A 111,975-nucleotide genomic window follows, 5' to 3' on the forward strand; every position below is an offset into this window, starting at 1 on the left:
GAGCTGGCCTCCGCGCGCGGCCCGCAGGAACTGGTCGCGCTGGCCCGGCACTCCGCGAAGCAGGGTGCCCTGGAGCCGGACACCGCCGAGCTGTTCGTGCGCACGCTGAACCTCGCTGACCTCACCGCGGAGAACGTGATGACGCCACGCGTCCAGGTCATCGCCCTCGACGTCCAGGCGACCTGCGAGGACGTGGCGAACGCGACCCGGGCGACCGGCCTGTCCCGTTTCCCCGTCTACCGCGGCAACCTCGACTCGGTCGTCGGTGTCGCGCACATCAAGGACTGCGTCGCCGTGCCCGCCGACAACCGGGCTCGTACGCGCGTGTCTCAGCTGATGCGTGAGCCCCTGCTCGTACCGGAGTCGCTGACCGTCGACCGGCTCCTGGACCGGCTGTCCGGCAGGCGCACGATGGCCGTCGTCATCGACGAGTACGGCGGCACCGCCGGGGTCGCCACCCTGGAGGACATCGTCGAGGAGGTCGTCGGTGAGGTGCGGGACGAGCACGACCCCCACGAGACGCCCGATCTGGCCCCGGCCGGCACGGACGACGAGGACCGCACGCTGTACTCGGCCGACGGCTCCGTACGCATCGACCGGCTGGCCCGGGTCGGTCTGCGCGCGCCGGAGGGGCCGTACGAGACCCTCGCGGGCCTGATCGCGACCGAGCTGGGGCGCATTCCGGCCGAGGGGGACACGGTCGAGGTCGCCGGGTGGCGGCTGGACGTGGGGGACGCGTCGGGGCGACGGGCCGCGCGGGTGCTGATGCACGCTCCGCACGCCGCGGACGTCCCGCCCGAACGGCCCGGGGAATCTCGTGAAGGGGGCGGGCGATGACCGCCGTACAGCTGCTCATCGGTCTGGCGACCCTCGTGGTGAACGCCTTCTTCGTGGCGGCCGAGTTCGCGCTGATCTCCGTGCGCCGCAGTCAGATCGAACAGTCCATGGAGGGTGGCGCGGACGGCGACCGGCGGGCGCGCAGCGTGCTGTGGGGTCTGGAACACGTGTCCGCGCTGATGGCGGCAGCACAGCTCGGCATCACACTGTGCACGCTGGTCCTGGGCGTGGTCGCGGAGCCTGCGATCGCGCATCTGCTGGAGCCGGTGTTCCACGCGGTGGGGCTGTCGAAGGGCACCGGGCACGCGATCTCGTTCGTGATCGCGCTCTCCCTGGCCACGTATCTGCACATGCTCCTCGGTGAGATGGTGCCGAAGAACATCGCGCTCGCCGAGCCGGTGCGGACGGCGCTGCTGCTCGGTCCGCCGCTGGTCGGGCTGTCGCGGGCGCTACGGCCGGTGATCTTCGCGATCAACGCGTTCGCGAACGGGCTGCTGAAGCTGTTGCGGGTCGAGGTGCGGGACGAGGTGTCCGCGACGTTCTCGGACACGGAACTGGCCCGGCTGGTCAAGGACTCCAGCGAGGCCGGGCTGATCGACGACCGCGCGCAGGAGCGGCTGCACGACGCCCTGGAACTGGGGCGCCGTCCGGTGCGGGACGTGGTGCTTCCGCTGGAAAGCGTCGTCTACGCGCGCGTGGGTGTCACGGCCGAGCAGTTGGAGGCGCTGTCAGCCGAGTCGGGCTTCTCCCGCTTCCCCGTCGTGGACGAGGGGCGTCGCATCGTCGGCTACCTCCACGTCAAGGACGCGCTGGACGCGATGCCGCGCGACCTGCCGTTCCGGGTCCAGGACATGCGGTCCATCGCCCGCATCCGGGAGAGCACACCGCTGGACGACGTCCTGACGGCGATGCGACGCAGCCGTACGCACCTGGCCGCGGTGCTGGGTACGGACGGGCGGCTGGCGGGGCTGGTGACGATGGAGGACGTCCTGAGGGAGCTGTTCGGACAGCCCGTGTAACGGGGGCGTGTGGCGTGAGAGGGCGCGCGCCAGGCGGCAGACCGGTGGGTATGTGCACGGGATATCATCTCTTCCGCCATGCAGACGAATGACACCTACACCAGTCTTGTCGCGATCGGCGACTCCTTCACCGAGGGCATGTCGGACCGCCTTCCCGACGGCTCGTACCGGGGTTGGGCCGACCTCCTGGCGGCCCGGATGGCCGCCCGTTCACCCGGGTTCCGGTACGCCAATCTCGCCGTACGCGGAAAGCTCATCGGGCAGATCGTCGCCGAGCAGGTCGACGTCGCCGCGGCCATGCAGCCCGACGTGATCACACTCGTGGGCGGGCTCAACGACACGCTGCGGCCCAAGTGCGACATGGGGCGGGTCCGCGGACTCCTGGAAGAGGCCGTCGAGCGTCTCGCCCCTGCCTGCAAGCAGCTCGTCCTGATGCGCAGCCCCGGCCGCCAGGGCCCGGTCCTGGCCCGGTTCCGCCCGCGCATGGAGGAACTGTTCGCCTGCGTGGACGACCTCGCGTCCCGGCACGGCGCGCTCGTGGTCGACCTCTACGGGGCCCCGTCGCTGGGCGACCCCCGGATGTGGGACGTGGACCGGCTGCACCTGACGGGCGAGGGGCACCGCCGGGTCGCCGAGGCGGTGTGGCAGACCCTCGGGTACGACGCGGAGGACGCCGACTGGCGCACCCCCATGCCGCCGTCCCCGCCGCCCGGCTGGGGCGCCCGCCGCACCGCCGACGCGCGCTTCGCCCGGCAGTACCTACTGCCGTGGATCGGCCGCCGCCTCACCGGCCGCTCGTCCGGCGACGGCCTCCCGGCCAAGCGACCGGACCTGCTGCCGTACGAGACGCCGGGGGCGTAGGCCCTGGCAGGGGGCCGGGGCCGGGGCACTGTGTCGAGCCGGCCCGTGGTGCCGAGCCTGCCGGTGGCGTGCGCGGCCCGCGCGGCGCATGATCGGGCTCGCCGCCCCGCGAGCCGCGCCAGCACCGCCAGCCCCGTCAAGGGAACGGAGTCCGCCGTGACCACCACCGTCATCAACCTCAAGGGCCGCATCCACGACTTCGGCCCCCGCCTGGAGCACGCCCCGGCGGACCTCGTGTACGTCGGCCGCCGCTGGACCATGGGGCACTGGGACCTTCCCCAGCACCCGCTCTACAACCCGTTCGCCTACGACACCGCCACCAAGAAGCGCGACGGCACCCGCGCCGAGGTGATGGCCAAGTACCGGACGTACCTCCTCGAACACCCCGAGCTGCTGGCCCTCGTGCCGGAGCTGCGCGGCAGGACGCTGGCCTGCTGGTGCGCGCCGGAGCTGTGCCACGCCGACATCCTGGCGGAGCTGGCCGACGCGGGATCGTAGACCGCCGGGCCGGAATCCGTGGATCACCACTTGAGGATGACCACGTGAGGAATCCGTGGATCACCGCCGGCCGCCTCCCGGCCGCACGCCCGCGCTCTCGTAGCTTCCGACAAACAGGCCCGTGGCGCTGGCCTGCATGAACCGCCAGTAGAATCCGTACACGTGACTGCGCCCGCAAAGCCCCGTATCCCGAACGTCCTCGCCGGCCGCTATGCCTCGGCCGAGCTCGCCACCCTGTGGTCCCCCGAGCAGAAGGTGAAGCTGGAGCGTCAGCTCTGGCTCGCTGTGCTGCGGGCCCAGAAGGACCTCGGGATCGAGGTGCCGGAGGCCGCGCTCGCCGACTACGAGCGGGTGCTCGACCAGGTCGACCTGGCCTCGATCGCCGAGCGCGAGAAGGTCACGCGGCATGACGTGAAGGCACGGATCGAGGAGTTCAACGACCTCGCCGGGCACGAGCACGTACACAAGGGCATGACGTCCCGGGACCTCACCGAGAACGTCGAGCAGCTGCAGATCCGGCTCTCCCTGGAGCTGATGCGCGACCGCTCGGTGGCCGTCCTGGCCCGCCTGGGCAAGCTCGCGGGCGAGTACGGCGAGCTGGTCATGGCGGGCCGCTCGCACAACGTGGCGGCGCAGGCGACGACCCTCGGCAAGCGTTTCGCGACCGCCGCCGACGAACTGCTCGTGGCGTACGGCCGGGTCGAGGAGCTGCTCGCCCGCTACCCGCTGCGCGGCATCAAGGGCCCGGTGGGCACGGCCCAGGACATGCTCGACCTGCTGGGCGGGGACGCGGCCAAGCTCGCGGACCTGGAGCAGCGGATCGCCCGGCACCTGGGCTTCTCGCAGGCGTTCACGTCCGTTGGGCAGGTCTACCCGCGCTCGCTCGACTACGAGGTCGTGACGGCGCTGGTGCAGCTGGCCGCGGCTCCTTCGTCCACCGCCAAGACGATCCGGCTGATGGCCGGGCACGAGCTGGTCACCGAGGGCTTCAAGCCCGGTCAGGTCGGCTCCTCCGCGATGCCGCACAAGATGAACACCCGCTCCTGCGAGCGTGTGAACGGCCTGATGGTGATCCTGCGCGGCTACGCCTCGATGACGGGCGAGCTGGCCGGCGACCAGTGGAACGAGGGCGATGTGTCCTGCTCGGTGGTGCGCCGGGTGGCCCTCCCCGACGCGTTCTTCGCCCTCGACGGGTTGCTGGAGACGTTCCTGACCGTGCTCGACGAGTTCGGCGCGTTCCCGGCGGTCGTGGCGCGTGAGCTGGACCGCTACCTCCCCTTCCTCGCGACGACCAAGGTGCTGATGGGCGCGGTGCGCGCGGGCGTCGGCCGTGAGGTCGCGCACGAGGCCATCAAGGAGAACGCCGTCGCCTCCGCCCTCGCCATGCGTGAGCAGGGCGCCGAGCGCAACGAACTGCTCGACAAGCTCGCCGCGGACGAGCGCATCCCGCTGGACCGGGCCGGGCTCGACGCGCTGATGGCCGACAAGCTGTCCTTCACGGGCGCTGCCGCCGACCAGGTGGCCGCGGTCGTCGCCCGGATCGAGGAGATCGTGAAGCAGCACCCGGAGGCCGCGGGCTACACGCCGGGGGCGATCCTCTGACGCGGTTCACCCCCGCCGAACTGGAGGCCGCCCGCGACCGGCTCGTACCGGATGTCGTCGCCGACGGTCTCCAGGTGCTGTTCTGCGGTATCAATCCGGGTCTGATGACGGCGGCCACGGGCCACCACTTCGCGCGCCCCGGCAACCGCTTCTGGCCGGTCCTGCACCTGTCCGGGTTCACGCCCCGGCTGCTGAAGCCGTCCGAGCAGGGCGAGTTGCTCTCGTACGGGCTCGGTATCACCAATGTGGTGGCGCGGGCGTCCGCCCGGGCGGACGAGCTGAGCGCGGACGAGTACCGGGAGGGCGGGCGGCTGCTCGCCGCCAGGGTGGAGCGGCTGCGGCCGCGTTGGCTCGCCGTGGTGGGTGTGACCGCCTACCGGGCGGCCTTCGACGACCGCAAGGCCCGGATCGGGCCGCAGGAGCGGACGTTCGGCCCGACTCGTGTGTGGGTGCTGCCCAACCCGAGTGGTCTGAACGCGCACTGGACGGCGGCGACGATGTCGGAGGAGTTCGGCCGGTTGCGGGAGGCCGCGCAGGCGTGACGGGTCACGGTGGGGCCAACTCCGTGACCAGTGCGAAGAGTTGGACCTCCAGCCCTTCCCTCGGCTCCGAGACCCCCACGGCGACCCAGCGTCCGGTGCCGTCGGCCTCCCACAGGTCCACGTATCTCACGTAGGCGCTGAGGTAGGCCCACGGCTTCGGTATCTGCTCGTCCGGGTCCTCGGAGCGCAGGAAGACGCCGTCCAGGCTCGTGGGGTACGCCTCTCCCCAACGTTGGTTCAGTTGCTCGGCCACGCCCTCTCTGTAGGCGATGAACTGGTCCGTGATCTCCGTCCGCTCCCCCTGGTCGCCCGTCCCGAGGCCGTGCGTCGTCTCGAGCACCACCAGGTGGTAGCCGGGTCCCCCCGCGCCGATGTCCGACCAGCCGTGCGCCGCGGGGAAGTCGCGGACGCACAGCTCGTCGATCGTGGCGAGGTGTCGCTCAGTGGTCATGAAGTCCAGTAAACCGGTCACCACTGACACTTGGCGGCCCGTCAGGTGACAACGGGCCCTCGGGTTCACGCGTCCCGACGGCGAAACCTCCTGGCTCCGGCCGGAAGCACGATCACCGCCCGCACCGCCGTCGCCGCGAGATCGCCCGTGCGGCCGGCTGTCGGCTGTCGGCTGTCGGCGCCGAGATGGTGAAGTCCCACGTCGGCGGCGTACCGGCGAGGCGGGGAGTGCGGGACCGTGCACAGGCGGTGATCTCGGCGTACGCGTCGGGGTCCGTGACCGCCCGGACGATCGGGTCCCGGGGCACGGAGAGGGTCCCCGGCACTCGCCGGAGGCCGCCACTCCGAGTACGATCCGCCCAACCAACACGCGCACTGGCTGGGAGGACGGACGTTGGGGCGGTTGACCGGCGGGGATCCCTCTCTGCTTCGGAGGATCAACTCCGCGGTGGTGCTGCACGCGCTGCGCGCCACGGAGTTCGCGACGCTCACCGAGATCACCCGGGTGACCGGGCTGTCCCGGCCCACGGTCGAGGGTGTCGTGGAGGGGCTCATCGAGGGCGGGCTCGTCGTCGAGACGGCGGCCGAGGAGGGCGCTGCCCGGCGCCAGGGCCGTCCCGCGCGCCGGTTCCGCTTCCGCGCGGAGGCGGGCCATCTGCTGGGCCTGGAGATCGGCCCCCACCGCGTGGCCGCGCTCCTCTCGGACCTGGACGGGCGGATTCTCGGCTCGCTCGCCAAGGACGTGTGCGAGACCGCGCCGGCGGACGAACGGCTCGAACGGCTGCGTACGGCCGTCGCGGAGCTGCTGCGCCGCGCCGGGGTCGCGCGGGGATCCCTGCGGGCCGTGGGCGTGGCGTCGCCCGGGATAGTCGAGGCCGACGGCACCGTACGCCTCGGTACGGCGCTGCCGGAGTGGACGGGGCTTCCGCTGGGCGAGCGGCTGCGCCGTTCCTTCAAGTGTCCGGTGCTGGTCGAGAACGACGCCAACGCGGCGGCGGTCGCCGAGCACTGGAAGGGCGCGGCCACCGAGTCCGACGACATGGTGTTCGTGCTGGCCGGGCTGAGCCCGGGCGCCGGATCCCTCATCGGCGGGCGGCTGCACCGCGGCTACGGGGGCGCGGCGGGCGAGATCGGCGCGCTCCACCTGCTGGGCCGCGAGGTCACTCCGGAGACGCTGCTGTCCACGACGGACGAGCCGCTGCACCCCCTCGACGAGCAGGCGGTCGCGGAGGTGTTCACCCACGCGCGTGAGGGCGACGAACGGGCCCTGGCGGCCGTCGACCGCTTCATCCAGCGTCTGGTCCACGACGTGGCCGCGCTCGTCCTGGCGCTCGATCCCGAGCTCGTGGTGATCGGCGGCTGGGCGGCGGGCATCGACGGCGTACTGGAACCGCTGCGCAAGGAGCTGGCCCGCTACTGTCTGCGGCCGCCCCGTGTGACGCTGTCGCTCCTGGGCGAGGCCGCGGTGGCGACGGGCGCGCTGCGGCTGGCGCTCGACCATGTGGAGGAGCAGCTGTTCGCGGTGGAGGGCACCGTGACGGCACGCCGCTGAGCGGGTCCCGGACGCGGGAAACGGAACGCGTCGCGACCCGGAGTCCCGGGGCGCGACGGGTACGCGTACGAGCGGCGGTCCGTCAGGAGGCGCGGCGCTCCGGGTCGTGGTGGATCTCCACGCCGCCCGAGTCGCCGAACGTCAGCCGGCAGGTGTCGGCACGGTACGTGGCGACGGAGACCGCCGCCGTGGCTCCCTCGGCGACGAAGCGGGTCGTGACGACGAGGACGGGCGCGCCGGGAAGCCGGTCGAGTTCCTTGGCGTCGTCCGCGCGGGCCGAGCCCAGCTCCACGGAGCGGTCCTGGCTCTCCAGGCCGAGGCGCTGCAGCTCGCGCAGCACCGCACGCGCGCGTGCGGCTCCCGAGGGCGCGTCGATGCCGGAGAGGTCGGGCACCGAGGCGGCTGGGATGTAGAGCAGTTCCGCGGCCACGGGCTGGCCGTGCGTCACCCGGGAGCGGCGCACGATGTGCACCTGCTCGTCGGGTTCGGTCTCCAGGGCCTGGGCCACCGCCGAGGGCGGGACCGCCAGCGCGCAGTCCGCGAGCTGCCAGGCGTCGCCGACCGCGCCCGGCCACGTGTGCTGCTCGGAGCCGACGGCCACGCCCATGCGCGGCGGTGCCACGGTCGTGCCGACGCCGCGGCGGCGCTGGAGCCGGCCTTCCAGTTCGAGCTGCTCCAGGGCCTGGCGGAGCGTGGCCCTGGCGACACCGAACCGGGCTGCGAGATCACGCTCGTTGGGCAGGACCTCGCCCACCGAGAACTCGGAGTCCAGTGCTTCGCTGAGCACGGTCTTGAGATGCCAGTACTTGGGCTCCGGCACCGTATCCAACTGCGTGGTCCCCACCGTGTCCTCCGCAATCGCCGTGTCCCGGCGGCTTTTAACGCCCTTGTTTATTAAAGGTTCCTGCACTATCCCTGCGACCATATGGCGGCCCCAACCCTTGGTCAAGACCAATCCTCGATCCGTTACAGCTCGCACAGGCGTGTTTACACAGAGCGTTCATGCGGTGTTCGCGATGCGCCGTATACGTGACACAAAGGCAAAGCCCCCGCCTGGTGGACGGGGGCTCGGGCCGGGCGGAGCGTGTCAGTCGACGGCGAGCGACAGCAGCTTCTCAGGGTTGCGGATGATGTAGACGCACTGGATCCGGCCGTTCACGACGTCCAGCTGGAGGACGCTGTCGGGCTTGTCGTCGGACAGCACCAGGAGGGCCGGCCCGCCGTTGACCTCCAGGAAGCGGAACGATGCGTTCGCAACGCCCTTCCGCGTGATTCCGGCGATGAAGCGGCCCACCTTGTCGGCCGACTCCAGGACCCGCAGCGGCGCCTGGGCCAGTCCGCCGCTGTCGCCCACCAGGCGTACGTCGGGGGCCAGTAGGGACATCAACCCCTCGAAATCACCCTCCGTCGCGGCGGCGAGAAACCGTTCGGTGAGATCGCGCTGTTCGGCGGGGTCGACCTCGTAGCGCGGCCGCTTCTCCTCGACGTGCCGCCGGGCCCGCCCGGCGAGCTGCCGCACCGCGGACTCGCTGCGGTCGAGCGTGACCGCGATGTCGGCGTACGGATAGCCGAAGGCCTCCCGGAGGACGAACACCGCGCGTTCCAGCGGCGACAGGGACTCCAGGACGACGAGAACGGCCAGGGAGACCGATTCGGCGAGCACCGCCCGCTCCGCCGTGTCGGGGACGGTGGCCCCGAAGTCGGTGACGTACGGCTCGGGCAACCAGGGCCCTACGTAGGCCTCTTTGCGGGACTGGACCTGCCGCAGCCGGTCGATGGCGAGCCGTGTCGTGACGCGCACCAGGTATCCGCGCGGTTCGCGTACGTCGGAGCGGTCGGCGCCGGACCAGCGCAGCCATGCCTCCTGGACCACGTCCTCGGCGTCGGCCACCCGGCCGAGCATGCGATAGGCGACGCCCGTCAGGACGGGCCGGTGTTCTTCGAATACCTCGGTCAAGGTGTCGGTAGCCACGGCACCATCCCAACCCGACGTATCGGGTCGTGTCCAGGCGAATAACGGGTGGTCCCGCACACCCTGGCCCCCGCGTGCGGAACGGGTCGGGAGGCGCGCGGGAGGCGTTGGGGGCCGTACGCCCGGGAGATTGACGGCATCCGAGGGCTACCCGCGGGTAGTAATTGCTGACAAGGTGTCTAGGAGTCAGCCGGTCACCAGACGAGGAGCAGCTCCATGTCCGCCACGGTCTCCTTCAGCGTCCCCTCTCCGCGTGGCCCGCGGACCGTGACCCTCGCGTACGCGCGCGTGGGCAGCGGCGAACCGCTCCTGCTGCTGCACGGGATAGGTCACCACCGGCAGGCCTGGGACCCGGTCGTCGACATCCTGGCGGCCGAACGCGACGTGATCGCGGTGGACCTGCCCGGCTTCGGCGAGTCGCCCGCGCTGCCGGACGGGCTCGCCCACGACCTGCCGACGATGAACGCCGCGCTCAGCGGGCTGTGCGAGGCGCTGGAACTCGACCGGCCGCATGTGGCAGGCAATTCCCTGGGCGGGCTGCTCGCCCTGGAGCTGGGCCGCGAGAAGCTCGTACGGTCCGTCACGGCGCTGTCGCCCGCCGGGTTCTGGTCTCCGACCGAGCGGCGGTACGCGTTCGGTCTGCTGCAGGCGATGCGGGCGGCCGCGCGGAGCATGCCGCTGCCGATGGTCGAGCGGCTGTCCCGGTCGGCGGCCGGGCGCACTGTGCTGACGAGCAGCATCTACGCCCGCCCGGCCCGTCGTTCACCCGAGGCGGTCGTCGCCGAGACCCTCGCGCTGGCCAATGCCCAGGGCTTCGCCGAGACGCTCAGGGCCGGTGGCTCGGTGCAGTTCTCCGACGACGTCCCCGGACTTCCCGTCACCGTCGCGTGGGGCACCCGGGACCGGATTCTGGTGCGCCGCCAGGGGATCCGGGCCAAGCAGATCATTCCGCGGGCCCGGCTGGTGCGGCTGCCCGGCTGTGGGCACGTCCCGATGAACGACGATCCGGCGCTGGTCGCCCGGGTCGTCCTGGACGGCAGCCGCTGACCTGCCTCGCGTCCACCGGCTCAACGCGCCCGATCCCAGGGCGACTCCGGCACCGACGAGGGCGCTGCCGACGGCCTGGGGCGCCCCGTAGGAGCCCGTTCCGACGAGCGGGGCCGTGCAGGCCGCCGCGACGGGGATGAGCCCGGAGAAGAGCGTGGCGCGCTCCGCGCCGATGCGCTGCATGCCCATGTACCAGCAGACGAAGCCGATGACCGTGACCACCGCCGCCTGCCACAACAGGGCGGCCGTCTCGGTGGTATCGGGAGTCCGCAGCCAGGCGCGGCCGTCGACGATGACCCCGGCCACCGCCGACTCGACGGCGGCGACTCCGCACACGGTGGCGGACAGCAACCGGGGCCCGAGCGGTCGCAGCACGGGCACGGCGAGCACCGCGAAGCCGACCTCGCCGACGAGCGCGCACAAGGAGAAGGTGATTCCGGCTCCGTCGGCGCGTCCCCACCCCTGCACGACGAAGGCACCGCAGGCCACCAGCAACGCCCCGTACAGGACGATCCGTTGGGGCCGGCGGCCCTCCAGGAGAGGTACGAGAACGGCCACGACGACCGGGGCGCAGCCTACGAAGACACCCGGTACCGCGGGTTCCGCGGTTCGTTCGGCCGCGATCACGGAGAGGTTGAACCCGACCATGCCGACCGCCGCGAGCAGCGCGAGCCGGGTCCACTGGGCCGGCGTCAGAGTGCGCAGGGGTGCCGCGCCGCCCCGGCCGACCAGCGGCAGGAGCAGCAGACAGGCGAGGCCGTAGCGGACGAACTGGCCGCCCGCGTACGGGTAGTGGCCCAGGACGCTGTTGGCGGTGAAGGAGCCCCCGACGAGGACGCAGGCGAGGGCGGCGAGCAGGGCCCCGCGGGTGGTGGTGGCGTTCATGCCCGTGACGCTATGAAGGGCGGCGGTCCGGTTTAAGGTCCACTTCCATGACGTCATCGGGGACCAATCCGGATACGCCCGGAGAGGCGGAGTGGGCCGCCGCGTGGGAGCTGCTCCTGCCGGCCGCTTCGGCACCGGCACGCGCGCGTGGCCGTTCGCTGCAGGCCGCGCTGCGCGAGGCGGTCCGTTCGGGGCGGCTGGCGTCCGGCACCCGGCTGCCGTCCAGCCGTGAACTCGCCGCCGATCTCGGGGTGTCCCGGGGCCTGGTCACCGAGGCGTACGAGCAGTTGACCGCGGAGGGCTATCTGCGCAGCGACCGGGGTGCCGGGACCTGGGTCGGCGGGGCCGTCCGGGCCGCCCTCCCTCGCGCGCGGGACCTCGCTCCCCGCTCCCCCGGCGCCCGGGCCGACTTCCTGCCCGGCACACCCGATCTGTCGCTCTTCCCGCGCGCCGCCTGGTCGGCCGCGCAGCGCGGGGTGCTCGCCGAACTGCCTCACCACACGCTGGGATACCCGGACCCGCGCGGGCTGCCCCGACTGCGTACGGCTCTCGCGGAGCTGTTGGCCCGTCGCCGGGGCGTGGTCGCGGATCCGGAGCGGGTGGTGGTCGTCTCCGGTGTGGCGCAGGCGATGACACTGCTCGGATTCGTGCTCCACGCGCGCGGGGTGCGCACCGTCGGCGTGGAGGATCCCGCGAGCCCGGAGCACGGCACCCTGTACGCGTCGGCGGGCATCGGCACCGTACCGCTGCCCCTGGACGACGAAGGGCTGGCGACCGGGCCGCTCCGGGCGTCGGGCGTACGGGCGGTGGTGACGACGCCGGCGCACCAGTTCCCGTCGGGGATCGCGTACTCCGCGCGGCGCCGCACCGAACTCCTCGACTGGGCACGCGCCGTGGACGGGCTCCTGGTGGAGGACGACTACGACGGGGACTTCCGGTACGACCGGGCCCCGGTGGGCGCCCTTCAGGGACTCGATCCGGAGCACGTGGCGTACACGGGGTCGGTGAGCAAGTCCCTGGCACCGGGGCTGCGGCTCGGCTGGCTGCTGGTGCCGGCGGCGCTGGCCGAGGAGGTCGTCGAGCGCAAGCGCACGATGGACCTCGGCAACCCCGTCGTCGACCAGGCGCTGCTCGCCCGCTTCGTGGAGCGCGGCGACTACGACCGCCAACTCCGCCGCTGCCAGCGGGCGTACAAGGAGCGCCGCGACACGCTCGTCGCGGCCCTGGAGGACCACTTCCCCGGCGCGGAGATCTCCGGCATCGACGCCGGCCTCCACGTCATCGCCACCCTGCCCGGCCGCTACGGACCTCAGGACCGCTTCCTGGACCGAACGACCACGGCAGGCATCGCTCTACGCCCCCTCACGGACTACACACACGGTCCGGCGAAGGACGACGTCGTACGCCTGGTGCTGGGCTACGCCCATGTCTCTCCGACGCGCATCCGAGAGGGCGTACGTCTGATGGCGACGGCGGTGCGGGCCGCCCTGTAAGGGGAGCGGGGAACTGCGCGACAAGCCACAGGCAACCCGCGCATCACCCGCCGACTTCGACCGCCCTGTCCCGATCCCGCGGAGCACGTTGTTCACTTGTGGTTTGCGCGTGCGCTGCGGCGCACCAGTAGTTGTGGCCGTGCACACTGGTCCGACCCGTCCCAGGAGGCGTCCCATGTCACACAGCCCGCCGAACCCGTTCCCCGGCCGCCGCAGCGTGCTGCGCGGCTCGCTCGCCGCGTCGGCGGCGCTCGCCCTGCCCTCTTCCGTCAGCACGGCCCCCGCGTTCGCCCTGTCCGGCCGGCCGAAGGCTCAGTGGGGTGTGCAGGCCGGAGACGTGACCACGAACTCCGGCCTCGTGTGGGTGCGTTCCGACCGTCCCGCGCGCATGATCGTCGAGACCTCCGCGACCGAGTCGTTCCACAGGGCGAAACGGTGGCACGGCCCGCTCCTGGGCGCCGACACCGACTTCACGGGTACGGTCCCGCTGCGCGGTCTGCCGGCGGGCGAGCAGATCCACTACCGGGTGACGCTGGCCGACCCGGACGACTACCGCCGCACCGGTGAGCCCGTACCGGGCACCTTCCGGACCGCCCCCGCCAAGCGGCGCCAGGGCGTCCGGTTCCTCTGGTCGGGCGACATCGTGGGCCAGGGCTGGGGCATCAACCCGGACATCGGCGGGCTCTACGCGTACGAGGAGATGCGCCGCCTGAACCCGGACTTCTTCCTGTGCAGCGGCGACACGATCTATGCGGACGGCCCCCTGTCGGCGTCGGTAACGCTCCCGGACGGCCGTGTCTGGCGGAACGTCACCACCGAGGAGAAGTCCAAGGTCGCGGAGACCCTCGCCGAGTACCGGGGCAACTTCCGCTACTCGCTGCTCGACGAGAACGTACGCCGGTTCAACGCCGAGGTGCCGACGATCACCCAGTGGGACGACCACGAGGTCGTCAACAACTGGTACCCGGGCGAGATCCTCACCGACGCCCGCTACACGGTGAAGGACGTCGACACGCTGGCCTCCCGCGCCCGCAAGGCGTTCAGCGAGTACTTCCCGATCTCCACGCTGCCCTCCACGGGCGAGGACGGCCGGGTGCACCGGGTCGTGCGCCACGGTCCGCTGCTGGACGTGTTCGTGCTCGACATGCGTACGTACCGCAACGCCAACTCGCCGGACCGCCAGCCCGACGACACCAACGGCATCCTGGGCGCGGAGCAGTTGGTGTGGCTGAAGCGGGAGTTGGCACGGTCGCGCGCCGTGTGGAAGGTGATCGCCTCGGACATGCCGCTCGGTCTGGTCGTGCCGGACGGCGCGACGGACATCGAGGCCGTCGCGCAGGGCGACCCGGGCGCGCCGCTCGGCCGCGAGCTCCAGATCGCGGAGCTGCTGCGGTTCGTCAAGCACCGCAGGATCACCGGCACGGTGTGGCTGACTGCGGACGTGCACTACACCTCGGCGCAGCACTACGACCCGTCGCGCGCGGCCTTCAAGGAATTCGCGCCGTTCTGGGAGTTCGTCTCCGGTCCGCTGGCGGCCGGCGGCTTCCCGGCGAACGCGCTGGACGGCACCTTCGGTCCCGACCGGGTCTTCATCAAGGCGCCGACGACGGCGAACGTCTCGCCGATGGAGTCCCCGCAGTACTTCGGCGAGGTCGACATCGACGGCGACAGCGGCGAACTGACGGTCCGTCTGCGGGCGACGGGAGGTTCGGTGCTGTTCACGAAGGTGCTGCAGCCGGGGCGTGTGGGCCAGTAGTCCGCGTGCGCGCGGACCGGCGAGATCGCGCCTGCGCCGGTCGGCAGGTCCCGTACTCTCGAACCTCGTGCCGCGTACCGGAGTCATCCCCCGGTGCGCGGCACGGCCGTTGGCTCATTTCCTGGGTTTTCGCAGGTCAGGGCCGATTGTCAGTGGTCGCCTCTACGGTTTTTCCATGACGCGATCTTTGCAGGCCGTGGCCTACACCCGACCCTCCGCGCTGGAGTCCGCACCGGGCGGACGGCGCCTGGGACTTGAGACCTCGCGGGGTGCGACGCCCCGAGGCGTCGAGGACCATCCGCGGTTCTTCGCGGGCTTCCTGACGTCGCCTCAGGTGGCCGCTGCGGGTCTGCTCGCGGTGGCCGACGTGGCGGGCGCGCGGTACTACCAGCAGCAGCTGCGGGCCTCGCTGGACCCGGTGGTCACGGGCAACGGCGACCGGCTCCGCTTCGAGTCCTTCTCCGGGTGCGGTGGGGTGTACGCGCGTCTGGACGTGCTGGACACGGGCCTGGACGGCGGCGAGGTGGGCCACGGCACGACGAACGTCGACGTCAACAACCCGTTGCGGGAAGCCCTGTCGAGGATCGGCTCGGACGATCCGCTGCATCTGCGCGTCGGCCCGGACGAGATGGCCGTGACCACGCTCGACGGGCCGGTCGTGGAGAAGAAGGTGCCGCTGCCGGACCGGTGGCTGCGCGGATTCGCCGAGGCCCAGGTAGTAGCGGCCGGCTTCGACCTGCGGGCCGAACTGCCCGCGGCGGAGGCTGTGCGGTTCCTGCGGTCGCTGCCCCGTTCCACGGCGCGTGGCACCTCCCGGAGCGCGGGGTGGGTCGTGCCGGCCGGCCGGGGTCTGCGACCCACGACCAGGCCGGTGCCCGGCGCCGTGTGCCTGCCGGGTCCCGAGCGACTGATCGCCCTCCAACGGGTGCTCCGCCACGCGACGGCACTGCGGGCGTACGGTCCTTCGCTCGCCGGGGCCTCCGCGGCGGCCAGTGCCTGGGAGGTCGTGCTGCCCGGGATGCGGCTCACTCTGACGCTGTCCCCGGAAGCTTCGCGGGGATTCTCCGGTGAGGGCGGCGTCCTGGACGCGCTGGCCACCGACGAGGACGCCGAGGACGCGGAGCTGATCTCGGTGCTCCTCGCCTGGGAGCCCCGGATCGACGTCGGGGATCTGTCCGCCGCCTCGGGCCTGCCGGCCGAGCGCGTACGGGCCGCCCTGGTCCGCCTGGGCACCTCGGGACGCGTCGGGTACGACACGGCGGAAGCGGCCTACTTCCACCGCGAACTGCCCTACGACGCCGAGCGCGTGGAGCGGCACAACCCGCGGCTGCGGGCGGCCCGGGCGCTCGTCGCCGAGGGCGCGGTGGTCCTGGACGGTGCGCTCGGAACGGTGACCGCGCAGGACGGGCACGCGCACCGGGTGCGCGACGACGCGGGTGTGCTGAGCTGCAGTTGCCTGTGGTGGGCCAAGTACCGAGGAGGGCGCGGACCGTGCAAGCACGCACTGGCCGTGCGGATGGCCCGCCGGGGAGCGGTGGCCGGACAGCCAGAGGCACAGGCCAAGACAGAGGCAGAAGCAGCGGTTCTGATCGACGGGGGTGTGCGATGAGCGGTGCGGTGTCGGCGAGTGAGGCGTTGCTGGGGGCTGTGCGGGCGGGGCGGATGGGCGAGGCCGCGGGGCTGCTGGACGGAATGACGGATACCGAACGACGGGCGTGTCTGCCCGCGTTGAAGGACCTCCGCAAGGAGTTGCGGGCCGCGCCCTGGGACGCCGCGTCGCGGAAGGCGTATCCCGCGCTGCACGCGGCCGGGGCCGCCTGCCACACCGGAGCCGCGGGGACCGCGACCTGGCTCACCGCCGCCGACCTGCGCTGGTCCCAGGCCTCGCCCGGAGTGCTGCTCCATGTACTGGGCGACCGGGAGCGCGACTGGCTCGGCGACGTGGCGCACCGGCTCGCGGAACGCCCGCCGCTCGCCCAGGTGCCGTACGAGCTGATGTCGGGCCTGGTACGGCTGTCGGGCTGTCCGGTGCCGACGACCGAGACCTACGTGGTGGGCTGGATCGAACAGGTCGGAAGCCTGTGGCAGCGCGGGGACACCGTTCTTCAGCGGCTTCGTCAGGACCCGTACACGGCGGAGCTGGTCGCCGCCGTCTTCGGGATCCCGGACATCGGGAGCCGTCTGGACTGGCTGTTCGGTGACGGCCCGGACAGCTGGTTCAACGCGCTCGCGCAGCTCACCCGCGAAGGCACTCTCGACCGGAAGGCCACGGTCGACGCCTGCGTGGCGCGTCTGCTGCGCGGCGGTGCGCCGTCCGACTGCAGGGTGTTCCTGCGACTGCTGACGGCACTGGAGCTGACCCGGGACGAGGAGCGGGAGCGGGCCGCCGACTGGCTGGCGCTCGCTTCCGACGCGGTGTCCACGGTGGCTTCGCACGCCCAGTCGGTGCTCGGCTCCCTAGCGCTGGCCGGCGAGTTGACGCCCCGGCAGCTCGCGGAGATGTCCGGCGGTGTGCTCTTTCGCACGGAGAAGAAGCTGGTCCGGGCTCAGCTCGTACTGCTCGGGAAGGCGCTCCGGCGCGACCCGTCGAGCGCGGCCGAGCTGCTCCCCGCCGTGGCCCAGGCCTTCGGGCACGAGGACACGGACGTACAGGAGCGAGCGCTGAAGCTCGTCGAGCGCCACCTCCCCGCGGCTTCACCAGAGGTCCGGGGTGAAGTGGCGGACGCGGCCGGTGAGTTGAGCCCGGGACTGCGAGTGCGCGCCACGGAAACGCTGGGCCTGGACGGGGCCGACCGGCTGCCGGAACCCTATGTGGAACTGCTCCCGCCCGCACCGGAGCCGTCACGGGTCCCACCCGCACCGGACTCCGCGGTCGAGCTGGCGGAGGAGGTCGGCGCCCTGCTGGCGTCCGGGGGTGACGTGGCGGCGTTCGAGCGCACCCTGGACGGCCTGGTGCGGCATGCCTTCCGGGACCGGGAGGCACTGGCCGAGGCCCTGAAGCCGGTGGTCGCGAGACGCTGGTGGGTCGACGCCGACTCGCGGTACACCTCGGTGGACGGGCACTTCCGCGCGAGCCCGCACGGTCTGGAGGTAGTGCTCGCGACCCTGCTGGGCAACGTGAGTACGGCCACGCTGCGCAAGGCCGTCGAGCACGGGCCAATCGCGGACCCCTGCGTCCACAGCGCGCTCGCCGCCGCCTTCAACGCCCGTCTGTGGGAGGCGGCCCACCGGCTGCGCACCGACCCACTGCCGTTCCTACTGGCCACGCCGACCTGGGGGTCGGGACTCCTGGAGCCGGACGAGTTGGTGGCCCGCCTCGACGAGTACCGCCGGCTGGGCACCCGGCCCGGTGCCGCCGACTTCACACAGGCGCTGCTCCGGGTACGACTCGACGACAGCACGTCGGCCCCTGCGGCCGCCGAACAGGCGGCGGCGCTCGGCACGGCGGAAGGCAACCGGCTGGCACTGTGGCTCACCACCGACGGCCCGGCCATGCCCAGGAGCAGCCGACGGACCTCGGGGGTCCGCATCCTGCTCGAACTCGGCGAACTCGACGGATTGCCGGGAGAGTTCCCCGCGGCGTTCCGACGGCTCGGCCGGCCCGTGGGTCTCTTAGAGGCGCGCGCGTACTGCGCCCACTACTGGGACCGGGCCGAGCGGCACCACTGGCTGGCGGTGGTGCCCGGGCGGCCGGAGCTGGTGGCCGCGCGACTGCTGCGCGAACTCTCCTCGGTCGCGGTCGAAGGCACCCGTGGCGATGCCTCCGTACTGCCGCTGCTCGCCGAGGCTCCGGGCGAGGCGGGTGAGGCCGTGCATCTCGGTGTGGCGTGCGGGCTGGGCGCACGTCACCCGGAGGACCGGCTCAGCGCGGTGGACGCGCTGCTGGTGCTCGCCGCGCGGGGGCAGTTGGACGCCGGGAGACTCGGCGCGGATCTGGGGCAGCTGATACACCGTGGAGCGGTGAAGCCGCTGCGGCTCGCCGAGTCCGTGCGGACCGCGGCGACGACCGGTGCGTACGCCACCGTCTGGGAGATACTCCGCGCCGCGCTGCCCGTGCCGCTCGCGGATCTCGCGACGGACGGTGCCGCCACGTCCGCCCGCGGGTTCGGGGAGCTGCTGGCCGTCGCCGCCGAGTGCGCCGAACGGACGGGAGCGCGCGGCCGCTTGGCACATCTCGCACAGGCGGCGGACCGGCGTGGCTCGTCCCGGCTCGTCACCCAGGCCCGTCGGCTACGTGCCACGCTGGATCACGGGGTGGCCGCCTGAGCGTAGGCGGGGTGCCGACGCCCGGGCCCGACCTGGCCGTTCGGCTGAACTGCCGGCTCACGTCAGAGGATCGTAAAAAATGCAACAAAGAGGGCAGAAACACACTTAACCGATCAGTCACAAAGCGTTCGTGATCACGCAACACCCATCCTTCACAGTGGCTGTATGACTCAAGACATGTCTCAAGTGACGCGTGCGAAAAACGGTCGGCCGGTCCACCACTGGCGCCGGGATCTCGTCGAACTGGCCGCGCTGTTCACGGCGGTGGCGGTCGCCGACGCCGTGGCGAACCTCATCGGGCACGGCCCCGACGGCCCCGCCCTCCTCCTGATCTCGGCGGTCGTACTGGTCGCCACGGCGGGCTTCCACACATGGTGGTCACGCCGCCACGGCCATGCTCCTCCGACAGGCGATACCGGCTCCCGGCCGACCGCCGCCGTGCGGACCGCCGGGGCGTCCGAAGCGGACGCGACCGCAACCGAGGTCATCGCCGGGGAGACCGTGCTGTGGCGGATGCGGACGACCGTTCGCGACGAGCCGGGTTCGCTGGCGGCCCTGTGCGCGGCGCTGGCGGGACAGCGGGTCGACATCCTCAGCCTCCAGACGCATCCGCTGACCGAGGGCACCGTGGACGAGTTCCTGCTGCGGGTTCCCGCCCAGGTCTCGGCCTCCGACGTCACCCGGGCGGTGTCGCACGCCGGCGGCGCCGGCACCTGGATCGAGCGGGCCGACGCCCACGACCTCGTGGACGCGCCCACCCGGGTACTGGGCCTGGCCACGCGCACGGCCCTGGACGCGGCCGAACTACCATTGGCACTGCGGCAGTTGCTGGGTCGGTGCACGATCCGGTCGCTGCCCGCCGGTTCGGTGCGCGGTGAGCGCGCGGACGAAGCGGCGCCCGTCGAGGGGGCACTTGAGGACACTGTGATGCGGCTGCGTGCCCCGGAAGGCGGAGTGATCACTGTGGAGCGGCCGTATCTGCCGTTCACGCCCACCGAGTTCGCGCGGGCCCGGGCGCTGGTCGAGCTGGACGCCCGGCTCGGTCCGCGCGTCCCCCGCCGCCAGGACGTCCTGACGCTGCCGCAGGGCAACGCCATCACCGTGCGCCGCGCCGACGCCGGGGACGTCGACGCCGCGAAGGCCATGCACGAGCGGTGCTCGTCGCGCACGCTGGGCATGCGCTATCACGGGCCGGTCGGCGACGCCGACAAGTACCTCAACCACCTGCTCAGTCCCCGTTTCGGGCGCACCCTCGCCGTGCAGACCGCGTCGGGGCGCATCGTCGGGCTCGGGCATCTCCTCTGGGACGGCGACGAGACGGAGATCGCGCTGCTCGTCGAGGACGACTGGCAGCGGCGCGGTATTGGCAGCGAACTGCTCGGCCGACTGGTGACGATGGCCGTCGAGGCCGGCTGCGAGAGCATGTACGCCGTCACGCAGTCGTCCAACACCGGCATGGTCGCCGCCATGCGCGGCCTGGACCTCCCCCTCGACTACCAGATCGAGGAAGGCACGCTTGTCATCACGGCCCGACTCGACGCGACGCCGGTGAGTTCGCGACTGCCGTACGACGAGGCCCGGCAGCACCAGCCGGAACACTCCGTGCGGGACTGACGAGGAGGCGAGCGATCTCGTCGTCGTCCCACCACGGCTCGGTACACGGCGGCTCGGCGCGCGACGGCCGGGTGCGCGACGACTCGTCCCGATGCGGATGGATCATCACGCGACGGCGGCAGGCCCGGCGAGGTTCGCCGGGCCTGCCGCCGTTCCGGCCGGACCCACCGCGCACCGCCCGTCACCCGTCACCCGTCACCCGTCACCCGTCACCCGTCACCGGCCGATCATCACTCGCCCAACGCCCCGTCCAGATCCCGCCAAAGATCCTCCACGTCCTCCAGGCCCACCGACAGCCGCAGCAGCCGGTCGCTCACTCCGCTGTGGCGCCGGTCCTCCGCGTCCACGATGCGGTGGCTGATCGAGGCCGGATGCTGGATCAGCGTGTCGACGCTGCCGAGGCTCACCGCCGGGGTGATGAGGCGGACGGCGGCTGTCACCTCGTGCGGATCGCCGTGGATCTCGAAGGCGATCATGGCGCCGCCGAGCCGCGGATAGTGGACCCGGGCGACACGCGGGTCGGCGGCGAGGCGCCGGGCCAGTTCGGCGGCGTTCGCGGAGGCCGCACGCACGCGTACGGGCAGGGTCGACAGCCCGCGCAGCAGCAGATAGCCGGCGAACGGATGCAGCACGCCCCCGGTGGCGAAACGGACCTGCCGCAGCCGCCCGGCGAACTCCTCGTCGCAGGCCACGACTCCCGCCATCACGTCACCGTGCCCGCCCAGGTACTTGGTGGCGCTGTGCAGCACGAGCCGCGCGCCCTGTTCGGCGGGCCGTTGCAGCACCGGCGTGGCGAAGGTGTTGTCGGCGAGCAGCGGAACGCTTCCGCAGGCGTGGGCGACCGCCCGCAGATCGAGTTCGGCGAGCGTCGGGTTGGCGGGCGACTCGACCAGTACCAGACCGGTGTCCGGCCGCAGGGCATCCGCGATGCCCGCCGGGTCGACCCACGTCACCTCGGACCCGAGCAGCCCGGCCGTCAGCAGGTGGTCACTGCATCCGTACAGGGGTCGTACGGCCACGACATGGCGCAGGCCCATGGCGTTCCGTACGAGCAGCACGGCACTCAGCGCGGCCATGCCGCTCGCGAACGCGACGGCGCTCTCCGTGCCCTCCAGACGCGCGAGGGCGGTCTCGAAGCGGGCGACGGTCGGGTTGCCGAGGCGGCCGTAGACCGGCGGCCCCTCCGGCTCGGCCCCGTCCGTGGCGAAGGCGTCGATCCGGGCCGCCTCGCCCCGGCTGTCGTACGACGGATAGGTCGTGGACAGATCGATCGGCACGGCGTGCAGCCCCTGCCGGGCGAGATCGTCCCGCCCGGCGTGCACGGCTTCGGTGGCCAGCGCGCGCAAACCTCCACTGGCCAAGCCCGGCGCGGCTTCAGGGGCCGAGCCCCGCACGCCGCTCCCTCTCTTCCCGGCCGCCGCATCCCCGGCCGTCGCCCGGCCCGCTCCCTCTACGTCGTCACACGTGTCGCGTACATCAACGCTGCCGAAGTCCATGAACAGCAGCCTGAACACCGAACGGATGGTGGACGCAGAAGTCCGTGTTACGTTCGGGCCATGGCCGAATCCGTCGTACTGGACCCGGTGGATCTTCATCTTCTGCGGTTGTTGCAGAACGACGCCCGGGCCACCTACCGCGACCTCGCCGCGCAGGTGGGGGTCGCGCCCTCGACGTGCCTGGACCGGGTGAGCCGTCTGCGCCGGGCGGGCATCATCCTGGGCCATCAGCTGCGGCTCGATCCGGCCAAGCTGGGCCGCGGCCTGGAGGCGTTGTTGTCCGTGCAGGTCAGGCCGCACCGGCGGGAGTTGGTCGGCCCGTTCGTGGAGCGGATCAGGGCGCTGCCCGAGTCGCGAACCGTGTTCCACCTCACGGGGCCCGATGACTACCTCGTCCATGTGGCCGTCGCGGACATGGCGGATCTGCAGCGGCTGGTCCTCGACGGCTTCACCGCACACCGCGAGGTGGCCCGTGTCGAGACCCGGCTGATCTTCCAGCAGTGGGACTGCGGGCCCCTGCTGCCTCCCGAGTCCGCGGGGACCACGCCCACGGCGAAATCGGGCTAACTTCGGGCTGTCGTCGGGCCGACGTGGGGCCGATGTCGCACAAGGCCCGGTAAACCGGGCTGACGCACCGGCCGTCCCCGTATGAGGATGGCCGCATGTCACAGACGAAGAACCCGCTCCCCCGCGAGGTCGCCGACACCTACGTCGACGAACTCATCGCCCTCGACCCGGTCACCGGTACGTATCTCGGAGTGAAGGAGAGTTCGGGCTCATTGCCCGACACCTCGCCCGCCGGCCAGGACGCGCTCGCGGCACTCGCGCGGGCCACACTGGCGCGGCTCGACGAGGCGGAGCGGCAGCCCGGCGCGGACAGTGACATCGAGCGCCGCTGCGCACGCCTGCTCCGCGAGCGGCTCACCGCCGAACTCGGCGTGCACGACGCCGAGGAGAGCCTGCGGGCCGTCGGCAACATGCACACCGCCGTACACGCGGTGCGCGAGGTGTTCACCGTGACGCCCACGGACACGGACGAGGACTGGGCCGCGATCGCCCGGAGGCTGCGTGCCGTGCCGACGGCCCTCGACGGCTACCGCGAGTCCCTCTCCCTCGGCCTGGAGCGCAAGCTGTTCGCGGGCCCGCGCCCCACCGCGACGTTCGTCGAGCAGCTCACGGAGTGGTCGGACACCGACGGTTCGGACCGCGGCTGGTTCGAGGACTTCACCTCCGCCTGCCCCGAGACGCTGCCCAGGACTCTGCGTTCGGAGCTAGACGAGGCCGCCCGCGCGGCGACCGCCGCCGTCGCCGCCCTGCGCGACTGGATGCGCGACGTGTACGCGCCCGCGATCGAGGGCTCGCCGAACACCGTGGGCCGCGAGCGGTACGCGCGCTGGTCGCGCTACTTCAACGGCACGGATCTCGATCTGGACGAGGCGTACGCGTACGGCTGGGCCGAGTACCACCGGCTCCTCGCCGAGATGAAGAAGGAGGCCGAGAAGGTCCTGCCCGGCGCCGAGACCCCGTGGGTGGCGCTCGCTCACCTGGACGAGCACGGCAGGCACATCGAGGGCGTCGACGAGGTCCGCGAATGGCTGCAGAGCCTGATGGACCAGGCGATCGAGGAACTCGACGGCACCCACTTCGAACTCGCCGAGCGGGTACGGAAGGTGGAGTCCCGCATCGCCCCGCCGGGCAGCGCCGCGGCCCCCTACTACACGGCACCGTCGGAGGACTTCTCCCGCCCCGGCCGTACGTGGCTGCCGACGATGGGGCAGACCCGCTTCCCGGTGTACGACCTGGTGTCGACCTGGTACCACGAGGGCGTCCCCGGCCATCACCTCCAGCTCGCGCAGTGGGCGCACGTCGCCGAGAACCTCTCCCGCTACCAGGCGACCATCGGCGGCGTCAGCGCCAACTGCGAGGGCTGGGCGCTGTACGCGGAGCGGCTGATGGACGAGCTCGGCTATCTCAAGGACGCGGAGGAGCGGCTCGGTTACCTGGACGCCCAGATGATGCGGGCGGCCCGCGTCATCGTCGACATCGGCATGCACCTGGAGCTGGAGATCCCGGCGGACTCGCCCTTCCACCCGGGCGAGCGCTGGACTCCCGAGCTGGCGGAGGAGTTCTTCGGCGCGCACAGCAGCCGCCCGGCGGACTTCGTGGAGAGCGAGCTGACCCGCTACCTCTCCATCCCCGGCCAGGCCATCGGCTACAAGCTCGGCGAACGCGCCTGGCTGCTGGGCCGTGAGAACGCCAGGAAGCGCCACGGCGACGCGTTCGACGCGAAGGCCTGGCACATGGCCGCCCTGTCCCAGGGGTCGCTGGGCCTGGACGACCTGGTGGACGAGCTGTCCCGGCTCTGACGGGGACGGCGACCGGGCTCGGCGCAACGCGGTTGACCGCGCCGAGCCCGGTCGACGAACCGCACATCGCCGCGGCCGCCCGTCGACAGACGTATCGCCGGTCGACAGACGTATACCGACAGACCGCACGCCGACGAACCACATCCCGACGAACGCCTCAGCGCCGGAACCCGCCCTCCGAGTCGATCACCTGCCCGGTGATCCACTCGGCCTCGTCCGTCGAGAGCCAGGCGATGAGCCGCGCGGGGTCGTCCGGCATTCCCCAGCGTCCGGCGGGGAACATCTCGGCCACGGCCGCGTACGCGTCTCCCGTCATGTAGTCCGTGTCGACGGGACCGGGGTTCACGGTGTTCACCGTCACCGCGTGCTCGGCGAGCGTGGTCGCCAGGGAGCGGGTGACCGAGGCGAGGGCGCCCTTCTGAAGGGCGTACGCGATCTCGCCCGGCATGCCGCCCGCGATGTCCTGACCCGATGTCATCATCACCACGCGCCCGCCCGCCGTACGCGGTGGAAGAGCGGCGCGCAGCCGGGCGTAGGCCTGGACGAGAAGGATCACGGAACGGGTGTCGACTTTCCAGTGCGCGTCGAGCATCGCGGCGTCGATCGTGTCGAGCGGACCGTCCGAGCCGCTGAGCGCGTGGTTGGCGACGAGGATGTCGATCCGTCCGCCGAGCGTGTCGGCGGCCGTGGCGATCAGTTCGGCCGGGGCCGCCGGGTCGGAGAGGTCGCCCGGTCCGTCGACGACCCGCGCCCCGGGGTCGGCGAGCGCCTCGCGGATCCCGGCGACCACGTCCTCGGGGCGGTCCGCACCCCAGGGCTTGTCGGCGTCGTGCGGTACATGGTGGTGCGCGTACACACTCGCTCCGTACGCGGCCAGCCGTCGGGCCACGGCGTAGCCGATCCCTGCGCGTCGGCCGACGCCGGTGACCAGGGCGGTACGGCCACGCAGCGGGAGGGGGTCGCGGCGCAGCGCTTCGGGTGTGGGGGGAAGGGAGTTGGGGTGGCATGGCGGACCATGATGGGCGGCGCCGATGCCACACCGCATGTCATTTTCCGCGGCCAGCGGGGCGGTTCGGCTCGCGCCGGCGGGGCGGGCTGGGCGAGACGGTTCGGCTCGCGTGAGCGGTCGCGACTCCGCTCGCGTGGGTGGCTGCGAGCGGGCCGCCAGGCGCGGGGACCCGGACATCATGCCCGCCCCTCGCCCACCCCTCGACGGGGCAGGTCGCAGCCCTGCCCTCATTCACTGGGCGAGGCCATCCATCACCGGCCGAGGCCGTGCGCCAGGGCCCGAGACCGTGCATGACTTAGCCATGCCCCATGCCCCATGCCCCATGCCCCATGCCCCGAGACCGTGCATGACTTACCGGCCGGGGCCATCCGTCACTGCCCGAGGCCGCGCGTCACTTCCCGAGCGGCCTCAGTTGCACGAGCCCGATCCACGTCTCGGGCCCCGGCTCGGCGTGCGCCGCCCGCACCGCGTACCGCCCCGGCGCCAGGTCGATCCGCAGATGCCCCGTCTTCGTCGATTCCTCGCCCGGCCACGCCGCGTCGAACAGCACGACGGGCCCGGGGATCTCCCACCGCACTTCCCGCTCCCACGCCGCGTCCGCGAGGGCGGCCGGAACCCCGGCCAGCAGCTCGCGCTCGGACTCCCCCGCACACCACCGTACGAGGGTGCCGTGCTCCGGGAGATACGCCGTCGCGGCAGGATCGTCGCCGAGGACGAGGGCGGTGGTGTTGCCGACGGGCAGCAGGCCGACGAAGCCCTCCACCTCGCACGCTCTGTCGTAGTCGGAGGCCAGCTCGTCGCCGTCGGCCCCCGTCCAGAACGGCAGCACCACTTCCGGTATCGCTATGAGCGGTCCACCGCCCGACTCCACCCACTCGACCGAACTGGGACCCGCGTAACTCGCCATGCCCAGAAGTTACATGGCGCGGCGGGCCAGAATTGACGATTCCTTTGCACTCCGGGCGAGGTGATACACGACTGAGTCCGAACGTCGTCCCGACGGCGGCAGTACCGCGGCGGTACGGCGGTCAGCAGCCGCAGTCCTCCGCGCCGACCGGGGCGGTCAACGGGTCGGCGGCGCGCTGCTCGCGGCCCTCCCAGGTCTCGAACTCGAAGCCCTCGCGCGCCCAGTACTCGAAACCGCCGAGCATCGCCTTTACCTGGAAGCCGAGTTCGGCGAGGGCGAGGGCGGCGCGGGTCGCGCCGTTGCAGCCCGGACCCCAGCAGTACGTGACCACCGGGACCGCCCTGTCGAGGAGTTGCTCCGCCTGCTCCGGGATGAGCGCGGTGGGCAGGTGGATCGCGCCGGGCACATGCCCTTGGTCCCAGGACTCCGTCGAGCGGGAGTCGAGGACGACGAAGCCGGGGTCGCCGTCGGCCGCCAGCGCGGCGGCGACGTCGGACACGTCGGCGTGGAAGGCGAGGCTCGCACGGAAGTGGGCGGCGGCTGCCGCGGGCGAGGCCGAGGCGACTCGCAGAACGGGGTTCACGGCGACGGCGTTCCCGGCGGTGGCGTTCCCCGTGATGGCGCCCCCGGTGATGGCGTCCCCCGTGATGGCGATGATGCCGTCGGTGCGGGTACCGCCCGTGGTGGTGCTGGTCGCGGTCATGGTCTGGCCTTCCCTCCCGGTCCCGCCGACGCCGTCGGCGTCGCACAACGGTCGGTCCGGTGCCTCGTCTACACCGGCCGCGCGGAACTTCATGACCAGAAATCTACGGCCGTCGATCCGCTTCCTGAAGGAGTGATCCACGGCCCTGCGCTTGATCCGCCGGGGATTCCCCTGCTATCTCTCGACCATGACCGCGTATTCCCCGGACGCCACCGACTGGCGCATTCTCGAAGTCCTCCAGCGCGAGGGCCGGGCCAGTTTCGCCGAGCTGGCCCGTGCCGTCTCGATGTCCGCGAGCGCGGTCACGGAGCGCGTGCGCCGCCTGGAGGAGGCCGGCGTCATCCAGGGCTACGCGGCGGTCGTGGACCCGGAGAGCCTGGGACTGCCGATCCTGGCCTTCGTGCGGCTGCGCTATCCGAACGGCAACTACAAGCCGTTCCACGACCTCGTCGCCGCGACCCCCGAGATCCTGGAGGCACACCACGTCACGGGCGACGACTGCTTCGTCATCAAGGTCGCGACACGCTCGATGAGCCACCTGGAGGAGGTCTCGGGCAAGATCGGCACACTCGGCTCGGTGACGACGAGCGTCGTGTATTCGTCACCCCTGCCGCGACGCCCCGTCGGCCGCTGAGAGCGACGACGACCACGCCAGCCCGCGGCCACCGGCGCCCACCACCCCAACCCCAGCCCCAGCCCATTCCCCGGCCACGGCCACGGCCACGGCCACGCGAACGGCCGGTCAGCCGCCCCCCTGCCGAACAACCGACCCCGACCGCCCCTTCACCACCTCCAGCTGCGCATGGATCCGGCGCCGCAGATCGGCGACATGGCTGACGATCCCGACGCTGCGGTCCCGTTCCCGCAGTGAGTCGAGCACGTCGAGAACCTCGTCGAGCGTCTGGTCGTCGAGGCTGCCGAAGCCCTCGTCGATGAAGAGCGTGTCGAGGCGGACGCCCCCGGCCTCGTCGGTGACCACGTCGGCGAGGCCCAGCGCGAGGGCGAGGGACGCGAAGAACGTCTCGCCGCCGGAGAGGGTCGCCGTGTCGCGCTCGCGGCCCGTCCAGGCGTCGACGACGTGCAGGCCGAGGCCACTGCGGCCGCGCCCGGCCCGGTCGTCGGAGTGGACGAGGGTGTAGCGCCCCGAGGACATGCGCTGGAGCCGCATCGTCGCGGCGGCGGCGACCTGCTCCAGCCGGGCGGCGAGGACGTAGGACTCCAGGCGCATCTTGCGCTCGTTGTCCGCGGACGTGCCGGCCGCGAGCGTGGCGAGGCGGGCCACACGGTCGTACTCCTCGCGCAGCGGCCCCAGTCGGCGCACGGAACCGCCCGCCCGGCGGGTCAGCCGGTCCAACTCCGCGCAGCGGCGGTCGGCCGCGTCACGGGCGGAGGCCGCCTCGCGCACGCGTCGGCCTGCGGCGGACGCGGCCTGTTCGGCGGCCTGGAGGTCGGCGGGCGGCTGCCCGGCGGCGGCCGTCGTCTCGGCCTCGGCGAGCACCGCGCGGACCGCCGCCTCTTCCTGCTGCCAGGCGTCGAGCCGGTGCTGGAGGTCGCGATGGGCAGCGTCGTCGAGGAGGGCGGCCGCGGCGGCCGACGGTGTGTCGAACCCGGCGCGGAAGGCCGCGTCGGCGAGTCGCGCGTCGGCGTCCTTCAGTCGCTGGGCGGTGTCCGCCGCGACACGTGCGGCGTCGGCGGCCTCGGTGAGCAGCGCGACCTGCCGCTCCAGTTGCGATGCCCGCGCGGCGACGCTGCCCGCCGAACCCCGGGCCTGTGTCAACTCCCCCTCCAGGGAGGCCCGTTCGCGATCGAGCGCGTCCCGCAGCGAGGCGCGGGAAGCGACCCGGCGGGCGGCCTCCTGCTGGGCGGCGAGCCGCCGTTCGCGCTCGCGCTCGGCCTGCCCCAGGGCTTCACGGGCCGCGTGCAGCCCTGAGGCGGCACCGTGCGCCTCTGCGTGTCGCTGCTCCAATTCCTCGGCCAGTTCGGCGAGTTGCCCGGTGGGCAGGTCTCCCGCCTCGGCCGTCGCGGCGGCGAGCGCCTCGCGGACGACCCCGAGCCGCCGCTCCTCCTCGGTGCGCTGCTCGTCGGCACGCTGGTACGCGGCGAGCGCGGTCTCCTCGGCCTGCTGGCCGACGTGTCCGTCGACCTTCCGGGCGGGCGCAGGATGTTCGGTGGCACCACAGACGGCGCAGGCCTCGCCGTCCACCAAGCCCGCGGCGAGTTCCGCGGCGATGCCCTTCAGACGCTGTTCCTTCAGGTCCAGCCAGTGGGCGCGCGCGTCCGTGGCACGCTCACGCGCGGCGAGCACGCGCGCGTGGGCCTCGTCCGTGTCCCCGGCGAGCTGGTCGCGCAGCCGGGCGGCCGCGAGCCGCGTCTGTGCGGGCTCGCGCTGGACGGCGAGCTGCTCGGCGCGGGTGGCTGCCTCCTGGGCCGCCTCGATACGCGTCTGCAGGTCCATCCGGGTCGAGTCCCACTCGGCGAGCCAGGTCTCGGCATCGTGCAGCACGTCCTCGTCGGCGCGCTCCTGCCGGTCCAACCCGTCGCGCTCGTCGCTGAGTTCGGCGATCCGGTGCTCGGCTCGGCGGGCCGACTCCAGCCCGCCCAGCTCCTCGGCGGCCTTCCGTGCGGCGGTCGCGAGGCCCGTCGCCCCCGCGTCGGCAAAGGTCTCCGACAGGAGGGCACGCGCGCGTGCCTCGGTACCGGCCGCCCGCCGGTGTTCGGTCTCTGTCGCGTCCCGCAGCCCGAGCGCGGGCGCCACCACCTCGGCCTTGCGGGCCCGCTCCATACGCGCCTGGGCCTCCCGGTGGGCCCCGGACCGCTCCTCAAGGCGCGCGGCCCGCTCCCGCGCCTCGGCGAACCGGCGCTGGAGCCGCGCCACTTCGCGTACGTCCTCCAGTACGTGATGCACGGCGGCCTGGGCCGACTCGGCAGCCGCCTGCGCACAGTGGGCGACCGTGAACCTCTCGCGGGCCGTGCTTCTGGCGATGGCCGCCCATTCCAGTACGGACTCGGCGAGGCCCGGTTCGCCCGGCGACAGGTCGGGCAGCGGCAGCTCCACGATGTCACCGGCCGCCTGCTGCATACGGTGGCCGTCGGCCAGCAACTCCGCGTCCGCCGCACGCACTTGGGTCTCGGCGGCGCGGCGAAGCTCGGCCAGTCGTTGTTCGACGGCGGCGAAGCGGCGGGTGTCGAAGAGCCGTCCGAGGAGCTTGCCGCGGGCCTCGGCGTCGGCACGCAGGAAGCGCGCGAAGTCGCCCTGGGGCAGCAGCACGACCTGGCAGAACTGCTCGCGGCTCATGCCGAGCAGCTGGGTGATCTCCTCGCCGATCTCCTGGTGGGAGCGGCTGAGGTCCTTCCAGGAGCCCGCCGGCGCGTCGTACTCGCGCAGCCAGCTCTGTGCCTTCTCGGTCGTCGTGCCCGCGCCGCGCTTCTTGGGGCGCTCCCAGGGCGGCTGCCGGGTGAGCTCCAACCGGCGGCCGGCCACGGTGAGTTCGAGGGTCACCTCGGTGCGGGTGGCGGCCGACGCGTGGTCGCTGCGCAGGGAACCTCCCTGGCGGGCGCCCGGCACGGATCCGTACAGCGCGAAGCAGACGGCGTCCAGGACGGACGTCTTGCCCGCGCCCGTCGGGCCGTGCAGCAGGAAGAGCCCGGCGGCCGACAGGTCGTCGAAGTCGACCTCCTGGGCGCCGCCGAACGGCCCGAAGGCGGTGATGTGCAGCCGGTGCAGCCTCATCGGGCCCCCGCCCCCTCGATGTGCAGGTCGTACGTCTTCACCGGGCTCCCCGTGGGGCCCGCCTCAGCGGGATGCTCGTACGCCGGGTTCACCGGGCGACCTCACGGACCGTGTCGTCGGCGCGGACCGCGTCGAACACGTCCTGGAGCACGGCCTGTTCGCGTGCGTCGGGTCCGGCGCCGCGCACATGGGCCACGAAGTCCTCCGCGATCTCCTGGTCACTGCGGCCGGCCAGCCGCCGGGCGTACGAGACGTCGGGGTCGTCCGGTGCCCGCTCGGGCTCGAAGACGAGGCTGAGCGTGTGCGGGAAGCGCGCCAAGAGCCGGGCCATGGGATCGGCGGGGCGCACCGGGTCGGTGAGGGTGGCCTCGACCCACGCCTCCTCGTGCCGAGCGAGCTCCGGATCGACGAGCAGGTCCTCCAGATGCCCCCGGACACGGGCGAGGGTGCGCGGCACCGGGCAGTCCAGGCGCTCGGCCCCGACCGAGCCGTCGGCTCCCAGGTCGACGAGCCACATGGTCTTGCGGTGGTCGGTCTCCGAGAAGGAGTACGGCAGCGGCGATCCCGAGTAGCGCACGCGCTCGGTGATCGTCTGGCTGCCGTGCAGATGCCCGAGCGCGGCGTAGTCGACGCCGTCGAAGACCCCGGCCGGTACGGCGGCGACCCCGCCGACCGTGATGTCGCGCTCGCTGTCGCTGGCCTCGCCGCCGGTGACGAAGGCATGGGCGAGGACGACGGAACGGGTGCCACCCGCGCGCGTGGCGAGGTCGGCGCGGACCCGGTCCATGGCGGCGGCGAGCACGGCCTCGTGGCCCGCCTTCTCCACGCCGAACTCGTCCTTCACCAGCGCCGGTTCCAGATACGGCAGTCCGTAGAAGGCCACTTCACCGAACGTGTCCTCCAGCACGACCGGTGTGCCGCACGCCGACGGGTCGGTCCGCAGATGGATGCCCGCGCGGTCGATGAGGCCGGCGCCGACGCCGAGACGGCGCGCCGAGTCGTGGTTCCCGGAGATCATCACCGTGGGCACTCCGAGGTCCGCCAGCCGGTGCAGGGCCTCGTCGAAGAGCTCGACCGCGGCCAGTGGGGGCACCGCCCGGTCGTACACGTCCCCCGACACGACCACCGCGTCCACGTCGCGCTCGCGCACGGTCGTGACGAGGTGGCCGATGAACTCGGCCTGGGCACCGAGCATGTTCACCCGGTGGAACGCCCGGCCCAGATGCCAGTCGGAAGTGTGCAGAAGCCTCATGATCCCCGAGACTAACGGCCGGGTCGGACATCACGGGCGGCTACTCCCGTATCGGCCCGCTACGGTAGCCTCTGCGCCTCTTTGAACCTCTGTGACACCTGAGCCTTGTGTGTCCCCGTATGTACCGCGCCCTATACGTCCCCGTATGCCTCGCCGCCCAGTTCGAAGCCGGCGGTACCGGCCGTGACGTCGGCCAGCCAGCCCCGGAAGGCCTCGACATCGGCGTCCGGCAGCCCGATCTCGATGGTGACGGCCTCTCCGTAGCGCACGTCGCGCACCTCGCGGCCGGTCGATCTCAGGTCGTTCTCCACCTTGCCCGCCCGCTGGTGGTCGACCGTCACCGTGGCCAGACGAAAGCGTTTACGTGTGATCGTGCCGAGGGTGTCCAGGGCCTCGCCCACTGCGCCTCCGTAGGCCCGGATGAGCCCGCCCGCGCCGAGTTTGACGCCCCCGTAGTAGCGGGTGACGACCGCGACGACGTACCGCATGTCGCGCCGGAGCAGCATCTGGAGCATCGGGACGCCCGCCGTGCCGCCCGGTTCCCCGTCGTCGCTCGCCTTCTGGACGGAGGCGTCGGCGCCGATGACGTACGCGAAGCAGTTGTGCGTCGCGTCGGCGTGCTCCTTGCGGACGACGGCGAGGAAGGCCTGGGCCTCCTGTTCGGTGGCCGCCGGCGCCAGTGCGCAGAGGAAGCGTGAGCGGTTGACCTCGGTCTCGTGCACGCCTGCGCGGGCCACCGTGCGGTACTCGTCCTGCATCGGGCCAGCGTATGCGCTGCACGCGCGCGTGCGGCCGTCCGGTCCACCGCGACCGGCGCTCCTCGCGGGCAGGGCTCAGCTCACCATTGGTCCCTGCTGCCGCCCCCGCTACCGTCCCGGCTTCTGTCCCCGCGGCACGATCATGTCGGTGAGCAGGGCCGTGCCGGGGCCGAGGGAGCCCCAGTCGTCGCCGTGCCAGACGAGGACCGCGATCGCCGACGTCGGGAACTTCGTCCGTACGTCGGCCAGCGCGTCGTCGAGGCTGTCGCCGGCCAGGGTGAGCACCAGCTCCTCCAGACCGGGGTTGTGCCCGACCAGCACCAACGTCTTGATGTGCGCGGACACTTCGCGCACCACTTCGAGCAGTTCGGGCACGTCGGCCCCGTACAGCCGTGGGTCGTGGCGTACGGGAGGCGGTGTGCCCCACTGTCCGGCGGTCAGTTCCCAGGTCTGCCGGGCGCGTACGGCGGTGGAGCAGAGCGCCAGGTCGGGCAGGCAGTCGATGTCGGCCAGCGCGCGGCCGGCGGCCGGGGCGTCGCGGCGCCCGCGCGGGGCGAGCGGCCGCTCGTGGTCGCCCACGTCGTCCGGCCAGGCCGACTTGGCGTGCCGCAGGACGACCAGGCGGCGCAGCGGGCCCGCTCCGGCGCGCGCGATCACGAGGGGGTCTCGCGGCCGATGTCACGGGTGAGTTCGAGCCCGAGGAGCCGGTCCGCGTAGGCGTACGTCTCGAAGCGGGCGCCGTCCGGGACGGTCCCCGACGTCTCCACCTTGCGCAGCACGGCGAGTACGGCGGGCACGTCCAGGTCGTCCTCCCAGGCGGCGCGCAGCTGTTGGCGTACGGGATCGGGGATGGGGCCGGACGGCCGGGTCGCCCAGGTGGCGACGGCACCTCGCCAGCGCCGCAGGGTGTCCTCGGCGTCCGTGAGGGCCGCCTCGTCGAGCCGGAGGGGTTCGCGGCGGGGGCACGCGAGCAGGGCGAGGCGGAGGGCCGAGGCTCGCTCGTCGTCGTCCGCCACTCCGCTCTCGGCGTCGACCGGGGCGACCGCGACCCGCAGACCCTTCGCCGCGCCGTCGTCCTCGACCACGCCGGTCGCGCCGGTCGCGCCGGTCGCACCGTCCGCCCTATCCGTATTCGTATCCGTATCCGGAACGCACACACGCAGTACCTGGGCCTCGCCGAGACCCGATCCGCTGTCGCGCTCGTCCTCGAACGGCCGGATGCCGAGCGCCGTGGCGCGGGCCCGGAGTTCCGTACGCCCCTCGGTGCCGGTCAGCACGGTCCAGACGGGTGTCCCGCTGATCTCCAGGGCGCGTACGAGGACGTCGGCGACCAGGAGCACGCGCAGGCCCGTGGTGTCGGGGCGCGGCACACGCGCCTCGACGCGGGTCAGGCCCCTGCGGGCGGGGGTGGCGTCGGTGGGCTCGCCGGTTCGGGCATCGGTGATACGCAGCACGGGGTGAGCGTAGGCGCGTGCGGGGTCCGGCGCAGGGAGGCTGACGTCTTTTCCGGACACGCGTTCGCGAATCACCGGTACGGGCAGGACGATTCGCCGGTACGCCGGTCAACTCACGGTGCCCACGAAACGCACGTGCGGCCGGTCGTCGGGACCGTCCCGTGTGACGGCCGCCCGGACCCCGTACACCTCGGCGATGAGCCCTTCCGTGAGGATGTCGCCCGGGCTGCCACAGGCCACGACGTGCCCCTCGCGCAGGACCACGAGCTGATCGCAGTACATCGCCGCGAGGTTGAGATCGTGCAGGGCGACGACGCTGGTGACCGGGAGCGAGGTGACGAGGGTCAGCAGGTCGAGCTGATGCTGGATGTCCAGGTGGTTGGTCGGTTCGTCGAGGAGCAGTTCGCGGGGTTCCTGGGCGAGTGCGCGGGCGATCTGCACGCGCTGGCGCTCGCCGCCGGAGAGGGTGTGCCAGGACTGACGGGCGAGTCCGGTCAGGCCGGTGCGGTCCAGCGCGTCGCGTACGGCCCGTTCGTCCGCCTCGGACGCCGGGGTCCAGGCGCGGCGATGGGGTGTGCGGCCGAGCCGTACGACGTCCAGGACGCTCAACTCGACCTGGGTGTCGGCCTGTTGCTCGACCACGGCGACACGGCGGGCGATGTCGCGGCGGCCCAGTTCGGCGAGGGGGCTGCCGTCGAGGGTGACGACACCGGAGGCCGGGGCGAGGACACCGGCGAGCAGGCGCAGGAGGGTGGACTTGCCGGAGCCGTTCGGGCCGAGCAGTCCGACGGTGGTGCCGGGGACCGGGGTGATGCTGACGCCGTCGAGGATGACGCGGCCGTCGGCGGTGCGCGTGACGCGGTGGGCTCGGAGCCCCTCTCCCCGCGCGGCCTGCGCGCGCTCGGTTCCAGGTGCTGCCCGCACGCGCCCGGTGCTCTTGATGTCCTCCGCCGTCATCACACCCTCCGCGTCCGGTACAGCACCAGCACGAAGACCGGTACGCCGATCAACGAGGTCACCACGCCCACGGGCACCTCCTGTGGATCGAGGACGGTACGGGCCAGAGTGTCCACCCACACCAGGAACACCGCTCCGGCGAGGGCGGTGACCGGCAGCAGCCGGGCGTGCCCTGCCCCCACCAACGCCCTTGCCGCATGCGGGAGTACGAGGCCGACGAAGCCGATCGCGCCCGCCGAGCTGACGAGCGCGGCGGTCAGCAGTGCCGTGGCGCACAGCAGCACGAGTCGCGTACGGGCCACGGAGACCCCGAGCGTCGCGGCGGCGTCCTGGCCGAAGGCGAACGCGTCGAGCGTCCGCGCGTACCCGAGGCACACCAGCAGCGTCACCGCGAGGACCGCGAAGCACACCCAGACGTCGGTCCAGCCGACCCCGCTCAGCGAACCGAGCAGCCAGAACAGCACCCCGCGGGTGGTCTCGGCATCCGCGGCGGTCATCACGACGAAGGAGGTGAGCGCGGAGAAGAGCTGCATCGCGGCGACCCCGCTCAGCACCACACGGTCCGTCGCCCCGCCCAGTGTGTGGCTGAGCAGCAGGACGAGCCCGAACGACAGCACCGCGCCGAGGAACGCGCCCGCGGAGACGGAGACCAGGCCCCCGCCGACGCCGAGGACGACCACGATCACGGCGCCGGTCGAGGCGCCGGAGGACACCCCGAGGACGAACGGGTCGGCGAGCGGGTTGCGCAGCAGGGACTGCATCACCGCGCCGCACACGGCGAGTCCGGCACCGCACACGGCCGCCAGGAGCGTACGCGGCAGGCGCAGTTCCCAGACGATGCCCTCCCGGATCGGGGTCAACTCCGTGCTGCCCCAGCCGAGATGGGAGGCGACCACGGACCAGACGTCGCCGACCCGGATGTCCGCGGGGCCGATGGTGATGGCGACGGCGACAGATGCGAGGAGCAGGGCGACGCCCGCGGCGATGAGCAGTCCCAGGCGCGACCGTGTCACCCGGCGAGCCCGAACTCCCGCAGGGCGGAGGCGACTTGCTCGACACCCTCGACCGTGCGGATGGTCGGGTTCATCGCCTGCCCGCTGAGCAGGACGTACCGCTTCTTCTTCACGGCGGTCATGTTCTTGGTGACCGGGTCGGACTCCAGGAACTCGATCTTCTTCTTCGCGGACTCCGCGGTCTGCGACTTGCGCGTCAGGTCGCCGATGACGAGCACGTCGGGGTCGCGGTCGGCGACGGTCTCCCAGTTGATCTGGGGCCACTCCTCGCGCGTGTCGTCGAAGACGTTCTTCGCGCCGAGGGTCCGGGTGATGACGCCGGGCGCGCCGCAACAGCCCGCCATGTAGGGCGAGTCGGAGTTGGCGAACCAGTACAGGAGGGTGACATCGGAGGCATCGATTCCCGAAGTGGCCTTCTTCGTACGCCGCTTGAGGTCGGCGACGAGTTGCTCGCCCCGCTTCTCGACGCCGAACACCTCGGCCAGGTCGCGCACTTCGCCGTAGACGGCGTCGATGCCGAGGGCCTTCTTCCGTGAGCCGTCACCACCCGAGGCGTTGTCCTTGCCGACACAGTCGGAGGGCGAGACGTAGGCGGGCACGCCGAGCTTCTCGAACTGCTCCCGGGTGGCCACGCCGCCCTTGCCGAGCGTCGACACGAACGAGGCGGCGACGAAGTCGGGGTCGGCGTCCAGGACACGTTCGAAGGAGGGGTTGTTGTCGGCGATCCGCTCCACCTTCGCGTTCGCCTTCTCCAGGCCCTTCATCACCGGGTCGGTCCAGGTCGCGGTGCCGGCCATGCGGTCGGCGAGGCCGAGCGAGAGCATGATCTCGGTGGTGCCCTGGTTGAGGGAGACGGCCCGCTTCGGCGGGGACTCGACGCGTACGGTCTGCCCGCAGTTGTCGAGGGTGACGGCGGGCCCGGAGTTCCCGGAGTCCGTGTCCGACGATGTGTCTCCCGAACCGCAGCCGGTCAGCAGGAGGGCCCCGGACAGGACGAGGGCAGCGGGACGGGCAAGACGTGCGACGGGCACGGGAGTTCCTCAGGCGTCGAGGGCTCGAACGCGGAGCCCGGTCGTACGGTGCTCCCCCGTCGGCGCGTGACCGCGGAGGCCGCCAGCAGGTCTTCGGACTCGGGGTCACCCGGACGAGGCGCCTTCCCGGACCGTCATACCGGTCCAGTGGCCGATGCCCCGCCCGTCACCCTCACCGCTGCGCGTCAGCTCCGGATTTCCACCGGATTCCCTGACCCACGTACATGGGTTCGACTGGCCTCGGCAAGCTATCACGGCGGGTGTCGCGGACCGGCGGGCGGACGTGCGGAGAGACCGGGGACGGACCGGCGTTCGGACCTGCCGACGGACGCGGCGGACGGACCGGCACTACGGGCCCCATCGGCCGCTCCACCTGTTCCGGCCGTGTTCACGGCTACGCCACACCCGCGCCCACGCCCCTGCCCCCACGGCCTGAATGAGTGGTTCCGCTCAGTGAATCTCCAGGAGGCACCGGAGGGCCGCCCCATGACCGGGACCGAAATGGCGGGGACCGCATCCGCAATCGACCGTCGTCGCTTTCTGCTGGCGTCCGGCGCCGTCGCGGTGGGAGCGACCGGAGGAGCCGCGACCCTCTTCCCACGGCAGCGCCCGACCCCCTCCGTGCAACCAGCCGCGGAGAGTGCGGCCCCGCAGCCGCCCCTCGCCACCCGACGACCGGCACGCCAGGCGCCGCGACGCGCGGCGCCGTACGCGGCCACCACTCTGGACACGACGGCCCGCCTCGGAGGCCAAGCGCACGGCACCTACCGACGGCTCGTATCGGGCCCCGGCTGGCCCATGGTCGTACGCGGAGATCTCGCTCCTGCCGCCACCGGCTGCCAGGACCGGCGCACACCGCTCGCGTGCTTCGTGCAGTTCACCGACCTGCACCTCACCGATGTGCAGAACCCGCTGCGCACCGAGTTCCTGCGGTCGCGCAGGCCCGCCGCGTGGCGGGCCCAGGAGGCGCTGGGGGTGGCCGGGGCGGTGGCGCTCGTGGAGCAGGTGAACGCGCTCGGAGAGGGACCGAACACCGGTCTCGCGCCCGGGTTCGTGATGACGACGGGCGACAACATCGACAACAACTCCGCGATCGAACTGGAGTGGTTCCTCACGCTGATGAGCGGCGGCAGGATCACTCCCAACAGCGGGGATCCTGCGGCGTACGAAGGCGTCCAGAACTCCGGCCTGCCTCTGTACTGGCATCCGGACGACGCCGCCCTGCGCGACCTGGACAAGCGGCGCGGGCTGCCCCGCATACCCGGCTTCCTCGACGCCGCGATACGGCCCGTGACCAGCCCGGGGCTCGACATCCCCTGGTACTCCACGGTCGGCAACCACGACGACATACCCGGCGGCTGTCTGTCACCCGCGCTGGGCGACTTCGCCGTCGGCTCCCGCAAGCTGCTGTCGGTCCCTGCCACGGACGCGGCCGCCTACGCGAAGGCGCTGAACTCCGGCGACGACCCCAAGAGCGAGGTACTCACGGCGATCCTGAAGCGGCACGCCACCTCGGCGCGGACGGTGACGGCCGACGAACGGCGCCGGCTGTGCACCCCGCACGACTACCTGGCCGCGCATCTGGACCCCGCCCACGCCGGAGCGGGCCCGGTCGGCCACGGCTACACGGAGAACAACCTGGACGGCGACCGGATGTACTACACGTTCCGGGTCGCCGAGAACGTCATCGGTATCAGCATCGACACGACGTACCGCAGCGGCCACTACGAGGGCTCGCTGGGCACCGATCAGCTCCGCTGGCTGGAGCGGACGCTGGCCGCGCACAGCTCCCGGTCCTACGACGCCGACGGCCGCCTCGTGCGGAACGCCGGGGCCGACGACGCACATGTCCTGGTCTTCAGCCACCACCACAGTCCGAGCATGACCCGCCGCCCCGACGCCGCCCGCACCGACGAACCGCGGCACGACGGTGCGGAGGTCCTCGCCCTGCTCCACCGGTTCCCGAACGTGGTGGCGTGGATCAACGGCCACAGCCACGTCAACCGGATCACGGCCCACGCGCACGCCACGCCCGCCCGGTCCTTCTGGGAGGTCAACACCGCCTCCCACCTGGACTACCCGCACCACGCCCGCGTGATCGAACTGGCCGACAACGGGGACGGCACGGTGTCCCTGTTCACCACCCTCGTCGAGTCCGCCGCCCCGCACCGCACCGACCCGGACTTCGCCGACCTGTCGGCGGTGGGCCTCGCCTCCCTGTACCGGGAGCTGTCGTACAACGCCCCCGACCTGGCCACGGGCATGACGGCCGGCGTCCACGAGGGCTGGGCCGGAGGTCCCGGCGACCGCAACGTGGAACTGCTGGTGGCCGCCTCCGCGTCACACTGACGCCGTCACGCTGAGGCCGCCGCGCCGAGGCCGTCGTCCCGGCGCGAGCCTTGTCGCGGGGAATCACCGCGCCGCGCTCACTGTTGTCGCGCGCAGCAAACCTTGTACGCATCCCTCGTACGCACCCCGCGTACGCACCCCCTCGTACGCACCCCAAGGAGGCCGACCGTGTACGGCGACCCGGCAACGATCCGCAAGATCCTCAGCGAGTCCGGCGACACCTGGGCGATCGTCGGCCTGTCGTCCAACGAGCGGCGCGCCGCATACGGCGTGGCGGACGTCCTCCAGCGCTACGGCAAGCGCATCGTCCCGGTCCACCCGAAGGCGGAGACGGTCCACGGTGAGAAGGGGTACGCCTCATTGAAGGACATCCCCTTCGACGTCGACGTCGTCGACGTGTTCGTCAACAGCGACCTCGCCGGCCCGGTCGCCGACGAGGCGGTCGCCATCGGCGCCAAGGCGGTCTGGTTCCAGCTGGGCGTCATCGACGAGGCCGCCTACGACCGCACCCGCGCCGCCGGCCTCGACATGGTCATGGACCGCTGCCCCGCGATCGAGATCCCGCGCCTGGGCTGACGTGCACGGTGGGTGCGGGATGTGAACCCACAGCAGATCAGGATGCGAACCCGCAGCGGAACAGCGGCAGTTGGGCGGGTTATTGGTCTAGGCCAAACTGCCCTGCCCCAGTATCCTCATCCGTGGCCAGCGGCACACAATCCCCCCACCCAGGTTGCGTGCTGGCTCGGGCGACACCCACACAACCCTGCCCCAGGCAGCCGGGTGACTTCCCCAATCCCCGCCTCATGGAGGGTCACGGTGAAAGTTCGCACCCGAAGCTCGGCGCTCATCGGCACCATCTGCCTCGTCGCATCCCTCGCCCTGACCACGGCGTCCGCCGACGAGCCCGCCGCCCCACGTCAGGCGGCGAAGGTCGCGCTCAAGGAAGTGGCCAAGGCCCAGAACCCGATCGCCGGTGCCGCCGGGCCCGGTGGCACGGTCTGGATCGCCGAACGCGCGGGCACGGTACGGGTCCTGGACGACAAGGGGCTCGGCGAGCCCGTCCTCGACATATCCGGCGACACCACCACCGACGGCGAACGCGGCCTGCTGGGCATCGCGTTCGACAAGCGGTTCGCGCACTTCTACATCTCGTACACGAACCTCGAAGGCACCAGCACCGTGGACGAGTTCGCCGTGCGCCACGGCAAGATCCGGCCGAACACCCGGCGCACCGTCATCACCCAGACGCAGCCCTACCCGAACCACAACGGCGGTGACATCAGGTTCGGCCCCGACGGCTACCTCTACATCGCGCTCGGCGACGGCGGCTCGGGCGGCGACCCGCACGGCAACGGACAGAACCTCGACACGCTGCTCGGCAAAATGCTGCGGATCGACCCGCAGGGCGGCAAGCCGTACGCGATCCCGCGGGACAACCCCTTCGTGAACGACCCGAACGCGAGGGACGAGATCTGGGCGTACGGGCTGCGCAACCCGTGGCGGTTCTCCTTCGACGCGCGCACCGGCGACCTGCTGATCGGTGATGTCGGCCAGAGCGACTGGGAGGAGATCGACTGGGCCCCGGCGAAGAGCAGGGGCGGCGAGAACTACGGCTGGTCCCAGATGGAGGGCACCCATCCCTTCCGGGGCGGCACGGAACCCGCGAACCACGTGCCGCCGGTCCACGAGTACGACCGCACCGGGCTGGGCTGCTCGGTGACCGGCGGATACGTCTACCGCGGCCGGGCGATCCCGGACCTCAAGGGGCAGTACGTGTTCAGCGACTACTGCGACGGCACTCTGCGCACCCTGCGGATGAAGAACGGGAAGGTGACCGGCGAGAGCGACCTCGGAGTCAACGGCGGCGAGGTCATCTCGTTCGTGCAGGGCGGCGACGGCGAACTGTACGTGCTCGCCATCAATGGCAGCGTCTCCCGCATCGACCCGGCGTGACCACTGCCCGCTGAAGCGGTCCGACGAACCCGCTGCAGCGGATCGCCGAACGCGCTGAGGCGAACGCCGAACGCCTCAAGCGACCGGCGAGGAAGAACGGCCCGCTGCCCGGCGATCGGGATCCCGCGCCGGGCAGCGGAGCCGCCGCAACGCTCACCAGTTGCGCGGCGCCGGCGCTCCCTGCCCGTACACACGCCGGCCCGTGTCGGACGGTGCCTCGAAAAGGGAACCGCGCTCCTCGGCCCAGGTCGCCTGTCGCGCGGGCGCACGCCGGCCGGCGACGGGCCGCCTCCAGTCGCCGTCCCCGAGGACCAGCATCGGGTCGAACATCACGACCACTCCCGCGAGCAGCAGGAAGAGGGCGGGGCCGAGGAGCATGGGGAGCAGGAGCGTGTAGGCGGAGCCGCCGGCGCCGGGCGAGCCGGTCGCGCCGTGGAGGTGCACGCTGACGGCCGCCATCCCCGTGTAGTGCATGCCGGAGACGGCGACGCCCATGACGAGGCTGGCCCCCAGGCTGGTCATGAAGCCGCGGATCGCGACCGCGGCCCAGAGCGCGGCGGTCGCGGCGACGATGGCGATCACGACGGAGAGGGCCACCGTGCCGACGTCGTACCGCAGGCTGCCGTTCACGCGGATGGCCGCCATGCCTATGTAGTGCATGGCGGCGACCCCGATGCCCGTGAAGGTGCCCGCCATGACGAGGGTCGCCGTGTTGGCGCCGCGATAGCCGACGGCGAAAACCCCCAGGCCGACGACGACAATCGCCACGGCGAGACTGAGAATCGTCAGGCCGACGTCATAGCGAATACTGCTTTCCTCCACCTGGAATCCGATCATGGCGATGAAATGCATCGTCCATATTCCGCTTCCGATCGATGCCGCTCCCAGCGCCAGCCAGCCCGGTTTCCACGACTGGTCGTTGCGCAGCGACCGGGTGATGCAGCGCAGCCCCAGGGCCGCTCCCAGGCACGCCATGACATAGGCCGCCAGCGGCGTGACCATTCCGTAGCTGAATCCGTCGACAGTTCCTTGCATATGCCAACATCCCCCCGGGAAACAAGTGTCGCGGGGGACAGATGTACGCGCCGCGACAGGCGCGAGCAAGCGTTTTCGATTGATTCGCAGCGAACCGCATGCCGCATTCATCGATTCCGGTCATCGATGGGCTTTTTTCAGCCGGAGGCATTCATTCTGGTGGCGCGATCCCATCGTTCCGGCAGCCCGGCCACACCGCTCCGGTCTCGCTGCCCCACCGCTCAGGTCTCGCGGTCCCGTCGGTCCGGCAGGCCCGGCCTCACCGTTCCTTCCGCGAAGCGACCGTGAACTGCGCGCCGTCGGGGTCCCGCAGCACCGCCTCCTGCGAGGACGCACCCTCCTGGACCGTGCCCCCGTGGGCCAGCGCCGCAGTCACGCACGCGTCGACGTCGTCGACCGCGAAGTGGATCTGCCAGTGCGGCCTGACCGTGGGATCGGGCGCCGCCTCCACCGCACCGGAGTGGATACGGGCCACCACGTCGCCGTCGCTGCGCAGCACGACCTCGTCACCGTCGTAGTGGACCTCGATGCAGCCGGGCTCCGAGGTCGCCCACTCCAGGACCTCCCCGTAGAACATCGCGGCGTCGAAGGCGTTGCGCGTGTGCAGCCGCAGGAAGGCCGGGGCCGCCCGGCGCCAGGTCTCCCAGCCGGCGACGAGCTGACCCTCCCAGATGCCGAAGACGGCGCCGTCGCGGTCGGCCAGCAGGGCGGCGCGCCCCGGCGGGAAGCCGATGGGCCCGACCGCCGTCGTACCGCCGCGCTCCTGGCCCCGGGCGACGGCCTCGTCCGCGCTGGCCACCGCGAAGTACGGGGTCCAGGCGACGGCCATCTGCCACATGGAGGCCACGGCGGCGATGCCCGCGACGGGCACCCCTTCCGCGTACGCGATCCGGAACCGGTCCATCAGCCTGGCCTCCCGGAAACGCCAGCCGAGCACCGCCCGGTAGAAGTCCTCCGCGGCCTGCTGGTCGCGCGCCGTCAGGCTCACCCAGCACGGGGCGCCGACCACCGCATGGCTGGAGATGACGTCGCTTCGGAGTGTTGCGTCGCGGTTCATGGCAGTTACCGTCCTGAATCGGGCTGACCGGCGCACGCGGGCGTCCGGCAGCGTCGGAAGCACCCTCGGGGCCGTGGTTCCGTCACCTCCAGCATCACCCGCATCGGCGTCCCGCGCCCGGAGGAGTTTCCGGCTCACGCCCCGAGTACCCGAGAGTCCGGCCCGAAACAGGCCGCCTCAGTCGTGCGCCGGCCGGTCGCTGAGCCGGTGATCGGCCAGGTTCAGGGCCTCGTCCACGACCCGGCGCAGGTGGCCGTCGCGCAGGGAGTAGATCACCCGGCGGCCCTGCTTGCGTGTGTTGACGAGACCCGCCAGCCGCAGCCGCGCCAGATGCTGGCTGACGGCCGGACGGGCCGCTCCGCAGCGCTCCGTGAGCGTCGTGACGTCGGCCTCGTCCTCGGCCAGTGCGTGCAGCAGGACGAGCCGGGTGCGGTCCCCCAGGAGGGCGAGAAGCTCCGCGGCGAGGGCGAACTGTTCCTCGCCGGGCGTGCGCGGATGCTCATCGTTCGCAGGTGACAGGTGCATGCGTGCGCTCATACGCACATAATGGCTCCGTGGACGTCGTCGAGTCCACCGAGCACACCGGAAAACCGAGCACGCCGGAAACCGGAAAGGGGATTCACGTGAGCGCCGGGCACCACGGGCACAGCCACCAGGACGAGCACGGGCACGAGCACCACCACGAGCACGGGCACCGGCAGGTCGAGGGCGCCCACGACCACGAGCACGGCGCCGGGCACCCACCCCGCGCCCGCCACGATCTGCGCCACGGCCCCCGCCACGATCTCCGTCACCGTCTCACCCACCGCGTCGCCCACCTCCTCAAGCCCCACTCCCACGCGTCCACCGACAAGGTCGACCCGGCCCTCGAGTCCTCGGCCCGGGGCATCCGCACCCTCTGGATCTCGCTGGCCGTCCTCGGCGTGACCGCGGTGGCCCAGGCGGCCGTCGTCGCGGTCTCCGGTTCGGTCGCGCTGCTCGGCGACACCGTGCACAACGCGGCGGACGCGCTCACCGCCGTACCGCTCGGCATCGCCTTCGTGCTGGGCAGGAGGGCGGCGACGCGCCGGTTCACGTACGGCTACGGCCGGGCGGAGGATCTGGCGGGACTCGTGATCGTGCTGACGATCGCCGCGTCCGCGGTCTTCGCGGGCTGGACGGCCGTCGACCGGCTGTTCGCGCCGCGACCGGTCGAGCACATCCCGATCGTGGCCGCGGCGGCCGTCATCGGCTTCGCGGGCAACGAGTGGGTGGCCCGCTACCGCATCCGCGTGGGCCGCGAGATCGGCTCGGCGGCGCTCGTCGCGGACGGGCTGCACGCGCGCACCGACGGGTTCACCTCGCTCGCCGTGCTCCTCGGCGCGGGCGGCGCCGCGCTCGGCTGGCAACTCGCCGACCCGGTGGTCGGGTTGGCGATCACGGCCGCCCTGCTGCTGGTGCTGCGCGACGCCGCACGCGAGGTCTTCCGCCGGGTCATGGACGCGATCGACCCGGAGCTGGTCGACACGGCCGAGCGGGCGCTGCGCGAGGTGCCGGGCGTGCAGGCGGTGGGTGAGCTGCGGCTGCGCTGGATCGGCCACCGGCTGCGGGCCGAGGTGGCGGTGGTCGTCGACGGCGAGGCGAGCGTACGGCAGGCCCACGGCATCGCGGTCGAGGCCGAGCACGCCCTGTTGCACGCCGTTCCGGGGCTCACCGCGGCCCTGGTCCACGCGGACCCGTCACCGGCCCCGGGCGAGACGGACCCCCACCTCGCCCTGGCCCACCACTCGGCCGCCTGACGGAAACAGAAAGGGAAAGGGTCAGGCGACCCCAAGTCCCTCCAGCACCACGGCGTTCGGCAGCTCCGCGAACACCTTGCCCGGAACGAGGAGCTTCCCCCGCCGGCGCCCGCTGCCGACCAGCACGTACGGGAGGTCGACCACGGCCGAGTCCACCAGCACCGGCCAGTCCGCGGGGAGTCCGATCGGCGTGATGCCGCCGTACTCCATGCCGGTCTCACCGGTCGCCGTGTCCATCGAGGCGAACGACGCCTTGCGTGCGCCGAGTTGGCGGCGCACGGCGCCGTTCACGTCGACGCGGGTGGTCGAGAGCACGACGCACGCGGCGAGCGTGCTCTCCCCGCCGCGCCTGCCCGCGACGACCACGCAGTTGGCCGACCGGTCGAGGAGGTCCTTGCCGTAGTGCTCGACGAAGGTGGCGGTGTCGGCCCACTCCGGCTCGGTGTCGACGTACACGATCTGGTCGGCGGGGACGCTGCCGCGCCACTGGCGTACGGCGTCGGCGACCGGGCGGGTCAGTGCGTCGAGACAGTCGGGAGCGGGGGTGGCGTCGTCGAATTGTCCGATGGGTGCGCGCATGACGGCACGCTAACAGCCGTGCGCACGGCGCCGGACGAGGGTCTCAGTGCACGCCCGGGACCGACACGGCCATGACCATCTCCAGCGGTACGTCGCCCGAATTGGCGTACGCGTGAGGGGTGTTGGCCTCGAAGGAGACGCTCGCCCCGGCGGGGACGCGGTACTCCTCACCGTCGACGGTGAGCGTCAGTTCGCCCTTCGTGACATGGAGGAGCTCGACCGTGCCCGCGGGGTGCGGGTCGGAGGGGCTGCCCTCGCCCGGCATCAGCAGCCAGTCCCACATCTCCAGCGGGCCGGGCGCCTCGGTGCCCGCGAGGAGCCGGTTGTAGCTGCCCGCGTCGGTGTGCCAGAGCCGCACGGCCTGGTCGGCCGGGACGATCCGCACCTTGGGGCCCTGCTCGTAGTCGAGCAGCGTGGTGATGCTGACGCCGAGCGCGTCACCGATCTTGACGACGGTGCCCAGGCTGGGGTTGGTGCGGGCCTGCTCGATCTGGATGAGCATGCCGCGGCTGACCCCGGCGCGGGCGGCGAGCGTGTCCAGGGTGAAGCCGCGCTCGGTGCGCCAGCGCTTGACGCTGCGCGCCAGGGACTGGGTCAGGAGGTCGAGGTCCGACACTTTCCGTCCAATTGTTCTCGTGGTTCTCATAGGGCCGGTTCTCACGAAGCTCGGCCCCGTGAGGCTTGAGGACTGTTCAATATTCTGGATGACACAGTTCAATGAACTGAACTATGGTGTGGTGCACCGAATCGTTCATCGAACTGTACTGCGAGGCATCCATGACAGCGCTGTTCGCCCTGGCCACAAGCCTCCTGTGGGGGCTGGCCGACTTCGGCGGAGGGCTGCTGGCACGACGTACGCCCGCGCTGACGGTCGTGGTTGTCTCGCAGTCGATCGCCGCCGTCGTGCTCGGCGCGATCGTCCTCGTCACCGGCGCCTGGAGCGAGGCGAGTCCGCAGCTGTGGTTCGCGGTGGCGGCGGGACTCGTCGGGCCTGTCGGGATGCTGGCCTTCTACAAGGCGCTCGCCCTCGGCCCGATGGGCGTCGTCTCGCCGCTCGCCTCGCTCAGTATCGCCGTCCCCGTGGCGGTGGGTCTCGTCCTCGGCGAGCGCCCGGGCCTGGTGCAGTTCGCGGGTATCGCGGTCGCCGTCGTGGGGGTCGTCCTCGCGGGCGGACCGCACTTCAGGGGCGCCCCCGTGCAGCGGCAGGCCGTACTGCTCACCCTGGTCGCGGCGTTCGGGTTCGGTGCGGTGATGGCCCTGATCGCCGAGGCGTCGTCCACCCTCACCGGCCTCTTCCTCGCCCTGTTCGTACAGCGCGTCACGAACGTGGTCACGGGAGGCACGGCCCTGTACGTCGCCGTCCGGCGCGGCAGCGTGGCTGCCCCGAAGATCGCGTGGGAGTCCCTCCCGGCCCTGGCGTTCGTCGGTCTCGCGGACGTGGCCGCCAACGGCACGTACTCACTGGCCGCCCAGCGCGGCCCGGTCACCGTGGCCGCCGTCCTCGCCTCGCTCTGCCCGGTGGTGACGGCCCTCGCCGCGCGCGGCTTCCTCAGCGAGCGGCTGCGCGGGATCCAGGCGGCGGGGGCGGGTCTGGCACTGGTGGGCACGGTACTGCTCGCCACGGGCTGAGCGACCACCGGGCCGCGGCGCTGAAGAATCCCCGGCCGGTCAGGACTCCGCTCGTACGTCCTCGTGGGCGTCCTCGACGGCCCGCAACCCGGCGATGCCCTCAGCGTCCAGGTCGGCCAGGGCCAGCAGCTGCTCCGGCGTGACCCCGTCGGGGATCGGCACCGGCGCGGGCGTGCGCAGCGGTGGCTGCCAGCCGTCACTGGGGGTCCAGCGGCGTACGACCCTGGCCGGCGCCCCGGCCACCACCGCGTGGTCGGGCACGACGCCTCGTACGACCGCGCCGGCCGCCACCACGACGTTCCGCCCGATGCGCGCGCCGGGCAGGATCACCGCACCCGTGCCGATCCAGCAGCCCGGGCCGATCTCCACCGGCTCCATCCGCGGCCACTGCTTGCCGATGGGCTCGTGGGGGTCGTCGTACGAGTGGTTGGTGGACGTCACGTACACATACGGCCCGAAGTAGCAGTCGCTGCCGATCGTGACCGTCGTGTCGGCGATGACGTGGCTGCCGCGGCCGAGGACGACACCGTCGCCGATGCGGAGGATGGGGTCCGGGCCGAGGTCGAGGTCGGGCATCAACCCGGCTGTCAGAGTGACCTGTTCGGCGATGATGCAGTGGTCACCGAGATGGATCCACGGCTCGCCGAAGACGGTGCCCTGCGGGAAGGCCAGCCTGGTACCTGTTCCCATCGCCCCGAAGCGCAGCCGTCCGGGCCGCTCGGCGGTCACCGCGCCCGTCCGTTGCACCCAGGACCAGCCCGCGTGGACGGCGCGCTGGACGAGCCGGCGCCGCCGGGATGAGAACGTGTTCTTGCGCTTGGGCACCCGCTCACCGTACTCAGCGTGACGTCCGGCCAAGAGCTCGGGCGCCTGTGATCTTCGCCCCACCGTGGCGTGGCCGGATCCCTTACGGTGCCGGTACCAACGAGAACGAGGAGACGGCGATGACGCACGAGGCGCTGATCGCGGGCATGGGCGGCAAGGATCCGAAGGTGGATCAGGAGGCGTTCGTCGCCCCGATGTCCGTGGTGCTCGGCGAGGTGACGCTGCACCCGGGCGCGAGCGTCTGGTACGGGGCGGTGCTGCGGGCCGAGTGCGGGCCCATCGTCATCGGCGCGGACAGCAACGTGCAGGACAACTGCACGCTGCATGTCGACCCCGGGTTCCCCGTCACCGTCGGGGAGCGGGTGTCCATCGGGCACAACGCCGTGGTGCACGGTGCCACTGTCGAGGACGACTGTCTGGTCGGGATGGGGGCGACGATCCTGAACGGGGCGGTGATCGGGGCGGGTTCGCTGGTTGCCGCGCAGGCGCTTGTCCCGCAGGGGATGCGGGTGCCGCCGGGGTCGCTTGTCGCGGGGGTGCCCGCCAAGGTGAAGCGGGAGCTCACGGCTGAGGAGCGGGAGGGGATTTCGCTGAACGGGACGCTGTACGTGGCGCTGGCTCGGGAGCACCGGGCCGCACACGAGGGCTGAGGTTCGTCGCGGGCTGCGGGACGGCCGTGGCTGGTCGCGCAGTTCCCCGCGCCCCTAAAACGGGGCTGCGCCCCGTCATCGGGTGCAGCCCCTCAGCCGTCGCCTAGTCGGTCGCCGGGACCGGCTCGGCCGCCGACCGCTCGGCCTCGCGCTCCGCCGAGACCTTCTTCGCCTTGCGCTTGAGGACCAGCATCGAGGTGAGGCCGATGAGGAGGGCCAGGACCAGGCCGAGCCAGGAGAAGCGCTTGAGCCAGGACTCGGCGACGATGCCGACGTAGTAGATGACCGCGGTGGTGCCGCCGGCCCAGAGGATGCCGCCGAGGACGTTGGCGGTCAGGAACTTCCAGTACGGCATGCGCAGCACACCCGCGAGCGGGCCCGCGAAGATCCGCAGCAGGGCGACGAAGCGGCCGAAGAACACGGCCCACATGCCCCACTTCTCGAAGGACTTCTCGGCGGTGGCGATATGGCCCTCGCTGAAGTGCCTGGGGAACTTCGCGCCGAGCCAGGTCAGCAGTGGGCGTCCGCCCTTGCGGCCGATGGCATAGCCGATGGAGTCACCGATGATCGCGCCGGCGACGGCGCAGGCGCCGAGGATGACGGGGTTGATGTCACCGTGCTGGGAGGCGAGCAGCGCCGCGGAGACGAGGATGATCTCGCCCGGCAGTGGAATGCCCAGGCTCTCCAGGCCGATGACCAGGCCCACCAGCAGGTAGATGCTGACCGCGGGCACTGTCTCTAGCCACTCCTGGACGTGCAACGCCGGTTCCTCCCGATTCACCGCGGGCCGGGCCTGGCCCGGCGTGCGCTCGGCCGCGAGCGCACGCCGGGCAGCCTACCCGGTCACTTGGACGGCACGGAGTCCCGTCGGCCTCACACCTGTGCCCTCCCGCTGAGCCGCAGTTCACCCGCAGAGGCCCCCACCCACACGGTCCGCCGCCCGGTGCCGAGCACCCAGCCGTGCCGCTCGGCGTCCCACGAGGAGAGGGTGCGCTCGTCGACGCGCACGGTGACCTTGCGCGACTCCCCCGCCTTCAGCGCGAGCCGCTGATAGCCGCCCAACACCCTTTGGGCCCGGTCGACCTGAAGGTCCGGCGAGGGGCCCACATAGACCTGCGGGATGTCGACCCCGTCCCGGCGTCCCGTGTTCCGCACGGTGAACACCACCTCCAGCCCGTCCCCGGTCCGCTCCACGCCCAGGCCTTCGTACACGAAGGAGGTGTACGAGAGTCCGTGCCCGAACGGGAAGAGCGGCCGCACGTCCTCGGCGTCGTACCAGCGGTGGCCGACGTGGACGCCCTCCGAGTACTCCTCGACGCCGTTCACGCCCGGGTAGCGGCGCACATCGCCCGCGACCGGGTGGTGCTCGTCGTCCACCGGGAAGGTCTGCGTGAGCCGTCCGCCGGGGTCGCAGTCGCCGAACAGGACGGCGGCGGTGGCGGCCGCGCCCTCCTGGCCCGGGTAGTACATCTGCAGCACGGCGGCGGTGCGCTCCAGCCACGGCATCGACGTCGAGGACGAGGTGTTGAGGACGACGGTCGTACGGGGGTTCACCGCCGTCACCGCCTCGATCAGTCCGACCTGGTGGCCCGGGAGCGCGAGGGTCGTGCGGTCCTGGTTCTCGGTGGCGTCCTCGTAGGCGAAGAGCACGACGCTCTCCGCGGCCCGGGCCGCCTTCACCGCCTCGGCGACGTCCTGGGCGCGGGTCGCGCCGGTGACGTGCCTCAGCCGGAACGTCTGCCCCTGGGCGCCGCCCTTCGCGGTGATCTCGACCCGGTGTTCCCCGGCGGCGAGATCGAGCGTCCTGCGGCGCACCGCGAGCGCGTCGGGCGCGGCCGACACCAGGCCGCCCGTGAAGTGCTCCGCGAGCCCGGCCGCCACCGGGAAGAGGTCGGCTCCGTCGAGGAGCACCTTGGGCCGCGTTCCGGAGTAGTGGACGACGAAGGTCCACTCGTCGTCGTCCTCGACGGTGAGAGTCCCCTTGTAGGTCCAGGTCTTCCCGGCGGCGACCCGCTGGCCCTCCGGGTCGATGCCGTCGGTGAGCGCGTCCTCGGGCAGGGGTTTGCCGAAGAGGTCCTCGCCGAGCGCGTAGGACACCTGGGCGCCTTGTCCCGCACGCGACTTGATGGCGTCCAGAGGGCGCTCGGCATGGTCGGGGATCACATGGGCGCTGCCGCCGCCGCTGACGAAGGGCAGCGAGCCGGTGGGGCCGACGACGGCGATGCTGCGGGCGGCCTCGCCGGTCAGGGGCAGCATGCCGTTCCTGTTGTGCAGGAGGGTCGCGCCCGCCTCGGCGACCTCCAGGGCGACCGCCGCGCCCGCCGACGGGTTGCGTGCCGGGCGGGGCGGGGCGCTGCCGTCGAGCATCCCGAAGTCGTCCATGGTGGTGAGGATGCGGCGTACGGCCCGGTCGACGTACTCCTCGGAGACGCTCCCGTTCTGGACGGCCGTCTTCAGCGCTGCCCCGAAGTACTTGCCGTTCGGCATCTCCATGTCGAGGCCCGCGGCGAGCGAGGCGACCGTGCTGTGGGCGGCGTGCCAGTCGGTCATCACCCAGCCCTCGAAGCCCCAGCGGTCGCGGAGGATGCCGGTGAGGAGCTCCTTGCTCTCGCAGGCGTAGGTGCCGTTGACCTTGTTGTAGGCGCCCATGACCGCGCGGGCTCCGGCGCCGACGGCGGCTTCGAAGGCACGCAGCTCGACCTCGTTGAGGGTCTGCTCGTCGACCCGTACGTCGATGGAGTCGCGGTCCTTCTCCTGGTTGTTCATCGCGTAGTGCTTGACGGTCGCGATGAGGCCCTCGCCCTGGATGCCCTTGATCTCCTCGGCCACGAGGTCGGCGGAGAGCAGCGGGTCCTCGCTGAACGTCTCGAAGTTGCGGCCCGCGTACGGGGTGCGGATGAGGTTGACCATCGGGGAGAGCAGTACGTCCTGGCCGAGGGCGCGGCCCTCGCGGCCGATGACCTGGCCGTAGCGGCGGGCGAGGCCGGGGTCGAAGGCGGCGGCGAGCAGGACGGGCGCGGGCAGGGCGGTGGCGTGCTGCTTGACGCGGACTCCGGCGGGGCCGTCGGCGAGGCGCAGCGGCGGGATGCCGAGCCGTTCCACGCCGGGCACGTAACCGGCCTGGCCGAGGGCCTTGGGGTCGGTGGCGCCGTGCAGCAGGGAGAGCTTCTCGTCCAGGGTGAGCTTGGTGAGCAGTCCCTCGACGCGGGGGCCCGCGGCCGGTGGTCGGCGGGTGGCAGCCGCGTGTGCGAGGGACGGGGGGCCCGCGGTCGCGGCCAGGGCGACGGCGGTCGCGCCGCTCAGCAGGCGCAGGACGGACCGCCGGGACACGGTGTCGGACATGAGGCGTCACTCCTCGTTGGGTACGGGCACGAGGAGGCGAACCGCGGGGGCGCGCGGGCGGCCGGTCCGGGGTAGACCTCCGGACGCACTATGCGACAAAAGTGACTTAATACCTCGTTAGGCACAACGGGCACGGCGGAAATGTGTCTCGCCGCCGCGATGCGACGCCATGCCGCACCGCGTTGCCGGCCCGCTCAGATCTCCGGGCCCGTGAGTGACTGCTCGGTCCAGATGATCTTGCCGTCCTGGGTGTAGCGGGTGCCCCAGCGCTGGGTGAACTGGGAGACCAGGAACAGACCGCGGCCGCCCTCGTCGGTCGTCTTCGGGTGACGCAGGTGCGGGGCGGTGGGGCTGGCGTCCCAGACCTCGCAGACGAGGGTCCGCGACATGATCAGCCGCAGTCTTATCGGCCCGGAGGCGTGCCGGATGGCGTTGGTGACGAGTTCGCTGACGACGAGTTCGGTGGTGAAGGTCAGCTCGTCCAGGCCCCACTCGCACAGCTGCCGTGACGTCCGCTTGCGCACGTCGGCGACGGCCGCCGGGTCGCTGGGCAGCTCCCAGGACACCGTCCGCCGCGCGTCGAGGCGTCGGGCGCGGGCCATCAGCAGGACCACGTCGTCCGGCGGACGGGCCGGGACCAGCGCCTCCACCACGGCCTGGCAGCGGTCGTCGAGGCTGGGCGCCCGCCGTTCGAGCACCCGGCGCAGCCGCTCCCGGTCGGCGGCGGCGTCCCGCTGCGGCGCGGGCCCCTCGGCGGCGAGCAGGCCGTCGGTGCAGAGGGCGAGCACACTGCCTTCCGCGAGCGGCAGTTCGACCGACTCGAAGGGCGGGCCGCTCACGCCCAGCGGGGGTCCCGGCGGCAGCTCGGGGAAGTCGACCGTGCCGTCCGGGGCGACGATCGCGGGCAGGCCGTGGCCCGCGGCGGCCATGGAACACCGGCCGCCCACCGGGTCGTACACCGCGTAGAGGCAGCTGGCGCCCTTCGCCCGTACGCCGTCGGCGCGCGGGGCGGCCTCGGAGTCGTCCTCGTATCCGGCCCGGTCGACCAGGTCGTCGAGGTGGGCGAGGACCTCCTCGGGCGGCAGGTCCAGGTCGGCGAGGGTCTGTACGGCGGCCCTCAGCCGGCCCATGGCCGCGGCGGCCTCGATGCCGTGGCCGACGACGTCGCCGACCACCAGGGCGACGCGTGCGCCCGACAGCGGGATGACGTCGAACCAGTCGCCGCCGAGTCCCGTCAGCTCGTCGGCCGGCCGGTAGCAGGCGGCGACCTCCATCGCGTCCTGCTCGGGGAGCCGGTGCGGCAGCAGATGGCGCTGCAGTACGAGGGCCGCGTCGCGCTCCCGGGTGTAGCGGCGGGCGTTGTCGAGGCACAGGGCCGCGCGGCCGACGAACTCCTCGGCCAGGCTCAGGTCGTCCTGGTCGAAGGGGTCCTGACGGTGGCGCCGGAAGAAGGTGGTGATCCCGAGCATGGTGCCGCGGGCCCGCACGGGCACGATCATGGCGGTGTGCAGGCCGAGGTCGAGGAAGGTGGCTGCCCGGTCGCCGGCGATGCCCGTGGCCCACTCCGGGGCCAGCGGGTCGAGCCGTTCCTCGATCCATGAGGTGCCGCCGGTCAGCGCGCGGATCGGGGGTGCTTCGGGCAGGTAGGCGGCCACGTCGCCGACCTCGACGACGGCCTCGGGGACGCCTTCGTTCACCGACTGGTGGCCGGCTCGGCGCAGCGGCATCGCGTCCGTCCCGCTGAGCGGGCCGGCGACGGGTTCGCCCCCTTCGAGGACGGTCTCCAGCAGATCCACGGTGACGAAGTCGGCGAGCCCGGGCACCGCCACGTCGGCCAGCTCCTGGGCGGTGCGCACGACGTCCAGGGTGCGGCCGAGGCTCTTGCCCGCCCGGTCCAGGAGGGTGAGGCGTTCGCGGGCCCGGTAGCGCTCGGTGACGTCCACGACGGTGTAGTACACGCCGATCGGGTTGCCGTGGTCGTCGTCGAGGCGGGTGAACGACATCGCGTGGGCCGTGTCCCGGTGCGGCGCCGAGCGGATCGTACCGATGTGTTCGTAGCCGACGACGGCCTCGCCGGTCTCCAGGACCTGTCGCATCACGGCCTCCAGGGCCTGAGCGTTCAGGCCCGGCTGGATGTCCGCGAGCCGTTTGCCGATCCGCCGGTGCGCGGGTCCGCCGCCGAACTGCTCCAGGGCCGCGTTGGACCACACATACCGCAGGTCCGCGTCGACGATCGCTATGCCGATGGGTGAGTGGGAGGCCATCCGCTCCAGCACCGTGCGGCTCATGTCCCAGCCCGCGGCGCCGGTCGAGTCGGCGGCCAGGACCACCCAGCGCGGCGGGCCCTCGGCGGCCTCCACGGCCGGGACGACCCGCACCGTCGTGACGACGGGGTGCCCGTCGCGGTGACGCACCGCGAGGAGCCCGGTCCAGCCGCCGTTGCGGCCGCAGCGGCGGGTCAGGTCGGGCAGGCGCGAGGCGTCCTCGGGCATCAGCAGCTCGGCGGCGGGCCGGCCGACGGCCTCGGCCCGGCGATAGCCGAAGAGCCGCTCGGCGTCGCCGGTCCAGCCGGCCACCGCCATGCGCGCGTCCAGCAGCACCACCGCGGCGTCCGCCATGTCGAACCGCCGCCGCGCCACGCCGCTCTCCTCGCTCGTCGCCACTGCGACCCCCTCCGTCCCGTGGAGTGGTCCGTTCCCGTACGCCACGCTCCGTGCACCCGCGCGATACGGGCCCAACGTACCGCCGCGGCCGCCTTCCGACCTCGGCAGCCGCACCCGATCAGGGGCGTACGAGCAGCTGGAAGTCGAACGTGTAGCGCGCGGCGCGGTAGACGTGGGTCCCGTACTCTACGGCCCGCCCGGTATCGTCGTAGGCCGTGCGGCACATGGTGAGCAGCGCGGCCCCCTCCGGCTCGTCGAGCAGGGTCCCCTCTTCGGCGGTGGCGCAGCGGGCGCCCACGGTCTGGCGGGCGCTGTGCAGGGTGATTCCGGCGGCCCGCAGCATCCGGTAGAGGCCGGTCTCCTCCAGCCGCTCGGTGTCCAGGTCGAGGAGTGAGGCGGGCAGGTAGTTGCACAGGTGTGCCACGGGTTCGCCGTAGGTGGAGCGCAGCCTTTCGAGCACGATGACGTCCCGGCCCTCGGGGATGCCGAGAGCCGCGGCGACCTCGGGCGAGGCCGACTCGATCTCGTTGCGCAGCACCCGGGTGGCGGGGCTCTGCCCGGCGGCCGCCAGATCGTCGTAGAGACTGCTCAGTTCCAGCGAACGTCTGACCTGGCTGTGCACGACCTGGGTGCCGATGCCGCGGCGGCGCACCAGCAGGCCCTTGTCCACCAGGGACTGGATGGCCTGGCGGACGGTCGGCCGGGACAGGCCGAGCCGGGCGGCGATGTCCACCTCGTTGCCCAGCAGATTGCCCGGGGCGAGCGCCCCGTGCTCGATCGCGGACTCCAGTTGCTGGGCGAGCTGGTAGTAGAGCGGGATCGGGCTGCCCCGGTCCAGGGCGACCTCCAGGCTGTCGAACGCTGCGGCGTTCGCCGGACGTGCGGTTTCGGTCTCTGCCACGGAGCCCCTCCCTTCACATGTCCGTCGGTACGTGGCTCTCGATCGTGTCGCGCGGGTACCCCGGACGGCTTCGGTGAGGCCGTGCCCGGGTCGGGCACGGCCTCCTTAAGGGTGTGGCTTCCGTCAGGAGTTGCTGGGGAAGCCGAGGTTGATACCGCCGCCGTCGGCCGGGTCGGGCCAGCGGGTGGTGATGACCTTGCCCTGGGTGTAGAAGGCGATGCCGTCGTTGCCGTAGATGTGGTGGTCGCCGAAGAGGGAGTCCTTCCAGCCACCGAACGAGTGGTAGCCGACGGGCACGGGGATCGGCACGTTGACGCCGACCATGCCGGCCTGGACCTCCAGCTGGAAGCGGCGGGCGGCGCCGCCGTCCCGGGTGAAGATCGCGGTGCCGTTGCCCCAGCGGGAGCTGTTGATCAGCGCGATGGCCTCGTCGTACGTCTCGGCGCGGACCACGCACAGCACCGGGCCGAAGATCTCGTCCTTGTACGCGTCCGCGGTGACCGGCACCTTGTCGAGGAGGGAGACGCCGATGAAGAAGCCGTCCTCGTGGCCCGGGACGGTGAAGCCGGTGCCGTCGACGACGACCTCGGCGCCCTGGGCGGCCGCGCCCGTCACGTACGAGGCGACCTTGTCGCGGTGCTCGCGGGTGATGAGCGGACCCATCTCGCTGGCCGCGTCGCTGCCGGGGCCGATCTTCAGGCCCTTGGCCCGCTCGGCGATCTTGTCGACCAGCTCGTCGCCGGTGTCGCCGACGGCGACGACGACGGACACGGCCATGCAGCGCTCGCCGGCCGAGCCGTAGGCGGCGTTGATGGCCTGGTCGGCGGCGAAGTCCAGGTCGGCGTCCGGGAGAACCAGCATGTGGTTCTTGGCGCCGCCGAGGGCCTGTACGCGCTTGCCGTGCTCGATGCCCTTGAGCTGGATGTACTTGGCGATGGGCGTGGAGCCGACGAAGGAGACGGCCGTGATGTCCGGGTGCTCCAGGAGGCGGTCCACGGCGACCTTGTCGCCCTGCACGACGTTGAGGACGCCGTCGGGGAGGCCTGCCTCGGAGGCGAGTTCGGCCAGCCGGTAGGAGGCGGAGGGGTCCTTCTCGCTCGGCTTGAGGATGAAGGTGTTGCCGCAGGCGATGGCCAGCGGGAACATCCACATCGGCACCATGGCGGGGAAGTTGAACGGTGTGATGCCCGCGACGACGCCGAGCGGCTGGCGGATCGCGGCCACGTCGACGCGCGTGGAGACCTGCGTGGACAGCTCGCCCTTCACCAACTGCGGTACGGAACAGGCGAGTTCGACGATCTCCATGCCCCGGGCGATCTCACCGAGCGCGTCCGAGTGCACCTTGCCGTGCTCGGCGGTGATCAGCTCGGCGATCTCGTCGCGGTGCGCGTCGAGCAGCTCGCGGTACTTGAAGAGAACGGCCGTGCGCTTGGCCAGCGAGGCGGTCCCCCAGCTCTCGAAGGCGGCCCGCGCGGAGGCGACGGCGGCGTCCACCTCGTCCACGGAGGCGAAGGGCACCTGCTTCTCCTGGGCGCCCGTGGCGGGGTTGTAGACAGGGCCGAAGCGGCCTGAGGTGCCCTCGACGGGCTTCCCGCCGATCCAGTGGTTGATGTTCTTCATGGTGCGGATCCTTTTCTTGAGCGGGAATTCAGAGGTGGTGGCGGCGGTCGACGACATGCTGGTCGTACAGCTCCCGGGCGCGGGTGGCGGCCTCGCGGGAGGCCACCTCGGCGACGGGTACGTCCCACCAGGCCGCGGCGGCGGGGGCGGTGGGCGTCGGGTCGGTCTCGACGTACACGCACGTCGGCCGGTCCGAGGCGCGGGCCGTGGCCAGGGCGTCGCGCAGTTCGCGGACGGTCTTGGCACGGAGGACGTCCATGCCGAGGCTGGCGACGTTGGCGGCCAGGTCCACGGGCAGCGGGGCGCCGGTGAAGGTGGAGTCGGCGGCCCGGTAGCGGTAGGCGGTGCCGAAGCGCTCGCCGCCGACCGACTCGGAGAGGCCTCCGATGGACGCGTACCCGTGGTTCTGGATCAGCACCAGGTTGACGGGCAGGCCCTCCTGGACGGCGGTGACGATCTCGGTGGGCATCATCAGGTACGTGCCGTCGCCGACCAGCGACCACACGGGAGTGCCGGGGGCGGCCTGCTGGACGCCGATGCCCGCCGGGATCTCGTAGCCCATGCAGGAGAAGCCGTACTCCAGGTGGTACTGGCGCGGGCTGCGCGCGCGCCAGAGCTTGTGCAGGTCGCCCGGGAGCGAGCCGGCCGCGTTGATGACGACGTCGTCGTCGCCGACCACGGCGTCCAGCGCGCCGAGGACCTGGGTCTGGGTGGGCACCGCGTGCTCGTCGTCCGCCCGGTAGACCGCGTCCACTACCTGCTCCCAGCGCTCCTTGCCCGCGCGGTACTCGGCCTCGTACGCCGCGTCCACACGGTGGCCGGACAGCGCCTCGGTGAGGGCCTCCAGACCGGCACGGGCGTCGACGACCAGGGTCCGCGCGCTCAGCTTGTGCGCGTCGAAGGCGGCCACGTTGACGTTCACGAACCGCACGCCCGGCTCCTGGAAGAGCGTGGCGGAGGCGGTGGTGAAGTCCGTGTAGCGGGTGCCGACGCCGATGACCAGGTCGGCGGTGCGGGCCAGTTCGTCGGCGACGGCGGTGCCGGTGTGGCCGACGCCGCCGAGGTCCGCCGGGTGGTCGTACCGCAGGGAGCCCTTGCCGGCCTGGGTGGACGCGACCGGGATGCCGGTGGCCTCCACGAACGCCTTGAGGGCCGGCTCGGCCTCGCTGTGGTGGACGCCGCCGCCCGCGACGATCAAGGGGCGCCGGGCGCCGCGTAGGGCTTCCACGGCGGCCGCCAGCTCGGCCGGTTCGGGCGCCGGGCGGCGTACGTGCCAGATCCGGTCGGCGAAGAACTCCTCGGGCCAGTCGTACGCCTCGGCCTGGACGTCCTGCGGCAGGGCGAGGGTGACGGCGCCGGTCTCGACGGGGTCGGCGAGCACGCGCATCGCGTTCAGCGCGGAGGGGATCAGCGCCTCGGGGCGGGTGATCCGGTCGAAGTAGCGGGAGACCGGACGCAGCGTGTCGTTGACCGACAGGTCCGCCTCGACGGGGTGCTCCAGCTGCTGGAGCAGCGGGTCGGCGGCGCGGGTCGCGAAGTAGTCGCCGGGCAGGAGCAGCACCGGGAGGCGGTTGACCGTGGCCAGGGCGGCGCCCGTGACCAGGTTGGTCGCGCCGGGCCCGATGGAGGTGGTGACCGCCTGTGCGGAGAGCCGGTTCAGCTGGCGGGCGTGACCGACCGCGGCGTGCACCATGGCCTGTTCGTTGCGGCCCTGGTGGAACGGCATGGTCTCCTCGCCGGCCTCCAGGAGCGCCTGGCCGATCCCGGCGACGTTGCCATGGCCGAAGATCCCCCAGGTGCCGGCGATCAGCCGGTGCCGTACGCCGTCGCGTTCGGTGTACTGCGCGGCCAGGAAACGCACCAGCGCCTGGGCGACGGTCAGGCGGAGGGTGGAGCGGCTCATCGGTTCCTCACTGGGGAGCGGCGGGTCGGGTCAGCCGGGGGTCGACGGGCTGGCTCGGCCAGGTGTCGCGGATCCAGGCGTGGTCGGGGTGGTCGCAGATCAGCCAGGACCGGTCGGCGCCGGGGCCCGCCATGACGTTGAGGTAGTACATGTCGTGTCCGGGCGCGGCGATGGAGGGGCCGTGCCAGCCGTCCGGGACCAGGACGATGTCGCCGTCGCGCACCTCTGCGAGCACGTCCGTGCCGTTGCCGTGGCCGGACGGTGAGACCCGCTGGTAGCCGACGCCGGGCGTGCCCTCGTGGGCGGCGATCTCGAAGTAGTAGACCTCCTCCAGCTCGGACTCCTCGCCGGGCCGGTGCTCGTCGTGCTTGTGCGGCGGGTACGAGGACCAGTTGCCGCCCGGGGTGATCACCTCGACCGCGATGAGCTTGTCGCACTCGAAGGCCCCGGCCGCGCCGAAGTTGCGGACCATGCGGGAGCAGTTGCCGGCGCCGCGCAGCTCGACCGGGACGGACTCGGCGGACCCGTAGCGGGCCGGCAGGCGGCGGGAGCAGCGAGCCCCGTTGAGCGCGAAGCGCCCCCCGTCGGCCGAGGTGAGCGTCGCGGTCGCGTCACGCGGAACGTATACGAAGTCGCTGGCACCGCTGAACACGCTCGCGCGGCCGTGCAGCTCGAACTCGTCGCGGCCGAAGTCGTCACCGACCGTGACGGTGCAGCCGCCGCTGAGCGAGATCACGATCCACTCGCTGTCCCCGGCGGTGAACAAGTGCGTACCGCCGGGCTCGAGTTCCAGGACGCGGAGGCTGGAGTGGTCCCAGCCGGCGCTCTCCGGGGTGATGTCCACGGCGTACGGACCGCTCGCGGCCTTGCCCGCGGGCAGGTGGTGTGCGCTGGTCATGAATGGTGGGTCCTTCCGGTCAGAGCAGGCCGACCGCGGTGTCCACCGCGGTCTCCACACTGCCCTCGGCGGGATAGAGGAGGGAGCGGCCGACGACCAGGCCCTGGACGGTGGGCAGCCGCAGGGCCTTGCGCCATCTCTCGTACGCGCCCTCCTGGTCCCTGCCGACCTCGCCGCCGAGCAGGACGGCGGGCAGGGTCGAGGTCTCCAGCACGGCGGCCATGTCGTCCGGGTCGCTGGTGACGGGCAGTTTCAGCCAGGTGTAGGCGGAGGTGCCGCCGAGCCCCGAGGCTATGGCGATGGAGCGGGTGACGGCCTCGGCGGTGAGGTCGTTGCGGACGGTTCCCTCGACGCGGCGGGAGATGAACGGTTCGACGAAGACGGGCAGGCGGTGCGCGGCCATGTCGTCGATCGCGCGGGCGGTCGACTCCAGGGTGGTCAGCGAGCCGGGGTCGTCGTAGTCGATGCGCAGCAGCAGCTTGCCCGCGTCGAAGTTCAGCCGGGCCATGTCCTCGGCGCGGTGGCCGGTGAACCGGTCGTCCATCTCGAAGGCGGCGCCGGCCAGGCCGCCGCGGTTCATGGAGCCCATGACGACCTTGTTCTCCAGCGCGCCGAGCAGGAGCAGGTCGTCCAGGATGTCGGCGGTGGCGAGGACCCCGTCCACCCCGGGCCGCGACAGCGCGACGCACAGCCGCTCCAGCAGGTCGGCGCGGTTGGCCATCGCCATCCTGCGGTCGCCGACGCCGAGCGCACCGCGTGCCGGGTGGTCGGCCGCCACGATCATGAGGCGGCCGCTGTCGCCGACGAGGGGGCGCCGGCTCCGGCGAGCGGCCGCTTCGGCCACCGCCTCCGGGTGCCGGGCGCGCACCCTGACGAGGTCGGGGATGGTGATGCTCAAGGGTCTGGCTCCGTTCAAGTGAAGGAGGAGGCGTCAGGCGCGGGAGGCGACGAGATCCTCGACCTCGGCGGCGGTCGGCATCGCGGAGGAGCAGGCGAGGCGGGAGGCGACGAGGGCGCCGGCCGCGTTGGCGTACCGCATCGTCTTCTCCAGCTCCCAGCCGGCCAGCAGCCCGTGGCAGAGCGAGCCGCCGAACGCGTCGCCCGCGCCGAGGCCGTTGACCACCTCGACGGGTACGGGTGGCACTTCAGCGGTGGTGCCGTCGCGGTGGACAGCGAGGACGCCCTTGGGTCCCTGCTTGACGACGGCCAGTTCCACGCCCGCTTCGAGGAGGGCCTCGGCGCAGGCGCGCGGCTCACGGACTCCGGTGGCGACCTCGCACTCCTCGAGGTTCCCGACGGCGACCGTGACATGCCGCAGGGCTTCGGCGTAGTACGGGCGTGCCTCGGCCGGGTCCTTCCAGAACATGGGGCGCCAGTCGAGGTCGAAGACGGTGGTGCCGGACTTGTCGCGTGCCTTGAGGGCCGCGAGCGTGGCGGAGCGGCTGGGCTCCTCGCTCAGACCGGTGCCGGTGATCCAGAAGATCTTCGCCGACCGGACGGCGAAGAAGTCCAGCTCGTCGGTGCGGATCTCCAGGTCGGGCGCCTTGGGCTGCCGGTAGAAGTACAGCGGGAAGTTGTCGGGCGGGAAGATCTCACAGAACGTGACCGGCGTCGGGTACGCCTCGACGGGAGTGACCCAGCGGTCGTCGACCCCGAACTCCTTGAGAGCCTGGTGCAGATAGGCTCCGAAGGGATCATCGCCGGTTCGGGTGACGATCGCCGTGGAACGGCCCAACCGGGCCGCGGCGACCGCCACGTTGGCGGCCGAACCGCCGAGGAATTTACCGAAGGTTTCGACACTCGCGAGCGGCACGCCCGTCTGCAGAGGGTAGAGATCGACCCCGATGCGACCCATGGTGATCAGGTCGAAGGACTCGGTCATACGCGTCGCTCCTCGTGCTGGCTACGGGCTACCGGGGGTGCGGGATGCAGGGGACCGGTGTGTCCTAGGTGTAAGACCGGGACGGAGCCGTGTCAATACTTTGTACTTACATTCTCACGTGATCGTGAAATGATGTCTTAACAAAGTATTGACAGCAGGGTCCGTCAGGGACTTACATCCCCTCCCAACAGCACAGCCGAGTTTGTCGGTAAGCGGTCCTGCGGTCTCCTTCCGTACGGACCGAGGCCTGGGCCTCCGCCCGGACCACTGCCCCTGCTCCCTTTCCCCTGTCGCACAGTGAGGTGCCGGAAAGATGGACCGCACGTCTCGCCCCCGTTCCCGTAGATTCGCCCTCGTCGCCGCGGCCGCCGCGGCGGCCCTGATAGTCACCGGTTGCTCCAGCGACTCCGGTGGCAAGAAGGCCGAGGAGGACACGGGTAACGCGTCCGCCGGCAAGGCCGACACCCCCCGTATGAAGGTCGCGATGATCACGCACGCGGCTCCCGGTGACACTTTCTGGGACACGATCCGCAAGGGGGCGCAGGCCGCCGCCGCGAAGGACAACGTCGAGCTGATCTATTCCAGCAGCCCCGATGGTGCCAAGCAGGCCAACCTGGTGCAGAACGCGATCGACCAGAAGGTCGACGGTATCGCGGTCACCCTGGCCAAGCCGGATGCCATGAAGCCCACGGTCGCCAAGGCCAAGAAGGCCGGCATCCCGGTCGTCGGCTTCAACGGCGGTGTGGACGACTGGAAGGAGCAGGGCCTGCTGGAGTACTTCGGCCAGGACGAGTACGTGGCCGGCAAGGCCTTCGGTGAGAAGCTCAACGCCGAGGGGGCCAAGCACAGCATCTGCGTGATCATGGAGCAGGGGCATGTCGCGCTGGAGGCCCGCTGCAAGGGCGTCAAGGAGGGCTTCAAGGGCAAGACGGACGTCCTCTACGTGAACGGCACGAACATGCCGTCGGTGAAGTCGACGATCACCGCCAAGCTCAAGCAGGACTCCTCGATCGACTACGTGGTCACCCTGGGTGCCCCGTTCGCCATGACCGCCGTGCAGTCGCTGGACGACGCGGGCAGCAAGGCCAAGCTGGCCACCTTCGACCTCAACAAGGACCTCATCGGAGCCATCGAGGACGGCGACATCCAGTTCGCCGTGGACCAGCAGCCCTACCTCCAGGGCTACCTGTCCGTCGACTCGCTGTGGCTGTACAAGACCAACGGCAACTTCAGCGGTGGCAGCCAGGAGCCGGTGCTGACCGGTCCGGCGTTCGTGGACAAGTCGAACGTGGAGACCATCGCGAAGTTCGCCGCGAAGGGCACCAGGTGATCTCCATGTCCCAGGCAACGGCACCGGCGACGAGTTCCTCGTCGCCGGCTCCGCCGGCCGCTCCCAAGGACGGCCGGACCGCGGAACGCTCCCTGGCCCGCCGGCTGGCGGCCCGCCCCGAGATCGGCGCGCTCATCGCGGCGATCGCGGTGTATGTCTTCTTCTTCGCGGTCGCCTCCCCCTTCCGTGAGGCCAGTTCGCTGTCGAACGTGCTGTACGAGTCCTCGGTGATGGGCATCATGGCCCTGCCGGTGGCCCTGTTGATGATCGGCGGCGAGTTCGACCTCTCCGCCGGTGTGGCGGTGACGACGTCGGCGCTGACGGCGAGCATGTGGAGCTTCCAGCTCTCCATGAACGTGTGGACCGGTGTCCTGGTGGCGCTGCTGGTGTCCCTGGCGATCGGCGCGTTCAACGGCTACCTGCTCGTACGCACCGGCCTGCCGTCCTTCCTGATCACCCTGGGGTCGTTCCTGATCCTCCAGGGCGCCAACCTCGCCATCACGAAAATCTTCACTGGCAACGTCGCGACTGACTCGATCAGTGACATGGATGGTTTCGACCAGGCTCAGAAGGTCTTCGCCTCCGAGTTCAGCATCGGCGGTGTCGATGTGAAGATCACGGTGTTCTACTGGCTGGTCTTCGCCGCGGCGGCGACCTGGCTGCTGCTGCGTACCAAGTTCGGCAACTGGATCTTCGCGACGGGCGGTAACAAGGAATCCGCGCGTGCGGTGGGTGTGCCGGTCACCTTCACGAAGATCGCCCTGTTCATGGGGGTGGGGGCGGGTGCCTGGTTCGTCGGGATGCACATCCTGTTCTCGTTCAACACCGTCCAGTCCGGCGAGGGTGTGGGCAACGAGTTCCTGTACATCATCGCTGCGGTGATCGGCGGCTGTCTGCTGACCGGCGGGTACGGCTCGGCGATCGGCCCGGTCATCGGTGCCTTCATCTTCGGCATGGTCTCCCAGGGCATCGTCTACGCCAACTGGAACCCCGACTGGTTCAAGGCCTTCCTCGGCGTCATGCTCCTGCTCGCCGCCCTCGTCAATCTGTGGGTCCGCCGCCAGGCCACCCGGAGGTAAAGCCATGACCACCAACAACACCTCCCCCAACGGCGCGGCGGTCAAGGACAAGCCCGACACCGCCGAGTCCATCGTGCAGCTGAAGGCCGCCGGCAAGTCCTACGGCAACGTCCGCGCCCTGCACAGCGTCGATCTGGCCGTCTATCCCAGCCAGGTCACCTGCGTGCTGGGCGACAACGGGGCCGGCAAGTCGACGCTGATCAAAATCATCTCCGGTCTGCACCAGCACACCGAGGGCGAGTTCCTCATCGACGGCCAGGCCGTCCAGCTCAACACCCCGCGCGAGGCCCTCGACAAGGGCATCGCCACCGTCTACCAGGACCTGGCCACCGTCCCCCTGATGCCGGTGTGGCGGAACTTCTTCCTCGGCTCCGAGATGACCAAGGGCCCCTGGCCCATCCGCCGCCTGGACATCGCGAAGATGAAGCAGACCGCCGACACCGAACTGCGCCACATGGGCATCGTCCTGGACGACCTCGACCAGCCCATCGGCACCCTGTCCGGCGGCCAGCGCCAGTCGGTGGCCATCGCCCGCGCCGTCTACTTCGGCGCCCGCGTCCTCATCCTGGACGAGCCCACCGCGGCCCTGGGCGTCAAGCAGTCCGGCGTGGTCCTCAAGTACATCGCCGCGGCCCGCGACCGCGGCCTGGGCGTCATCTTCATCACCCACAACCCGCACCACGCCTACATGGTCGGCGACCACTTCAGCGTCCTGCGTCTGGGCACCATGGAACTCTCCGCCGCCCGCGCCGACGTCAGCCTCGAAGAACTCACCAACCACATGGCCGGCGGCGCCGAACTCGCCGCACTCAAACACGAACTCTCCCAAGTCCGCGGCGTCGACGTCGAAGAACTCCCCGAGGAGGAAGACCTCAAGGCCCCCGTCACCGCCTCCTCGGAAGAGAAGGCGTCCTGATGGCCGACGCGCTCGATCGCATCCGCGTCGGGTCCGCCCCGGACTCCTGGGGCGTCTGGTTCCCCGACGACCCCCAACAGGTGCCCTGGGAACGCTTCCTGGACGAGGTCTCCGAGGCCGGCTACTCCTGGATCGAGCTCGGCCCGTACGGCTATCTGCCCACCGACCCGGCCAAGCTCACCCACGAGGTCGTCAAGCGCGACCTCAAGGTGTCGGCGGGCACGGTCTTCACCGCGCTGCACCGTGGCCCCGACGTCTGGGACGCCACCTGGGAGCACGTCAGCCAGGTGGCCGAGCTGACCCGGGCGATGGGCGCGAAGCACCTGGTGGTCATCCCGTCCTTCTGGCGGGACGACAAGACCGCCGCGCTGATCGAGCCGCCGGACCTGACGGTCCGTCAATGGTCGTACCTCGCCAAGGGCATGGAGCGCCTCGGCCACGAGGTGAGGGAACGCTTCGGCCTCGACATCGTCGTGCACCCGCACGCGGACACGCACATCGACACCGAGGAGCACGTCGAGCGCTTCCTCGACTCGACGGACTCCGGGCTCGTCAGCCTCTGCCTGGACACCGGGCACTACGCCTACTGCGGCGGCGACAGCGTCAAGCTGATCGAGACGTACGGCGAACGCATCGGCTATCTGCACCTCAAGCAGGTCGATCCGGAGATCCTCGCCGACGTGGTCGAGAACGAGGTCCCGTTCGGCCCCGCCGTCCAGCGCGGTGTGATGTGCGAGCCCCCGGCCGGCGTGCCCGCCCTGGGGCCGGTGCTGGACGCGGCACAGCGCCTCGGCGTCGACCTGTTCGCCATCGTCGAGCAGGACATGTACCCCTGCCCGCCGGACAAGCCCCTGCCCATCGCGGTGCGCACCCGCCAGTTCCTGCGCTCCTGCGGCGCCTGAGAAGGGATCAACCGACCATGGCTCAGAGCGGAACGCTCGGCGTGGCCGTCATCGGCACCGGAAAGATGGGGGCGGACCATGTGCGTCGTCTCCACGAAGTGACCAACGGGGCACGCGTCGCCGCGGTCGTGGACGTCGACGCGGAACGGGTCAAGCGGATCGCGGACGGCATCGAGGGCTGTACGGCCCACACCGACGCGGCCGCCGCGATGGCCGCGGACGGCGTCGACGCCGTACTGATCGCCTCGCCCGGCCCCGCCCACGAGGCGGCGCTGCTCACCGCCTTCGAGCACGACCTGCCCGTCCTGTGCGAGAAGCCGCTCACCCCCGGCTCGGCCTCGGCACTGCGGGTTCTGGAGGCCGAGCAGAAGGTCGGGCACCGCCTGGTGCAGGTGGGCTTCATGCGCCGGTACGACACCGAGTACGCGAAGCTCAAGGCGCTGCTGAACACCGGGCAGTTGGGCCGGCCGCTGATGCTGCACAACCGGCACCGCAATGTGGCGACGCCGCCCGGCTTCACCAGCGAGATGCTCATCAACGACTCCGTCGTGCACGAGATGGACATCACGCGCTGGCTGCTCGACCAGGAGATCACCGCGGTCACCGTGCTGAAGCCGACGCCGTCCGGCAATGCCCCGGAGGGCTTGCAGGATCCGCAGTTCGTCGTGTTCGAGACCGCCGGCGGCGCGATCGTCGACGTCGAGATCAACGTCAACTGCGGCTTCGGGTACCAGGTGCAGGCCGAGGTGGTCTGCGAACGCGGCACGGCCCGCATCGGTGACGGCCACGCCCTGGTCACCAACCAGGCGGGCCGCTGGGGCGGCACCATCGCCCAGGACTTCGTGGAGCGCTTCGAGGACGCGTACGACCGCCAGGTGCAGGCCTGGGTCGACGCCACCCGCCGCGGCGAGGTCACCGGGCCCAGCGCCTGGGACGGCTACGCCACGGCCGCGGTCTGCGAGGCGGGCGTCCGTGCCCAGAGCGAGGGCGGCCGGATCGAGGTCGACCTGGTCGAGCGTCCGGCCTTCTACAGCTGACCGGACCGGAAAATCTCCCGGAGGGTGGCCCCGCACGACGGGTCCACCCTCCCGGCGGTCCCGCGCGCCCGCCCCCTCAACAGTCAACTCCAGTCAACTCCGGTCAACGGCGACGGGCTGCTCCTCAGCCGTTGGGCCGTAGCGTCCAGATGACCGTCATCTCACCGGTCACGGCACCGTCCTCGCGCTGGATGGCGACGGTCACGGGGAACTCCGGCCGCTCCCCGGCGTCGAGTTCGGCGACGACGTCCTCGATGGAGCGCCCCAGCGTGGCGGTGGCCGTGACAGGTCCCCTGGCCAGCTTCTTGAACGCGATCTCGGCGGTCACGGGCAGCGGCACGGCCCGTGCGAACTGGTCCCCGAACGCGGCGAGCACGACCGCGCCGCTCGCCGACTCCCCCAGCGTGAACATCGCCCCGGCGTGCGGCCCGCCCACGTGGTTGTGGTACTCGCTCTGGTCGGGCAGCGCGAGGACCGCCTTCTCCGGAGTGGTCTCGAGATACTCCAGCTTCAGGGTCCGCACCATCGGAACCGTGGCGGCGAGCATCTCGCCGATCGACATCTGCTCTGCGCTCATGGCCGGCATGTTACCCACGAGTAGCCAACCATGACCAGTGGCGAAAAGTGATCGCCGGGAGCACCGAGGAACTGGCCCGCGGGGCGCGGATGTTCGCGTTCGAGAATTCCGGCGGGGGTCAGTCGGTACGGTACGTCGCCATAAGGCCCCATCTGGGCCCCGATCCGGTACGTCCCTGACGAAGGGCGGTGACCCAACCGTGTCCGGGGCGGCACTAGGGTTACTGCCCATGTGGCCAGGAAACCAGCCGCCCGGGGGCGAGCAGAACCCGCAGGACCCGAACCAGAACCCGTATCAGCAGCCGGGGTACCAGCAGCCGAATCCGTATCAGCAACCCGGATTCCAGCAGACCGGACCTCAGACGCCGAATCCGTACACGCAGCCGGGGCAGCCCGGTTGGAGCGCGCCCGGTGTGCCGCAGCCGCCGGAGCCGCCGCAGGGCGGCGGTGACGGGAACAGGACGAAGCTCGTCGCGATCGTGGCGGCCACGGCCGTCGTCATCGCGGCCGGTGTGACGGGTGTCCTGGTCCTGGGCGGCGACAAGGACGACGAGGCCGACGGCGGCAAGGACGGCAAGACGAAGCAGTCACCGTCGGCGAGCGCGTCGAAGGACCCGAGCGCCTCCCCATCCACCGGCGAGGACAACCCGCGCGGTACCGACGGCGAGAAGGCGACCATCGCGGGCTGGAAGGTCGTGATCAACCCCCGCTTCGGCACGATGTTCGACGTCCCCGCCGACTGGGAGATCGAGAGCACCGACACCAGCGTGGGCTTCGAGTGGGAGGAGAAGGGCAAGACCGACCGCACCACGGTCACCGCCCCCGCCTACCTCAAGTCCAAGTGGTGCACCACGGACAGCGACAAGGACGGCCGCGAGGAGGACACCGCGCTGGCCACCGCCGGAACGCGCGGCGAGAACGGCGCCAAGGACTCGGCCGAGGCGGCCGAGACCCGTGTCCCGTGGTGGATCTTCGGCGGCTACACGCAGCCGGACAAGAAGAGCGTGAAGTGGGACAAGGCGAAGGCGTACACAACGGCGTCGGGCCTCGCGGGCAGCATCGCCACGGCGCACTCGCAGAACACGCCCCAGAAGGGCAAGTGCGACAGCGAGGGCAAGGCGATCACCTTCGCGTTCAAGAACGGCGCGGGCGACTTCGTCACCTGGAACCTGTACGGCGCCAAGGGCGTGAGCGGCGAGATCCCCGAGGCGACCGTCCAGAAGATCCTGAGCACCGTACGCCTCACCGAGGCCGCGCCCACGGACACGTGACGTCCGACGCGGGACAGCCGAGCCGACGCGGGCGGAACAGGCTGAACGGGCGAGCGGGCCGAACAGGCTGAACAGGCTGAACAGGCGGCAGGAAGAGGCCGATAAGTCGTTTGGCAAGGCGGCCCGGCGGCGGAGGCAGTCGCCGGGTGAGCCCTGCCAGCGACTCCCCCGCCCGCCTGCGCCGCCCTTCCTGGGCGGGTCGCAACTACACCCTGCTGACCGCGCGGCCAACACGCTCAACTGCCTCTCCCAGGCGGCCTTCACGGCACTCGTCATCGCCGGTGCACCGTAGCTCCGGCAGATGATGCCGCTGACCGCGCTCGGCGGCACGGCCACGCGTTGTGGGGTTGCGCGGTCCTGGTCGTAGCCGACCCGCCGTGCGTAACGGATCAGTCCGGATCAGTCCGGATCAGTCCTCAGCCGATGCTGAACGCCCCGTCCGGCGGCTCGGGGGACGGCACCGCGTCCTCGTCCCGTACGGGCCGTGCGTCGCCCACGAAGATCCGCAGTGTGTCTCCGTACTCGACGCGGGCCGGAAAGGCGTCGGCCGCCGTGCGGCGGGTGAGGGCCGGGGTGTCGAGCGGGCGGTGGGAGGCGACGAGCACCGCGTTGCCGAAGCGGCGGCCGCGCAGCACGCCCGGCTCGGCGATGAGCGCCAGCTCGTCGAAGACCGTGGAGAACGTGGCCAGTTGGGCGCGCAGAAAAGCGAAGGGCGCGGCGTCGGCGAGGTTGGCCAGGTAGACGCCGCCGGCGCGCAGGACCCGCTCGGTCTCGCGGGCGTACGCCACCGAGGTCAGATGCGCGGGGACCCGCGAACCGCCGAAGACGTCGGCGATCAGGACGTCCGCGGAGTCGGCGGGCGCGGATTCGAGCCAGGCCCGGGCGTCCGCGCCGTGCACCGTGATGCCCGCGTCGTCGGGGACGGGCAGATGCTCCACGACGAGATCGAGCAGCCCGTTGTCGGCCTCGACCACGTCCTGCCGGGACCCCGGCCGGGTCGCCGCGAGATACCGGGGAAGAGTGAGCGCGCCGCCGCCGAGGTGCAGCACGTCCAGCGCCCGCCCCGGTTCCGCGAGGGTGTCCAGGACGTGCCCGAGCCGCTGTGCGTACTCGAACTCCAGGTGCGTCGGCGCGTCGAGATCCACGTACGACTGCGGTGCCCCGTCGACCGTCAGGAGCCACGCCCGCTTCCGGTCGACGTCCGGCATCAGCTTGGCGGTCCCGTGATCCACGGCTCGCGTCACGGGTATCGGCTCGTCCACGGGTCCATTGTGCCCGTACGGGCACGGCCGGGCCGGGCACACGGGCCCACCCGCGTTCACCGACGCGTGAGCACCTCCCGACACGTGAGTACCTGCCGACACGTGGGTGCCCGCCTCCCGTACGGAACGGGAGGCGGGCACCCAGGCCGGCCGCGCCGGAGTCAGCCGACGACCGCGGTCACCGTTCCGGCGCCGACCGTGCGGCCGCCCTCGCGGATCGCGAAGCCGAGCCCCGGCTCCAGCGGCACGTCGCGCCCCAGCTCGACCGTCATGGTCACGGTGTCGCCGGGCCGCGCGACCGCCCGCTCGCCGAGGTCGACATCGCCGACGACGTCCGCGGTGCGGATGTAGAACTGCGGCCGGTAGCCGGTGGACACCGGCGTCGTACGACCGCCCTCGCGCGCCGACAGGACGTACACCCGCGCGGAGAAGCGACGACTCGGTACGACGCTGTCGGGCGCCGCGACGATGTGTCCGCGGCGCACCGCGTCACGGGGTACGCCGCGCAGCAGCAACGCCACGTTGTCGCCGGCCTGCGCCTCGTCCATGGGCTTGCCGAAGGTCTCCAGGCCGGTGACGACCGTGTCCACGGCGGCGCCGAGCACTTCGACACGGTCGCCCACGCGGACGGTGCCGCGCTCGACGGCTCCGGTGACGACCGTGCCCCGGCCGGTGATGGTGAGCACGTTCTCCACCGGCAACAGGAACGGGGCGTCCAAGTACCGTTCGGGCATGGGCACATACGTGTCCACGGCGTCGAGCAGCGCCCCGATCGCCTCGGTCCACCGGGGGTCGCCCTCCAGCGCCCTGAGCCCGGAGACCCGTACGACCGGTACGGAGTCGCCCCCGTAGCCGTGCGCGGTGAGCAGCTCGCGGACCTCCAGCTCGACGAGGTCGGTCAACTCCTCGTCGCCCGCGTCGGCCTTGTTGAGGGCGACGACGATGTGGTCGACGCCCACCTGCCGGGCCAGCAGCACGTGTTCGGCGGTCTGCGGCATGATCCCGTCGAGCGCGGAGACGACGAGGATCGCCCCGTCGAGCTGCGCGGCCCCGGTGACCATGTTCTTGACGTAGTCGGCGTGGCCCGGCATGTCCACGTGCGCGTAGTGCCGGGTGTCGGTCTCGTACTCGACGTGCGAGATGTTGATGGTGATGCCGCGCGCGGCCTCCTCCGGCGCGCGGTCGATCCGGTCGAAGGGAACGAACGTGCCGGAGCCGCGCTCGGCGAGGACCTTGGTGATGGCGGCGGTCAGGGTGGTCTTGCCGTGGTCGACATGACCCATGGTGCCGATGTTCAGATGCGGTTTGGTGCGCACGTAAGCCGTCTTGGGCATGGCAGTACCTCGAAGCCTCTTCGGTGTCAGCGGAGCTGAGTGATGGCCCCGGCGTCAGAGCGGCCGGGACGGGGACCCCAAGGACTTGCCGACCCTCCCCCTGCGGGGTCCGCCGGACGATCCGGGAAGGGTCAGCTTCGGGCGCCGTCTGCGGCGGCCAAGGTGATCAGGACGGCAGCCTTCGGCGCATCCGCGACTGCGGATGCCGCGAGGTGGAAGGCGTACCGGAACATGAGGAGATCATCGCCGACGCACATGGCCGCGTCGAATGGTTTTTCGCGGCCGTGGGACGCGGCGAGTCGGGTGTTTCCGCTGGTGTGTGAGGTGCTGAAGCTCTGGTGTGCGAAGTGCCGACGACCAGGTGCGTCAGGGCCGATGACCGGATGCGTCACGGGCCGACGGTCTGGTGCGTCAGGGGCCGACGTTCTTGAGCGCCTCGCGCACGGACAGCGGTGAGAGCCGGTCCCGTTCGTCGGCGACGAAGTCCCGTACCGCCTGCGGATCCGTCTTGGCGTACTCGCGCAGACACCAGCCGATCGCCTTACGGATGAAGAAGTCTGGGTGCCCGGACTGGCGGACGCAGTACGCGAAGAGGCGTTCGGTGTCGGTGGTGTCCTTGTAGCGGAGTTGGTGGAGGAGGGCGGTCCGGGCGACCCACAGGTCGTCGTCCTCGATCCAGCTGTCCATGTCGGTCCCCAGCTTCGGGTCGGCCGCCACGAGGCCTCCGACCACATGGGCGGCGAGTGCGTCGACGGTGTCCCACCAAGGCACCGCAGAGACGAGATGACGTGCCACGGGCAGGAAGCCGGACGAGAGACGCCTCACATGCCGGCGCAGATAGTCGACGGCGAAGTACTGGTACTCGCGCTCCGGCAGCCGCCAGCAGCGCAGCGCCACGGCCGTGCAGTCGGCCTCGTTCGGACGGTGTGTTCCGTCGAGGACGGTGCGGGACAGCACGCGGCGATCGGGCGTGGTCAGGCCCAGGAAAGGGGCGATGTCCTTCATGTACGCGCGCATCTCGCCGGCCCGCCGCGGATCGGCCGCCGCGGCGTAGGTGGCGGTGAGCCGCTCCAGCACGGTGTCCGCGAGGGCGCTGTGCGGCAGCTCCAAGTGGCCATCTGACGTTCCGGAAGCTGTGACGCCCATGAGACGAACCATACGGCGATCACACACATTGGTCAGTTAGTGTCACCGGATGCTCGATGCCACCACCCGCTCTGGGGGCACCGCCACGGCCACTCCCCCGGTCCCCGCAACCGAACTCGTCCCCACCGGGTTCACCACCGAGTTCGCCACCGCGCCGAGAGGTCTGGCCGCCCGCTGCACGAGAGCACTGCTCTCTCCGTGGTCCCGGCTCTCCCTGCTGGTGGCACTGCTGGTGTCGGCGGCCGCGACGGTGCTGCTGTTCGAGCCCCAGAAGCTGCTGGCCGACGGCTGGCCGCCCCAACTGAACGGCGCGGCGGCGTCCGTGGTCTTCGCGGTGGCGTACGGGCTGTGCACGGTCGCGTTCGTACCCCGGCCGCTCCTCAATCTGGCGGCGGGCGCCCTGTTCGGCTCGCAGCTCGGACTCGGAGCCTCGCTCGCGGGTACGGTGCTCGGGGCCGGGATCGCCTTCGGGCTCGGCCGGATACTCGGGCAGGACGCGCTGCGGCCCCTGCTCCGCGGCCGCTGGCTGAAGGCGGCGGACGGCCAGCTGAGCCGCCACGGATTCCGCTCGATGATGGCGGCGCGGCTCTTCCCCGGAGTGCCGTTCTGGGCCGCGAACTACTGCGCGTCCGTCTCCCGCATGGGCTGGTTCCCCTTCCTCCTCGCGACGGGCCTCGGCTCGATCCCCAACACCGCCGCGTACGTCGTCGCCGGCGCCCGCGCCTCGACCCCGACGTCACCCGCCTTCCTGATCGCCATGGCCTTCATCGCCCTCCCCGCCCTCGCGGGAGCGATCATCGCCTGGCGCAAACGCCACCACTTCCGGGACCGCTGAGCCGGGGCTCCTCGGGGTCTCCCCCCGGGGGACCTTCGGCCGCGAGGCCGCCGGTGGGCCGGGCCGCCGACCGCTCGGCCGGCCGGGGCCGACACGCGAGACGCCCACGCACACCGCTGTCAGGCCGACCGCGCCCTCGCTGTGCGGGCAAAGCGCGCCGGTGTCCGCACAGCCGTCGCCTGTCGCCCGTCGTCGATCCCGAACCGCCGGCCGGCGCCGCTCCCGAACCGGCGGTCCCGCGGTCCCGAAAGGCCCGCGTGCTTCACCCGCACGTACCTACAGCCCCTCCAGCACCATCGCGTTGGCCAGGCCGCCCGCCTCGCACATCGTCTGGAGGGCGTAGCGGGCGCCGCGTGCCCGCATCGCGTGGACCAGCGTGGTCGTGAGTCGTGTGCCGCTCGCGCCGAGGGGGTGGCCGATGGCTATCGCGCCGCCGTGGACGTTGACCTTGGAGAGGTCGGCGCCCGTCTCCTGCCGCCAGGCGAGGACGACGCTGGAGAAGGCTTCGTTGACCTCGAAGAGGTCGATGTCGTCGAGGGTGAGCGAGGCCCTGCGTAGCACCTTCTCCGTGGCGGGGACGACACCGGTGAGCATGAGCAGCGGGTCGGACCCGGTGACGGCGAAGCTGTGCAGCCGGGCAAGGGGCCGCAGGCCGAGCCGGGCCGCCGTCTCGCTGGACGTGATGAGCACGGCGGACGCGCCGTCGTTGACGGGGCTGGCGTTGCCCGCCGTGACGTTCCAGTCGATCTGCGGGAAGCGCTCGCCGAAGGCCGGGTCGTAATAGGCGGGCTTCAGACCGGCCAGGACCTCCGTGCTGCTGCCGGGCCGGACGCACTCGTCACGCGTCACGCCGTCGAGCGGCGCGACCTCGTCGGCGAAGAGGCCGTCCTCCCACGCCGTCGCGGCCCTCCGGTGCGACTCCACCGCGAAGGCGTCCATCTCCTCGCGCGAGATCGACCATTTGGCCGCGATCAGCTCGGCACTGATTCCCTGCGGAATCAGCCCTTCGGGGTATCGCTCGGCGACTCCGGGCCCGAAGGGGTCCTTGCCCTCCGGCACGTTCGACCACATCGGCACGCGGCTCATGGACTCCACGCCACAGGCCACGACCAGGTCGTACGCCCCGGAGATGACGCCCTGCGCCGCGAAGTGCACCGCCTGCTGGGAGGAACCGCACTGACGGTCCACCGTCGTCGCGGGCACCGACTCGGGGAAGCCCGCCGAGAGGACCGCGTACCGGGTGGTGTTCATGGCCTGCTCGCCGACCTGGTCGACCGTCCCGCCGATGACGTCGTCGATGAGCGCGGGATCGACTCCGGAGCGTTCGACGAGCGTGCGGAGGGTGTGGGCGAGGAGTTCCACGGGATGGACGTGGGCGAGCGAGCCGTTCGGCCTGCCCTTGCCGATCGGAGTGCGTACGGCTTCGACGATGACTGCGTCACGCATGGTCCGGCCCCTCGAAGTCAAGGGTTTGCTTTCCAAACCCACTAGTGACTCCACGGTAACCCAGTGGGTTGGAAGAACCAACCCACCCCATAGACTGGATCGCATGAAGGACGCCCGCCCCTGCTCGATCGCCGACACCCTCGCGCTCGTCGGCGAGAAGTACTCCCTGCTCGTCCTGCGCGAGGTGACCCTGGGCGCCACGCGGTTCGACCAGTTGGTCCGCAACATCGGCGCCCCGCGCGACGTGCTGACGAGCCGCCTGAAGAGGCTGGTGGACGCCGGTGTGCTGGAGAAGGTCGCGTACAGCGAGAAGCCGCCGCGCTTCGAGTACCGGCCGACGCGGGCCGGTCTGGAGCTGGAGCCCGTGCTCCTCACGCTCATGGCGTGGGGCGACCGCCATCTCAACGACGGCGATCGCCCCATGGTGCTCGAACACGTCGGCGGCCCCGGACACACGGGCGGCCACGAACTGGTCCCGGTCGTCACCTGCGCCGAGTGCGGCGAGGCGGTCCGGCACGACGACCTGACGGCCCACCCGCAGGCCCCGGGCTGGACGGCGACAGGCCCCGCGGCGGCGTAGTCCGGACACCGCCGCTCACGTTCCCAGCCGAAACCGGAAGCACGCCACCGGCGGAGCAGGAAGCACGCCCCGGCGGAACCGGAAGCCCCGTCCCCGGCCGAGCGGAAGCCTGCCCCGGCTCGGCGCCGGTGCTATGCGCCCCGGTACACGTCAAGCCGCCCGCACATCCCGAACTTCCCATAAGCGGACGGCTGTTCGGCCCGCACGACAGCGTCGGCGAGGTGGGACACGTCCCCCCGCTCCAGCCGGTCGAGCTGTTCCCCGGTCGCCTCGGCCGCCGCCTCGGCACCCCGCCGCCACCGCTCACGCCACTCGGCGAGCCGGGGACGTACGAGCTGGGCGGCGGCCCGCTGGAACGCGGCGAGCGGCTCGGGCCCGTCCGCCTCGCGCAGCGCCCGGTAGCCCTCCAGGGCGAGGTCCCGCCGGGCGCGGGCGAACCGCTCCTTCTCCTCCTCGGGCGCGTCCGCCGGGATGACGGTCGCGGCGGCGTACGTCTCCGGGTCGGTCAGGTACTTCGGCGGCAGGGTGAGGACCGCGTCCCCGGCCTCCGGGAGCCCGCTGTTCTGCATGAGGACGGTGATGCGCAGATCGTCCTCGTTGACCAGCCGGTGGATCGTGCCGGGCGTGAACCAGGCGACCGTGCCGGGCGCCAGCGGCGTGACCTCGTACCCGGACGTCGTCAGGGTCTGCACCGCGCCCCGCCCGCCGGTGACGACGTACGCCTCCGAACAGGTCAGGTGCAGATGGGGAGTTCCGCCGCACACCCCGTCGTCGGCGGGCCAGTCGTAGACCGACAGGTGCGAGACGGCGACGCCTCCGGGGAGCCCGGCGAATCCGGTCGAGTCGGGGCCCGCGCTCACCACGGGTGCACCGCCAGGTACTTGGCGATCTCCTCGCGCTCCCAGGCACCGTCGGCGACGACGACACGGTAGCGACGGGTGAGGGTCTCGCCGGGTGCGAGTTCCAGCTCGTCGAAGAAGGCGAAGGAGGGGGCGACGGCCGCGAACGGCTCGTTGCGGACGAACCAGTGGGCCGGATGGGCACCACCCTCACCCGTGTGGTCGTTCTCGGGGGCGTGCGCGAAGACGAGCGTCGCGTACCCGTCGGTGACGTCGTGCTCCGCGGAGTACGCGAGCCAGGGCGCCTGCTGCCCCATCAGGTCCGGCCCCTCGCCGTCGGGCCCGATGATCCGCCCGTCCCGGAAGCCGCGGGGGCCGCGCCAGAACAGGCCCGTGTACCCGGCCATCTCCCGCCCGGCCGTCGTGGGACTGCCGAACCGCAGGGGTTCGTCACGGCGGTTGGTGACGGAGGTCGAGAAGGTCAGCGCCCAGGAGCCGGACACCGGGTCCACGTCGTGCACCTCGACGCGGCGCTCCTCCTCCGCCCACAGAGAGCCGTCGTACGGATGCCAGGTGAGCCGCTCGGCGATGACCACGCGGTCGCTGTCGGCGCGCACCTCGTCGAACTTGACGTGTGTCATCGACCCGACCCGCTCGGGGAGTTCGAGATATCCCTCTCCGTGAACGTATGTGTTACCGCCCCACAGGTTCGCCCCCGACAGATGCGAGGCGGTCATCTGCAGACCCTTGTGCCAGCGGTGGTCGTTGGGCCGGTAGTCCGTGACAACGTTGCCCGCGAGCGTCCTGAGCGGGTGCAGATACGGCTTCGGGGCCTCCCAGGCAGCCTCGGGGCCGTACACGTAGCTCAACAGGTCGACACCGGTGGTGGGTTCGGTGATCGTGATGCGGTCGCCATGGGCGTGGACGATGCGCAGGCCGTCCTGTGCGGTCATGCCGATGCCTCCTCGTGCGTCGTGGGTGCCCAGCCGGGCGCGCCGCCGTGCAGGGCGGTGTAGTAGGGGTCGCCAGGTCCGATCTCACCGGCGCGGACGGTGACGTCCGTGAACGCCGACTTGTAGAGCGCGGTGATCAGCTCCAGGCTGGTGCGCCCGTCGGCGCCGCTGCTGCGCGGCCGCTCGCCCGCGCGCATGCTCGCGACCAGGTCACGCAGCTGGGCCAGGTGCGAACTCGGCACGTCGGCGCCGAAGTCCTGCCAGGCCGCCACGTCCTCGACGGGCGCGTCCGGGGCCGGGGTGATGCGCCAGTTCTCGTTGCTGTGCCCGTAGAGGTGGGTGAGTTCGACCGTCGCGTGCTCGCAGTCGATGCGGATCCGGCTGACCTCGTCCGGACTGAGCACGCTGTTGACCACGGTCGCGAGCGCGCCGCTCTCGAATCGGACGAGCGCGGTCGAGACGTCCTCCGTCTGTACGTCGTGCACCAGCCGCCCGGCCATGGCCCGCACCTCGCTCCACGGCCCGAGCAGGTCGAGCAGCAGGTCCATCTGGTGGATGCCGTGTCCCATGGCGGGCCCGCCGCCCTCGGTCTCCCACTTTCCGCGCCAGGGCACGGCGTAGTAGGCGGCGTTGCGGTACCAGGTGGTCTGGCAGTGCGCCACGAGGGGCCGCCCCATGGCACCGTCGGCGATCAGACGCCGTACGTGCCGGGCGCCCGAGCCGAACCGGTGCTGGAAGACGATGGAGGCGTACGGGCCGCCCTCGGTCCCCTCCTCCGCCTCCACGGCGTCGAAGTCGGCGAGGGTCGGCACGGGCGGCTTCTCGCACCACACCCAGGCGCCGGCGCGCAGGGCGGCGACGGTCTGGTCGCGGTGCAGGGTCGGCGGGGTGCAGATGGAGACGAGGTCCGGGCGCTGTTCCGCCAGCATCCGGTCGAGATCGGTGTAGCCGTGCGGAACACCGCCGTCCGCGCAGAAGCGCTTGACCGCGTCGGTGTCGATGTCGACCGCGGCGACGATCTCCACCTCGCCCTCGGCGGCGAGCGCGGCGAGTGCGGGCAGATGGCTGCCGGAGGCGATGCTTCCGGTGCCGACGACGGCGGCCTTGATCCGGCGGCCGTCGAGCGGGACGGGCGGCCGGCTCTCGCGCTCGGTGCTCTCGCGCTCGGTGCTCTCGTACTGGTTGCTCGCGTGCTCGATGTCCTCGTGCTCGGTCGTCTTGCTGGTGGTGGCGTCGCGTGAGGTACGCATGGACGTGATCAGCACTCCATCGGACGTGACAGCGGTTCTGGCGGACGCCTGCCCCCTCGGTGACCACGTGACGGCCATCGATGGCAGCAAGCGCTTTCACTCCTCGCGGAAACGTAAGCGGCCGCATCGCGGCGGGTCAACACCCTGGTCACGGTGGCGGGGTCCGTGACGGGGAGGCCCTGTCGTCACACGCTCCCCGAGGGGCGCTACGCTGCCCCGGGCGCGCCTGATCACCGCAGACGACAACACGGCACGTCCGTCCGGCCATTCGCTCCGCTCCCGCCATCAGCACTTGGATCACGTAACTTCATGTCTTGGTTTGAATCCCTCATCCTCGGACTCGTCCAGGGGCTGACCGAGTTCCTTCCCGTCTCCTCCAGCGCGCACCTGCGGCTGACCGCGGCGTTCGCGGGCTGGGAGGACCCGGGAGCGGCCTTCACCGCGATCACCCAGATCGGTACGGAGACGGCGGTACTGATCTATTTCCGCAAGGACATCGCCCGGATCATCTCGGCGTGGTTCCGCTCGCTCACGAACAAGGCGATGCGGAGTGATCACGACGCGCAGATGGGCTGGCTCGTGATCATCGGCTCGATTCCGATCGGCGTGCTCGGCGTCACCCTCAAGGACCAGATCGAGGGGCCGTTCCGCGATCTGCGCATCACCGCGACGACGTTGATCGTGATGGGCATCATCCTCGGCGTCGCCGACCGCCTCGCGGCACGTGACGAGACGGGCGGGAAGCACCGGGCGGCGAAGGAGCGCAAGTCGCTCCAGGAGCTGAGCGTGAAGGACGGCCTGATCTACGGCGTCTGCCAGGCGATGGCCCTCGTCCCCGGCGTCTCCCGCTCCGGCGCCACCATCAGCGGCGGCCTCCTCATGGGCTACACGCGCGAGGCCGCGGCCCGCTACTCGTTCCTGCTCGCCATCCCGGCGGTCCTTGCCTCCGGCGCCTTCGAACTGAAGGACGCGAGCGAGGGCGGCCATGTCTCGTGGGGCCCCACGGTCTTCGCGACGATCATCGCTTTTCTGGTGGGTTACGCCGTAATCGCCTGGTTCATGAAGTTCATCACGACCAAAAGCTTCATGCCGTTCGTCTACTACCGCATCCTGCTCGGCATCCTGATCATCGTGCTGGTCAGCGTGGGCGCGCTGAGCCCGCACGCGGCCGAGTCGGCGGGCTGACGGCGGCCGCACTCGCAGCGCCCCCTGACATGACCGAGCCGCCCGCCTGATTCCCCCGTGGCGGGCGGCCCGCGCTCGGTGTCCAGAGGTCGGACTCGGCGGCGGCGACGTAAGTGTCCTCGGCCGCTGGACGACACCGGCTCGCGCCGGCGACGGGATTCGAACCCGTGTCTCTCTCTTGAGAGGAGAAGTAGCCGCTGCCTTCGCACCTGGACGTGAACCACCGTAGCGGGACGGGCTGTTGGGGGCACTCGATTATCCGCGGGGTGCCGCGGCTGTCCGCGGGGCTCTACGGCTGTCCGCGGGATTCGCGACCCCGGTCCCGCTCACCCCTCCGGGAACGCCCGCGCCCACGGCTCCTGTTCGATCTCCAGCCCGTTGGCCACGTACGCGATGGCGCGGTACCACCCCGCCAGGACCAGGAACTCCAGCGCTTCGAGTTCGTCGAGATGGGCCCGGAGAGCGGTCCAGACATCGTCCGACAGGCGGGCCGTGTCGTGGAGTTCGTCCACGGCCCGGAGCAGGGCCCCCTGGCGGGGCGTCCAGGCCGGATCGGCCGGGGTGGCGGTCACAGTCAGGGGAATCCGCTCCTGCCCCAGACCCGAGGCCTCGGCGTACGCGGCCATGTGGACGCCCCACTCGTAGGCGCAGCCGCAGCGGGCCGCCACCCTGGCGATGACCAACTCGCGGTCGGCGTCGGACAGGCGGCCGTGGACGAGCAGGCCCGCGCCGAGGGTCCGCATCCGGGAAGCGAGGTCGGGGTGGCGTTGCAGGACCTTGAAGAGCATCAGGGGTTCCTGGGTGACGCCGGGCGGCATCCAGCGGCGCAACTCGGCTTCGGCTTCGGGGTCGTAGGGCGGCGTGATGCCGTCGATGCGTTGCTTCATGCCTTCCGACTCTTGCGCTTCTGAAATCGAAGCGCAAGGGTGGGAACGCAAAGGAAGGCATCGGCAGTTGTCAGGCAACCGAGGAGGAGGGAAGGCGTCTTGGGCACCGCACCCCGTCCCGGCCGGCCCGTGCGCGGTTCGGCCACCGGCCGTCCCGTCATGGCCGCGCTGGACCTCCTGGGCCGCCGCTGGACGCTCCGCGTGATCTGGGAACTCCACCAGAGCGGTACGCCGATCGGCTTCCGCGACCTCCAGCGCCGTTGTGACGCCATGTCGTCCAGCGTCCTCTCCGCCCGCCTCACCGACCTCCGCGAGGCGGGCATCGCGGCGCCCACGGACGAGACGACCTGGCGCCTCACACCCCTCGGCGAGGACCTCGTGACGGCGATGGGACCCCTGCTCGACTGGTCCCACACCTGGGCCGAACAGCGGTGATACGGAACGACGGCCACCCCCTTGCCCAACCCATCAACCCTCAAACGTTTTTGGCGTGACCAACCACATACTGCATGGGTAGCCGTTTGGTAGCGCACTGTCAGTCCTTGGCCCTACGCTTGTGCGCATGTCCCCCAATTCCGTGAGCCCTGGTTCCGCGCGGTCTGCTGCCGTGCTGAATGAGCAGATCCGCGCGTTATGGATACGCGCCGGCGGTTCCCTGTCGGCCCAGGAGAGGGCCGAGTACGAACTGCTGGTCGTGCAGTGGGCCGCGGCGATACGTCATGAGGTCATCGAGGCGGCCTGATACCGGTGGCGTGAGGCTTCCTGAGCGTGCGGGCCCGCCCGGCGCCCCGCGGCACCTGCCGCGCCAACCACCCCGCCGGAGCCCTGGACCTCACCGGCCCCCTGCCACCCGCAGCACCGCTCCCGTCGCGTACGACGAATCCGGTGACAGCAGCCACGCCACGGCCGCCGCGACCTCCTCGGGATCCCCCGGCCGCCCGAGCGGAATCGACGGCGCCAGACGGGTCGGGCGGTCCGGATCCCCCATCGCCGCGTGCATCTCCGTGTCGATGAGACCCGGGGCGACGGCGTTGACGCGGATGCCGTCGGGGCCGAGTTCCTTCGAGAGGCCCACCGTCAGCGCGTCGATGGCCGCTTTGGTGGCCGCGTAGTGGACGTACTCCCCGGGACTGCCGAGCGTGGCCGCCGCCGACGACACGTTCACGATGGCGCCGGCGCCCCGGGGCGCCATGTCGCGCGCGGCCCGGCGCGAACACAGCAGCGTGCCCAGGAGGTTGACCTCCACGACGCGGCGCAGTTCGGCGGTGTCCGTGTCGGCGAGTCGTCCGAGCCGGCCGGTCACGCCCGCGTTGTTCACCAGGCCCGTCGCCGCCCCGAGCCGCTCTGCCGCCGTGTCGAAGAGCCGCTCGACATCCGCCTCGTCGGACGTGTCCGCGCGTACCGTCACGCACCGCGCCCCGGCCTCGCGCACGGCGGCCGCGGTCCGCTCGGCGGCCTCGTCGTCGCGTGCGTACCCGACCACCAGGTCGTGGCCGTCCGCCGCCAGCCGCAGGCAGGTCGCGGCACCGATCCCCCGGCTGCCACCCGTGACGACCGTGACGGGACGAGACATGCGCGCTCCTTCGTGATCCGTGATCCGTGATCCGTGATCCGTGATCCGTGATCCGTGATCACTGGTCCATGGTTCCTGACCGGGTTCGTACGTCCATACGGCGCACGACCGGTGAATATCACTGCACGCCCCTTGGCTCGGACCTCCCCGTGGCCAACACTGAGCCGATGACGCAGCGCGTGGAACTGGCTACGGTAATGGACCGGCTCGCGGTCGACGGACTGGTCACCGAGTACGCGGTGGCGGTCGACGACGGGGACTGGGAGGCGTACCGCGGACTGTTCGCGCCGGACGGGCGGGCGGACTACCGGTCGGCGGGCGGTATCGAGGGGGACGCGGGACAGATCGCCGGGTGGCTCGCGCAGACCATGGAGCTGTTCCCGATGCGGCAGCATCTGATCGTCAACCGGCGCGTGCGGTTCGGGGCACTGGAGCAGGACACGGGCGACACGGCCCGGATCCAGGCGGACTACGTCAACCCGATGCGGTTCGCGGGACAGGACGGCGGATCGACCGAGCCCGACTTCGTGTGCGGCGGCCGGTACGACTTCGGGCTGGTGCGAACGTACAACGGCTGGCGGCTGCGCGAGGTGGTCGTCCAGGAGAAGTGGCGCCGGGTCACGCAGACGCGGCAGGAGCCCGCCGCCCACTGAGCCCACGGTCGGCCTGTTCGCGCCTGCCCACCTGAGCGGATTGCCCCCTTACGTAGATCGTCCCCGTGCGCGCACACTGGAGTCACGCACTGTGCTTCGGGGGTCGAGGGAGGCGCTGCATGAAGCTGTCCGCCGCTGACTGGCGCCGACGCCTCGACTCCCCCTGGTGGCGCGGCGTCGCGGCCGCGCTCGCCGGTGCGCTGCCGATGCTGAGCTTCCCGGCGCCGTCCCTGTGGTGGTTCGCCTACGTAGCGCTGGTGCCATGGATCCTGCTCGTCCGCTCGGCTCCGACGGCCCGGCGGGCGGCGTACGACGGCTGGCTCGGCGGGCTCGGGTTCATGCTGGCCGTGCATCACTGGCTGCTGCCGAGCCTGCATGTCTTCACCCTCGTGATAGCGGCGCTGCTCGGCGCGCTCTGGGCACCGTGGGGCTGGCTGACTCGCAGGTTCCTGGCCGGTGTTCCCTCGGCGGGCCAGGTCGTCGCCGCCCTGTTCGTGCTGCCCTCCGCCTGGCTGATGGTCGAACTCGTGCGCTCCTGGGAGGGGTTGGGCGGTCCCTGGGGGCTGCTCGGTTCGAGTCAGTGGGACGTGGAGCCCGCGCTGCGGCTGGCCTCGGTGGGCGGGGTGTGGCTGCTGAGCTTCCTGCTCGTCGCCGTGAACGTCGCGGTCGCCGTCCTCGTCGCCGTACGGCAGTCCCGTGTGCCCGCGGTCGCCGGGCTGGTCGCGACGGCCGCGGCCACCTCGGCGGCCTGGGTGTGGTCGCCACGGCCGGACGTCGACGGCCGGGTCCGGATCGCCGTCGTGCAGCCCGGCGTGATCGACGGCGTCGGCGGCGCGGAGAAGCGGTTCGCGCGCGAGGAGACGCTCACCCGGCAACTGGCCGGGCAGGACGTGGACCTCGTGGTGTGGGGCGAGAGCAGCGTCGGCTTCGACCTCGCCGACCGGCCCGACCTCGCGGACCGGCTCGCCGCGCTCTCCCGCGAGGTGGACGCGGACATCCTGGTCAACGTGGACGCGCGCCGCTCCGACCGGCCCGGCATATACAAGAGTTCGGTGCTCGTGGGTCCCGAGGGCCCGACCGGCGACCGCTACGACAAGATGCGGCTCGTGCCCTTCGGCGAGTATGTTCCGGCGCGCTCCCTCCTCGGCTGGGCCACGTCCGTGGGCAAGGCAGCGGGCGAGGACCGGATACGCGGCACCGAGCAGGTGGTGATGAACGTCGGGGACGGACTGCGGATCGGCCCGATGGTCTGCTTCGAGTCGGCGTTTCCCGACATGAGCCGCCATCTCGCCCGGGACGGCGCTGATTTGCTACTCGCCCAGTCGTCTACCTCGTCGTTCCAGCAGAGCTGGGCGCCCGAGCAGCACGCGTCGCTGGCGGCGCTGCGGGCCGCCGAGACGGGCCGGCCGATGGTGCACGCGACGCTCACCGGCGTCTCCGCGGTCTACGGCCCGAGCGGGGAGCGTGTCGGCTCCTGGCTCGGCACCGATGCCAGCACCTCCGAGGTGTACGACGTACCGCTGGCACACGGTGTCACCCCGTACGCGCGCTTCGGCGAGTGGCCGGTGTACGCGGCGCTGCTGATCCTGGCCGCCCTGGGCGGCACGGAGGGTGCCCGGTCGTTGCGGGTCAGGCGGGCCGGTCCGTCACCGCACGTACCACCCGCTCGCACAGCTCATGAGTCGCCAGCGCGTCCCGGGCGCTGAGCACCTTGCCCGCGCGCACCGCGTCGAGGAACGCGAGCACGACCTGCTCGATCCCGCGCTGCCGGGCCACCGGCACCCAGTCGCCGCGCCGGCGTATCGTCGGCTGGCCCTTGTGGTCGATGACCTCGGCGAGGTTGACGACCTGACGCTTGGTGTCCTGCCCGGAGACTTCGAGGATCTCCTCGTTCGAGCCGCTCAGCCGGTTCATCACGCCAAGCGCCGTGAACCCGTCACCGGCGAGCTGGAGCACGACGTGGTGCAGCAGTCCGTTCTCGACCCGGGCCCGCACGGTCACGTCGTCGACCGGCCCCGGCGCCAGGAACCGCAGGGTGTCCACGACATGGATGAAGTCGTCGAGGATCATCGTGCGAGGCTGTTCCGGCAGGCCGATGCGGTTCTTCTGCATCAGGATCAGCTCGCGCGGGTGGTCGGCGCACTGCGCGTACCCGGGTGCGTAGCGCCGGTTGAAGCCGACGACCAGGCTGGTGTTCCGCTCCTCCGCGAGCTTCACCAGGCGTTCGGAGTCGGCGAGTTCGTACGCGATCGGCTTGTCGACATAGGTGGCCACGCCCGCTTCGAGGAGGCGGGTCACGATCTCGGGGTGCGCATGGGTGGGCGCGTGCACGAACGCCGCGTCGAGGTCCTGCGCGAGCAGCTCGGAGAGGTCGGTGTGACGCTGCCCGGCCGGCAGATGGAGGCTGTCGGCGACCCGGGTGAGGGTGGCGGGCGTCCGCGTGTGCAGATGCAGTTCGAGCCCCGGCCGGGTGGCGAGCACCGGCAGATAGGCCTTCTGCGCGATGTCTCCGAGTCCGATGCAGCCGACCTTCACAGGGGTCTCCTCCGGGGAACCGACATGTCCAGGGCGTGCTCACCCGTGTCTCCTCGGAAGCATACGGCGCCCGCGGCGGCCGCCAGTCGGCGATTCCCTCGAAACCCCGCAGGAAGAGGGCGGGTCCGGCCTTCGACGCCGCGGCGACCGCGGCATCGCTCGGGGCCGGGCCGGGAGGGCCGCACATCACATTGAGACGGGCGATCCGGACCGCCCGGCGGACGATGGCGGTCGTACGCGGCTCGCGCACCGCCGTGTACGCGACGAGGCCCGGGCCTCGCGGTTCCGTACGCGGATCGCCGATCGGCGCGACCCGGTCGGCGGGGGAGGCGGGGGGCGGGCAGAGGTTCTGCTCACCGGGATGCTGACCGGCACGGGTTCGCGGGACCCGGCACGGCACGTGCCGTCGGCGGCATGCCCAGAAAGCATTGGGCCGTCGGTCGGCCCTCCGCGATGATGCGGGCATGACGATTGAACGCAGCGGACCCGCGATCGACGCCGGCGAACGAGCCATGCTGGAGGGCTGGCTCGACTACCACCGCCAGACCCTCGCCTGGAAGTGCCAGGGCCTGGACGACGCCCAGCTCAGGACCGCCTCCGCGTCACCGTCCGAGCTCTCCCTGCTCGGGCTCGTCCGGCATATGGCGGACGTGGAGCGGAGCTGGTTCCGCAAGGTGCTGGTGGGCGACGACCCCGGCCCGATCTACTACAGCGACGAGGACCGCGACGGCGAGTTCCACCTCACCGAGGAGGACACCTGGGAGGAGGCGTACGGCACCTGGCAGCGCGAGATCGAGATCGCCCGGGAGAACGCGGCGCGCTTCGCGCTCGACGATCTGTCCGAGGGCAGGAGCAGGTTCACCGACAAGCCCTTCAACCTGCGCTGGATCTACACCCACATGATCGAGGAGTACGCGCGCCACAACGGTCACGCCGACCTGATCCGCGAGCTGATCGACGGGACCACCGGCGACTGAAGCACGTAGGTACGGGCAAGGCCGTCGGCAACCAGGCCGCCCCCTTCAGGGCGCGGGGAACTGCGCGACCAGCGCCCCCACGCACGCGCGGTCAAAACACAACCCTCACCAGGCCGCCGGAGGCTGACGCACCGGTCGTTCACCCATGCGGGGCATCCTCCGCTTGTCAGCTCCCCAAATGGGGGCGGACACAGCAGAGTTGCGCGGGTGCATCGAACCGCGACCACCGCAACGCTCCTGGTCACCGTGGCCGTCTCGGCCGTCTCCGGCTGTGTGACCGTCCAGCGACCGCTCGCTCCCGGAGCCCCGTCCGCGCCCGCTCCGGCCTCGGAACCGCGCCCGGACGGCAGGGCGGAGCCCCAGATCGTGCAGGCGCCGGCCCGGGAGGCCCTGGAGATGATCGGCCCGTCCCGGCGCCCGCCCGCCCCCGCGTCCACGCCCCGCCGTACGGCCCCTTCGGCCCCCGCCGCGGAACCGGCGGCTCCTCCCCGCCGCGCCGCCGCCGATCCGCCGCGGCACCCGGAGCCCCAGCGGCCGGAGCGCCCCGCGGTTCCCCGTCAGCCCAGGGCGACGGCTCCGGTGGGCACGGATGTGTGCGCCTTGGGCAAGCAGTACGGCGGCTGGAACCCTGACAGCCCGCAGGCGACCATCTGCAAGGACGTGTACGGACGTTGAGAGACCCGGGCGCTCGGTTCGGGGGGTGACTCACAAGCCCGGGCAACAGCGCGACACCGCCTAGGGTTCGCCTAGGGTCGCTGTCGCGGCGGCCCCAGCGAATCGCCTCCCGGTCCTCTCCCCTGCCCCGGCGTCGCTTCCGGCGCTCCGCCCGACGGCCCCTCCTCGTCGAGCCTCAGCTCCAGGCGGCCGATGCCCGCCCGGACACCGTCCCCGTACGCGTCGTCGCCGAGGACGCCCACGGTGTCGCGGGCCCGGCGCAGATGGCTGCGGGCGGCCTCGGAGCGGCCGAGGTTCGCGTAGTCGACGGCGAGGCTCAGATGCAGGGAGGGGTAGAAGGCCCGCACCGCGAGCGACTGCTGCTGCTCCACGAGCCGCGTGTCCGCGAGTGCGTCGGTGAGTGCGTCCGCCGCCGACAAGGCCCGCAAATCCCAGGCGAGTTCGTCCGAGGGGTCGTCCTGGGCGTCGGCCATGTAGTGCGCGAGTGTGCAGCGGTGCAGCGCGTCGCCGTCCTCGCCGATCTCGGCCCACAGGTCCAGGAAGCGGCCCCGGGCCTCCTCGCGGTCACCGCCGTGGAGGAGCATGGCGACCTGCCCGATCCGGGTCATCATCGCGTCCGCCGCCGCCTGCTCCTGTTGCTCAGCCACCGGATCGTCCTCCACGCTCGTCCGCCGGCCGCAGCGCCCGCGCCGGTCGTTCCGTCACCTCTCCCGACGCTAACGGCAGAGACTGACAATCGAGCTCAGGCAGCCCCGGGGGCTCCGCGCGCCACTGGGCCAGGACGGTGACGAACCGCCCACCGACCCGCCGAACCCCGTGGCGGCGGGTCGTGGCACGCGTCGTGGTGACGTGGTGACGTGTGATGTCACCCCTGGTCGGGGATCACCCCAGGTCGAGGATCACCCCAGGTCGGGGATCCGCCAGTCGATCGCGTCGTGACCCTGCTTGGCGACCGCCTCGTTGATCTGCGTGAACGGATGCGAGCCGAAGAACTTCTTCGCGGACAGCGGCGAGGGGTGGGCGCCCTTCACCACGATGTGCCGCTCCTCGTCGATGAGCGGGAGCTTCTTCTGGGCGTAGTTGCCCCACAGGACGAAGACGGCCGGGTCCGGCCGGTCGGCCACGGCCCGGATCACCGCGTCCGTGAACTTCTCCCAGCCCTTCCCCTTGTGCGAGTTGGCCTCGCCGGAGCGGACCGTCAGCACCGCGTTGAGCAGCAGGACGCCCTGCTCGGCCCACGGCATCAGATAGCCGTTGTCGGGGATCGGCGTGCCCAGCTCCGCCTGCATCTCCTTGTAGATGTTGCGCAGCGAGGGCGGGGTCCTCACACCCGGACGGACCGAGAAGCACAGGCCGTGGCCCTGGCCCTCGCCGTGGTACGGGTCCTGGCCGAGGACGAGCACCTTCACACTCTCGTACGGCGTCGCTTCCAGCGCGGCGAAGACCTCCTCGCGCGGCGGGTAGACGGGACCCTTCTCGCGCTCCTCCTCGACGAACTCGGTGAGCTCCTTGAAGTAGGGCTTCTGGAGCTCTTCGCCCAGGACGCCGCGCCAGGACTCGGGCAGCATGGCGGTGTCGGTCACGTCAACTTCCTCCGGTGTGCGCTCACTTCACGGCCGCGGAACACACGGCCGTGGATGGCCGCGCGAGGCGCGGCCACCGTCAGAGCACAGAACCTACAGGCGCCCACTGACAATCGGGCCCGAGTGCCCAAGTGCCCGCGCTACCAGCTGGTCTTCCAGTACAGCTCCCACATCGCCATCATCGTCGCCGGGTCGATGGCGTTCTCGGCGCCGCCGATCTCCTCGTTCGCGGCGACGTGCTGCTTGCCCTGCCACAGCGGCAGCAGCCGGGCGTCGTCCAGGAGGATCTGCTGGGCCTTCTCGAACTCCGCGGCCACGGCGCCGCGGTCGCTCTCCCGGCGCGAGTCGGGGATCAGCTTGCCGGTGATCTCAGGGGTGTCGTACGGCGTGCCGAGCGCGTTCTGCTCGCCCACGAAGGGAGCGATGAAGTTGTCGGCGTCCGGGAAGTCGGGGAACCAGCCGCGTCCGAAGACCGGGTACTCGCCCTTCTGGTAACCGCCGACGTACGTCTTCCACGGGCGGCTCTTGAGCGTGACCTTGAACAGGTCGGAGGCCTCCAGCTGCCGCTTCAGCTCCTCGAAGGCCGGCTTGGTCTGGGAGCCGTAGCGGTCGGTCGTGTACCAGAGGGTGAGCGGGACGGGCTCGGTGATGCCGTCCTCCTCCAGGATCTGCTTGGCCTTGGCGGAGCTGGGGTTGCCGAAGTCGTCGAAGAAGCCCGTGGTGTGTCCGACCAGGCCCTTGGGGATCATCGAGTACAGCGGCTCGACGGTGTCCTTGTAGATGTTGTGGGCGAGCGCGGGCCGGTCGACGATCTGGGCGATGGCCTTGCGGACCGAGATCTTCTTGGCCCACGGGTCCTTGGGGTTGAACACCAGGTAGCTGATCTCGGTGGTGGGGTTCTCGACGAGCTGGAGACCCTCGTTCCCACTGTTGTCCTGGATGTCCACGATGTCCGAGGCGCGCAGACCGCGGTAGATGACGTCGATCTGCTTGTCCCTGAGGGCGTCGGCCATCGCGGCCGAGTCCCGGAAGTAGCGGATGGTGACGGCGCTGTTCTTCCGGTCCGCGATGCCCTTGTAGTTGCCGTTCCTGGTGAGCTCGGCCTGCTTGCCCTCTTCGTAGGACTCCAGGCTGTACGGCCCCGAGCCGGTGACCTTGCCGTCCTTGCGGAGTTCGTTCGCGGGGTAGTCCTCGGGGTCCACGATCGACATGGCGGGCGTGGAGAGCACGAAGGGGAACGTCGCGTCGGGCTGGTTCAGATGGAAGACGACCTCCTGATCGCCCTTCGCCTCGACCCGGGAGAGGCTGCTCAGCAGACCGGCGGGGCCGCCGTTGACGTTGATCTTCTTGATCCGGTCGATGGAGTACTTGACGGACTTCGCGTCCAGGTTGTGGCCGTTGGAGAACTTCAGCCCGTCGCGCAGCTTGCAGCTGTACACGGTGCTCGCTCCGTCGGTGAACCGGCAGCTCTCCGCGGCGTCGGGTTCGGGCTCGGACGCGCCGGTGGGGAAGTTCAGGAGGGTCTGGTGGACGTTGCGGAACAGCTCCCACGAGTTGTCCCAGGAGGCCGCCGGATCCAGTGTGCTGGGCTCACTGGTCGTCCCCACGAGGATCGACTTCCCCTCGTCGGAGGAGTCCGAGGAGAATACTCCGCATCCGGCGACCAGGGATATGGACGTGATCGCCCCCATCTGACGCAGGTATCTGTCCCGCTTGAACACGCGCACGCTCCTCGATCGGCCATACCACAAGGGTGGGCGCACGATACCGCAGCGCCCGGCCGGTTGGGCCTTCACACTGGCAGGGCCCTTGATCAGCAGGTATCGCGGAAAGTGTCGGAACGGTCTCTTTCCCGGTGGCCCTCTGGACAGGCGGACGCCCGGGCGTTTTTCGGCCAAGCCGCCCGGGCGTCCGCGATCGAGATCCGTTGTCAGACTCCGGCGTTGAGGAACTTCCCGCCGTCGACCACCAGCGTCTGCCCGGTGATCCAGTCCGACTGCTCCGAGGTCAGGAAGGCGGCGGTGCCGCCGATGTCCGACGGCACTCCGAGCCGTCCGAGGGGGTAGCCCGCGGCCGCCTCCTCCTCGCGGCCCTCGTACAGGGCCTTGGCGAACTGCGTCTTGACGACGGCGGGAGCGATGGAGTTGACCCGCACCTTGGGCGCGAACTCGTGCGCCAGCTGAAGGGTCAGGTTGATCATCGCGGCCTTGCTGATGCCGTACGCCCCGATGAACGGCGAGGCCTGGACCCCCGCGAGCGAGGAGATGTTGACGATCGCGCCGCCGTTCTCGCTCTGCCACGCCTTCCAGGTCCGCTGGGCGAAGCCGAGCGCGGAGACGACGTTGGTCTCGAACACCTTGCGTGCCACGTTGAGGTCGAGGTCGGCGATCGGCCCGAACACCGGGTTCGTACCGGCGTTGTTGATCAGGAAGTCGACGCGGCCGAACGCCTCCATGGTGCGCTCGACGGCGATGGCCTGGTGGGCCTCGTCGTGGGCCTTGCCCGCGACGCCGATCACACGGTCGGCGCCGAGCTGCTCGACGGCCTCCTTGAGCGCGTCCTCGTTGCGGCCGGTGATGCACACCCGGTCGCCGCGGGCGAGCAGCGCCTCGGCGACGCCGTAGCCGATGCCGCGGCTGGCGCCGGTGATGAGGGCTACCTTGCCCGAGAGTTCCACAGCGGTCATGTTCCTGTCCCCCGGCCCTAGTTGAGCGGTCCGCCGGCCACGTACAGCACCTGGCCGGAGACGAAGCCGGCCGCGTCGCCCGTGAAGAAGGCGATCGCGTTGGCGATGTCGTCCGGGTTGCCGACGCGCTGCACCGGGATCTGGGTGGCGGCCGCGGCCTGGAACTCCTCGAAGCCCATGCCGACCCGCTCGGCGGTGGCGGCTGTCATGTCGGTGACGATGAAGCCGGGCGCGACGGCGTTCGCGGTGACGCCGAACTTGCCGAGCTCGAACGCGAGGGTCTTGGTGAAGCCCTGCAGACCGGCCTTGGCGGCCGAGTAGTTGACCTGGCCGCGGTTGCCGAGCGCCGAGGAGGAGGAGAGGTTGACGACACGGCCGAACTTGGCGTCCACCATGTACTTCTGGACGGCCCGCGTCATCAGGAAGGAGCCGCGCAGGTGCACGTTCATGACCGTGTCCCAGTCGGTCGCGCTCATCTTGAACAGCAGGTTGTCGCGGAGCACGCCCGCGTTGTTCACCAGGATGGTCGGCGCCCCGAGCTCCTCGGCGACGCGCGCCACGGCGGCCTCGACCTGCGCCTCGTCGGAGACGTCGGCGCCCACCGCGATCGCCCTGCCGCCGGCGGCGGTGATCTTCTCCACGGTGTCCTTGCACGCGGCCTCGTCGAGGTCGATCACCGCGACGGCGCGGCCCTCGGCGGCCAGTCGTACGGCGGTCGCGGCGCCGATGCCGCGCGCGGCACCGGTGACTACGGCGACGCGCTGCTCTGAGGTGGACATTGCTGGTTCTCCTCGCCCTTGGGAAGCCCTTGAAAGACCAAACCTGCGGCTCTCACGGTACGCCCCTCTGGTGAGCGACCGCTTAGTACCTTCAGCAGACGTGACGCTAGAAGCCTTGGCACCCAGTGTCAACGGCCCGCTCGGCCGGTGTGATCCATTACCTGACCAGCAGGTCGAGCAGCCGCACCGCCTCGGCGGCGGGATCCGCCGTGAGACCGGTGTGCACGGGCCCCGGCTGTACGACCGTGGAGCGGGGCGCGATCAGCCAGCGGAAGCGCCGCCCGGCGTCGTCGCGCGCGGCCTGACCCGCCGCCGCTCCCCCGGCGCAGACGCCCTCGACGGCCCGCAGAGCGGCCCGGACCCCGGCCGCGTCCGCCTCCGGGTCGAGGGCCCGCAGCTTGGTCTCGTCGAGATGGGTGTGGGCTGCCACGAAGGACTTGGCGCGGCAGTACACGAGCACGCCCGCGTTGAAGTACTCCCCGCGCTCGACGCGCGGAACGACCCGCAGCAGCGCGTACTCGTAGACATCGCGGCCGTCACGGCCGTCGCGCTCGCTCACTTCGTGCCCTCCTGGCTCGTCCGGACGCGCTCGTGAACGGTGGCGGCGCGGGCGAGCAGCGGCTCGGCGTACGCGCGCCTGAGCGCGTCCGTCGACTCGAACCCCGGCTCGTCCCGCAGCCACTCCTCCGGGATCACCGCGGTCACCTCGGCGAGCAGGTCCTCGGTGACACGGGGCGCCAACTCCGCGGCGGCGGAGGCGATGTCCGGGGCGAACGGCGCGAGTGCGTGGTCGGAGGCGTCGTACGGCTTGGCCGCGGAGGCCGCCGCGCCGGGCCAGTTGTGGTGCCAGATCATGGTGGCGCCGTGGTCGATGAGCCACAGATCGCCGTGCCACACCAGCATGTTAGGGTTCCGCCACGATCGGTCGACATTGTTGACCAGCGCGTCGAACCAGACGATTCTCCCGGCTTCTTCCGGGCTCACCTGGTGCGCGAGGGCGTCGAAGCCGATCGCCCGGGAGAGGAAATCCATCCCGAGATTCAGCCCCCCGCTCGACTTGAGCAACTCCTGCACTTCCTGGTCCGGTTCACCGAGCCCGATGACCGGATCGAGCCCGATCGTGACCAGGCCGGGTACGCGCAGGCCCAGGCGACGGGCGAGTTCACCACACACGACCTCCGCGACGAGGGTCTTCCGCCCCTGTCCGGCGCCGGTGAACTTCATGACGTACGTCCCGAGATCGTCGGCCTCGACGAGCCCCGGCAGCGAGCCGCCCTCACGCAACGGCGTGACATAGCGGGTCGCGCTGACTTCCTTGAGCATCGCCCCAGGTTACTGGGGCGTTCCCCGTCCACTCGCACGAAGGGATCACCTGTGACCGCCGAAGACCTGCCCCTGCAGCACGCCCGTACGAAACGCTTCTCCCTCGGTGTGCCGCGCGGCTTCACCGTCTCGCCGGACGGCGACCGCGTCGTCTTCCTGCGCACCGAGAGCGGCCGCTCCACGACGAGCCTGCTGTGGCTGTACGAGAACAGCGAGGAGCGGCTGCTCGCCGACCCGCTCGCGCTCGGCGACAGCGGCGAGGTCCCGGAGGCCGAGCGGATCCGCCGCGAGCGGGCGCGCGAGAGCAGCGCGGGCATCGTCTCGTACGCCACCGACACGGCCGTCCGCCTGATCGTGTTCGCCCTCTCGGGCGCCCTGTGGGCCGTACGCACGGACGAGGGCGTCCCGCGCCGGATCCCCACCCAGGGCCCGGTCGTCGCCCCGCGCCCGAGCCCCGACGGCTCCCGCATCGCGTACGTGAGCGACGGCGCCCTCCGTGTCGTACGTGTCGACGGCACGGCCGACCGCGCGCTGGCCAGGCCGGAGGGCCCGGAGATCACGTACGGACTCTCCGACCACGTCTCGGCCGAGTCACTGCACCGCACGCGGTCGTTCTGGTGGTCGCCGGAAGGGGACGCGCTGCTGGTGGTGCGGGTCGACAACTCACCGGTCCAGCAGTGGTTCATCAGCGATCCGGCGGACCCGACGCGTCCGCCACGTGCGATCCGGTACCCGGCCGCGGGCACCGCCAACGCCGAGCTGTCACTGCACGTGGTGGGCCTCGACGGCGAGCGCGTCGAGGCCCGGCTCCCCAAGGAGGCCTCCGAGGGGCATCCGGCAGGCGAGTGGACCGACCCGGCCTTCGAGTACGTAGTACACGCGGCCTGGGACGCCTCCGGACCCTCCGCCGTCGTGCAGACCAGGGACCAGCGCTCGGCGTATCTGCTCCGGATCGGTGCCTCCACGGGCCTGACCACGACGATCCATCACCTCCGGGACGCCGCCTGGCTGGAGTTCATACCCGGAACCCCGGCCGCCACCGCCACCGCCGGTCTCGTCCTCACCACCCAGGAGGGCACGCGCGGACTGCTGCTGACCGGGACGGGCGCGCGCACTCCGGAGGGCATGTACGTCCACGAACTGCTCGGCGATGGGGGTCCCCCCGCTCGAGCGAAGCCGAGAGTGGGGGAGGGTGACCGGCTCTACTTCACGGCGTCCGAGGAGCCGACGGAGACGCACGTCTGGTCGTACGCCCCGGAGAAGGGCTTCGAGCGGCTGACCGACGAACCGGGCGTGCACCGCGCCACCGTCGGGGGCGACACCGTCGTCCTGGACAGCACCACCCTCGACGGGCAGACGGTGAGGGTGCTGCGGGACGGCGGACCCGCCGGGCGGATCCGGGTGCTGGCCGAGCGGCCTGTGACCGAGCCGCGCCCCCGCTTCCTGACCCTCGGCGAGCGGGAATTGCGGGCGGCGCTGTACCTGCCGACGTCGTACGAACCGGGGTCGGGCCGGCTGCCAGTGATCGTGCATTCGTACGCGGGGCCCGGCGCGCAGAAGGTCGTGAAGGCCGCCGCCTGGCACCACGCTGTGAACCAGTGGTTCGCCGACCAGGGCTTCGCGGTGCTGTGCGTCGACGGCCGGGGCACTCCGGGTCGCGACCGGGCCTGGGAGACAGCCATCCACGGGGACCAGCTGATGCCCGTGATCGAGGACCAGGCGGACGCCGTACGCGCGGCCGCGAAGCTCTTCCCCGAACTGGACACCGGACGCGTCGCCATCCGCGGCTGGTCGTTCGGCGGCTATCTCGCGGCGGGGGCCGTACTGCACCGGCCGGACGTCTTCCACGCGGCGGTCGCGGGCGCGGCCCCGACCGATCTGCGGCTGTACGACACGCACTGGAAGGAGCGGTTCATGGGCCACCCGGACGTCCAGCCGGAGAACTACGAACGCTGCTCCCTGGTGGCCCACGCGCACAAGCTCACACGCCCCTTGATGCTCATACATGGGATGGCCGACGACAATGTGGCGCCAGCACACATGTTGCGGTTCTCGGCGGCGCTGCTCGCCGCGGGCCGGCCGCACACCGTGCTTCCGCTGCCGGGAGCCACCCACTCGGTGACACAGGAGGGCGTGATAGACACCCTGCTCAGGCTGGATCTCGATTTCATCAAGAAGTCGCTCAACTCCTGAACCGCCTGAACTGCGCGGGTGACGTACCCGTACCCCCTGTTGGATCAACACACAACTTTACAAACGCGCATCTGCACATCTGTGGAAGGGACCGCCACTATGTCCAGCGAATCGCTCAAGCCCGCGCCGGCGCTCTGTCGTCGCACCCTCCTGGCGGCACTGGGCGGGGCCGGCATCGCCGCCACGCTGACCGCCTGCGGAGGCTCCGACGACAGCTCCTCCGGCTCGTCCGGCTCCTCGGACGTCTCCGAGTCGTCGGGCTCCGGAGGGGGCGCGGCGCTGGCCAAGACCACCGACATTCCGGAGGGCGGCGGCAAGGTGTTCGCCGACCAGAAAGTGGTCGTCACACAGCCGACGGCCGGTGAGTTCAAGGCCTACTCGACGGTGTGCCCGCACCAGAAGCAGCAGGTGAACAGCGTCGCCGACGGCACCATCACCTGCCCCGCCCACGGCAGCCAGTTCAGCGCCGCGGACGGCAGCGTCAAGAAGGGGCCCGCGACCAGCGGCCTCACCGCCGCCAAGATCACCGTCAGCGGGGACTCGATCACGCTCGGCTGACCCGGCGGGGTCGCTTGAGACAGGCCAGTACCTCGTCCGTGGTGGCGACGGTGGCCACCAGCGCAAGCGTGTTGCGGATCATCGCGGGGGTGTAGTCGGAAGGCACCCCCGCGATGGCGTCGCTCGGGACGACGACGGTGTAGCCGCGGTTCACCGCGTCGAACACGGCGTTGGGCACCGCCACGTTGGCGGAGACACCGGTCACGATCAGCGTCCGGCAGCCGAGGTTGCGCAGCAGCGCGTCGACGTCGGTACCGGCGAGGGGCGAAAGACCGTGCAGGCGGCGTACGACGAGATCCTCGTCGGCGACCTCGATGGGCGGCGCGACACGTACCGCGGTGGTCCCCGACAGCTGCCGCACCGGCAGACGCTCGGCCGCACGGAACAGCCGGGCGTTGTGGTTGGCCCCCCGTCCGTCGGGACGGCGCTCCGCCACCGCGTGCATGACCTGTACGCCGCTCTCGTGGGCCGCCGAGACGAGACGGGCGACCCGGGCGAGCGCGCCCGAGGAACGGACCTCCTTGGCCAGTTCGGGCAGCGCGCTGTCCGGGCCGACGACACCCTGCTGGCACTCGACGGTCAGCAGAACCGTGGTCGCGGGGTCGAGAAGTTCGCTGAGCTGCTCGTACGACGGCATGAGGGTCCCCTGTCACGGGCGGTCCCCGGACCCTGCGCGGCCCGGTCGACCTGGTCTGCGGTGGCGGGCGAGCGTAGCCACCATTGCGCACGGACGGAAGACACTCCATGCTTTTCTGACGCCACGTCAGAAATGGGGAACCGTATGGCCGTCACTCAGCGCCGGGGCCGGAGGATCATGATGACTCCCGACGAGCTGGACGAGTTCCTGACCACCCAGCGCACCTGCCGGGTGGCGACCGTGTCGGACGACGGCGCGCCGCACGTCAGCACGCTCTGGTTCCTCTGGGACGGCAAGTCCCTCTGGCTGTACTCGATCACCCGCAGCAAGCGCTGGGCCGACCTGCGCCGCGACCCCCGCGTCGCCGTGGTCGTCGACACGGGCGAGGAGTACGACGAACTGCGGGGCGTCGAACTCTCAGGCACCGTCGAGTTCATCGGCGAGGCCCCGCGCACGGGCGAGCCCCACCCCGAACTCGACTCCGTGGAGCCCCTGTTCGCCCGCAAGAACTTCGGCCTCCCAGAAATGCCCCACGACGGCAGACACGCCTGGCTCCGCCTCACCCCAGAAGCAACAGCATCATGGGACTTCCGAAAACTCGCTGCACTGTGAGGAGGAGCGGGGGCGGCGTGCGCCCCTCAAGCGGCATGGGGTGCCGCTTCGCAAGAGTGGGGGGCGCCCCTTTAGGGGCGCGGGGAACTGCGCGACCAGCCACAACGGACCCGCACCCAAAATCCGACCCTAAGAAACCCGCACCCCCGCGGAGCGCAACGCATCCACGGCGGCCCGGATCGCCGGCCGCCGATCCGCATCGGCCCGCCACACCGCATACACATGCCGCGTGACACGCGGCCGCACCGGCACCGTCCGCACCCCGGCCGGAACGGGATCCCGCCCGAGGCGAGGCGCCACGCACACCCCGAGCCCAGCCGCGACCATCGCGAGCTGTGTGTGATGCTCCTCCGCCCGATGCGCGACGACCGGCTCGATCCCCTTGCCGCGCAACGTGAAGAGCAGCCACTCGTGGCAGAACTCCCCCTCGTCCCAGGCGATCCACTCGTCGTCGACGAAGTCCTCCAGGTCCACCTCGGAACGATCGGCGAGACGATGCCCGACAGGCAGCGCCAGATCGGTGGGGTCGTCGAGAAGTGAGGCCTTGACCAGACCGTCCGGCAGCGGCAACGGCTTGTTGTACCAGTCCAGGACGACCGCCAGATCGAGGTCACCGCGCGTCACCCAGGCGACCCCGATCTCCGGCTCCAGCTCACGCGAGCGAACCCGGAGCCCGGGATGCTCGGCACGCAGCGCGGCAAGAGCCGTGGGGAACAGCCCGCGTGCCGCCGTGGGGAACGCTGCGAGCCTCAACTCCCCCATCACCTGCCCGCGCTGCGCCTCCAGATCGGACTGGGCGAGCTCGACCTGGGACAGGATGCGCGCGGCATGGTCGGCGAGCAGCCGCCCCGCGTCGGTGAGCCGCACCCCCCGCCCGTTCTTGGCGAGTAGCTGCTGCCCGACTTCCCGCTCCAGCTTGGACATCTGCTGGGACACGGCAGAGGTCGTCACATGCAGCCCCTCGGCGGCGCCACTGACCGAGCCGTGCCGGGCCAGGGCATCGAGGGTGCGCAGGCGCTCCAGGTTCAACATGTAAGCAATACTACGAGGTACCGCGACAAAAATCTCGCTTGTGCTACGAGATCGTGATCCCCCATCGTGGTCGTCATGAGCGCCGCGACCGAGCCCCAGACCTCTCCCGCCCCCTCGTCCACCGCACCTCCGGGCTCGCTCCGCACCGCCCCGCCCCCTCGGCGTCGCCGAGCCCTCGACTGGCGCCTCCGCTTCGCCGGTCTGTCCCTGATCTGGGGATTCAGCTTCCTCCTCATCAAGGTGGGCACGAATGGCTACGCCCCCTTCCAAGTGACGTTCGGCCGCCTGCTGTTCGGAACGTTGGTACTCGCGGTCGCAATCGCCTGGAAGCGGGACCGGCTGCCGCGCGGAGCACGCACCTGGGGGCACCTGGCGGTCTCGGCCCTGCTCCTCAACGCCCTGCCGTTCTCCCTGTTCGCGTACTCCGAGCTGACGATTCCGTCCACGCTGGCGGGGATCTGCAACGCGACCTCACCCCTGTGGGGCATGGCCCTGTCGCTGGTCGCCCTCTCCGAGGACCGGCCCACCCGTCGCCGGGTCGCGGGCCTCGGCATCGGCTTCCTCGGCGTGTTGACGGTGCTCGGCGCCTGGCAGGGCTTCCACGGTCTGGACGCCGCGGGCACGGCGATGGCCCTGCTGGCGTCGCTCAGTTACCCGATCGGCTGGATCTATATCCGCCGCACACTGGCCGGCTCCAGCCATTCCAACCTCTCGCTGACCGGCGCCCAACTGCTGCTCGCGACGGCCCAACTGGCGGTCGTCACCCCGCTGTTCACGACACTGCCGACCCGCTTCCCGCTCATACCGCTGCTCGCGATCATCGCGCTGGGCACGCTCGGTACGGGCCTCGCCCTGCTCGTCCAGTACGGCCTGGTCGCCGAGGTCGGTCCGACGACGGCCCAGATGGTCACGTACTTCATCCCGGTCATCGCCACCGCCGCGGGCGTCGCGATTCTCGGTGAGTCGCTGGCCTGGTCGACACCGGTGGGCGCGGTCATCGTGCTGGCGGGCGCGGCACTCACCCAGTCCAGGCCCACAAGGCCCACAAGGCCCCGCAGGCCCCGCAGGCCCCGCAGGCCCCGCAGGCCCAAGCCTTGAGCCCACCGCGCGACCGCGCCACCGGCTCACGGACTCACCGGCTCACCGCGTCCCCGACTCAGACGTACCGGCGCTCAGGTGCCGGCCCGACCGCGGCGGCGACCGCGTCCGCCAACGCCCCGGCCTCGTCCGGTGCGAGGGTCGACACAGTGATCCGCAGCCCAGGTGGCGCGTTCATCCGGAAGCGGGCCCCCGGGGCGACGGCCCAGCCCGCGTGCAGCAGCCGCGCGACGGCCCCGGTCTCGTCCGGCACGGGCACCCACACGTTCATCCCGCTGCGCCCGTACGCCTCGACGCCCCGCTCCGCGAGCGCGCCGATCAACGCGTCCCGGCGCCGCCCGTAGGCCGCGGCCACGGTCCGCGCGTCCACCGCGCCGTCGGCCCACAGCCCGGCAACAGCCCGTTGCAGCAGCCGGCTCACCCACCCCGGCCCCAACCGCTGCCGCCCCTGCACACGATCCATGGTGACGGAGTCGCCGGTGAGCACGGCAAGGCGCAGATCGGGCCCGTACGCCTTGGCGACCGAGCGCATGAACGCCCAGTGCCGGGTCACGCCGGCCAGCGGACGCAGGGGCAGGTCGACGATGCGATGCCCGTGGTCGTCCTCGACGAGCAGGGTCTCCGGGTACTCGGCCAGCACGGAACGCAGGGCACGCGCGCGCGTGGCGCTCACCGCGGCGCCGGTCGGGTTCTGCGCGCGGTCGGTGACGATCAGGGCCCGCGCCCCGCCCGCCAGCGCGGCTCGTACGTCGTCGGGCAGCGGCCCCTCCTCGTCGACGCCGACCGGAACCGCCCGCAGCCCGAGCGCCGGGATCAGATCGAGCACACTGCGCCAGCCGGGATCCTCGTGGGCGACGGCGTCACCGGGCCTGAGGTGCACGGCCAGCACCCGCTCGATGGCGTCGAGCGACCCCGAGGTGACCACGACCGGCCCGTCCGGTACGCCGTCCGCGTCCAGGTCCGCACGTGCGAGGCGTGCCAACTCCGGCTCCACGGCGGCCGCTCCGTAGAGCACCGGTTCCCGGTCCGCGTGGGCCGCGGCCGCCGCGAACACCCCGGCGAGCGCGGGCAGCAGGGCCGGATCCGGATTGCCGTCGGACAGGTTCCGCACCCCCGGCGGCACATCCAGGCGGGAGAGCTCCCGGGCGGTCGTCACCGGCTTGGGCCGTACGCGACTGCCGCGCCGGCCGGCCGTCTCGATCACCCCGCGCTCACGCAGGGTGCGATAGGCGGCCGCGACGGTATTGGGATTCACCCCGAGCCGACCCGCCAACTCCCGCATCGGCGGCAGCAGTTGACCGGGCTCCAGCTCCCCCGAACCCACCGCACGCTCGACGCTGGCCGCAATCTCAGCTGCGCGCCTACCCTCGATCCGATACTCTTCTAGCACAAAGCAGAGTATGCACTAGTGCAATAAGCCGCGCAAGGCGAGCACGGCGTACGAGCGAGAACACACGACGACGCAGACCTGGAGAGCACCATGACGGAGACGGCCGCCCCGCACCCCGCCACCTACACCCCGACCGACCGCACCGTCCCCACCCGCTCGAAGGAGCGCGCCGCGTACGACCACGAGATGGTGCACTCGATCCTCGACGAGGGGTACGTCTGCCATCTGGGCTTCGTCCGCGACGGGGCGCCGGTCGTGCTGCCCACGCTGTACGGGCGGGTCGGCGAGCACCTCTATCTGCACGGCTCGACGGGTTCGCGCCCACTGCGGATGGCGGGGCAGGCCGATCCGGGCCTGCCGGTGTGCGTCACCGTCACCCATGTCGACGGGCTGGTGCTGGCCCGCTCGGCCTTCCACCACTCGATCAACTACCGCTCCGTCGTGGTGCACGGCGTCGCCCACCAGGTGACGGACCCCGACGAGAAGCGGGAGGCCCTGGACGCGCTGGTGGACCACGTGGTGCCCGGCCGCTCGTACGACTCCCGGCCCGCCAACGCCAAGGAGCTGGCCGCCACCGCCGTGCTCCGCCTGGACCTCGCCGAGGTCTCGGCCAAGCTGCGCACCGGCGGCCCGAACGACGAGCCCGAGGACCTCGGCCTGCCGCACTGGACCGGAGTCCTCCCCCTCCGCAAGGGCTACAACGCCCCGGTCCCCGCCACCGACCTCGCCCCCGGGATCGAGGTCCCGGACTACCTGGCGATCCTCTGATGCTCATACATCCCTGGGACGCGCCCCACGACGACTCCGAATGGCAACAGTGGCTGGCCGTCCACGACTTCGGCCAGCTCTCCGTGAACGGCCTGCCCGGCGAGCCGCCCCACGTCCAGCCGATGCACTTCGTCCACGAGGCCGAGCCCGGACCGTACGGACTGGTCCTCGCGCACCTGGCCCGCCCGAACCCGGTGTGGCCGGCGCTCGATGCGAACCCGGTCGTGACCCTGAGCGTGGTCGACGACTATGTGTACGTGCCCGGCCCCTGGCAGGCTCCGCCGGACTCCCCGCCCGAGCACGGCACGCCGACGAGCTTCTACGCGGCGGTCCAACTCCGGTGCACCGCCCATGTGGTGGACGACCCGGACGAGAAGGCCGAGCTGCTCAACCGCCAGCTCGGCCACTTCCAGCCCGAGGGCGGCTCCGCCCGTGCGACGGTCGGCGAGGCCCCCTACGGCCGTCTCCTCCCCGGGATCCGCGGCCTGCGGCTCGAAGTGACGAACGTACGGGCGAAGTTCAAGTACGCGAATCACCGGCCGGAGGAAATCCAGAACCGTGTTGTGACCGAACTGACCACAAGAGGCGGTCCGCGTGACACGGCGGCGCGGGAACACCTGCTGCGGCGACGCGGCAGCTGACACCGAGGTGGTACGGGCCGCCTCCCAGGTGACCGGCCGTGTGGACCCTACGGGGTGGGGCCCACACGGCCGTTACCGACAGCCGCCCGTTACCGACAGCCGCCCGGTACCGACAGCCGTCCGTTACCGACGTTCTCCGATGCCGAGGTTCTCAGGCACCGACAGTCCGGTGCCGGAGGACAGCTCCTCAGAGCAGTGCCGGCTCCTCCTCGGGAGCCCGCCTCGCGGTCCCCGTGCCCCGTGCCTCCGCGAGCGCGAGCCCCGTAACAGAGCCGAGCATCAGCAGCGTGCCCGCGACCGTGGCCGCGGTCAGCCGTTCGCCGAGCAGTGCGACGGCCAGGACCGCCGCGCTCACCGGTTCGAGCAGCATGATCACGGAGACGGTGGCCGAGCGGACGACGGCCGCGCCCGCGAAGTACAGGGCGTAGGCGAGGGCCGTCGGGACCGCGGCGATGAACGCCAACAGCGCGACGACGCGGCCGGGTTCGGCGGTGTGCGGCACCAGCCCCTCGGCGATCCCGAACGGCAGCAGACACAGGGCCGTGACGGCGAACGCCCCCACGGTGTTGGACGACACGTCGGTACCGCCGTCGCGCCCCCACCAGCGGGTCAGCAGCGTCATCACCGAGTACCCGACGGCGGACACGACCGCGAGCGCGACGCCGGCCGGCCGGACCGACGCGTCACCGCCGCCCAGCACGAGCACCGCGAGCCCGGCGAGCGCCCCGGCGACGGCGGCGTATCCGGCGCGCCCGAGCCGTTCCCCCATGGTCAGCCGCGCTCCCAGCGCGATGAGTACGGGACCGGCGCCGAGGGTGACGACGGTGGCCACGGCTAGTCCGGTGGCCTCGACGGCGGCGAAGTACGCGGTCTGGAAGACCGCGAGCCCCACCCCCGTGGCTCCGGTCCGCAGCAGCCTCGTACGAAGGAGGGGGCGTGCGGCGGGGCGTGGCCGGCGCCGCAGCGACCGGACGGCGAGCAGCAGGGCCAAGCCGCCCGCGCAGCGCCAGAAGGACAGGGCGACGGGGCCCATGTCACTGGCGCGGTAGACGAGTGAGGCGACCGCGCCCGCGGTGCCCCAGGCGGCGCCGGCGACGGTCAGATAGAGGAGGCCTCGCCCGATGGGCAGGCCGGAGACAGCATGCGACACGTGTTCTCTCCGCAGATCCGCAGAAGTTCGGGAAAGGACCACGTCACGCGCCGTACGAGCGGCACACCGGCCGGATGGGGCGTACAAGCCTCGTCAGGCGGGTGAGTCGCCGCCGCGACCCGGTCTGTCTCGACCAGGTCGGTCGTCTCGGCGCGGAGGGTCCTCGGACTTCATCCGCGGGCAGCACCGTTCCGCCCGGCCGGTGGGTGGCCGGGCGGTGATTCCGGAGGGCCCGCCTCAGGCGGCCGGAGGCGGAAGAACGAGTGCGCGAGAATGCATGATCGGGAGCCTAGACGGCCGTGCCTCGCGCCGACAACTCCCTTTCGGCGTCGCCCGTGCCGCCCGCCACCGGTGTCTGCGAGGCCTTGGCCGGCGTCGACGACTGGGCGATGAAGGCGCCACACAGGACGACCGCGCCGCCGATGATCTGCGGCGCCGACAGGTGCTCGCCGAGCAGGACCCAGGCGAGCACGGTCGCGATGACCGCCTCCAGACAGGCCACGACGCCGGCCACCTGCGGCGAGAGCCTGCGCACCGACTGGACGCCGGTCACGTAGGCGACGACGGTCGCGATCAGCACGATCCAGCCCAGCAGCAGGGACGCCGCGACCGCCGTGCCGTCCATCTCCGCGGTGCCCCCGAGCACCGACCAGTCCATGCCCCACGGCCGCGCCACGACCGTCAGGACGAGCGCGCCGACCAGCAGTCCGTACGCGATGACGCCGAGCGGATCCGGGGCCTCCTCGCCCGCGTCGCTGCCCTGGTCGGACAGGACGAAGTAGCCGACCTGGCAGCAGGCGGCGCCGAGCGCGAGCAGCAGCCCGAGGACGTCGAAGCTCAGCCCCGACCACACCTCGACGACACAGGCGAGACCGCCGACGGCGAGGACGACACCGAGGGCTGCGGCACGGGTCACCGGCCGCCGCTGCACGAACCGCACCCAGCCGAGGACCAGCGCGGGCGCGAGGTACTCGACGAGCAGGGCGACCCCGACGGGTATGCGCGAGATCGAGGCGAAGTAGAAGGCCTGGACACCGGCCACCGCGAGCAGCCCGAACCCGGCGAGCAGCGCGGGCCGCCTGCGCACGAGCCCGCGGTGGCGCACGGCCAGCGGCAGCATCACCAGCGCGGCACCCGCGACGCGCAGCCACACCACGTGCAGCGGGTCGAGCCCCGCCTCGATCAACGGCTTGGCCGCGACACCGGATCCCCCGAAGGCGACCGCCGACGCGAGCGCGAGGCCGAGCCCGAAGCCCCTCCCGCGATTGCCCTGACTGCTCTCAGACGTATGCACCGGCACATGATGACAGGCGACGACATGAGCGTCACCCCCAATGACACCTGTCTCACCGAGTGGACCGGCGACACCCCCGCACGCCCCGGGCCGGCCAGCTCCCGGTCAGGCCTCGACGCCCCGGCCGGCCGCGCCGTCGATCCGCGCGAGCAGCGCCGGTACGTCGACCCCCGCGCGCCCCAGCACCTCCACCGCCCGCGACTCGGGTTCGGCGACGATCGCCGCGAGCAGGTCGACCGCGCCCGCGCGTTCGTCGCCCCGCCGCAGAGCCCGCTCACAGGCGACCTCCAGGGCGCCCGCCGCCACCGGCGACCACCCGTCCTCGGTCACCACGGGTATGGCGCCGGAGTCCTCGACGGAGCTCTGCCAGCGGAGCCCGTAGCCGATGCTGCGCTGGACGAGATAGCCGAGCAGCCGGGCGACCTGAGGGCCGCTCTCGAAGACTTCTCGCACCTCGGGGTCGGACTCCAGGAGCGTGTGCAGCAGATGGGCCGTGTCGATCTGCCGGTCCCCGTCCCGCAGCGCTCGCCTGCGCGCGCCGATGACCACCGCTGCCAGCTCCGCGCTGAGCCGGGCCTCGATGTCCACGCGGACCGGGTCGTGCCCGGCGGCCTGCTGGTGGGAAGTACGGGATTGCACATCCCTTACCCCATCAGCCTCTTCGGACCGAGTCATCCTCGCGGGGAAGCATTCTCGCGTCCGACACAGGGTGGGCATCACTGTCCGGCTCCTCCTCCTTACGGATGACATCACGCCGTTTCCCCCGACCGGCGCGCGCCGCCTTGCCCTGCGCCCCTCGCGCAACCGCACCGCACCGGCGCTCGTCCAACGCAGCATGGACAGCAGGTGCTGGCTGGTGGTCCTGCCGGCCATCGACGGCAGGCAGTACGTGTACCGGGTCTACGCCCCCGACGACGCGTTGCTCGCCGACCTGTTCTGGGACGCCTGGCACTGCCACGACGAAGGGCCGTACCCGCGCGCCTGGGACCTGTTCGACGCGGCGGTGATACGACGGGTCGGCTGAGCGCCCGCCCGGAGCCCCTTCCCGCCGCCTCCCGTCCGCCGCCCCTCGCCTCCACACTTCCTGACGGTTCATCAGTATTGAATGTTGAGGGTCCTGCGGCTACGTTCCGCGACACCGTAGCCAGCTGCGCCCGGCGCAGCACCCGAGACGAGGGGTGGTCGCATGGCCGAAGTCAGCGCGGAAGCACGGATAGAGGCGCCCGCCGAGAAGGTCTGGGCACAGCTCACGGACTTCTCCTCGTACGGCGAGTGGAACTCCACCCACACCAACTTCCCGAAGGGCGGTCCCGAGACGCTCGAAGTCGGCGGCACGTTCGAGGAGAACATGAAGATGATGGGTTTCCCCGCCGAGGTCAACTGGACCATCGAGGAGGTGGAGGCCGCCCGCACGCTCGCGATCCGCGGCAAGGGCCCGATGGCCGTGGTCGTCGCCACGCGCTACACGCTGACCCCCGACGGAGAGGGCACGACCGTCCGTATCGACGGTGAGTTCACGGGCGCCGCCGTCTCACTGATGGCGGGCAAGCTGAAGGACTCGGCGACGGCGGCCCTGAACGAGTCCCTGCGCAAGCTGGGCGGACTGGTGGCCTAGAGCCGCCCTGGAGCCGGCCCGGAACGGGCCGTCACGCTTTCGGCGTCACGCACTCAACGTCAGCACTCGACGTCACACGCTAAAGGGGGGTACCTCGAAGTCGAAGTACCCCCCATTGGCGGACCATCAGTCCTCGTCGGCGAGGATCAGGTACAGCTTCTTGCGCGCGTCGTTGATGACGGTCAGCGCCTTCTCGCGCTGCTCCTTGCTGCCGGTCTTCCAGACCTGCCCGAACGCCTCCATCAGACCGAAGCCGGCCTGCCGGATGTCGCTCAGCGCCTCCCAGTCGACCCCGCGCCCGGCGTCCTCCCAGGGCGCGTCCGGGCCGTCGTCGGCCGCGACACGGCCGGCGTCGGTGAGCGAGAACAGCTTCTTGCCACCCTCGGTCGCACTGGCGATCAGCCCCTCGTCCTCCAGAAGCTGAAGGGTGGGGTACACCGAACCGGGGCTGGGCTTCCACGCCCCGCCACTGCGCTCGGCGATCTCCTGGATCATCTCGTAGCCGTGCATCGGCCGGTCCTTGAGCAGGGCCAGGATCGACGCACGTACGTCACCGCGCCGCGCCCTGCCGCGCGGTCCGCCCCGACCTCCGCGCCCACCCCAGGGGCCGGGGCCGGGACCGCCGAAACCGGGCCCGAAGGGACCGAAGGCGGAACGCCGACCCTCGAAGCCACCCCTACCGGGGTGCCCGGGCCCGCCGCGTCCGCGGCCACGCCCTTCACCGGGGCCGAACCCCGGTCCGTATTCCTCTCCATGGGAACGCATCGCAATCACTCCATTCGATCGTTGATCTGTCGCGATGCATCAACGATATATCGGAACTGTTGGGCTGGCAAGGCCCGCCATCGAAGGACTGCTGACCTGTCTCACTCAATCGAGTCGTTTTCTCAGCGAAGCGAGTCGTTCGGGCTTCTGTCTCAGCGAACCTAGGCACGCGGTTGGGTGCGCTGGGGGTGCTGGATGGCTGTACCGGCTGGGGTGGATCAGGCGGGGCCGTGTTTCGAGTTGTCGTAGGTCGACGCGGTACACGGGCCTTGCCGGCATCCGCTGAGGGACTGTGTGACGGGCCAGTTCGAGGATGTCGATCCGGTACGGACGTTCCGTTGGTCGCGCGGTGAGCGTCACTTCCCGGGCTGGTACTGGGCGGCGACGACCGGGCGGCACGTCGGCTTCGAGTCGTGGCTGGAGCGGGACCGACTGCTGCTGATGGACGTCGATCCGAGCGTGGTGGGGATCGGCTCGCAGCCGTTCTGGCTGCACTGGCACGACGGCGAGCGGGAGCGTCGGCACGCCCCGGACTACTTCTTGCGCCGCGCGGACGGCTCGGCGGTGGTCGTCGATATTCGTGCGGACGATCGGATCGAGCCGAAGGACGCCGAGGCGTTCGAGGTGACGCGTCTGCTCTGCGCCCAGGCCGGGTGGAGCTTCGAGCGGCTGGGGATACCGGATGCGGTGCTGCTCGCGAATGTCCGGTGGCTGTCGCGCTACCGGCACCCACGGTGTCTGCACGACTCGGCCGCGGCCCGGCTCCGGGAGGTCTTCGCCATCCCGGGGCCGCTGATGGTGGGGGCGGATATGGCAGGGGACCGGCTGAGGACGCTGCCGGTGCTGTTCCACCTCCTCTGGCTTCAGGTGCTGACCGCCGAGGACATGACGGTCGAGTTGCTGGGACCTCGCACGATCGTGCACTTGGCCAGCGGAGTTGACCGGGGATCGGCAAGAGGCGGGTGCCGCCGACCTCCCGGATCGCGGAGTTCCCTGCGGCTGCCGCCGAGCAGGCCCGGTGGTGGGAGAGGCACATCCTGGAGGTCCTGCACGGTCTGCCGCCCGATGCTCCAGAAGAGACCAAGCCGCGGCCGGAGTTCGACCCGAAGCGGCACTCGCTGGCCCAGCGCGAGCGAGCCAAGGCTGCCGAACTGACGGCGGCCGGGCATCAGGTGTCGGCCAGCGGCATCAAGCAACGGCGCCAGCGTTACCAGCGGGATGGGCTCGTGGGACTGGCGGACGGCCGGTCGGCCAAGCAGATGCACGCCTTCGGCCAGGTCGACCCGATTGTGGTGGAGGCGATGCGACAGGCGATCGCCGAGACCGCCGACGCGTCGTCGAGGACCATCGGCTTCACTCTCTGGCGGACCCAACAGATTCTGTCCGGCAGGGAGGAGACCGCCGAGATTGAGCTGCCGTCTCGGGCCACGCTCTACCGACTGTTCGATAAACTCGCCGTCGGTACCCACGCCACCGCGTCGGCCCGCACCCGCCGCTCGGTCGGGGCACGTCCGTCCGGGCCGTTCGGCGAAGTACCGGCCAGTGCGCCCGGTGAGCTGATGCAGATCGATTCCACGCCGATGGACGTGCTGGTGCGGCTGGATGACGGCGTCGCCGAGAAGGTCGAGCTGACGGCCATGGTCGACATTGCCACCAGGTCGATCACCGCGGCGGTGCTGCGGCCCTCCACGAAGGCCGCGGACGCCTCCGCCTTGCTGGCTCGCAGCGTTACCCCGGAGGCAATGCGTCCGGGTTGGGCGGAAGCCCTGCGGATGTCCCGGTCAGCGTTGCCGCACCGGCGACTGCTGAGCATCGACGAGCGCCTGGAGCCATGCGGCCGCCCGCCCGGTGATCGTGCCGGAGACGATCGTCTGCGACCACGGGAGCGTGTTCATTTCGCACGCGTTCAGGTCGTCCTGCCGTTACCTGGGCATCAACCTGCAGCCGGCACACAAGGCGACGCCGACCGACAAGGGCACGATCGAGAAGACTCTGGGCTCCGTGGCCACAATGTTCGCTCAGTTCGTCGCGGGATACACCGGCTCGACGACAGACCGCCGAGGCCGCGGCCTGGAAAACGGGCCGCTGTGGTCACTGCCCGAACTTCAGAACCTTCTCGACGAGTGGATCATTGCCGTCTGGCAAACGAGACCCCACGACTCGCTGCGCGACCCGGACGCACCGGGGCGGGCCTTCTCGCCGAACGAGAAGTACGCGACGCTGCTTGAATCCTGCGGCTATGTGCCAGTGCCGCTCGGCGGGGAGGACTACGTCGAGTTGCTGCCCGCGCGCTGGCAGGCGATCAACGCCTACGGGATCCGCATCAAGCACCGCACCTACGACAGCCCGGAGTTGAACCCGTTGCGCCGCCAGAGCTCGGGGGTAACCGGCAAGAAGGTTCTTTGGGCGGTCCACTACGACCCCTACGACGTGTCCCGCATCTGGGTACGCGATACCCGCGCTGATCGGTGGATCACCGTGTTCTGGAAGCACCTGCACCGCGTCAGCGTCCCTTTTGGTGAGCTGGCCTGGGATCACGCTCGCGCCCAGGTCCCCGGCGGCACCGAGGAACAGATCGCGGACGCGGCCGCAGCCTTGCTGCGGCGGGCTCACGACGGTCCCGCTGGCGAGAATGCGCCTCCGGCCAAGCGTTCACGCCGCGACCGTCGCGTCGCCGCTCGTACTCGTGCCACCTCGACCGACCGCCCGGTCCCCGATCCGCCCCTCAACGACGCCGAAAACAACGACGAGCGGGACACCGAACTCGCCGATGTCATCCCGCTGGGTCTGTTCGACCCGCTCGCCAACCCCTGGAGGCGACCATGACCCTTTCCTGCCCAGCAGCCGGACCCACAGCAGTGCAGGAGTCCGACGCCGAGACGAACCGACAACTGACTACTCTGGCCGGGTGGCGGAAATTCGTCGACGGGCCACCCACGCCCCCGGGCCGGCTGTCCCCAGGACAGTTGAAGCAACTGCCACCGACCGAGCAAGACCTTCACGACGAGGACCGCCTCGACCACCACGCCCGGATGCTCACGGTCTCCACGTCGTTCGTGGAGAAGACACGCATCTGCGGCCGTCGCCTGGTCCTGCTGAACCGGCACGCGCTCAGCGCCCGCCGCGGGCTGATGGTCTCGGGCCTTCCCAGCACCGGCAAGACCAGCGCCATCGCCCAACTCGGCCGCGCTCACGAACTTCTCGACCGGGCCCGTCACCCGACGATCTCCGACCGGATTCCGGTTCTCTACATCACGGTTCCGCCTGCTGCGACCGCGCGCATGGTCGCGGCGGAGTTCGCCCGGTTTCTGGGGCTGCCGGTCCGTCCCCGGTCGAACATGACCGACATCATCGAGGCCGTGGTGGGTGTCTGCACCGACACCCGCACGGGTCTCGTGATCGTCGACGAGATCCACAACATCTCGCAGAGGACTCAGGTCGGCGCCGAGGTCTCCGACACCTTGAAGTACTTCTCCGAGCGCATCCCCGCCACGTTCGTCTACGCCGGGATCGACCTGGAAAACAGTGAACTGCTGGTCGGCAACGCTCAGATCGCGGGCCGCTTCACTCTCGTCCCTACCGGCCCGTTCCCCTACGGCGACGAATGGAAAGGGCTGATCGCGACCATGGAAGAGACCCTTATCCTGCACGACCATCCACCGCGCAGCCTGGTCAAACTGGACCGCTACCTGTACAACCGCACCGACGGGATGATCGCAGCCCTGTCCCACGCCATCCGGGGCGCCGCGACCGATGCGATCCTCAACGGCACCGAGCGCGTCACCAAGGAAGGCCTCGACGCCATCCCCCTGGATCACGCCGCTGAATCTGTCCGACCTGCCCGGAAGCCCGCCAGACAGCGATGATGGATACCTATCCTCCCCGCCTGCCGATCTACGTCCGCCCGGCCGTCGGCGACACCGTCGACTCCTAGATCCGTCACCTCGCGCGAGCCAACCACCTCCCGCCCGCCGATCTACGCTCCCACCTCTGCGCAGCAGGCTCCACTGGCCCTCCCCTTATGGAGAGACTGGCCGCGGCCACGGGACGCCACCTTGCTGACCTACAACGAGCGCTGACCGACACGCAGTGCGGCATCTGCCACCAGCCCCTGCGCTCCCGGACGGTCAAGGGCCGCCCCGCACGGTGGTGTTCCGACCACTGCCGTGTGATCGCCCGCAGGAAGCGCCTCCCGCTCTCGCGCCAGGGTGCCCTGCGGCACGACCTCTGCACCGCGCCCTGCGCCCATTGCGGCACCGTCGTCGAACGCAACCGGCCATTTCGCTGGTGCTCCGAACCTTGCAGGCAAGCCTCCTACGAGGTCCGGTGGGCCAGGAGGCAGTGCGGGCAGTGCGGTCAAGATCTGTACCAGCAGGCAAAATCCCCGCACAGGAGCGGACAACAGCCCATGTGGTGCTCACGCATCTGCCGCGTCGCGGCCAACCGCGAACGTCTCAGAGCCCTCCCAGACCCGCG

Annotated in this window: 105 protein-coding genes, 1 pseudogene and 1 riboswitch (1 of these 107 running past the window's edge); of the genes and pseudogenes, 48 read left to right on the plus strand and 58 right to left on the minus strand. The window is 71.4% G+C overall.

Annotated elements, in window-relative coordinates:
• The 6 genes from ACIBEI_RS10555 to mug all read left to right on the plus strand — a co-directional run.
• Positions 1 to 837, plus strand: the 3' portion of a protein-coding gene (locus ACIBEI_RS10555; protein ID WP_398887126.1) for a hemolysin family protein. Its footprint begins 522 nt before the window's first position; only the last 837 of its 1,359 coding nucleotides appear in the window; its start codon lies beyond the left edge, outside the window; the stop codon is at positions 835 to 837.
• Positions 834 to 1,856, plus strand: coding sequence for a hemolysin family protein (locus ACIBEI_RS10560; RefSeq protein WP_398887128.1), 1,023 nt, complete (start codon positions 834 to 836; stop codon positions 1,854 to 1,856). Before ACIBEI_RS10555 ends, ACIBEI_RS10560 begins: the two co-directional genes overlap by 4 nt.
• A 78-nt stretch (positions 1,857 to 1,934) precedes the next feature.
• The gene (locus tag ACIBEI_RS10565) at positions 1,935 to 2,717 is read left to right on the plus strand and encodes an SGNH/GDSL hydrolase family protein (RefSeq protein WP_398887130.1); all 783 of its coding nucleotides are present in this window, start codon (positions 1,935 to 1,937) and stop codon (positions 2,715 to 2,717) included.
• 156 nt (positions 2,718 to 2,873) lie between these two features.
• Positions 2,874 to 3,215, plus strand: a complete 342-nt coding sequence (locus ACIBEI_RS10570) for a DUF4326 domain-containing protein (RefSeq protein ID WP_398887132.1) — start codon at positions 2,874 to 2,876, stop codon at positions 3,213 to 3,215.
• A gap of 162 nt (positions 3,216 to 3,377) precedes the next feature.
• On the plus strand, positions 3,378 to 4,817 hold the full coding sequence (gene purB / locus ACIBEI_RS10575; RefSeq protein WP_055610848.1) for an adenylosuccinate lyase: 1,440 nt from the start codon (positions 3,378 to 3,380) through the stop codon (positions 4,815 to 4,817).
• Positions 4,814 to 5,359 (plus strand): G/U mismatch-specific DNA glycosylase, encoded by a 546-nt coding sequence (mug, locus tag ACIBEI_RS10580; protein WP_398887402.1) that lies wholly within the window; start codon positions 4,814 to 4,816, stop codon positions 5,357 to 5,359. Before purB ends, mug begins: the two co-directional genes overlap by 4 nt.
• A gap of 4 nt (positions 5,360 to 5,363) precedes the next feature.
• On the opposite strand, the gene ACIBEI_RS10585 is transcribed toward mug, so the two are convergent.
• Complete coding sequence (locus ACIBEI_RS10585) at positions 5,364 to 5,810, minus strand: hypothetical protein (RefSeq protein WP_398887135.1); 447 nt, start codon at positions 5,808 to 5,810, stop codon at positions 5,364 to 5,366.
• Between the two features lie 112 nt (positions 5,811 to 5,922).
• The gene (locus ACIBEI_RS10590) at positions 5,923 to 6,117 is read right to left on the minus strand and encodes a hypothetical protein (protein WP_398887137.1); all 195 of its coding nucleotides are present in this window, start codon (positions 6,115 to 6,117) and stop codon (positions 5,923 to 5,925) included.
• Between the two features lie 86 nt (positions 6,118 to 6,203).
• Between ACIBEI_RS10590 and ACIBEI_RS10595 the strand changes: the two genes are divergently transcribed.
• Complete coding sequence (locus ACIBEI_RS10595; RefSeq protein ID WP_398887139.1) at positions 6,204 to 7,361, plus strand: ROK family transcriptional regulator; 1,158 nt, start codon at positions 6,204 to 6,206, stop codon at positions 7,359 to 7,361.
• Positions 7,362 to 7,443: 82 nt separating this feature from the next.
• Here ACIBEI_RS10595 and ACIBEI_RS10600 read toward each other — a convergent pair whose 3' ends face one another.
• Together ACIBEI_RS10600 and ACIBEI_RS10605 are read right to left on the minus strand one after the other, a co-directional pair.
• Positions 7,444 to 8,205 (minus strand): GntR family transcriptional regulator, encoded by a 762-nt coding sequence (locus ACIBEI_RS10600; protein ID WP_398887404.1) that lies wholly within the window; start codon positions 8,203 to 8,205, stop codon positions 7,444 to 7,446.
• 243 nt (positions 8,206 to 8,448) lie between these two features.
• On the minus strand, positions 8,449 to 9,333 hold the full coding sequence (locus tag ACIBEI_RS10605; RefSeq protein WP_398887141.1) for an RNA polymerase sigma-70 factor: 885 nt from the start codon (positions 9,331 to 9,333) through the stop codon (positions 8,449 to 8,451).
• A 216-nt stretch (positions 9,334 to 9,549) separates the two neighbouring features.
• On the opposite strand from ACIBEI_RS10605, the gene ACIBEI_RS10610 reads away from it, so the two are divergent.
• The gene (locus tag ACIBEI_RS10610; RefSeq protein ID WP_398887143.1) at positions 9,550 to 10,380 is read left to right on the plus strand and encodes an alpha/beta fold hydrolase; all 831 of its coding nucleotides are present in this window, start codon (positions 9,550 to 9,552) and stop codon (positions 10,378 to 10,380) included.
• A 96-nt stretch (positions 10,381 to 10,476) separates the two neighbouring features.
• Here the strand turns inward: ACIBEI_RS10610 and ACIBEI_RS10615 are convergent.
• Positions 10,477 to 11,322 (minus strand): annotated as a pseudogene (locus ACIBEI_RS10615) (DMT family transporter); the annotation flags it as partial.
• Here ACIBEI_RS10615 and ACIBEI_RS10620 point away from each other — a divergent pair.
• From ACIBEI_RS10620 to ACIBEI_RS10640, 5 genes are all read left to right on the plus strand, one after another.
• Positions 11,313 to 12,758 carry a PLP-dependent aminotransferase family protein gene (locus ACIBEI_RS10620; RefSeq protein ID WP_398887145.1) on the plus strand — a complete coding sequence of 482 codons (1,446 nt, stop codon included), beginning with the start codon at positions 11,313 to 11,315 and terminating at the stop codon, positions 12,756 to 12,758. The pseudogene ACIBEI_RS10615 and the gene ACIBEI_RS10620 sit on opposite strands and share 10 nt — an antisense overlap.
• A 175-nt stretch (positions 12,759 to 12,933) precedes the next feature.
• Entirely contained in the window at positions 12,934 to 14,514 is a 1,581-nt protein-coding gene (locus tag ACIBEI_RS10625; protein WP_398887147.1) for an alkaline phosphatase D family protein, read from the plus strand.
• Between the two features lie 175 nt (positions 14,515 to 14,689).
• Positions 14,690 to 16,123 (plus strand): SWIM zinc finger family protein, encoded by a 1,434-nt coding sequence (locus ACIBEI_RS10630; protein WP_398887149.1) that lies wholly within the window; start codon positions 14,690 to 14,692, stop codon positions 16,121 to 16,123.
• Positions 16,120 to 18,780, plus strand: coding sequence for a DUF6493 family protein (locus tag ACIBEI_RS10635; RefSeq protein ID WP_398887151.1), 2,661 nt, complete (start codon positions 16,120 to 16,122; stop codon positions 18,778 to 18,780). The genes ACIBEI_RS10630 and ACIBEI_RS10635 overlap by 4 nt, the downstream gene beginning before the upstream one ends.
• A gap of 177 nt (positions 18,781 to 18,957) precedes the next feature.
• Complete coding sequence (locus ACIBEI_RS10640; protein WP_398887153.1) at positions 18,958 to 20,394, plus strand: GNAT family N-acetyltransferase; 1,437 nt, start codon at positions 18,958 to 18,960, stop codon at positions 20,392 to 20,394.
• Positions 20,395 to 20,624: 230 nt separating this feature from the next.
• On the opposite strand, the gene ACIBEI_RS10645 is transcribed toward ACIBEI_RS10640, so the two are convergent.
• Positions 20,625 to 21,989 carry a trans-sulfuration enzyme family protein gene (locus ACIBEI_RS10645; RefSeq protein ID WP_398887155.1) on the minus strand — a complete coding sequence of 455 codons (1,365 nt, stop codon included), beginning with the start codon at positions 21,987 to 21,989 and terminating at the stop codon, positions 20,625 to 20,627.
• Between ACIBEI_RS10645 and ACIBEI_RS10650 the strand changes: the two genes are divergently transcribed.
• Together ACIBEI_RS10650 and ACIBEI_RS10655 are read left to right on the plus strand one after the other, a co-directional pair.
• Positions 21,951 to 22,457 (plus strand): Lrp/AsnC family transcriptional regulator, encoded by a 507-nt coding sequence (locus tag ACIBEI_RS10650; protein ID WP_398887157.1) that lies wholly within the window; start codon positions 21,951 to 21,953, stop codon positions 22,455 to 22,457. The genes ACIBEI_RS10645 and ACIBEI_RS10650 overlap by 39 nt on opposite strands.
• Positions 22,458 to 22,552: 95 nt before the next feature.
• Positions 22,553 to 24,256: a DUF885 domain-containing protein gene (locus ACIBEI_RS10655; RefSeq protein WP_398887159.1), complete on the plus strand. Its 1,704-nt coding sequence runs from the start codon at positions 22,553 to 22,555 to the stop codon at positions 24,254 to 24,256.
• Between the two features lie 157 nt (positions 24,257 to 24,413).
• Here ACIBEI_RS10655 and ACIBEI_RS10660 read toward each other — a convergent pair whose 3' ends face one another.
• The 3 genes from ACIBEI_RS10660 to ACIBEI_RS10670 form a co-directional block, all read right to left on the minus strand.
• The gene (locus ACIBEI_RS10660; RefSeq protein WP_398887161.1) at positions 24,414 to 25,301 is read right to left on the minus strand and encodes an SDR family oxidoreductase; all 888 of its coding nucleotides are present in this window, start codon (positions 25,299 to 25,301) and stop codon (positions 24,414 to 24,416) included.
• A 355-nt stretch (positions 25,302 to 25,656) separates the two neighbouring features.
• Positions 25,657 to 26,172, minus strand: coding sequence for an immunity 21 family protein (locus ACIBEI_RS10665; RefSeq protein WP_398887163.1), 516 nt, complete (start codon positions 26,170 to 26,172; stop codon positions 25,657 to 25,659).
• A gap of 121 nt (positions 26,173 to 26,293) precedes the next feature.
• The gene (locus tag ACIBEI_RS10670) at positions 26,294 to 26,875 is read right to left on the minus strand and encodes a rhodanese-like domain-containing protein (protein WP_398887406.1); all 582 of its coding nucleotides are present in this window, start codon (positions 26,873 to 26,875) and stop codon (positions 26,294 to 26,296) included.
• A 187-nt stretch (positions 26,876 to 27,062) separates the two neighbouring features.
• Between ACIBEI_RS10670 and ACIBEI_RS10675 the strand changes: the two genes are divergently transcribed.
• On the plus strand, positions 27,063 to 27,509 hold the full coding sequence (locus ACIBEI_RS10675) for an Lrp/AsnC family transcriptional regulator (protein ID WP_143644218.1): 447 nt from the start codon (positions 27,063 to 27,065) through the stop codon (positions 27,507 to 27,509).
• 108 nt (positions 27,510 to 27,617) lie between these two features.
• Here the strand turns inward: ACIBEI_RS10675 and ACIBEI_RS10680 are convergent, their stop codons facing one another.
• From ACIBEI_RS10680 to ACIBEI_RS10715, 8 genes are all read right to left on the minus strand, one after another.
• The gene (locus tag ACIBEI_RS10680; protein WP_398887166.1) at positions 27,618 to 30,605 is read right to left on the minus strand and encodes an AAA family ATPase; all 2,988 of its coding nucleotides are present in this window, start codon (positions 30,603 to 30,605) and stop codon (positions 27,618 to 27,620) included.
• An 88-nt stretch (positions 30,606 to 30,693) separates the two neighbouring features.
• A complete protein-coding gene (locus tag ACIBEI_RS10685; protein WP_398887168.1) occupies positions 30,694 to 31,857 on the minus strand; it encodes an exonuclease SbcCD subunit D in 1,164 nt (387 codons plus the stop codon).
• Between the two features lie 131 nt (positions 31,858 to 31,988).
• Positions 31,989 to 32,615, minus strand: a complete 627-nt coding sequence (locus ACIBEI_RS10690) for a YigZ family protein (protein WP_398887169.1) — start codon at positions 32,613 to 32,615, stop codon at positions 31,989 to 31,991.
• A 108-nt stretch (positions 32,616 to 32,723) separates the two neighbouring features.
• The gene (locus tag ACIBEI_RS10695) at positions 32,724 to 33,272 is read right to left on the minus strand and encodes a SixA phosphatase family protein (protein ID WP_398887171.1); all 549 of its coding nucleotides are present in this window, start codon (positions 33,270 to 33,272) and stop codon (positions 32,724 to 32,726) included.
• Positions 33,269 to 34,069, minus strand: a complete 801-nt coding sequence (locus ACIBEI_RS10700) for a hypothetical protein (RefSeq protein ID WP_398887173.1) — start codon at positions 34,067 to 34,069, stop codon at positions 33,269 to 33,271. Before ACIBEI_RS10700 ends, ACIBEI_RS10695 begins: the two co-directional genes overlap by 4 nt.
• Positions 34,070 to 34,177: 108 nt before the next feature.
• On the minus strand, positions 34,178 to 35,026 hold the full coding sequence (locus ACIBEI_RS10705) for an ABC transporter ATP-binding protein (RefSeq protein WP_398887175.1): 849 nt from the start codon (positions 35,024 to 35,026) through the stop codon (positions 34,178 to 34,180).
• A complete protein-coding gene (locus ACIBEI_RS10710; RefSeq protein ID WP_398887177.1) occupies positions 35,026 to 36,039 on the minus strand; it encodes a FecCD family ABC transporter permease in 1,014 nt (337 codons plus the stop codon). Before ACIBEI_RS10710 ends, ACIBEI_RS10705 begins: the two co-directional genes overlap by 1 nt.
• On the minus strand, positions 36,036 to 37,070 hold the full coding sequence (locus tag ACIBEI_RS10715; RefSeq protein WP_398887179.1) for an ABC transporter substrate-binding protein: 1,035 nt from the start codon (positions 37,068 to 37,070) through the stop codon (positions 36,036 to 36,038). Before ACIBEI_RS10715 ends, ACIBEI_RS10710 begins: the two co-directional genes overlap by 4 nt.
• Before the next feature lie 66 nt (positions 37,071 to 37,136).
• A riboswitch (cobalamin riboswitch) is annotated at positions 37,137 to 37,324 on the minus strand.
• 232 nt (positions 37,325 to 37,556) lie between these two features.
• Here ACIBEI_RS10715 and ACIBEI_RS10720 point away from each other — a divergent pair.
• The 3 genes from ACIBEI_RS10720 (at position 37,557) to ACIBEI_RS10730 (ending at position 41,372) form a co-directional block, all read left to right on the plus strand.
• Positions 37,557 to 39,419: a TIGR03767 family metallophosphoesterase gene (locus ACIBEI_RS10720; protein ID WP_398887181.1), complete on the plus strand. Its 1,863-nt coding sequence runs from the start codon at positions 37,557 to 37,559 to the stop codon at positions 39,417 to 39,419.
• A gap of 168 nt (positions 39,420 to 39,587) precedes the next feature.
• The gene (locus ACIBEI_RS10725) at positions 39,588 to 39,995 is read left to right on the plus strand and encodes a CoA-binding protein (RefSeq protein WP_398887183.1); all 408 of its coding nucleotides are present in this window, start codon (positions 39,588 to 39,590) and stop codon (positions 39,993 to 39,995) included.
• Between the two features lie 240 nt (positions 39,996 to 40,235).
• The gene (locus ACIBEI_RS10730) at positions 40,236 to 41,372 is read left to right on the plus strand and encodes a PQQ-dependent sugar dehydrogenase (RefSeq protein WP_398887185.1); all 1,137 of its coding nucleotides are present in this window, start codon (positions 40,236 to 40,238) and stop codon (positions 41,370 to 41,372) included.
• Positions 41,373 to 41,525: 153 nt separating this feature from the next.
• Here the strand turns inward: ACIBEI_RS10730 and ACIBEI_RS10735 are convergent, their stop codons facing one another.
• The 3 genes from ACIBEI_RS10735 to ACIBEI_RS10745 all read right to left on the minus strand — a co-directional run bounded on the left by ACIBEI_RS10735 (position 41,526) and on the right by ACIBEI_RS10745 (position 44,001).
• On the minus strand, positions 41,526 to 42,407 hold the full coding sequence (locus ACIBEI_RS10735; protein WP_398887187.1) for an MHYT domain-containing protein: 882 nt from the start codon (positions 42,405 to 42,407) through the stop codon (positions 41,526 to 41,528).
• 259 nt (positions 42,408 to 42,666) lie between these two features.
• Positions 42,667 to 43,464: a VOC family protein gene (locus ACIBEI_RS10740; RefSeq protein WP_398887189.1), complete on the minus strand. Its 798-nt coding sequence runs from the start codon at positions 43,462 to 43,464 to the stop codon at positions 42,667 to 42,669.
• Positions 43,465 to 43,641: 177 nt separating this feature from the next.
• Positions 43,642 to 44,001, minus strand: coding sequence for an ArsR/SmtB family transcription factor (locus ACIBEI_RS10745; RefSeq protein ID WP_398887191.1), 360 nt, complete (start codon positions 43,999 to 44,001; stop codon positions 43,642 to 43,644).
• An 86-nt stretch (positions 44,002 to 44,087) separates the two neighbouring features.
• On the opposite strand from ACIBEI_RS10745, the gene ACIBEI_RS10750 reads away from it, so the two are divergent.
• On the plus strand, positions 44,088 to 45,242 hold the full coding sequence (locus ACIBEI_RS10750; protein ID WP_398887408.1) for a cation diffusion facilitator family transporter: 1,155 nt from the start codon (positions 44,088 to 44,090) through the stop codon (positions 45,240 to 45,242).
• Positions 45,243 to 45,263: 21 nt separating this feature from the next.
• On the opposite strand, the gene ACIBEI_RS10755 is transcribed toward ACIBEI_RS10750, so the two are convergent.
• Together ACIBEI_RS10755 and ACIBEI_RS10760 are read right to left on the minus strand one after the other, a co-directional pair.
• Complete coding sequence (locus ACIBEI_RS10755) at positions 45,264 to 45,821, minus strand: YbaK/EbsC family protein (RefSeq protein WP_398887193.1); 558 nt, start codon at positions 45,819 to 45,821, stop codon at positions 45,264 to 45,266.
• Positions 45,822 to 45,864: 43 nt separating this feature from the next.
• Positions 45,865 to 46,437, minus strand: coding sequence for a helix-turn-helix domain-containing protein (locus ACIBEI_RS10760; RefSeq protein ID WP_398887195.1), 573 nt, complete (start codon positions 46,435 to 46,437; stop codon positions 45,865 to 45,867).
• A 161-nt stretch (positions 46,438 to 46,598) separates the two neighbouring features.
• Here ACIBEI_RS10760 and ACIBEI_RS10765 point away from each other — a divergent pair, with 161 nt between their 5' ends.
• Entirely contained in the window at positions 46,599 to 47,450 is an 852-nt protein-coding gene (locus tag ACIBEI_RS10765; protein WP_398887197.1) for an EamA family transporter, read from the plus strand.
• A 39-nt stretch (positions 47,451 to 47,489) separates the two neighbouring features.
• On the opposite strand, the gene ACIBEI_RS10770 is transcribed toward ACIBEI_RS10765, so the two are convergent.
• Positions 47,490 to 48,275 carry an acyltransferase gene (locus ACIBEI_RS10770; protein WP_398887199.1) on the minus strand — a complete coding sequence of 262 codons (786 nt, stop codon included), beginning with the start codon at positions 48,273 to 48,275 and terminating at the stop codon, positions 47,490 to 47,492.
• 119 nt (positions 48,276 to 48,394) lie between these two features.
• On the opposite strand from ACIBEI_RS10770, the gene ACIBEI_RS10775 reads away from it, so the two are divergent.
• Positions 48,395 to 48,925 carry a gamma carbonic anhydrase family protein gene (locus ACIBEI_RS10775; protein WP_398887201.1) on the plus strand — a complete coding sequence of 177 codons (531 nt, stop codon included), beginning with the start codon at positions 48,395 to 48,397 and terminating at the stop codon, positions 48,923 to 48,925.
• 103 nt (positions 48,926 to 49,028) lie between these two features.
• Here the strand turns inward: ACIBEI_RS10775 and ACIBEI_RS10780 are convergent, their stop codons facing one another.
• From ACIBEI_RS10780 to iolC, 9 genes are all read right to left on the minus strand, one after another.
• Positions 49,029 to 49,685: a DedA family protein gene (locus ACIBEI_RS10780; protein ID WP_398887203.1), complete on the minus strand. Its 657-nt coding sequence runs from the start codon at positions 49,683 to 49,685 to the stop codon at positions 49,029 to 49,031.
• Positions 49,686 to 49,798: 113 nt separating this feature from the next.
• Entirely contained in the window at positions 49,799 to 52,267 is a 2,469-nt protein-coding gene (locus tag ACIBEI_RS10785) for a beta-glucosidase (protein ID WP_398887204.1), read from the minus strand.
• 194 nt (positions 52,268 to 52,461) lie between these two features.
• Complete coding sequence (locus ACIBEI_RS10790; protein WP_398887206.1) at positions 52,462 to 54,930, minus strand: SpoIIE family protein phosphatase; 2,469 nt, start codon at positions 54,928 to 54,930, stop codon at positions 52,462 to 52,464.
• 118 nt (positions 54,931 to 55,048) lie between these two features.
• Positions 55,049 to 55,831 carry a GntR family transcriptional regulator gene (locus tag ACIBEI_RS10795; RefSeq protein WP_398887208.1) on the minus strand — a complete coding sequence of 261 codons (783 nt, stop codon included), beginning with the start codon at positions 55,829 to 55,831 and terminating at the stop codon, positions 55,049 to 55,051.
• 123 nt (positions 55,832 to 55,954) lie between these two features.
• A complete protein-coding gene (locus ACIBEI_RS10800; protein WP_398887210.1) occupies positions 55,955 to 57,451 on the minus strand; it encodes a CoA-acylating methylmalonate-semialdehyde dehydrogenase in 1,497 nt (498 codons plus the stop codon).
• A 28-nt stretch (positions 57,452 to 57,479) separates the two neighbouring features.
• On the minus strand, positions 57,480 to 59,354 hold the full coding sequence (iolD, locus tag ACIBEI_RS10805; protein WP_398887212.1) for a 3D-(3,5/4)-trihydroxycyclohexane-1,2-dione acylhydrolase (decyclizing): 1,875 nt from the start codon (positions 59,352 to 59,354) through the stop codon (positions 57,480 to 57,482).
• A gap of 7 nt (positions 59,355 to 59,361) precedes the next feature.
• Positions 59,362 to 60,252, minus strand: a complete 891-nt coding sequence (gene iolB, locus ACIBEI_RS10810; RefSeq protein ID WP_398887214.1) for a 5-deoxy-glucuronate isomerase — start codon at positions 60,250 to 60,252, stop codon at positions 59,362 to 59,364.
• Positions 60,253 to 60,271: 19 nt separating this feature from the next.
• Positions 60,272 to 61,150, minus strand: coding sequence for a deoxyribose-phosphate aldolase (locus ACIBEI_RS10815; RefSeq protein ID WP_398887216.1), 879 nt, complete (start codon positions 61,148 to 61,150; stop codon positions 60,272 to 60,274).
• A gap of 33 nt (positions 61,151 to 61,183) precedes the next feature.
• Positions 61,184 to 62,134, minus strand: coding sequence for a 5-dehydro-2-deoxygluconokinase (iolC, locus tag ACIBEI_RS10820; RefSeq protein WP_398887218.1), 951 nt, complete (start codon positions 62,132 to 62,134; stop codon positions 61,184 to 61,186).
• A gap of 313 nt (positions 62,135 to 62,447) precedes the next feature.
• Between iolC and ACIBEI_RS10825 the strand changes: the two genes are divergently transcribed.
• The 5 genes from ACIBEI_RS10825 to ACIBEI_RS10845 are packed head-to-tail and all read left to right on the plus strand — an operon-like array spanning position 62,448 to position 67,398.
• Positions 62,448 to 63,464, plus strand: coding sequence for a sugar ABC transporter substrate-binding protein (locus tag ACIBEI_RS10825; RefSeq protein ID WP_398887220.1), 1,017 nt, complete (start codon positions 62,448 to 62,450; stop codon positions 63,462 to 63,464).
• A 5-nt stretch (positions 63,465 to 63,469) separates the two neighbouring features.
• Positions 63,470 to 64,543 carry an ABC transporter permease gene (locus ACIBEI_RS10830; RefSeq protein ID WP_398887222.1) on the plus strand — a complete coding sequence of 358 codons (1,074 nt, stop codon included), beginning with the start codon at positions 63,470 to 63,472 and terminating at the stop codon, positions 64,541 to 64,543.
• A gap of 4 nt (positions 64,544 to 64,547) precedes the next feature.
• Positions 64,548 to 65,459 carry an ATP-binding cassette domain-containing protein gene (locus ACIBEI_RS10835; protein ID WP_398887224.1) on the plus strand — a complete coding sequence of 304 codons (912 nt, stop codon included), beginning with the start codon at positions 64,548 to 64,550 and terminating at the stop codon, positions 65,457 to 65,459.
• On the plus strand, positions 65,459 to 66,361 hold the full coding sequence (locus tag ACIBEI_RS10840) for a sugar phosphate isomerase/epimerase family protein (RefSeq protein WP_398887226.1): 903 nt from the start codon (positions 65,459 to 65,461) through the stop codon (positions 66,359 to 66,361). The genes ACIBEI_RS10835 and ACIBEI_RS10840 overlap by 1 nt, the downstream gene beginning before the upstream one ends.
• A gap of 17 nt (positions 66,362 to 66,378) precedes the next feature.
• Positions 66,379 to 67,398 carry a Gfo/Idh/MocA family protein gene (locus tag ACIBEI_RS10845; protein WP_398887228.1) on the plus strand — a complete coding sequence of 340 codons (1,020 nt, stop codon included), beginning with the start codon at positions 66,379 to 66,381 and terminating at the stop codon, positions 67,396 to 67,398.
• Between the two features lie 124 nt (positions 67,399 to 67,522).
• Here ACIBEI_RS10845 and ACIBEI_RS10850 read toward each other — a convergent pair whose 3' ends face one another.
• Entirely contained in the window at positions 67,523 to 67,960 is a 438-nt protein-coding gene (locus tag ACIBEI_RS10850; RefSeq protein WP_398887410.1) for a DUF4442 domain-containing protein, read from the minus strand.
• A 244-nt stretch (positions 67,961 to 68,204) separates the two neighbouring features.
• Between ACIBEI_RS10850 and ACIBEI_RS10855 the strand changes: the two genes are divergently transcribed.
• Positions 68,205 to 69,245 carry a hypothetical protein gene (locus ACIBEI_RS10855; protein ID WP_398887230.1) on the plus strand — a complete coding sequence of 347 codons (1,041 nt, stop codon included), beginning with the start codon at positions 68,205 to 68,207 and terminating at the stop codon, positions 69,243 to 69,245.
• A gap of 416 nt (positions 69,246 to 69,661) precedes the next feature.
• Here the strand turns inward: ACIBEI_RS10855 and ACIBEI_RS10860 are convergent, their stop codons facing one another.
• The 3 genes from ACIBEI_RS10860 to ACIBEI_RS10870 all read right to left on the minus strand — a co-directional run bounded on the left by ACIBEI_RS10860 (position 69,662) and on the right by ACIBEI_RS10870 (position 72,987).
• Entirely contained in the window at positions 69,662 to 70,507 is an 846-nt protein-coding gene (locus ACIBEI_RS10860) for a spermidine synthase (RefSeq protein WP_398887232.1), read from the minus strand.
• Positions 70,508 to 70,668: 161 nt separating this feature from the next.
• Positions 70,669 to 71,841 (minus strand): elongation factor Tu, encoded by a 1,173-nt coding sequence (gene tuf / locus ACIBEI_RS10865; RefSeq protein WP_398887234.1) that lies wholly within the window; start codon positions 71,839 to 71,841, stop codon positions 70,669 to 70,671.
• 411 nt (positions 71,842 to 72,252) lie between these two features.
• Positions 72,253 to 72,987, minus strand: a complete 735-nt coding sequence (locus ACIBEI_RS10870; RefSeq protein WP_398887236.1) for a DNA alkylation repair protein — start codon at positions 72,985 to 72,987, stop codon at positions 72,253 to 72,255.
• A 49-nt stretch (positions 72,988 to 73,036) separates the two neighbouring features.
• Here ACIBEI_RS10870 and ACIBEI_RS10875 point away from each other — a divergent pair, with 49 nt between their 5' ends.
• On the plus strand, positions 73,037 to 73,822 hold the full coding sequence (locus ACIBEI_RS10875) for a TVP38/TMEM64 family protein (RefSeq protein WP_398887238.1): 786 nt from the start codon (positions 73,037 to 73,039) through the stop codon (positions 73,820 to 73,822).
• A 276-nt stretch (positions 73,823 to 74,098) separates the two neighbouring features.
• On the opposite strand, the gene ACIBEI_RS10880 is transcribed toward ACIBEI_RS10875, so the two are convergent.
• Positions 74,099 to 75,268, minus strand: a complete 1,170-nt coding sequence (locus ACIBEI_RS10880) for a thiolase family protein (RefSeq protein WP_398887240.1) — start codon at positions 75,266 to 75,268, stop codon at positions 74,099 to 74,101.
• A 103-nt stretch (positions 75,269 to 75,371) separates the two neighbouring features.
• On the opposite strand from ACIBEI_RS10880, the gene ACIBEI_RS10885 reads away from it, so the two are divergent.
• Complete coding sequence (locus tag ACIBEI_RS10885) at positions 75,372 to 75,848, plus strand: winged helix-turn-helix transcriptional regulator (RefSeq protein WP_398887241.1); 477 nt, start codon at positions 75,372 to 75,374, stop codon at positions 75,846 to 75,848.
• A 131-nt stretch (positions 75,849 to 75,979) separates the two neighbouring features.
• On the opposite strand, the gene ACIBEI_RS10890 is transcribed toward ACIBEI_RS10885, so the two are convergent.
• Genes ACIBEI_RS10890 through ACIBEI_RS10900 form a run of 3 tightly spaced genes read right to left on the minus strand, consistent with a single transcriptional unit; the run spans position 75,980 to position 78,890 of the window.
• Entirely contained in the window at positions 75,980 to 76,708 is a 729-nt protein-coding gene (locus tag ACIBEI_RS10890; RefSeq protein ID WP_398887243.1) for a cupin domain-containing protein, read from the minus strand.
• On the minus strand, positions 76,705 to 77,640 hold the full coding sequence (locus tag ACIBEI_RS10895; RefSeq protein WP_398887245.1) for a PmoA family protein: 936 nt from the start codon (positions 77,638 to 77,640) through the stop codon (positions 76,705 to 76,707). The genes ACIBEI_RS10890 and ACIBEI_RS10895 overlap by 4 nt, the downstream gene beginning before the upstream one ends.
• On the minus strand, positions 77,637 to 78,890 hold the full coding sequence (locus ACIBEI_RS10900) for a Gfo/Idh/MocA family protein (RefSeq protein ID WP_398887247.1): 1,254 nt from the start codon (positions 78,888 to 78,890) through the stop codon (positions 77,637 to 77,639). Before ACIBEI_RS10900 ends, ACIBEI_RS10895 begins: the two co-directional genes overlap by 4 nt.
• A gap of 309 nt (positions 78,891 to 79,199) precedes the next feature.
• Here ACIBEI_RS10900 and ACIBEI_RS10905 point away from each other — a divergent pair, with 309 nt between their 5' ends.
• Positions 79,200 to 80,075: an undecaprenyl-diphosphate phosphatase gene (locus tag ACIBEI_RS10905; protein ID WP_398887249.1), complete on the plus strand. Its 876-nt coding sequence runs from the start codon at positions 79,200 to 79,202 to the stop codon at positions 80,073 to 80,075.
• A gap of 326 nt (positions 80,076 to 80,401) precedes the next feature.
• Here the strand turns inward: ACIBEI_RS10905 and ACIBEI_RS10910 are convergent, their stop codons facing one another.
• The gene (locus ACIBEI_RS10910) at positions 80,402 to 80,962 is read right to left on the minus strand and encodes a carboxymuconolactone decarboxylase family protein (RefSeq protein ID WP_398887251.1); all 561 of its coding nucleotides are present in this window, start codon (positions 80,960 to 80,962) and stop codon (positions 80,402 to 80,404) included.
• Positions 80,963 to 81,121: 159 nt separating this feature from the next.
• On the opposite strand from ACIBEI_RS10910, the gene ACIBEI_RS10915 reads away from it, so the two are divergent.
• On the plus strand, positions 81,122 to 81,397 hold the full coding sequence (locus ACIBEI_RS10915; RefSeq protein ID WP_398887412.1) for a winged helix-turn-helix transcriptional regulator: 276 nt from the start codon (positions 81,122 to 81,124) through the stop codon (positions 81,395 to 81,397).
• Positions 81,398 to 81,524: 127 nt separating this feature from the next.
• On the plus strand, positions 81,525 to 81,704 hold the full coding sequence (locus ACIBEI_RS10920) for a hypothetical protein (protein ID WP_055617124.1): 180 nt from the start codon (positions 81,525 to 81,527) through the stop codon (positions 81,702 to 81,704).
• A gap of 90 nt (positions 81,705 to 81,794) precedes the next feature.
• Here ACIBEI_RS10920 and ACIBEI_RS10925 read toward each other — a convergent pair whose 3' ends face one another.
• Entirely contained in the window at positions 81,795 to 82,535 is a 741-nt protein-coding gene (locus ACIBEI_RS10925) for an SDR family NAD(P)-dependent oxidoreductase (RefSeq protein ID WP_398887253.1), read from the minus strand.
• Positions 82,536 to 82,702: 167 nt separating this feature from the next.
• Between ACIBEI_RS10925 and ACIBEI_RS10930 the strand changes: the two genes are divergently transcribed.
• The gene (locus tag ACIBEI_RS10930) at positions 82,703 to 83,188 is read left to right on the plus strand and encodes a nuclear transport factor 2 family protein (RefSeq protein WP_398887255.1); all 486 of its coding nucleotides are present in this window, start codon (positions 82,703 to 82,705) and stop codon (positions 83,186 to 83,188) included.
• A gap of 119 nt (positions 83,189 to 83,307) precedes the next feature.
• Positions 83,308 to 84,894: an apolipoprotein N-acyltransferase gene (gene lnt, locus ACIBEI_RS10935; RefSeq protein ID WP_398887257.1), complete on the plus strand. Its 1,587-nt coding sequence runs from the start codon at positions 83,308 to 83,310 to the stop codon at positions 84,892 to 84,894.
• Here lnt and ACIBEI_RS10940 read toward each other — a convergent pair.
• Positions 84,818 to 85,723 (minus strand): Gfo/Idh/MocA family protein, encoded by a 906-nt coding sequence (locus ACIBEI_RS10940; protein ID WP_398887259.1) that lies wholly within the window; start codon positions 85,721 to 85,723, stop codon positions 84,818 to 84,820. The two genes, lnt and ACIBEI_RS10940, sit on opposite strands and share 77 nt — an antisense overlap.
• Positions 85,724 to 86,187: 464 nt before the next feature.
• Here ACIBEI_RS10940 and ACIBEI_RS10945 point away from each other — a divergent pair, with 464 nt between their 5' ends.
• Positions 86,188 to 86,700: a DinB family protein gene (locus ACIBEI_RS10945; protein ID WP_398887261.1), complete on the plus strand. Its 513-nt coding sequence runs from the start codon at positions 86,188 to 86,190 to the stop codon at positions 86,698 to 86,700.
• A 207-nt stretch (positions 86,701 to 86,907) separates the two neighbouring features.
• Entirely contained in the window at positions 86,908 to 87,375 is a 468-nt protein-coding gene (locus ACIBEI_RS10950) for a hypothetical protein (protein ID WP_398887264.1), read from the plus strand.
• Between the two features lie 71 nt (positions 87,376 to 87,446).
• Here the strand turns inward: ACIBEI_RS10950 and ACIBEI_RS10955 are convergent, their stop codons facing one another.
• The 7 genes from ACIBEI_RS10955 to ACIBEI_RS10985 form a co-directional block, all read right to left on the minus strand.
• Positions 87,447 to 88,022 (minus strand): hypothetical protein, encoded by a 576-nt coding sequence (locus ACIBEI_RS10955; protein WP_398887266.1) that lies wholly within the window; start codon positions 88,020 to 88,022, stop codon positions 87,447 to 87,449.
• Positions 88,023 to 88,274: 252 nt separating this feature from the next.
• A complete protein-coding gene (locus tag ACIBEI_RS10960) occupies positions 88,275 to 88,958 on the minus strand; it encodes a uracil-DNA glycosylase (protein WP_398887268.1) in 684 nt (227 codons plus the stop codon).
• Between the two features lie 140 nt (positions 88,959 to 89,098).
• Positions 89,099 to 90,679 carry an ABC transporter substrate-binding protein gene (locus ACIBEI_RS10965; RefSeq protein WP_398887270.1) on the minus strand — a complete coding sequence of 527 codons (1,581 nt, stop codon included), beginning with the start codon at positions 90,677 to 90,679 and terminating at the stop codon, positions 89,099 to 89,101.
• 209 nt (positions 90,680 to 90,888) lie between these two features.
• Positions 90,889 to 91,644 (minus strand): SDR family oxidoreductase, encoded by a 756-nt coding sequence (locus ACIBEI_RS10970; RefSeq protein WP_398887272.1) that lies wholly within the window; start codon positions 91,642 to 91,644, stop codon positions 90,889 to 90,891.
• A 17-nt stretch (positions 91,645 to 91,661) separates the two neighbouring features.
• Positions 91,662 to 92,423 carry a 3-oxoacyl-ACP reductase FabG gene (fabG, locus tag ACIBEI_RS10975; RefSeq protein ID WP_269654777.1) on the minus strand — a complete coding sequence of 254 codons (762 nt, stop codon included), beginning with the start codon at positions 92,421 to 92,423 and terminating at the stop codon, positions 91,662 to 91,664.
• Positions 92,424 to 92,580: 157 nt separating this feature from the next.
• Positions 92,581 to 92,982, minus strand: a complete 402-nt coding sequence (locus ACIBEI_RS10980) for a DUF3037 domain-containing protein (RefSeq protein ID WP_398887274.1) — start codon at positions 92,980 to 92,982, stop codon at positions 92,581 to 92,583.
• A complete protein-coding gene (locus tag ACIBEI_RS10985) occupies positions 92,979 to 93,746 on the minus strand; it encodes a HipA family kinase (protein WP_398887276.1) in 768 nt (255 codons plus the stop codon). Before ACIBEI_RS10985 ends, ACIBEI_RS10980 begins: the two co-directional genes overlap by 4 nt.
• 51 nt (positions 93,747 to 93,797) lie before the next feature.
• Here ACIBEI_RS10985 and ACIBEI_RS10990 point away from each other — a divergent pair, with 51 nt between their 5' ends.
• Together ACIBEI_RS10990 and ACIBEI_RS10995 are read left to right on the plus strand one after the other, a co-directional pair.
• Complete coding sequence (locus ACIBEI_RS10990) at positions 93,798 to 95,939, plus strand: prolyl oligopeptidase family serine peptidase (RefSeq protein ID WP_398887278.1); 2,142 nt, start codon at positions 93,798 to 93,800, stop codon at positions 95,937 to 95,939.
• 99 nt (positions 95,940 to 96,038) lie between these two features.
• Positions 96,039 to 96,497, plus strand: coding sequence for a Rieske (2Fe-2S) protein (locus ACIBEI_RS10995; protein WP_398887280.1), 459 nt, complete (start codon positions 96,039 to 96,041; stop codon positions 96,495 to 96,497).
• Here ACIBEI_RS10995 and ACIBEI_RS11000 read toward each other — a convergent pair.
• On the minus strand, positions 96,484 to 97,134 hold the full coding sequence (locus ACIBEI_RS11000) for a cysteine hydrolase (RefSeq protein ID WP_398887282.1): 651 nt from the start codon (positions 97,132 to 97,134) through the stop codon (positions 96,484 to 96,486). The genes ACIBEI_RS10995 and ACIBEI_RS11000 overlap by 14 nt on opposite strands.
• A 144-nt stretch (positions 97,135 to 97,278) precedes the next feature.
• On the opposite strand from ACIBEI_RS11000, the gene ACIBEI_RS11005 reads away from it, so the two are divergent.
• The gene (locus tag ACIBEI_RS11005) at positions 97,279 to 97,746 is read left to right on the plus strand and encodes a pyridoxamine 5'-phosphate oxidase family protein (RefSeq protein WP_398887284.1); all 468 of its coding nucleotides are present in this window, start codon (positions 97,279 to 97,281) and stop codon (positions 97,744 to 97,746) included.
• 129 nt (positions 97,747 to 97,875) lie between these two features.
• On the opposite strand, the gene ACIBEI_RS11010 is transcribed toward ACIBEI_RS11005, so the two are convergent.
• A complete protein-coding gene (locus ACIBEI_RS11010; protein WP_398887286.1) occupies positions 97,876 to 98,778 on the minus strand; it encodes a LysR family transcriptional regulator in 903 nt (300 codons plus the stop codon).
• 75 nt (positions 98,779 to 98,853) lie between these two features.
• On the opposite strand from ACIBEI_RS11010, the gene ACIBEI_RS11015 reads away from it, so the two are divergent.
• On the plus strand, positions 98,854 to 99,876 hold the full coding sequence (locus ACIBEI_RS11015; RefSeq protein WP_398887288.1) for a DMT family transporter: 1,023 nt from the start codon (positions 98,854 to 98,856) through the stop codon (positions 99,874 to 99,876).
• 58 nt (positions 99,877 to 99,934) lie between these two features.
• On the opposite strand, the gene ACIBEI_RS11020 is transcribed toward ACIBEI_RS11015, so the two are convergent.
• Entirely contained in the window at positions 99,935 to 101,266 is a 1,332-nt protein-coding gene (locus ACIBEI_RS11020; RefSeq protein ID WP_398887290.1) for an aminotransferase class I/II-fold pyridoxal phosphate-dependent enzyme, read from the minus strand.
• A gap of 90 nt (positions 101,267 to 101,356) precedes the next feature.
• Here ACIBEI_RS11020 and ACIBEI_RS11025 point away from each other — a divergent pair, with 90 nt between their 5' ends.
• Positions 101,357 to 102,034 (plus strand): pyridoxamine 5'-phosphate oxidase family protein, encoded by a 678-nt coding sequence (locus ACIBEI_RS11025; protein WP_398887292.1) that lies wholly within the window; start codon positions 101,357 to 101,359, stop codon positions 102,032 to 102,034.
• Positions 102,034 to 102,675, plus strand: a complete 642-nt coding sequence (locus ACIBEI_RS11030; protein WP_398887294.1) for an FMN-binding negative transcriptional regulator — start codon at positions 102,034 to 102,036, stop codon at positions 102,673 to 102,675. Before ACIBEI_RS11025 ends, ACIBEI_RS11030 begins: the two co-directional genes overlap by 1 nt.
• Positions 102,676 to 102,862: 187 nt before the next feature.
• Here the strand turns inward: ACIBEI_RS11030 and ACIBEI_RS11035 are convergent, their stop codons facing one another.
• From ACIBEI_RS11035 to ACIBEI_RS11045, 3 genes are all read right to left on the minus strand, one after another.
• On the minus strand, positions 102,863 to 103,825 hold the full coding sequence (locus ACIBEI_RS11035; protein ID WP_398887296.1) for a DMT family transporter: 963 nt from the start codon (positions 103,823 to 103,825) through the stop codon (positions 102,863 to 102,865).
• Between the two features lie 289 nt (positions 103,826 to 104,114).
• Positions 104,115 to 105,125 carry an EamA family transporter gene (locus tag ACIBEI_RS11040; protein WP_398887298.1) on the minus strand — a complete coding sequence of 337 codons (1,011 nt, stop codon included), beginning with the start codon at positions 105,123 to 105,125 and terminating at the stop codon, positions 104,115 to 104,117.
• A gap of 99 nt (positions 105,126 to 105,224) precedes the next feature.
• Complete coding sequence (locus ACIBEI_RS11045) at positions 105,225 to 105,758, minus strand: Clp protease N-terminal domain-containing protein (protein ID WP_398887300.1); 534 nt, start codon at positions 105,756 to 105,758, stop codon at positions 105,225 to 105,227.
• A 196-nt stretch (positions 105,759 to 105,954) separates the two neighbouring features.
• On the opposite strand from ACIBEI_RS11045, the gene ACIBEI_RS11050 reads away from it, so the two are divergent.
• Positions 105,955 to 106,143 (plus strand): hypothetical protein, encoded by a 189-nt coding sequence (locus ACIBEI_RS11050; protein WP_398887414.1) that lies wholly within the window; start codon positions 105,955 to 105,957, stop codon positions 106,141 to 106,143.
• A gap of 162 nt (positions 106,144 to 106,305) precedes the next feature.
• Positions 106,306 to 106,734: an SRPBCC family protein gene (locus ACIBEI_RS11055; protein WP_189845288.1), complete on the plus strand. Its 429-nt coding sequence runs from the start codon at positions 106,306 to 106,308 to the stop codon at positions 106,732 to 106,734.
• A 126-nt stretch (positions 106,735 to 106,860) separates the two neighbouring features.
• Here the strand turns inward: ACIBEI_RS11055 and ACIBEI_RS11060 are convergent, their stop codons facing one another.
• On the minus strand, positions 106,861 to 107,499 hold the full coding sequence (locus tag ACIBEI_RS11060) for a PadR family transcriptional regulator (RefSeq protein WP_398887303.1): 639 nt from the start codon (positions 107,497 to 107,499) through the stop codon (positions 106,861 to 106,863).
• A gap of 294 nt (positions 107,500 to 107,793) precedes the next feature.
• Between ACIBEI_RS11060 and ACIBEI_RS11065 the strand changes: the two genes are divergently transcribed.
• Positions 107,794 to 108,654, plus strand: a complete 861-nt coding sequence (locus ACIBEI_RS11065) for a TnsA-like heteromeric transposase endonuclease subunit (protein WP_398887305.1) — start codon at positions 107,794 to 107,796, stop codon at positions 108,652 to 108,654.
• A gap of 277 nt (positions 108,655 to 108,931) precedes the next feature.
• Here the strand turns inward: ACIBEI_RS11065 and ACIBEI_RS11070 are convergent, their stop codons facing one another.
• Entirely contained in the window at positions 108,932 to 109,165 is a 234-nt protein-coding gene (locus ACIBEI_RS11070; protein ID WP_398887307.1) for a hypothetical protein, read from the minus strand.
• A 221-nt stretch (positions 109,166 to 109,386) separates the two neighbouring features.
• Between ACIBEI_RS11070 and ACIBEI_RS11075 the strand changes: the two genes are divergently transcribed.
• Entirely contained in the window at positions 109,387 to 110,325 is a 939-nt protein-coding gene (locus ACIBEI_RS11075; protein WP_398887309.1) for a Mu transposase C-terminal domain-containing protein, read from the plus strand.
• Entirely contained in the window at positions 110,322 to 111,365 is a 1,044-nt protein-coding gene (locus tag ACIBEI_RS11080; protein ID WP_398887311.1) for a TniB family NTP-binding protein, read from the plus strand. Before ACIBEI_RS11075 ends, ACIBEI_RS11080 begins: the two co-directional genes overlap by 4 nt.
• Positions 111,366 to 111,975 lie beyond the last annotated feature (610 nt).

It is taken from the genome of Streptomyces sp. NPDC050988 (assembly GCF_044456225.1).
Lineage (GTDB): Bacteria > Actinomycetota > Actinomycetes > Streptomycetales > Streptomycetaceae > Streptomyces.

Coding starts and splice junctions, on each gene's coding strand:
- ACIBEI_RS10560 (WP_398887128.1), top strand. CDS start 834: ATGACCGCCGTACAGCTGCTCATCGGTCTGGCGACCCTCGTGGTGAAC.
- ACIBEI_RS10565 (WP_398887130.1), top strand. CDS start 1,935: ATGCAGACGAATGACACCTACACCAGTCTTGTCGCGATCGGCGACTCC.
- ACIBEI_RS10585 (WP_398887135.1), bottom strand. CDS start 5,810: ATGACCACTGAGCGACACCTCGCCACGATCGACGAGCTGTGCGTCCGC.
- ACIBEI_RS10610 (WP_398887143.1), top strand. CDS start 9,550: ATGTCCGCCACGGTCTCCTTCAGCGTCCCCTCTCCGCGTGGCCCGCGG.
- ACIBEI_RS10620 (WP_398887145.1), top strand. CDS start 11,313: ATGACGTCATCGGGGACCAATCCGGATACGCCCGGAGAGGCGGAGTGG.
- ACIBEI_RS10625 (WP_398887147.1), top strand. CDS start 12,934: ATGTCACACAGCCCGCCGAACCCGTTCCCCGGCCGCCGCAGCGTGCTG.
- ACIBEI_RS10630 (WP_398887149.1), top strand. CDS start 14,690: ATGACGCGATCTTTGCAGGCCGTGGCCTACACCCGACCCTCCGCGCTG.
- ACIBEI_RS10635 (WP_398887151.1), top strand. CDS start 16,120: ATGAGCGGTGCGGTGTCGGCGAGTGAGGCGTTGCTGGGGGCTGTGCGG.
- ACIBEI_RS10640 (WP_398887153.1), top strand. CDS start 18,958: ATGTCTCAAGTGACGCGTGCGAAAAACGGTCGGCCGGTCCACCACTGG.
- ACIBEI_RS10650 (WP_398887157.1), top strand. CDS start 21,951: ATGGCCGAATCCGTCGTACTGGACCCGGTGGATCTTCATCTTCTGCGG.
- ACIBEI_RS10645 (WP_398887155.1), bottom strand. CDS start 21,989: ATGAAGATCCACCGGGTCCAGTACGACGGATTCGGCCATGGCCCGAAC.
- ACIBEI_RS10655 (WP_398887159.1), top strand. CDS start 22,553: ATGTCACAGACGAAGAACCCGCTCCCCCGCGAGGTCGCCGACACCTAC.
- ACIBEI_RS10660 (WP_398887161.1), bottom strand. CDS start 25,301: ATGCGGTGTGGCATCGGCGCCGCCCATCATGGTCCGCCATGCCACCCC.
- ACIBEI_RS10665 (WP_398887163.1), bottom strand. CDS start 26,172: ATGGCGAGTTACGCGGGTCCCAGTTCGGTCGAGTGGGTGGAGTCGGGC.
- ACIBEI_RS10670 (WP_398887406.1), bottom strand. CDS start 26,875: ATGACCGCGACCAGCACCACCACGGGCGGTACCCGCACCGACGGCATC.
- ACIBEI_RS10675 (WP_143644218.1), top strand. CDS start 27,063: ATGACCGCGTATTCCCCGGACGCCACCGACTGGCGCATTCTCGAAGTC.
- ACIBEI_RS10680 (WP_398887166.1), bottom strand. CDS start 30,605: ATGAGGCTGCACCGGCTGCACATCACCGCCTTCGGGCCGTTCGGCGGC.
- ACIBEI_RS10685 (WP_398887168.1), bottom strand. CDS start 31,857: ATGAGGCTTCTGCACACTTCCGACTGGCATCTGGGCCGGGCGTTCCAC.
- ACIBEI_RS10690 (WP_398887169.1), bottom strand. CDS start 32,615: ATGCAGGACGAGTACCGCACGGTGGCCCGCGCAGGCGTGCACGAGACC.
- ACIBEI_RS10705 (WP_398887175.1), bottom strand. CDS start 35,026: ATGACGGCGGAGGACATCAAGAGCACCGGGCGCGTGCGGGCAGCACCT.
- ACIBEI_RS10720 (WP_398887181.1), top strand. CDS start 37,557: ATGACCGGGACCGAAATGGCGGGGACCGCATCCGCAATCGACCGTCGT.
- ACIBEI_RS10735 (WP_398887187.1), bottom strand. CDS start 42,407: ATGCAAGGAACTGTCGACGGATTCAGCTACGGAATGGTCACGCCGCTG.
- ACIBEI_RS10740 (WP_398887189.1), bottom strand. CDS start 43,464: ATGAACCGCGACGCAACACTCCGAAGCGACGTCATCTCCAGCCATGCG.
- ACIBEI_RS10745 (WP_398887191.1), bottom strand. CDS start 44,001: ATGAGCGCACGCATGCACCTGTCACCTGCGAACGATGAGCATCCGCGC.
- ACIBEI_RS10755 (WP_398887193.1), bottom strand. CDS start 45,821: ATGCGCGCACCCATCGGACAATTCGACGACGCCACCCCCGCTCCCGAC.
- ACIBEI_RS10765 (WP_398887197.1), top strand. CDS start 46,599: ATGACAGCGCTGTTCGCCCTGGCCACAAGCCTCCTGTGGGGGCTGGCC.
- ACIBEI_RS10775 (WP_398887201.1), top strand. CDS start 48,395: ATGACGCACGAGGCGCTGATCGCGGGCATGGGCGGCAAGGATCCGAAG.
- ACIBEI_RS10785 (WP_398887204.1), bottom strand. CDS start 52,267: ATGTCCGACACCGTGTCCCGGCGGTCCGTCCTGCGCCTGCTGAGCGGC.
- ACIBEI_RS10800 (WP_398887210.1), bottom strand. CDS start 57,451: ATGAAGAACATCAACCACTGGATCGGCGGGAAGCCCGTCGAGGGCACC.
- iolD (WP_398887212.1), bottom strand. CDS start 59,354: ATGAGCCGCTCCACCCTCCGCCTGACCGTCGCCCAGGCGCTGGTGCGT.
- iolB (WP_398887214.1), bottom strand. CDS start 60,252: ATGACCAGCGCACACCACCTGCCCGCGGGCAAGGCCGCGAGCGGTCCG.
- iolC (WP_398887218.1), bottom strand. CDS start 62,134: ATGACCGAGTCCTTCGACCTGATCACCATGGGTCGCATCGGGGTCGAT.
- ACIBEI_RS10825 (WP_398887220.1), top strand. CDS start 62,448: ATGGACCGCACGTCTCGCCCCCGTTCCCGTAGATTCGCCCTCGTCGCC.
- ACIBEI_RS10830 (WP_398887222.1), top strand. CDS start 63,470: ATGTCCCAGGCAACGGCACCGGCGACGAGTTCCTCGTCGCCGGCTCCG.
- ACIBEI_RS10835 (WP_398887224.1), top strand. CDS start 64,548: ATGACCACCAACAACACCTCCCCCAACGGCGCGGCGGTCAAGGACAAG.
- ACIBEI_RS10840 (WP_398887226.1), top strand. CDS start 65,459: ATGGCCGACGCGCTCGATCGCATCCGCGTCGGGTCCGCCCCGGACTCC.
- ACIBEI_RS10845 (WP_398887228.1), top strand. CDS start 66,379: ATGGCTCAGAGCGGAACGCTCGGCGTGGCCGTCATCGGCACCGGAAAG.
- ACIBEI_RS10850 (WP_398887410.1), bottom strand. CDS start 67,960: ATGTCGATCGGCGAGATGCTCGCCGCCACGGTTCCGATGGTGCGGACC.
- ACIBEI_RS10855 (WP_398887230.1), top strand. CDS start 68,205: ATGTGGCCAGGAAACCAGCCGCCCGGGGGCGAGCAGAACCCGCAGGAC.
- tuf (WP_398887234.1), bottom strand. CDS start 71,841: ATGCCCAAGACGGCTTACGTGCGCACCAAACCGCATCTGAACATCGGC.
- ACIBEI_RS10870 (WP_398887236.1), bottom strand. CDS start 72,987: ATGGGCGTCACAGCTTCCGGAACGTCAGATGGCCACTTGGAGCTGCCG.
- ACIBEI_RS10875 (WP_398887238.1), top strand. CDS start 73,037: ATGCTCGATGCCACCACCCGCTCTGGGGGCACCGCCACGGCCACTCCC.
- ACIBEI_RS10880 (WP_398887240.1), bottom strand. CDS start 75,268: ATGCGTGACGCAGTCATCGTCGAAGCCGTACGCACTCCGATCGGCAAG.
- ACIBEI_RS10885 (WP_398887241.1), top strand. CDS start 75,372: ATGAAGGACGCCCGCCCCTGCTCGATCGCCGACACCCTCGCGCTCGTC.
- ACIBEI_RS10895 (WP_398887245.1), bottom strand. CDS start 77,640: ATGACCGCACAGGACGGCCTGCGCATCGTCCACGCCCATGGCGACCGC.
- ACIBEI_RS10900 (WP_398887247.1), bottom strand. CDS start 78,890: ATGCGTACCTCACGCGACGCCACCACCAGCAAGACGACCGAGCACGAG.
- ACIBEI_RS10905 (WP_398887249.1), top strand. CDS start 79,200: ATGTCTTGGTTTGAATCCCTCATCCTCGGACTCGTCCAGGGGCTGACC.
- ACIBEI_RS10910 (WP_398887251.1), bottom strand. CDS start 80,962: ATGAAGCAACGCATCGACGGCATCACGCCGCCCTACGACCCCGAAGCC.
- ACIBEI_RS10915 (WP_398887412.1), top strand. CDS start 81,122: ATGGCCGCGCTGGACCTCCTGGGCCGCCGCTGGACGCTCCGCGTGATC.
- ACIBEI_RS10920 (WP_055617124.1), top strand. CDS start 81,525: ATGTCCCCCAATTCCGTGAGCCCTGGTTCCGCGCGGTCTGCTGCCGTG.
- ACIBEI_RS10925 (WP_398887253.1), bottom strand. CDS start 82,535: ATGTCTCGTCCCGTCACGGTCGTCACGGGTGGCAGCCGGGGGATCGGT.
- ACIBEI_RS10930 (WP_398887255.1), top strand. CDS start 82,703: ATGACGCAGCGCGTGGAACTGGCTACGGTAATGGACCGGCTCGCGGTC.
- lnt (WP_398887257.1), top strand. CDS start 83,308: ATGAAGCTGTCCGCCGCTGACTGGCGCCGACGCCTCGACTCCCCCTGG.
- ACIBEI_RS10945 (WP_398887261.1), top strand. CDS start 86,188: ATGACGATTGAACGCAGCGGACCCGCGATCGACGCCGGCGAACGAGCC.
- ACIBEI_RS10970 (WP_398887272.1), bottom strand. CDS start 91,644: ATGACCGCTGTGGAACTCTCGGGCAAGGTAGCCCTCATCACCGGCGCC.
- fabG (WP_269654777.1), bottom strand. CDS start 92,423: ATGTCCACCTCAGAGCAGCGCGTCGCCGTAGTCACCGGTGCCGCGCGC.
- ACIBEI_RS10985 (WP_398887276.1), bottom strand. CDS start 93,746: ATGCTCAAGGAAGTCAGCGCGACCCGCTATGTCACGCCGTTGCGTGAG.
- ACIBEI_RS10995 (WP_398887280.1), top strand. CDS start 96,039: ATGTCCAGCGAATCGCTCAAGCCCGCGCCGGCGCTCTGTCGTCGCACC.
- ACIBEI_RS11000 (WP_398887282.1), bottom strand. CDS start 97,134: ATGCCGTCGTACGAGCAGCTCAGCGAACTTCTCGACCCCGCGACCACG.
- ACIBEI_RS11005 (WP_398887284.1), top strand. CDS start 97,279: ATGGCCGTCACTCAGCGCCGGGGCCGGAGGATCATGATGACTCCCGAC.
- ACIBEI_RS11010 (WP_398887286.1), bottom strand. CDS start 98,778: ATGTTGAACCTGGAGCGCCTGCGCACCCTCGATGCCCTGGCCCGGCAC.
- ACIBEI_RS11015 (WP_398887288.1), top strand. CDS start 98,854: ATGAGCGCCGCGACCGAGCCCCAGACCTCTCCCGCCCCCTCGTCCACC.
- ACIBEI_RS11025 (WP_398887292.1), top strand. CDS start 101,357: ATGACGGAGACGGCCGCCCCGCACCCCGCCACCTACACCCCGACCGAC.
- ACIBEI_RS11030 (WP_398887294.1), top strand. CDS start 102,034: ATGCTCATACATCCCTGGGACGCGCCCCACGACGACTCCGAATGGCAA.
- ACIBEI_RS11050 (WP_398887414.1), top strand. CDS start 105,955: ATGGACAGCAGGTGCTGGCTGGTGGTCCTGCCGGCCATCGACGGCAGG.
- ACIBEI_RS11055 (WP_189845288.1), top strand. CDS start 106,306: ATGGCCGAAGTCAGCGCGGAAGCACGGATAGAGGCGCCCGCCGAGAAG.
- ACIBEI_RS11060 (WP_398887303.1), bottom strand. CDS start 107,499: ATGCGTTCCCATGGAGAGGAATACGGACCGGGGTTCGGCCCCGGTGAA.
- ACIBEI_RS11080 (WP_398887311.1), top strand. CDS start 110,322: ATGACCCTTTCCTGCCCAGCAGCCGGACCCACAGCAGTGCAGGAGTCC.